We start from the raw sequence: 114,608 nt of genomic DNA, 5'->3' as shown, positions 1-114,608 counted from the left end.
CGCATTCGAGCCGACCGCCCAGACCTTGTGGTCAGCGACGTGATGATGCCCCGCCTGGACGGGCTGGCCCTGGTTGCCGCCCTGCGCAACGATCCGCACACCGTGGCGGTGCCCGTTCTGCTGTTGTCGGCGCGGGCCGGCCAGGAGGCCTCGATCGAGGGCCTGCAGGCCGGGGCCGACGACTATCTGGTGAAGCCGTTCGTCGCCGCGGAGCTTTTGGCCCGGGTGCGGGCGAACATCGAGCTGGCCAGGCTTCGCAGCCACCACCTGCGATGGCGGACAGCGCTGGTCGAGTCGCTGCAGGAGGCATTCTTCGTCTGCGACGAAGTCGGCACCGTCATCGAGATGAACAAGGCGTTCGCCGACATCCTCGGCTACGGCCCGGAAGACCTGCCGTACGACCCGGTTCACCCCTGGTGGCCGGACGCCGAAACCCAGCCCGAGGCCAACGCGCAGATCGTCGACGCGTTCGCCACCCTCCCCGATCAACCGCACGGCAGCTACACCGTCCCGGTGAATCACCGTGACGGGCACCGCGTGTGGATCACCGCCAACATCGCGCATGCTCAAGACCCGGCGACGGGCCGCAGCGTCATGGTCGGTACATTCCGAGATGTCACTGCCGAGCATTACAGCGTCCAACGTCAGACCGCCCTTGCCACGCTGAATCAGCAACTCGCACAGGCTGATGCCGTCGACGATGCGCTGCACGGCGCACTGGAGCAGGTGCGTGGGCAGTGGTCGGCCCGCCGGGTCCTGGCGGCGATCTTCCCGGGTGGCGGCGCGACCGGACCGGGATCGGAGTATCCCGATTTCGCCGGCGACGCCGACGAGGCACAGTGGGCCGCTCTGTCGCCGGACGTGCGGGAGCACATCACCGAACTCGGCAGCAGCGGAAATCTGCTCACGCCGGACACCAGCATCGCCGGCTCGGTGGCCATCGCGCTGCAACATCCCCGTGGCACGCTCGTCATCTGGCTCGAGCTCCCGGCCGAACGGCCCTTCACCGCCGAAGACATGACGTTGCTGACCGTTCTCAGCGGCCGCCTCGGCCAGGGATTGCAGCGCGTCCATCAGCTCGATCAACAGCGGGAAACCGCACTGGCACTGCAACATTCGATCCTGGGTCCAGACGATCTGCCCGCCGGGTTCGCGGTGCGCTACCAGCCTGCATCCCATCCGTTGCAGGTGGGTGGCGACTGGTATGACGTGATCGCGCTCGACGACGGCCGGATCGCGCTGGTCGTCGGCGACTGCGTGGGACACGATCTGGCGGCGGCGACGGTCATGGGACAGCTTCGCAGTGCCTGTCGCGCGCTGCTGCTCGAAAAGTCAAGCCCCGCAGCGGCGCTGGCGGGGTTGGACCGCTTCGCCGCCCGGCTGCCCGGCGCGCAGTCCACCACCGCCTTCTGTGCGATCCTGAATCCCGCCACCGGCGAGTTGGTGTACTCCAGCGCCGGCCACCCGCCGCCGATCCTGGTATGCCCGGACGGCTCCACGATCCTGCTCGAGGGCGGTCACTCCATCGCCCTGGGTATCCGGCCGGACCGGGAGCGCCCCCAGACACAGACAATCGTGCCACCTCAAGCCACCCTGGTGCTGTACACCGACGGCCTCGTCGAGCGAAGACGCCGCTCACTCGACGACGGAATAGAGCAGGCCACCAACGTCATTCGTGGCGACAGCGCCCTCGACCTCGACCCCTTGGCCGACCAGATAATGACGAGCCTGGCACCACCAGGCGGATACCAGGATGACGTCGCCTTGCTGATCTACCGACACCCGAAACCACTGGAAGTGACGATCCCCGCCGACCCGCTGCACCTGGCGCCGGCCCGCGCTGCACTGCGCGACTGGTTGACCTCGGCCGGCATCGACCACGACCAGGCGCAGGATGTGCTCGTCGCCGCAGGCGAGGCTGTCACAAACGCCATCGAGCACGGATACCGCCACGGCGAAGGCGGCACTATCACCTTGCAGGCCACGTCCGAAGTCGATCTTCTGCGCCTGACCATCACCGACGCCGGCTCCTGGAAACCGAAGGAGACCGGATACACACACCGCGGCCGTGGCATCCAGATCATGGAAGCGTTGATGGAGGATGTCTCGATCCTCCCCGACGCCACCGGCACCGTCGTCCGCCTGTCGACGAGGATCCGCCGATGAGCACCCCGCTGACCGTTACAGTCGAACGGGCCGCCGACGGCCGGAACGTGCTGCGGGCGGCCGGCGAGATCGACGCCAGCAACGTGGCCGACTTCGCCGAGGCGCTCAATGCGGCGGTCAACGGCGGCAGCGCCCTCAACGTCGACCTGAGCGCGGTGGACTACCTGGACAGTGCCGCCATCAATGCCCTTGTCCCCCATGCCGAATCGCTGGAGATCGTCGCCAATCCGGTGCTGATGCGAGTGTTGACGGTGAGCGGACTCGGTGAACTCACCAAGATCCGGCCCGCAACCGAATCAGCCGACTGACGCCGGCTTACAGCCCGCCCGGGCTCGTCAGCGCCAGCAGTCGTGACGTCGCGCGCAAATACTTCTTGCGGTAACCGCCCGCCAGCATGTCCTCGGAGAAGATGGTGTCGAGTTTGGCGCCGGAGGCCACCACCGGAATGCCCGCGTCATAGAGCCGGTCGGTAAGGGCGACCAGCCGCAACGCCACATTCTGATCGTCGATCGGGTGTACGCCGGTGATGTACACGCACGCCACCCCCTCGATGAGGGTGAGATAGCGCGACGGATGCATGGTCGCCAGATGCGCGCACAGCGCATCGAAATCGTCCAGGGTGGCGCCGGGCTGCGCGGCCGCCCTGGCCGCCACCGCCTCGTCGGTGAGCGGTTCCGGCGCCGGCGGCAGGCCACGGTGCCGGTAGTCCGGGCCTTCGATCCGCACTGTGGTGAAAATGCTTGCCAGCGTATTGATTTCGCGCAGAAAGTCCTGGGCGGCGAAGCGCCCCTCGCCCAGTTGCTCGGGCAGCGTGTTCGACGTCGCGGCGATCGAGACGCCGCGCTCCACGAGCGCGGACAGCAGCCGCGAGATCAGCGTGGTGTTACCCGGGTCGTCGAGTTCGAACTCATCGATGCAGACCACCACGTAGTCGGCGAGCAGATCGATGCACTCGACGAACCCGAACACCCCGGCAAGTTGGGTCAACTCCCCGAAAGTGGCGAACGCCTTGGGATGTTCGGCCGAGTCGGGCAGCTGTCGGTAGGACGACGCCAGCAGGTGGGTCTTGCCCACGCCGAAGCCGCCGTCGAGATAGATACCGGTACCGGGCACGGTGTCCCGCTTACCGAACAGCTTCTTCTTCCCGGCCCGCCGACGGGCGGCCTCCTCGCAGAACGCCTGGCAGGCGCCGACAGCCGCGGCCTGGGTGGGCTCGTCGGGGTCGGGCCGATAGGTAGCGAAGCTGACGCCCGCGAACGTGGGCGGCGGGACGAGTTGGGCGACGAGCCGCTCCGGGGACACCGTCGGATGCCGGTCAGCGAGGCGGTCCATGACACGAACCCTAGCTACGTGCTGCAATCAACGGCATGGCCGACCCGAGCTCGAGCGACGCGGATGGGACGTACTTCACACTGCTGGGTGAGGGCAGCGCGGCAGACGTCGTCGACGATGACCGGCTCTACGAGCTCTACGCCTACCCTGCCGTCGCGGAACGCTGCGTGGTCCGGGGCAACATGATCGCGAGTCTCGACGGCGGCGCCTCCACCGACGGCACCTCGGGCGGGCTCGGCGGCTCCGGTGACCGGCAGCTGTTCCGGGTACTGCGCGAACTGGCCGACGTCATCGTCGTCGGTGCGGGCACCGCGCACGGGGAGGGCTACTCCGGTGCGCAGATGACCGTCGCGCAGCGCGGTACCCGGCAGCTCCGCGGGCAGGACGAAGTCCCACCGATCGCGCTGGTCACCCGCTCCGGCCGAGTCGACAGCGACTGGCCGGTGCTGACCCGCACCGAGGTGACACCGCTGGTGCTCACCTGTGCCGAGGCCGCGGCGGACACCGGTACCCGACTGGGCGGCGCGGCCGAGGTGATCGCCTGCTCGGGCGACGACCCGGCCGAGGTGGACCCGGCCGTCGCGCTTGCCGCGCTGGCCGAGCGCGGATTGCGACGGGTGCTCTGCGAAGGCGGGCCCACGCTGCTGGGGACGTTCATCGACCACGGCCTGCTGGACGAGCTGTGCCTGACCACCGCCCCGATGCTGGTCGGCGGCGAGGCACCGCGAATCGTGGGCGGCTCCGGTCAGGTGCTGACCTCGATGCACCGCACGCACCTGATGGCCGACGCCGAGGGCTATCTGTACGCGCGCTATACGCGCGTCGGCTGAGCTGTTCGCACCGGCGGTGTCGCTAGGGTGGTGGGCATGCGCGATCGTCGGGTCTGGGCCCCCCAGGCCATAGTCAGCCTCGGCACCGCGGCGCTGACAGTTCTGCTCACCGGATGTGCCCCGTGGCTGGCCGCCAACCCGCAGTTCGCAAGTGACAAGGCGCACAACCCGTCGGGCCCGACCACCACCAATCCGGCGGGCGGACCACCGGCGATCGCAGCGCCCAAGAACGAGCTCGGCTGGAAAGACTGCACATCGAAGGTCTTCGGTGACGCCGGGACACCGCCCGCGCCCGGCGTGATCCTCGAGTGCGCCAGCTATGACGCCGACCTCGACCCGATCGCCGGAGCCACCGGCACCGTGAGCATCGGCGTCGTACGCGCCCGATCGGTGCAAACGCCCCCCGACGCCGGACCGCTGGTGTTCACCACCGGCACCGACATCCCGTCGTCGATGCAGCTGCCGGTGTGGTTGTCCCGGTCGGGCGCCGACGTCCTCAAAAGCCACCCCATCGTCTCGGTGGACCGCCGCGGAATCGGCATGTCCAGCCCGGTGGACTGCCGCGACTCGTTCGATCGCCAAGAGATGCGGGACCAGGCCCAGTTCGAGTCGGGCGACGACCCGGTGGCCAACCTCGGCGCGATCACCATGACCGCGACGACGAGCTGCACCGACACCATCGCGCCCGGCGACTCCGCCTACGACAATGCCCGTGCCGCCGAAGATCTCGAACGGCTGCGCAGCACCTGGGACGTGCCGGCGCTGGCCCTCATCGGTGTCGGCAACGGCGCGCAGGTCGCGCTGGCCTACGCGGGTTCCCATCCCGACAAGGTGGCCCGGCTGGTGCTCGACTCCCCCGTGCCGCCCGGCGTCAACGCCGAAGCCGCGGCCGAGGAGCAGGTCAAAGGCCAGCAGGCCGCCCTCGATGCGTTCGCCCAGCAATGTGTTGCGGTCAACTGTGCGCTCGGGCCCGACCCGAAGGGCGCCGTCGACTCGTTGCTGGCGGCCGCCCGGGCCGGCCGCGGTCCCGGCGGGGTCTCGGTGGCGGTGCTGGCCAACGCGATCATCACCGCGCTGGGCTATCCCAGTGGCGACCGCATCGGCAGCACCGTGAGCCTGGCCAACGTTCTGGCCGCCGCCCGCGGCGGCGACGACAACCAGCTGAACAGCCTGATCAACCAGGCCGAGGCGATGCGCGACAGCGACGGCCAGTTCATCAACTCCTGCAGCGACGCCCTGAACCGTCCGACCCCCGACCGGGTGCGTGAACTGCTCGTCCAGTGGGGCAAGCTCTACCCGCAATTCGGTGCGGTCGGCGCGCTCAGCCTGGTGAAGTGTCTCAACTGGCCCAGCGGCGCCGCGCCCAAGGAACCCAAGGACCTGAAGGTCAACGTGCTGCTGCTGGGCGTGCAGAACGACCCGATCGCAGGCAACCAGGGTGTGCCCGCGTCGGCGGCCACGATCATCAACGCCGGCGCGGCCAGCAGGCGGGTGATGTGGCAGGGCATCGGGCACGGCGCCAGCATCTACACCGCCTGCGCGCTGCCGCCCATGATGAGCTATCTGGACAGCGGGAACATGCCGCCCACCGACACCTACTGCCCCGCCTGAGCATCTGACCCGCCCGGCCGGTGTACGGTGCGACCGTGGCGCTAGCTGACTCATCGCGATCCGGCCTGCTGGCCGCATTCCGCCCCCGGACCAGCCCACCCACCACAGCAGCGGTCCTGCGTTCGGTGCTGTGGCCGATCGCGATCATGTCGATCATTCACCGCAGTTATGTGCTGTCGTCCAACGGGTACATCACCGACGACTTCGGCCCGGTGTATCGGGCGGTGTCGAATTTCCGGCGCGGCTTCGACATCTACAACGAGCACTTCGACTACGTCGACCCGCACTACCTCTACCCGCCCGGCGGCACCCTGCTGATGGCTCCGTTCGGCTACCTGCCGGTCTTCGCCTCGCACAACTGGTTCGTCTTCTTCAACACCGCGGCGATGATCATCGCCGCATGCCTGCTGGTGCGGCTGTTCAGGTTCCCGCTCAGCTCGGTGGCGCTGCCTGCGCTGCTGCTGGCGATGTTCTGCACCGAGTCGGTGACCAACACGTTGGTGTTCACCAACATCAACGGCTGCATCCTGCTGTGCGAGGTGCTGTTCTTCCGCTGGCTTCTCGACGGCAAGGTCAGTCACCAGTGGTTGGCGGGTGTGGTGATCGGCCTGTCGCTGGTGGTCAAACCGGTGCTCGGAGTGTTGCTGCTGCTGCCGCTGCTGAACAAGCAGTGGCGCACGATCGCCGCCGCGATCATCGTGCCGGTGGTCTTCAACGTGGCGGCCTGGCCGCTGGTCGCCGACCCGATGAACTTCGTCCGGCGCACCCTGCCCTACATCTTCTCCACCCGGGATTACTTCAATTCCTCGGTGCTGGGCAACGGCGTGTACTACGGCCTGCCGATGTGGCTGATCGTGGCGCTGCGGGTGATCTTCCTGGCGCTGGCCGTGGCCAGCCTGTGGCTGCTGCACCGCTACTACAAACACCGCGACCCGCTGTTCTGGATGCTCACCTCGTCGGGGGTGCTGCTGATCGCCTCGTGGCTGGTGCTGTCGCTGGCCCAGGGCTACTACTCGATGATGCTGTTCCCGTTCCTGATGACCGTCGTGCTGCCTAATTCGGTGGTGCGCAACTGGCCGGCCTGGCTGGCCACCTACGGGTTCCTGACAATGGACCGCTGGCTGATGTGGCGCTGGCCGACCACCGGACGCTTCCTGGAGTACATGAAGATCACCTACGGCTGGTCGCTGATGCTGGTCGTGGTCTTCTGCGTGCTGTACTTCCGCTACGCCGACGCCAAAGCCTCCGACCGGCTGGCCGACGGGATCGATCCACCGTGGATGCGCGAACCCCGGCGCGACGTCGCGGTAACGTGAACCCATGAGTTCGATCCCAGCCCCCAAGCTCGAACTGACCGACGACGAATGGCGCAAGCGGCTCAACCCGGCCGAATACGCGGTCCTGCGTGAGGCCGGCACCGAGCGTCCGTTCACCGGCGAGTACACCGACACCAAGACTGAAGGCATCTACGCCTGCCGTGCGTGCGGCGCCGAATTGTTCCGCAGCACCGAGAAATTCGAGTCGCACTGCGGCTGGCCGTCGTTCTTCGACCCGTCGCACTCCGAAGCGGTCATCCTGCGTCCGGACGACACTCTCGGTATGCACCGGGTGGAAGTCCTGTGCGCGAACTGCCACAGCCATCTCGGTCACGTATTCACCGGTGAGGGCTACCCCACCCCGACCGACCAGCGCTACTGCATCAATTCGATTTCACTCACGCTGGTGCCCACGGAGGATTAGCGAGCATCGCGAGCAGCCGCTCGAAGGCCACCGGCGGACTGAAGTAGTAGCCCTGCCCTACGTCGCACCCGTAGTCGCGCAACTGCTCCAGCGTTTCGACGTCCTCGATCCCTTCGGCGACGGTGGCCAACCCCAGTTCGTGGGCGAGGTTGACCACCGCCCGAACGACCGCTGCCGCACGGGGATCCGACGTGATCGGCGCGACGAAGCGACGATCCAGTTTGACGTGATCGATGGGCAGATCGCGGAGATACGACAGAGCCGAGTAGCCACTCCCGAAGTCGTCCACGGCGATCTTGACCCCCTTGGATCGCAGATCGCGCAAGACGCGTGAGGCCTGCTCCAACCCTTCGAGCACCACGTCCTCGGTGATCTCCACGATCAGCGCCGACGCCGGAAGTCCACGCTCCCGCAAGGCATCTGACACGGTTGTGGCCAGCCGGCTGGTACCCAGCGACGGTGCGGACACGTTCACCGCGACCGAAATGGCAAATCCCGCGTCGTACCAGATCCGAGCGTCGTCAAGGGCTCGCCTCACCACATGATCGGTGACGGCCCCCATCAACCCGTGCCGACGCACCAGCGGCATGAACTCGTCAGGACTGAGCACCCCGCGCTCGGGATGTGGCCAGCGCACCAACGCCTCGGCCGCGACGATGTCACACGTACGGAGATCGAGCTTGGGCTGATAGACCAGAGTGAGCTGCCCCTGGTCGATCGCGCGCCGGAGCTCGCCGAGCAGCCGGACCGCCGACCCACGCCCGCCGGTGGCACCATTCTGCGGTGCAGACGCCACAACGCCGGTGGCGAAGAAGTCGGCTTCCATCTCAGCGGTGAAGGTGTGCACTCCCGCGACGCGAGATGTCTTGGCGGCGTCCAGCGCGATGTCCGAGCGCTTCAACAGTTCCTCGGCACTGACGTCGGGATCGTCGCTGTCGGCCACTGCCAGGCCGACGCTGGCCCGGACCATCAGCTCGTGGCCGTCCACCGCATACGGCACGTCGAACGATTCTGCGACCCGGTGGGCGATGACGTGCGAATGGTCGTCGCGGCCCTGGATGAGGACGGCGAACTCGTCGCCGCCGACGCGAGCCACCGTGTCGCCGGTCCGGACAACGGTGAGGATTCGCAAGCCCACCAGGTTGAGTAGTTCGTCGCCGGCGCGATGGCCGAACGTGTCATTGATCATCTTGAATTCGTCGATATCGAGAGCCATCACCGCGACCGACACCCCGTCGCGCTGGCGCAACTGCATCGCGAGCGAGACCCGGTCGTGGAACACCGCCCGGTTGGCCAGACCGGTCAGCGGATCCCGCAGCGCCTGCCGGGCGATCGCAGCGAATAGCCGCCGGTTCTCGCCCACCACGATCAGTTGTCTGGCCAGGAAGGCCGCGATCAGCAGGCCACCGGCGACCATCAGCGGGCCCCGCAGTACGGCGTTCGAGACCTCGGTGAACATCATCACGACCGCGGCCGCGGCCACCGGGACGAACGGCAGGAACACCGCGGCGCGCGCCGGTTGCCTGGCCTTCGCGGCGTGGCTGTAGGTACGCGCCCGCCCCGAAACAGCTGCAGCGATATACACCACCAAGGCGGCGAGCCAGCCGACCATAACCGCGGGAATGGGTGAACTCTTCTGCGCGGCAAAGAGATACACGATGACGTCATTGGTCACGGCCAGCACGAGGCTGGCCAGCGCAACCAAGCCCACCGTCGGGCGCTGATCGGGTTGGGCGGCGAGGTAGACCAACAAGGCGACCGTCATGGTCACCGCGTCCAGCATCGGATATGCCATCGTCGTGGTGATCGGCATGGACCCCGCGATGCGAGCGCGGTGGATATCGTCGAGTGCCCCCGCCCACACCATCAGGACGAGCGAACTGGCGACCACGACACCGTCGAGGAGAAACCGCAGACGCGACATCGTGCTCACACCGGTCGTCGGCAACAGCAGCAGAGCAGCACACGCTCCCACGGGGAGCACGACCCGCACCATGTCTGCTGCCGGGAAGAATCCGGTGTTGCGACCGGACAACGCCATCCAGGCTCGCATGCTCATTCCGAGGGCAAACGCGCCGAGACCGACCGCCAATGCCAGCCATGCCGCACGAACATGCCCGGCCGTCGTGGTCGCAGTTCGGACCGCCGCGGCAGTAGCCACCATGGCGGTGAACGCCAGCAGCAGCTTCAGGGCGCTGACGGCCGGAGCGCTCGGAAATTGCCAGAGCCCCAATGCGACGATGGCCACGGCGCCTGCGCCAAGGATCGGGACAAGGGGCGGCTTGACGATGCCCTGCACCCAGACCCCCAGACGTCGCGAAGAATCGGACGAATCCGGGCATCACCGTAGCAAATTTCTATGGCAAACTAACGACAGAATCGCGATTAACCGTCAGTGCGTCGGACCAATCGCACGCAACTTCCGCACGGCGGCCTCGAGTAACTCATCCGGTGCCACCGGAACACCGTAGAAGAAGCCTTGCCCGACATCGCATCCCAATTCTTGTACCAGCGCCGCCGTCTCGACGTCCTCGACCCCTTCCACCACGACGGTCAGGTCGAGCACGTGCGCGAGGTCGACCACGGCGCGCACCACGGCTGCGGCCCGGGCATCGACCAGAATCGGTGCGATGAAACTGCGATCCAACTTCACCTCGTCGATAGGCAGGTCTCGCAGATAGGACAGTGCCGAGTAGCCGCTGCCGAAGTCGTCGATCGCGATCCGAATTCCATTGCGCCGCAACTCCTGCAGCACCGCACGGGTGCGCTCGGTGCTGTCCAGGAAGAGTTCCTCGGTAATCTCGACCGTCAGCGCGGTCGGGGGCAGGCCACGCTCGGCCAGGGCCTCGGTGATGGTCGCAGGCAGAGCGATATTGGCCACTGAGGGAGCGAACAAGTTGACCGCGATCGGCAAATCGAGCCCGGCACGACGCCAAGCCAGTGCATCGTCGAGAGCCTTGCCGATGACCAGTTGGGTGAACTGCCCCATCAGACCGTGCCTGCGGACCAGCGGCAGGAATTCCTCCGGCGCCAGCACGGTCCCGTCCGGTTGCGGCCAACGTATCAACGCCTCGGCCCCGACGTTCTCAGCGGTGCGCAGGTCAACCTTCGCCTGGTAGACCAACGTGAGTTCAGATTTGTCGATGGCCTGTCGGAGTTTTCCCAATAGCTCGATCGCGGCCGCGCCGCCGGCATCGAAGCGGGGTTCGAACGCCCCGAACAGTCGTCTGTCAGCCGCCTCGTCCAGCGCGGCGATATCGGGGTGGTACACCTGCACCACGCGAGCCCGTGACCGCTTGGCGGAGTACATCGCGGCGTCGGCCCGTCGCATCAATTCCTCGGCCGTCAGGTGCGGCTCGTCCGGCTCGGCAAGGGCGAGCCCGACACTCGGGCGCATCAACAGCTCGTGGTCGCTGAGGACGAACGGCTCCTCGAAGGCCTCGACGACCCGGTTGCCGACCAGCTCGGCCACATCGTTACCCCCCTCGACGAGGATCGAGAACTCGTCACCTCCCAGCCGGGCCACCGTGTCACCCGGCCGGACGCAGCGACGCAGCCGCTGGGCGACACCCACCAGCAGGTCGTCACCCACCAGATGGCCGAGGTGGTCGTTGACGAGCTTGAACTCGTTGAGGTCCACCGCCAGGACGGCGAGCGACATACCTTCCCGCTCATGGAGGTGCATCGCGTGGCTGAGCCGGTCACTGAACAACGCGCGGTTGGCCAGCCCAGTGAGCGGGTCGTGCAGCGCCTGGTCGGCGACCGTGGCCACCAGCAGGCGATTCTCTTTCACCGCGAGGAACTGACGGCCCAGCACCGTCACCACCAGAATGCTTGCCACGATCAGCACCGGGCGAGACTTCAGATCCGGGACCGGCTGGGCGGCGGCCACGACCCCGGCCACCAGCAAGGGCGTGTACGGCAGCCACACCGATGCCCAGCCCGGCAGGGCGAACGAGTTGCGCCGCTTACGTTTACCATCGTGGGCTGCGGACGCTGCCACGGTGATGAACAACAGGCCTGCCGCCCAGCCGATGTCGATGACGCTGCCAGAACTGTAGGAACCCGTGGCCGACAGATACGCAAAAGCGCTGTCCGCCAAAGCGAAACAGGCCAGTCCCGCAGTCAGCAGGGTCAATGACAAGCGATGCTGGCCGCTCGATCGGACCAGCGCCACGCCGGCCACCGTGAGGATGATGATGTCGGACAACGGATATGCCAGCGAGATGACGAAGCCGAGCTGATCCGACGGGTAGGACTGATAGAGCGGGTGCAGGATCGTCACCCAACTCACCAGGAACAGCGAGCCGGCCATGATCACACCGTCGAGGAACAGCCGCGCCCGGGACTGGCTGGTGTGCTCGGCGGGAAGCAGCAGCAACGCGGCACAGGCACCCACTGGCATCACCAGGAACGCCACATCGGCGACCGACGGGAATGGCGGCCGATGCAGATGGACCTCGTAGAAGGTCCAGATCGCCTCGCCCACAGTCCATCCCAGCAAGCCGATGGTCATCGACAGCCACGCCAACCGCCGGCGCCCCCACAGTGACCGCGCCGCCAGGGCCGAGAACACGACGGCAGGTGTCGCGAGGGCGAGAAGCGCGAAATCGTCGACGACGGTCAATGTCGAACCGTGCAGCCGGCCGCTCAGGATGACGGAGATGAACACGGCGAAGACGACAACGGCCCCGACCGCGGCACGAGAAGTCCTGGGCATCGTGGCACCCTCCCCCGTCGGCCGCCGAAACAATATTGACGGCCGGCGCCAGCATACCTACCGCATCAGCTCGATGTGGGTCACATCGGACTCCGACCAGTGGCAAGAGCCGTAGCGCAGTGAGCAACCCGTGGCCCGGCAGGTGGAGTCACGATCGCATCTCTTCAGGATGTCGCGCAGCTTGTCCGCAGTCAGCGGCGGGCTGAAGTAGTAGCCCTGCCCGATGTGGCAGCCGTGCTCCCGCAGCCAGTCGGCGGTGGCCGCGGTCTCGATCCCCTCCGCGACGGTGGTCAGGCCGAGTTCGTTGGCCAGGTTGAGCACCGCCCGGACCACGGCGGAGGCCCGTTGGTCGGCTGGGATCGGCGCAATGAAGTGCCGGTCGAGCTTGACTTCGTCGACAGTGAGATCGCGCATGTACGACAGCGCCGAATAGCCACTGCCGAAATCGTCGATGGCTATCCGAATCCCGAACTCCTGCAACTGGTTCAACACCGTCTTGGTGCGCTCCATGTGGTCGAGGAAGAGGTCCTCGGTGATCTCGACGGTCAACTGCGACGGACTGAGGTTGCGCTCGGCCAGTGCCTTGGCGAACTTGCCCGGCAAGCGCAGATCGGCCATCGACGGCGCGAACATGTTCACCGCGATGGGAACCTCGAGGCGGTCCTTTCGCCAGCGCACCACGTCATCGAGGGCCTGGTTGATCACCAGGTCGGTGATCGACCCCATCAGCCCGTAGCGGCGAACCAACGGAAGAAACTCGTCGGGCGACAGCAGGCCGCGCTTGGGGTGCGGCCAGCGCACCAACGCCTCAACCCCCACGATCGAGGCGGTCTTCAGGTCGAACTTCGGCTGATAGACCAACGTCAGCTCGAACTGATCGATGGCCTGCCGCAACTCCCCCAACAGCCGCACCGTGCTCGCGCCGCTGCGGGATGCCGGCATGGGCCCGCTCGCGAACAGGTCATTGTCAGGCGTCTCACTCAGCAGCATCTCCGCGTTGAACAGGTGCACACCGCCGGCCCGGGAGCGCTTGGCCGAGTACATCGCGATGTCAGCCCGTTTGAGCAGGTCTTCGGCCAACAAGTCGGGGTCGCCCTGCTCGGCGACCGCCAGACCGATGCTCGGCCGGATCAGCAAATCCTGACCGTCGACGATGAAGGGCTCGTCGAACGCCTCGACCACCCGATGGGCGACCAGCTGCGAATGGTCCACCCGGCCCTCGATCAAGACCGCGAACTCATCGCCGCCGAGGCGCGCCACCGTGTCGCCGGCCCGGACGCTGCCCACGATCCGCTCGGCGACCAGGCTGAGCAATTCGTCGCCGACCGGGTGGCCCAAGGTGTCGTTCACAACCTTGAAATCGTCGAGGTCCATGACGAGAACGCCGACCGAGAGTCCGTCGCGTTGCCGCATCTGCATCGCGTGACTCAGCCGATCCCGGAACACGATGCGGTTGCCTACGCCGGTGAGCGGGTCACGCAGGGCCTGGTCGGCGACCGTCGCCAGCAAGCTCCGATTCTCGCTCATCACCAGAAGCTGGCGCGCACTGAATGCGAGCAAGAGCAGGAACCCGATCAGCGGTATCGGCCCGACCGCCAAATCCGCCGGCGACTGCGTGAAGACCGCCGCGCTGGCCAGCAACACCGGCACGAAGGGCAACCACAGCGAAGTCCACGAAACAGGTTGTGCGGCAATAACTTCCCGGTGAGTGAAACCGCGACCGGTCACGGCCGCCCCGATGAACAGCGCCAGTCCGATCAGCCAACCGGGATACAGCAGCGCGGTGTCGGTCGGCTGCCGGGTCGCGGTGAGGTAGACAAACACACCGTCGGACATCGCAATGGCCGCCATCGCCGCCGTCAGCAGCGCCAGGGTCCGGCGCTGAACACCGTGCGCACGCGCCACCACCAGAACACCGATGGTGAGCACGGCAGCGTCCAACACGGGGTAACCGGCCGAGACCGCCACTCTGAGGCGATCACCGGGAGCAGACTTCCAGATCTCGCTGAGCACGGCGATCCAGCCGACAATGGTGAACGACCAGGCGACGACAAGCGCGTCGAGCACCAACCTCGTCCGCGAGGTCCTACTGAACCCGGTGGACAGCACAATCAAGGCGATCCCGACGGCAATCGGCAACACGAGGTATGCGGCGTCGGCCACCGACGGGTACGGGTGCTCGAATTCGGTCAGCCGGTATACGAACCACAGAAGAGCGCCGACCGTGAACGAGCCCAGTCCTATTGCCATGACGGCCCAGGCGATTCGCACCCGACCGCTGCCGGTCCGTGCGGTGACGGCGGCGGCCACCGTCGCCACGGCGGCCATCGAGGTCATCAGGTTGTCGGCGAGCGAAACGAGCGACACTCCAGAGCCGCTCAGCCAGTCAGTGAGGGCCAGGGCAATGACACATGCCACGCCGCCGACGACCAAAGCGATCGTCTGCTTAGCCCTCAGCCCTGTCACCCGGGCCCCCGATCGTGTCGGCCGTGCAGAACTCACGGTCAGGCAATCGTAGCGAACTCCTGCCCCCTGAGCGGGCAGTACGCGGGCTGGTTTGCTAGGGCAGTTTGGCGACCAATTGCTCCACGCCGATCCGCGGACCGGTGAAGAACGGGACTTCCTCGCGCACGTGCCGACGGGCTTCGGTGGCGCGCAAGTCGCGCATCAGGTCGACAATCCGGTACAGCTCAGGCGCTTCGAACGCCAGAATCCACTCGTAGTCACCGAGCGCGAAAGCAGGGACGGTGTTGGCGCGCACGTCTTTGTAACTGCGGGCGGCCATGCCGTGGTCGGCGAGCATCTTGCGGCGGTCCTCGTCAGGCAGCAGATACCAGTCCAGCGAACGCACGAACGGGTAGACACAGACGTAATTGCCCGGCTCCTCGCCCGCCAGGAAGGCGGGGATGTGACTCTTGTTGAACTCCGCAGGCCGGTGCAGGGCGACGGCACTCCACACCGGGGTGACGGCCCGGCCCAGGGTGGTGGTGCGGCGGAAGTCGTTGTAGGTCGCCTGCAGGGACTCGATCCGCTCGGCGTGCGTCCAGAACATGAAGTCGGCGTCGGCGCGCAGACCCGCCACGTCGTAGATGCCGCGCACCACGACGCCGTTGTCCTCCTGCTGTTTGAGGAACGTCGCCGTCTCGTCGACGACGGCGGCGCGGGTCTCTTCGTCGAAGCCCAGCTCCCCCGGTTCTGCCGCGAAGGTCGAGAACATGACGTAACGGATCGTGGCGTTGAGCTCGTCGAAGTCCAGTTTGGCCATGGCACCCATCGTGCCACGCGGCGGTTCGCCTATCGGCGGATGGTGGCGGCCACCACAGCCTCGGCCGCACGGCCCGCCACGCCCACGCACGCAGGCACCCCGATGCCGTCGAGATAGTTACCCGCAAGCGCCAAGGTGGGCGGCAGCTCGGCGCGCAGCTCGGCGGCCAGCTCGCGATGGCCCGGCGAATACTGCGGCATCGCATCCAGCCAACGGTGCACCCGGACGTCAACCGGGTCGACCGCGATCCCGAACACCGTCAACACATCGGCCAGCGCCCAGTTCTGAAGTTCGGCGTCCGACGTCGCGCGCGCCAGGTCGTCACCAAAGCGCCCGAACGACAACCGCAACAACTCGGCATTGCCGCGCGATCCCCACTTGCGGGTGGACAACGTGATTGCCTTGGTATGCAAGCGTTCTCCGGTGGCGACCAGGACACCGGACTGGGCGGGCAGTGGTGTCCCGCCCGGAACGGCCAGCGCCAGCACCGCCGCGGAGGCAACCGGAATCCGGGCTGCCGCTGCGCCTGCGGTGGGGGCGATGTCGGCCATCAGCGGCGCGAGCCGGGCGGCGGGCACCGCGACGATCACCCCGTCGGCACCCCACTGCCTGCCGTCGTCGTCGCGCAGGCTCCAGCCCGTCCCGTCGCGTCCGATGTGCTGTATCGAGGTCTGCACCCACTGCAGCCGGCTGTGTGCCACCAGCGCATCGAGCAGCACCTGGTAACCGCCGTCGATGGCGCCGAACACCGGGCCCTGCGTGCTGCCCGGCAATGCGCGGCGGCCGGCGTCGGTGAGGCTGGTGGCGCCGGCGTCCAATGCGGCCGCCACCGTGGGAACCGCGGAACGGATGCCGATGGTGGCGGCCGAACCGGCGTAAACGCCGGACAACATGGGATCGACCGAGCGGGCGACGACCTGGGCGCCGAACCGGTCGGCGACGACGGCGCCGACCGCCGGGTCCGAGCCCGGCCGCCAGGGCATGGGCCGGCTGGGCTCGGCGGCCATCTGCGCGATCGTCGCATCGTCGACCAGACCGGTCACCGACGCGGCCGACGTCGGGATGCCGTTGACGGTGTCGGCGGGCAGCGGATGCAGGCGACCCTGGCTGTAAATGGTGGGACGCACCCCGGTGGTGCTGATCTGGCGACCGGCCAGGCCAAGCTCGGCCAGCAGGGCCGGTACCTCGGGGCGGCGCACCACGTACGCCTCGGCGCCGATATCCATGGGCTGGCCCGCGATCCGTTCGGTGCGCAGGATGCCACCGAGGCGGTCAGCCGGGTCGAACACTGTGATGTCGGCGTCGGCGCCGGCCAGCGTGCGTAGCCGATAAGCCGCGACCAAACCTGAAATGCCGCCCCCGACAACGCAATACCTCACAACGAGTGCACCAGTGCGACCAGATCTGTCAGAATTGCCGGATCGGTGGCGGGCAGTACGCCGTGCCCCAGATTGAAGATGTGCCCCGCCGCGCCCGCGTCGACCGCCAGCCTGCCGTCGTCGACCACCGCCCGCGCCGCCTGCTCGACGACCGGCCAGCCGGCGAGCAGCACGACCGGATCCAGATTGCCCTGCAGCGCCAGTTTCGGGCCCACCCGCAACGCGGCGTCAGCCAGCGAGGTACGCCAGTCGACGCCGACGACCGTCGCGCCGGCCTCACCCATGGCGCCCAGCAGTTCCGCGGTGCCCACGCCGAAGTGCGTCATCGGCACCCGGTAGTCGGCCAGAGCGGCGAACACCCGTGAACTGTGCGGCAACACATGGGTGCGGTAGTCGGCCAGCGATAGCGTGCCAGCCCACGAATCGAACACCTGGATGGCGTCGACGCCGGCGTCGAGCTGCACCTTCAGGAAGGCGATCGTCAGATCGGTCAACAACCCCATCAGCGCATGCCATGTCGAGGGGTCGGCGAACATCATCGCCTTGGTCCGTTCGTGCAGCTTGCTGGGCCCGCCCTCGACCAGATAGGACGCCAGCGTGAACGGGGCGCCCGCGAAACCGATCAGCGGCACCTCACCGAGCTCGCCGACCAGCAGACCGACCGCGTCCGAGACCGCGCTGACCCGCTGCAGCTCAAGACCTTTCAGCGCGGCGACATCGGCGGCGGTCCGCACCGGGTTGTCGATCACCGGGCCGACGTCGGGCACGATGTCCAGGCCGATGCCCGCGGCGCGCATCGGGACCACGATGTCGGAGAACAGGATCGCCGCGTCCACCCCGTGCCTACGCACCGGCTGCAGGGTGATCTCGCTGATCAGTGCCGGGTCGAAGCAGGCCTGCATCATCGTGTTCTTGGCCCGCAGTTCGCGGTACTCGGGCAGCGACCGGCCGGCCTGGCGCATGAACCACACCGGGGTCCGGCTGGGCTTGCGGCCAGTGGCGGCGGCCAGATAGGGCGCCTCGGGCAGCTGGCGACGGGTACTCATCGCGTCAATGCTGCCACGGGCCGGTCAGCCCGGCCCATGAGCCCTCAACCGCGGGAGCTCACCCCGGGTCGCTCCGCTCCTGCCCGCCGGAGTCCACCCCGGGTCGCTCCGCTCCTGCCCGCCGGAGTCGCACCAAATCGGCGCGCCTGCCCCCTCCACCTCGACGATAGGGCTAGCGTCAATCGACGTGACCACTGCGGAACCCGCGCTTTTCCGCGAGGCGGTGGCGGCGATGAACACCGCCCAGGTGCGGGCGGAGATCGAACTCGGTCCGATCCGTCCACCTCAACGTCTCGCGCCGTACAGCTATGCGCTGGGCGCCGAGGTCAAGCACCCCGACACCGAGATCGTCCCGGAAACCTCCGACGGCGATGCATTCGGCCGGCTGATCCTGCTGCACGATCCCGAAGGGTCGGAAGCATGGGACGGCACGATGCGCCTCGTCGCCTACATCCAGGCCGATCTGGACTCCAGCGAGGCTGTCGACCCGCTGCTGCCCGAGGTGGCGTGGAGTTGGCTCGTCGACGCCCTGGAAAGCCGCTCCGAACACGTCACCGCTCTCGGCGGCACCGTCACGGCCACCACCTCGGTGCGCTACGGCGACATCTCCGGTCCGCCCCGCGCCCACCAACTCGAGATGCGCGCATCGTGGACGGCCACCACGATGGCCCTCGACACACACGTCCAGGCATTCTGCGAGGTCCTCGAACACGCCGCCGGTCTGCCACCGGTCGGGGTGACGGACCTGGGTTCCCGCTCCCGCGCCTGACATGACACCAGACGATGACGCCGCGATCACGGCGCCCGATGCCGCAGCCGAGGACGCCCCCGAGGCGACTCCCCTGCTCCGCCCGTCCGAGGGCGTGCCACCCCTGTCGGTCAGCGCCGACGAGATCGCCCGGGCAGCCGACCAGCTGGCGAAGGGCAGCGGGCCGTTCGCCGTCGACGCCGAGCGCGCATCGGGCTTCCGGTATTCCAACCGCGCCTATCTGATCCAGATTCGCCGCACCGGCGCAGGCACCGTCCTGATCGACCCGGTCAACCATGGCAGCAGTCCGATCGACGTGCTGCGGCCGGTGGCCGAGGTCCTGGCCGACGACGAGTGGATCCTGCACGCCGCCGATCAGGACCTGCCCTGCCTTGCCGAGGTGGGCATGCACCCGCCCGCGCTCTACGACACCGAACTCGCCGGCCGGCTGGCCGGGTTCGAGCGGGTCAATCTGGCGGCGATGGTGCAACGCCTGCTCGGACTGGGGCTGGCCAAAGGGCACGGCGCGGCGGACTGGTCCAAACGTCCGCTGCCCGACGAATGGCTGAATTACGCCGCGCTGGACGTCGAAGTACTGATCGCCTTGCGCGACGCGATCGACGACGTGCTCACCGAGCAAGACAAATCCCATTGGGCCGCAGAAGAATTCGAGCACCTTCGCCGTTCTGAGGCCACCCCGACCCGACGTGACCGCTGGCGGCGCACCTCAGGACTGCACAAAGTCCGCAACCGCCAAGCCCTGGCCGCGGTGCGCGAATTGTGGACGGTGCGCGATCAGATCGCCCGCCGCCGCGACATCGCCCCGGGGCGGATCCTGCCGGACTCGGCGATCATCGCCGCGGCCGTCGCCGACCCCAAGACCGTCGAGGAGCTGACCAAGCTGCCCATCTTCGGCGGGCACAAACAGCGCCGCAGCGCCCACGTCTGGTTGGCCGCGCTGGAGTCTGCGCGCACCAACCCCGATCCGCCGGACAGCGCCGAACCGCAGAACGGGCCGCCGCCGGCGGTGCGCTGGGCCAAACGCAAACCGGAGGCCGCCGCCCGGCTCGACGCCGCCAGGGCGCGCCTGTCCGAGTTGTCCGAACGGGTGCGGGTTCCCACCGAGAATCTGGTGTCGCCGGAACTCGTCCGCAGGCTGTGCTGGGATTGGCAGGACACCGGCGACGTCAGCGGGGCGGTCGATACCGTCCTGCGCGAGGGCGGAGCCAGGCAGTGGCAGCGCTCGCTCGTGGTCCCGGTGCTCGCCGATGCCCTGAGCTCTGCTGCCGCCGAAAAGGCGTGAGTCAGTTCGTCTTTTCGGCGGAATCGCTGACCGTGTCGTCGAGCGTTCCGAGTGCTGCAACCCAGCCGGTGACCTGACGGGCGATGTTCTGCTCGGTCAGGCCGATCTCCTCGAGCACCTCACCGCGGCCGGCGTGGTCGATGAACTGTTGCGGCACACCGAGATCCCGGCACGGCACGTCGATGCCTGCGGCGCGCAGGGCAGCCGAGACGGTGGAGCCGACGCCACCGTGTACGCCGCTGTCCTCCATCGTCACCACCAGTTTGTGCGAGGTGGCAAGCGGCGCAATTCCGTCGGGCACCGGAAGGACCCAACGCGGGTCGACCACCGTCACACCGATCCCCTGATTGCGCAGTCGCTGTGCGACTTTCAGCGCCATCGGCGCGAACGAACCCACCGCCACGAGTAGGACGTCCTGACTCAGGCCGTCGGCCGGGCGGGCCAGCAGGTCCATGCCGGAAACCCGCTCGAGCGCCGGAATGTCTTCGCCCACTTCACCTTTGGGGAATCGGATGGCGGTTGGACCATCGTCGACCTCGAGTGCTTCGCCGAGTTCTTCCCGTAGGCGGGCTCCGTCGCGCGGCGCGGCCACCCGCATCCCCGGGACGATACCCAGGATCGACAGATCCCACATGCCGTTGTGGCTGGCGCCGTCGTTGCCGGTGATGCCGGCGCGGTCCAGCACGATCGTGACGGGCAGCTTGTGCAGCGCGACGTCCATCATCATCTGATCGAACGCGCGATTGAGGAACGTCGAATAGATCGCCACCACCGGATGCAGGCCGCCCATCGCCAGCCCGGCCGCCGACGTCATCGCGTGCTGCTCGGCGATGCCGACGTCGAACAGCCGGTCCGGGAAGCGCTCACCGAACGCCGACAGTCCGGTCGGGCCGGGCATCGCCGCGGTGATCGCCACGATGTCGCGCCGCTTGGCGGCATAGGTGATCAGCGCATCGGAGAAGACCGACGTCCAGCCGGGTGCGGCAGACTTGGTGGCCAGCCCGGTGTCGGGATCGATGACGCCGCACGAGTGCATCTGCTCGGCCTCGTCGTTCTCGGCAGGCGCGTAGCCCATGCCCTTGCGGGTGACCACGTGCACGATCACCGGAGCCTTGAACCCCCTGGCGTGCCGCAGCGCGGTCTCCACCGCATGCTCGTCGTGGCCGTCGATCGGGCCGACGTACTTCAGGCCGAGGTCGGTGAACAGCACCTGCGGTGACAGCGCGTCCTTGATGCCGGCCTTCACGCTGTGCATGGCCTGGTAACAGGCTTCACCGATGATGGGCATCCCGCGCACGGCGACCCGGCCGCGTTCCAGCACGCGCTCATAGCCCGGCTGCAGCCGCAGCCCGGCCAGATGGTCGGCCAGCCCGCCGATGGTCGGCGCGTAGGACCGCCCGTTGTCGTTGACGACGATGATCACCGGCCGCTTGGCCGCGGCAATGTTGTTCAGGGCTTCCCAGCACATGCCGCCGGTCAGCGCGCCGTCGCCCACCACCGCCACCACATGCCGGTTGCGATGTCCGGTCAGTTCGAAGGCTTTCGCCAAACCGTCGGCGTAGGACAGGGCGGCCGAGGCATGGCTGGATTCCACCCAGTCGTGCTCGCTTTCGGCCCGTGCGGGATAACCCGAGAGGCCATCCTTCTTGCGCAGCGTGTCGAAGTCGGCGGCCCGGCCGGTGAGCATCTTGTGCACGTAGGCCTGATGGCCGGTGTCGAAGAGGATCGGATCGTGCGGAGAGTCGAAGACCCGGTGCAGCGCGAGGGTCAACTCCACAACACCGAGATTGGGGCCGAGGTGGCCGCCCGTGGCAGCGACCTTGTGGATCAAGAACTGGCGAATTTCGGCAGCCAGTTCGGTCAGCTGCGCCTGGGACAGGTGTTGCAGATCTGCGGGGCCGCGAACCTGTTCAAGCATCTGGCCAGTCTACGCACCGTCGTAGAGATCAGTCCTGTCCAGACTCGTAGATGTCGGGGACACCATCGTGGTCGAGGTCGCGGTTCTCCAGCTCCCACACCAGCCGGTAATGCCGGTTGCGCAGCCGCAGCACCACCGACGCGAGAAGGGCGGCCAGCAAACTTCCTGCCAGCACAGCGACCTTGACGACATCCTGGCGTTCGGAACCCGGATCGTAGGCCAATTCGCCGATCAGCAGGGACACCGTGAACCCGATACCGGCCAGCATCGACATGCCGAAGACGTCGACCCAGCGCAAAGCCGAGTCGAGCCGGGCGCGGGTCACCGCGGCGAGTACCCAGGTGGTGCCGAACACCCCGATCGTCTTACCCACCACCAGCCCGGCGACGATGCCCATCGCGATCGGATCGGACAACGCCGTTATCAAACCGTCATAGCCGCCGAAGGTCACCCCGGCGGCGAAGAACGCGAAGACCGGGACCGCGAAACCCGCCGACACCGGCCGCAGCCGGTGCTCGAAGTGCTCGGCCAGCCCGGGGCCGGCCTCCGGACCGCCGGCCGCCGCGCTGCGCATGACCGGCACCGCGAAACCCAGCAGCACCCCCGCGACCGTCGCATGCACGCCGGACTCGTGAACGAAGGCCCAGGTCAGCGCGGCAAGCGGGACCAGCAGCCACCAGGACCGGATCCGGCGCTGCACCAGCACCGTGAACAGCGCCAGTGGGATCAGTGCGATCAGCAGCGCGGTCAGATTGATCTTGTCGGTGTAGAACGCCGCGATCACCGTGATCGCCAGCAGGTCGTCGACGACGGCCAGGGTGAGCAGGAATGTGCGCAGTGCGGCCGGCAGATGCGTGGAGAGGACGGCCAGCACAGCCACCGCGAACGCGATGTCGGTCGCCGTCGGGATGGCCCAGCCCCGCGCCGCACCGTCCCCTTGGCCGAAGGTGAAGGAGACGAAGATCACTGCCGGTACCACCATGCCGCCGACCGCGGCGGCGATCGGCAGCGCGGCGCGACCGGGGTCGCGCAGATCGCCTGCGACGAATTCGCGTTTGAGTTCGAGCCCGACGATGAAGAAGAAAACGGCCAACAACCCGTCGGCCGCCCAGCCGCCCAGCGTCAGATCCAGGTGCAGGCCCAGCCGGTCGGTCCCGACGTGGACCTGCCCGAGCCGGTGGTAAGCCTCCGACCAGGGTGAGTTCGCCCAGATCAGGGCGATCGCCGCAGCCACCAGCAGCAGCGCACCGCCGACGGTCTCCTTGCGCAGGATCGAGCTGATGCGCGAGGTCTCCGACCACGATCCCCGTGCGAACAGCGCGCGGGCGAGATACGGCTTGCGGTCGGCCACCAGTCTCCTAAAGACATCGACGGGCAAGGAAAAGCTAACGCCGACCAGACTTCCCGGCACACCTGTGCAGCACTCTAGCCGCCAGGCGTCAGCGGGTGAGAATCGCGACGCACTCCACGTGATGGGTGAGCGGGAACGAGTCGAACACCCGCAATTCCTCGACCGTGTAACCCTGCTTGCGATAGAGCCCGATGTCTCGGGCGAATGATGCTGCCTCACAACCGATATGGATCACGCGCGGGACTTCCGCGGTCGCCAGCTGGTCGATGACCTCCCGGCCGGCACCGGCCCTCGGCGGATCCAGCACCGCGACGTCGGCGCGGCGTGGCTGTGCGCTCAGCGCTCGCCGGACCGAATCGGTCACCACCGATACGCACGTGAGGTCGGCCAGCGCCGCGTGCGCCGCCCGCGACGATCCGCGCGAGGTGTCGACGGTGATCACCTGGCCGGTGTCGCCGACCCCGTCGGCGAGCGCCGCCGCGAAAACGCCCGAGCCGCCGTACAGATCCCACGCCGTCATCCCGGTGTCCAGCTGTGCCCACTGGCCGATCAGACCGCTGTACACCCGGGCGGCATCGCGGTGCGCCTGCCAGAACGCCGTCACCGGTATCCGCCAGATCCGATCGCCGACCCGTTGCACCGCTTCGTAATTGCCCTCGACGACCCGGGTCGAGACCTTGCGGCCCGACCGAGGCCCGGACTGCACGACGTGCCGGTCACCGTCGTCGTCGACGGCCACGTGCACATGCGCCCCTGGCGCCCACGCCGCATCCGCAAGCCCGTCGAGCATCCCGGGTGGCAGCTGCGCGCAGTCCAGATCGGTGACGAGTTCCGAACTGTGATAGCGGTGGAACCCCACCCGGCCCGCAGCGGTGGTGTCCAGTCGCACGCGGGTGCGCCAGCCACGGGCCGCGCCGTCGCCGAGCGGTTCGGCCACCCCGTCCCAGTGAAAATCACCGAGCCGGGCCAGCTGATTGGCCACCACCTGCCCCTTGAGCACCCGGGCCGCCTCCGGCGTCGCGAACGCCAGATCGCAGCAGCCCGCCCCGCCGACACCGGCGATCCGGCAGTGTGACTCCACCCGATCCGGTGACGGCTGGATGATCTCGATTGCCTCTGCGTGCCAATAGGATCCGCGGTCGCCGGTCACCCGGGCCCGTACCACTTCCCCGGGCAGCGCGTACCGGACGAACACCACCCGGCCGTCGTGGCGCGCCACGCAGCTACCCCCGTTGGCGGCCGCGCCGGTGGTCAGTTCCAGCTCGACCGTGTCCCCCTGGCTCACTATCGATTCACTCCAAAAAGCCCCGTCGTACGTCGCCCGGAGCGTTCTGCGACTGCAACTCGTGCACACGCTCCGACGAATTGAGTTGCCATGGAACAGAAGTCACCATCACGTTCGGCATGAACAGCAGCCTGCCCTTGAGCCGCAGTGCGCTTTGATTGTGCAGCACCTGCTCCCACCAGTGGCCGACCACATACTCCGGGATGAACACCGTCACCACCGTGCGCGGCGCTTCCTTGCTGATCCGCTTGACGTAGTCGAGTACCGGACGGGTGACCTCCCGGTACGGGGAGGCAACGACTTTCAGCGGGACGGTGATGTCGCTGTCTTCCCACTTGTGGACCAGCTGGCGGGTTTCGGAGTCGTCGACGTTGACGGTGATGGCCTCGAGCACATCGGGCCGGGTGGCCCGCGCATAGGACAGCGCACGCAATGTCGGCATGTGCAGTTTGGATACCAGCACGACGGCGTGGTTGCGGCTGGGCAGCACCACGTCACCCTGCTCGGCTTCCTGCTCGGCCAGCTCGCGGGCGACGGTGTCGTAATGCTTGTGGATCGCCTTCATCAGAATGAAAAGGCTTGACATGGCGAGGATTGCGATCCAGGCCCCAGCGACGAACTTGGTGACCAGCACCACGATCAGCACCGCGCCGGTGGCGAGGAAGCCGATCGTGTTGATGACCCGCGAGCGCATCATGTGCCGGCGGGCGCGCGGATCTGTCTCGGTGCGCAAGTGGCGCGTCCAGTGCCGGACCATACCGATCTGGCTGAGCGTGAACGACACGAAAACGCCGACGATGTAGAGCTGGATGAGCGCGGTCACCTCGGCCCGGAAGGCCACCACGAAGGCGATCGCGGCCAACGCCAGGAACACGATGCCGTTCGAGAACGCCAGCCGGTCACCGCGAGTGTGCAACTGCCGCGGCAGGTAGCGGTCCTGAGCCAGGATCGAACCCAGCACCGGGAAACCGTTGAAGGCGGTGTTGGCCGCCAAGACGAGGATCAGGGCGGTGACACCGGTGATCAGGAACAGGCCGATCGGGAAGTCGTGGAACACCGCGTCGGCCAGCTGCGCCACCAACGTCTTCTGCTGGTAGTTCTGCGGCGCACCCACCAGCTGGCTCGCGGGATCGTCGGCCACCTTCACCCCGGTCGCCTTGGCGAGCAGGATGATGCCCATGAACAGCGAGATGGCGATCAGGCCGAGCATCGCCAACGTTGTCGCCGCGTTGCGGGACTTGGGCTTCCGGAATGCGGGCACACCGTTGCTGATCGCCTCGACACCGGTCAGCGCCGCGCACCCGGACGAGAATGCCCGCGCAACCAGGAAGACCAGGGCGAAGCCGAGCACCTTGCCGTGCTCGTTGTGCACCTCGAAGCCGGCCGACTCGGCGCGCAGCGGGATGTCGAGTACGTAGATCTGGAACAGGCCCCAGCCGAGCATGATGTACATGCCGAACATGAACGCGTAGGTGGGAATCGCGAATGCGGTGCCCGATTCCCGAATCCCGCGCAGGTTGATCGACGCGAGCAGCACGATGGCCGCCACCGCGAACCACACCTTGTGGGTGTCGACGAACGGTATTGCCGAGCCGATGTTCGACATCGCCGAGGCCATCGACACCGCGACGGTCAGCACATAGTCGACCAGCAGGGCGCTGGCGACCGTCAGACCCGCGGTCGGCCCGAGGTTGGTGGTCACCACCTCGTAGTCGCCCCCGCCGGACGGGTAGGCGTGCACGTTCTGGCGGTAGGAGGCGACCACCACGAGCATCACGAGCGCGACAGCCAGCCCGATCCACGGCGCCATGGTGTAGGCCGACAGGCCCGCCACCGAGAGCACCAGGAAGATTTCCTCGGGAGCGTAGGCCACCGATGACATGGCGTCGGAGGCGAACACCGGTAGGGCGATGCGCTTGGGCAGCAGCGTGTGACTCAGCTTGTCGCTGCGGAACGGCTGCCCCAGGACCAGCCGACGTGCGGCGGTCGAAAGCTTAGACACGAGTGCCAAGAGTAAGCCTTCACCGATTTGGCTGTAGCGTTCCCCATACGGTCGGGTCGGCGCACGGCAAAGTCGAGAGGACACCAGGTGCGGGTAGTGGTGATGGGATGCGGCCGCGTCGGCGCGTCGCTGGCCGACGCGCTGTCCCGGATAGGCCACGAGGTGGCGATCATCGATCGGGACCCGACGGCCTTCCACCGGCTGTCCCCCGACTTCTCCGGCGAGCGGGTGCTGGGCATGGGCTTCGACCGAGAGGTCCTGCTGCGCTCGGGAATCCAGAACGCCGATGCATTCGCCGCGGTGTCCTCGGGCGACAACTCCAACATCATCTCCGCGCGCGTCGCCCGCGAGACGTTCGGCGTGCAGCGCGTGGTCGCGCGCATCTACGACGCCAAACGCGCCGCGGTCTACGAACGCCTCGGCATCCCGACGGTCGCCACCGTGCCGTGGACCACCGACCGGCTGCTGGGTGCGCTGGTGCGCGACACCGAGACCACCAAATGGCGCGATCCCACCGGCACGATGGCCGTCGCCGAAGTGGCGCTGCACGAGGGCTGGGTGGGTCACCGGCTGACCTCGCTGGAGGAGGCGACCGGCGCGCGCGTCGCGTTCGTGGTCCGGTTCGGCACCGGCATCCTGCCCGAGCCCAAGACCGTGCTGCAGGCCGGCGACCAGGTGTACATCGCGGCGGTGTCCGGGCGCGCCGCCGAAGCGCTGGCCATCGCCGCGCTGCCACCCGGCCCTGACGTCGGAGAGGGGCACTGATGGGCGACAAACGGCTCAAAGTGGCGATCGCCGGGGCAGGCGCCGTCGGCCGGTCGATCGCCCGCGAACTGCTCGAGAGCGAGCACGACGTGACGCTCATCGAGCGCAATGCCGAACATCTCGACGTCGACGCCATCCCGGCCGCACATTGGCGCCTCGGCGACGCCTGCGAGATCAGCCTGCTGGAGTCGGTGCACCTGCAGGAGTTCGACGTCGTCGTCGCCGCCACCGGTGACGACAAGGCGAACGTGGTGCTGTCCCTGCTGGCCAAGACGGAATTCGCGGTCTCCCGCGTGGTGGCCCGGGTCAACGATCCGCGCAACGAGTGGCTCTTCGACAACTCGTGGGGCGTCGACGTTGCGGTGTCCACTCCGCGGATGCTGGCCTCGCTGGTGGAGGAGGCCGTCGCGGTCGGCGACCTGGTGCGGCTCATGCAGTTCCGCCAGGGCCACGCCAACCTCGTCGAGATCACCCTGCCCGACGACACCCCGTGGGGCGGACGGCCGGTTCGCAAGCTGGTCCTGCCGCGGGACGCCACGCTGGTGACGATCCTGCGCGGACCACGGGTGATCGTGCCGGAGGCCGACGAGCCGCTGGAGGGCGGCGACGAGCTGCTGTTCGTGGCGGCCCCGGAAGTGGAAGACGAACTGCGCAACACCGTGCTGTCGGCCTCGACCGGCTAGTCCCGGTACACCGGCGCCGGGGGCGGCCCGTCCCGGTCGTGGCACGCCGCGGCGGCGGCCGACGACTCGGCGGACAGAGCAGGCACGTCGTCGCGGATACCCGCCGCCGAAACGATGCCCGCGATCACCAGTAGCACCGCGGCGGCCACCACGCCGTGGCGGAAACCGTCGAAAGTCATTGCGCCCCCGACGATGACCGCGGTGAATGCGATCGCGATCAATCCCGCCACCCGGGCGACAGCGTTGTTGATCGCCGAGCCGATGCCACTGTGCGCCGTCGGGACGGCGGCCAGGACCGCAGCGGTCAGCGGAGACACGGCAACCGAGAGCCCCACCCCGAACAACGCCATGCCCGGAAGCGTCTGCAGCCACACGTCGCCTGCGCCGAGCGCCATCCATCCGAATCCTGCCGCGGCGATCAGCGGTCCGGCCGCCATGAAGCGGCGCGGGCCATAGCGGCCCGCGAGCTCACCGAACCGAGCCGCCAACACGAACGACAGGACGGGCACCGGCAGTGTCGCCAGGCCGGCTTGCGCGGGCGAGAGTCCCCCGACCTCCTGCAAGAACAACGCCACCAGCAGCTGGCCCAGCGAGATACCGGCATAGAGGAACACGGTGGCCAGATTGCCGACCGTGAAGTTGCGGGCCGAGAAGACCGCGGGCGGCAGCATCGGGTGACGCGCGCGGCGTTCCCACCAGCCGAACGCGATCAGGCTCGTGGGCCCGACGATCAACGCGGTGACGATAGCCGGATCGTGCCAGCCCAGCCGCTGCTGCTCGATCATCGCGAAGACCGTCGCGCTCAAACCGACCGCAGTGAGGACCGCGCCGACAGCATCGATATGCGCAGCCGTCCGGGGTGCCTGATCGGTCAGCTTGCCCGCGAGGGTCAGCGTGACCGCGAGTGGGATCACGTTGACGGCGAACACCCACCGCCAGCCGAGGGTTTCGACGAGCACACCGCCCAGCAGCGGTCCGACGACGAACGCGGTGCCGGTCCAGGCCGTCCACACGCCGATCGCGCGGGACTGTTCGGCGCCGCTGAACCGGGCATTGATCATGGCCAGTGAGCTCGGGACCAGGAAGGCTGCACCCAGTCCCTGGACGCAACGGCCGATGACCAGCACCAGTCCGCTGGGTGCGGCCGCGCACAGCAGCGAGGCGACGCCGAACACCACCAGCCCGGCACGCAGCACCGTCAACCGCCCGAACGTGTCGGAGATCGCGCCGGCAAGCAGAATCAGCGCACCCAGCGTCAGCAGGTATCCGTCGACGACCCATTGCTGGATGACGAGTCCGCCGCCGAGTTCGGCGCTGATGGCGGGCAGGGCCAGGTTCACCACCGAACCGTCGAGAAACGCGACGAAGGACGCAAGTACCGCGACGGCGACGAGCAGACGGTCGTCGCGCGCAACCACAGTCAGTCTTCGGCGGGCGCGACGTCGCCGTCGTGGCTGCGTGCGTGGGCGGCGTGGATGGCGCGCTGCGCGGCACGGATCGCCAGGTAGGTCACCAACGCGGCCACCGCCGTCAGCGGCCAGCCCATCGCGATCCGGGCCACCCCGAGCCAGCCGGTCTGATCGGCGTCGTACAGGTGGCGCTGCACCGCGAACCGGGAGGCGAACACCAGGACCCAGGTCAGCGTCGCGACGTCGAAGGCGAACACCGCGCGCCGGTTTCCGCGCCACGCACGGTCCTTGTTGCTGATCCAGCTCCACGCGTATCCCACGATCGGCCTGCGAATGACGACCGAGAGCGCGAACACGGCCGCCCAGATCAGCGACGTCCAGATACCCAGCAGGAAGTAGCCCTTCGATGCGCCCACGAACCAGGCGATCAGCGCACTGATGCCGACACCGATGAACCCTGAGATGGCGGGCTGCACCGAATCGCGGCGGTAGAGCCGCCACACCAGGATCAGGGCGGCGACGCCGAGCGCGGCACTGATCGCCGGCACCAGGCCGAAGGCGGTGTTCACCGGGACCAGGACCACCACCGGCAGTGCTGAATAGACCAGGCCGCTGATGCCGCCCATCTGGGCCAGCAGAGCCTGCGCGGGGGTCTTCTCCTCGGGGGTCACCGCCGGGGTGTCGTCCGCCGCGTCCTGACTGCGATCGCTGTCTTCGACGGGACGGCTCAAGTCTGGATCTCGTAGTGCGGGTTGTAGATGGCCTTGGTGCCGTTCTCGAGGGTCCCCAGCCGGCCCCGCACCCGCAGGGCGCGGCCCGACTCGATACCGGCGATCCGGCGCTGTCCCAGCCAGACCAGCGTGACGGTGTCGGTGCCGTCGAAGAGTTCGGCGCGCACGCCGCCCGCGCAGCCCTTGGCGTTGGTCTCGACACTGCGCAAGGTGCCGACCATTGTCACTTCCTGGCCGCGCTGGCAATCAATTGCTCGCTGGGCGCCGGTGCCGACGGCTTCATCGGTGAGTTCTTCGACGTCGCGCTGCTCAGGGTCTTCCGTCAATCGACGAGTGAGACGTCGGACGAAACTTTCGGCCGTAGCCATGGCCTCTCCTGATACTCCAGCGGATCACAATGCCAACGCAACGGTAGACCTCTTGGTGCCGCGATGCCACGTGGCATACCCACGGCGGTCGTTGCTCATACGTCGCAGGGCACGATCATGAGATGACGATCACCTTTCGCGGTGTCACAGCGGTGCTGCTGCCCGGTACGGGAAGCGATGACGACTACGTCTACCGGGCGTTCGCCGGTCCCCTGCACGGTGTCGGTGCGGTGGTCGCCACGCCTGCTCCGCAGCCCGCCCGGCTGATCGCCGGCTACCTCGAGGCGCTCGACGACGCCGCCCGCAACGGCCCGATCATCGTCGGCGGGGTGTCCATCGGCGCGGCGGTGACGCTGGCCTGGGCCCTGACCAACCCGCAGCACGTGGTCGGGGTGCTGGCCGCGCTGCCCGCCTGGACCGGCGCGGCCCAGTCCGCTCCGGCCGCGCTGTCAGCCCGCTACACCGCGCATCAGCTGCGCACCGACGGTCTGGTCGCCACCACCACCCAGATGCGCGCCTCAAGCCCCGCCTGGCTGGCCGATGAGCTGGCCCGGAGCTGGCTGGCTCAGTGGCCGGACCTGCCCGACGCGATGGAGGACGCAGCGAGCTATGTCGCGCCGAGCATCACCGAGCTGGGACGACTGAGTGTGCCGATGGGCGTGGTGGGGGCGACCGACGACCCGATCCATCCGCTGGAGGTGGCGCTGGAGTGGGTGGCGGCGGCGCCGCGGGCGGCACTGCGGACGGTCAGCCTCGACGACTTCGGGCCGAAGCCGGACGTTCTGGGTTCGGCGTGCCTGGCAGCGTTGACCGACGCCGAGGGCTGATCAGCCGCCGGTGCTGGAGCTGCGCAGCTGCTGCATGGCAGAGCCGGATGCACTGCGCCGTTCGGTCGGCGGCTGCGCCTGGCCTTGCTGCTGCTGCTGAATCATCGCCTGCTGCGCGGCCGCCATCTGAGCCTGCTGGGCGGCGGCCTCACGCAGCTGCTCGAGCATCGGTTCGGGCAGCTGGACCTGCAGCGGGGTACGGACCGGAAGCGGGGTGTCACCGCGGCGAACTACCGTGTCGCTCAACGCTTCTCGCGCCTCGGCAACCAGGTTGGCCATGGCTTCGGGAGCGCCGTTGACCACACATCGGATCATCCAGCGGTAGCCGTCGACGCCGATGAAGCGCACCACGCCGGCGCCGGTGCCGACCACCTCACGGCCCCAGGGGCCGTCCTCGATGGAGACCTGTGCGTTGTCCTTGCGCAACGAGTCGGCCAGCTCACCGGCCACCTCACGCCACAGCCCGGGCGACTTCGGCGCCGCGTAGGCGGCGATCGTGAATCGCCCGTGCGGAGTGACCACCCAGACTGCGCTGGGCACGCCCGCCTCGTTCAGCTCGACCTGGATCTGGCCGGCGGGCGGCATCGGCACCAGCACCGAACCTAGGTCCAGGCGGGCTTCGGCGGCGTCGGCCGGGTTGTCGAAGTCCTCGATGTCGAACGGGCCACCGTCGTAACCCTCATCGGCGTCGTCGATGTCGTCGGCAGCGAGGTCCTGGACCGCCGGGGCCTCCTCCGCCGCCGCGTCCGCGCCGGTGTCTGCTTCGTTCTTTCGTCTGCCGAATGCCATCACAAACTCGCATGTCCGCCGGAGGATCCGTGGCCGCCTTCGCCACGGGTGGTGTCAGCCAGTCCGGCCTCGTCGAACGAGGCCACCTCGACCAGCTCTGGAAGTTCGACCCGCTGTACCAGCAATTGGGCGATGCGGTCGCCGCGCCGGATCTCGATCGGCGTGGCGGGGTCGAGGTTGATCAACGAAATCTTGACTTCGCCACGATAACCGGCGTCGATCGTGCCGGGGCTGTTGACGATCGAAAGGCCAACGCGCGCAGCCAAACCCGAGCGCGGGTGGACCAGTCCGACCATGCCGTGCGGAATCGCCACGGCGATACCGGTGGCGACCAGTGCACGCTCACCGGGAGCCAGGTCGATGTCTTGCGCGCTGAACAAATCCACACCCGCGTCGCCGTCGTGGGCGCGGCTGGGCATTGGGAGATCGCGGTCGAGGCGAACCACCGCGAGAGGAGTCGGCACGAAGGGAAAGACTACCCTTGGCCGCGTGTCTGGTTCGCGTGTGACCTCGCAAACCGTGCGGTACCGCGAGCGGCTCTGGGTGCCGTGGTGGTGGTGGCCGCTCGGTCTGGCGTTGGCGGCACTGATCGCCAAAGAAGTCACCATGGGTGTGCGCACGCTGCCGGTCTGGCTGCCCTATGTGGTGCTCGGTGCAGTCGCGGTAGGCGTGCTGCTGTGGATGAGCCGCACCGAGGTCCGGGTGGTGACCGGCGGCGATGACGTCGAATTGTGGGCAGGTCAGGCGCATCTGCCGACGTCGGTGGTGTCCCGGTCGGCCGAGATCCCCCGGACGGCGAAGTCGGCCGCGCTCGGCCGTCAGCTCGATCCGGCAGCGTTTGTGCTACATCGAGGCTGGGTCGGCCCCCTGGTTTTGGTGGTTCTCGACGATCCGGACGATCCGACGCCCTATTGGCTGGTCAGTGCCCGCCACCCGGACCGGGTGCTTTCAGCACTGCGTAGCTGATTGTCCCGCTCCTCCGCCTCGCCCCTCGGCAGCATCGTCGCGGGACGGCTGACTACGCCGCGCAGTCCGTGCAGATCATCACGCCGTTCTTGTCGCTGGCCAGCCGGCTGCGGTGATGCACCAGAAAGCAACTGGAGCAGGTGAACTCGTCTGCCTGCTTCGGAACCACGCGTACCGACAGCTCCTCACCCGACAGATCCGCCCCGGGCAGCTCGAAATTCTCCGCGGAATCCGTCTCGTCGACGTCTACTACGGCCGACTGCGCCTCGTTGCGGCGCGCCTTGAGTTCCTCCAGCGAATCCTCGGACACCTCGTCGGTCTCGGTGCGCCTCGGGGCGTCGTAGTCGGTAGCCATCTTTTGTCCCCTCGTAACCTCAGCATGGCTTTGTATCAGCGTGGAACGGATCCGCCAAACGATTCGTGCCCAGATCCGCCTTACGTCGTCTGTGATTTACGTCACATGTATTCATTATGATCGATGGGCGTGTTGGGCCGGGATCCACCCGGTGCCTCTAGAGTGCATCCGTGGTCGCTCAAATCACGGAGGGCACGGCCTTCGACAAGCACGGTCGCCCGTTCCGTCGACGCAACTACCTGCCCGGACTCATCGCCCTGGGCGTGATGTTCGTGATCACCGCGATCGTGTGGGGCTTCGTGCTGACCCGCCCCGTCGACGTGCGCGAGGCCGCGGCCTGCAACCCACCGCCTCCGGCCGCCGATCCGGGTGCCCCCACCCTCGGCCAGCAGGTGTCGCACTCATCGATGATCGACGTCGCACCGGCCAAGTTGGTCGACACCAAGATCCGGGTGCTCAACGCCAGCGGCCAGGGCGGGCAGGCCGGCGAGGTCGCCGGAGCGCTGCGCGATCTCGGCTTCGCCCAGCCCACCGCGGCCAACGACCCGATCTACACCACGACCCGATTGACCTGCCAGGGCCAGATCCGCTTCGGCACCGCCGGCCGGGCCGGCGCGGCCGCGGTCTGGCTGGTGGCACCCTGCGTCGAGCTGTTCCAGGACGATCGCAAGGACGATTCGGTGGACCTGGCCATCGGCACCGACTTCACCACGCTGGCGCACAGCGACGACATCGACGCCGTCCTGGCCGGCCTGCGTCCGGACGCGACCGAGCCGGCCGATTCGACGTTGCTGACCAAGATCCACAACGGCACCTGCTGATCAGGCCAGCGGCCGCAATCCCCCAAAACCCGCAAGGGTGTCGGTGAGCGCGGCCGCGATCCCCGGTGCCGCCGCCACCAGCAGCGCGCCGTCCTCGTCGAGCCGCGGCAACGCCACCACCGCACCCCCCTCGGCGGCGATCAGCGCGCCGGCCGCCCAATCCCACACGTGCAGGCCGTGCTCGTAATGGGCGTCGAGGCGGCCCGCGGCGACCATGCACAGATCCAGCGAGGCCGAACCGATCCGGCGGACGTCACGCACCCGCGGCAGCAACTGCGCCAACAACGCGGACTGCTCGGCGCGACGCTGCGGGGCATAGCCGAAACCGGTGCCCACCAACGCCATCGACAGTTCCGTCACGGCGCTGGCCCGCAGCTCCCGTCGTTGCCCGCCGCGGGACACGTGGGCACCGTGACCGACGGCCGCCGAGTACACCTCTCCACCGGCCACGTCGGCCACCGCGCCTGCCACCGACACGCCGTCGATCTGGGCGGCGATCGAGATCCCGTACGCCGGAATGCCGTACATGAAGTTCACGGTGCCGTCGATCGGGTCGAGCACCCAGCAGACCGCACCGTCCGGGGCGGCAGCCGGGCCGCCGCCCTCCTCACCGAGAATCACGTCGCCGGGACGCAGCGCGCCGAGCCGATCACGCAGTAGCAGTTCGGTTTCGGTGTCGACGACGGTCACCGGGTCGGTCGGTGTGCTTTTCGTCTGAACTGCATCGGTGCCGATCGAGCCGTGCTCGTCGTCGAAGACTTCCGCGCGCCTGCGGCGGACGAACGCGGCCGCCTCCGCGGCCAGCTGCTCGGCCAGTGCCCGTAGCTCTTGTCCCCCGTTGTCGCTCACCCGACCATCGCAGCACAGACCTCCCGACACCGAACACAAAGGGCCGCGCAGCCACTAGTGTGTGCATCGCGCAGACCGCCCGCGTCGCCGAGGAGCAGCCCATGCCCGAGACCGAATCCCCCACCACGCCCGGACAGAACCGCGGCTTCGGCGTCGACGTCGGTGGCAGCGGGGTCAAGGGTGGGATCGTCGATCTCGACACCGGCAAACTGATCGGCGACCGCTATAAGTTGCTCACCCCGCAGCCGTCCACCCCCGAGGCGGTGGCCGCGACCGTCGCCGAGGTGGTCCGGCACTTCGACTGGACCGGCCCGCTGGGTGTCACCTACCCGGGTGTCGTCGTCAACGGCGTCGTGCAGACCGCCGCCAACGTCGACAAGGGCTGGATCGGGACCAACGCCGCCGAGGTGATCGGCTCGGCCCTCGGCGGCCAGCACGTGGTCGTGCTCAACGACGCCGACGCCGCGGGCATCGCCGAGCAGCACCACGGCGCCGGACGCAATCGGGACGGTGTGGTGATCCTGCTGACCTTCGGGACCGGCATCGGATCCGCGGTGATTCACGGCGGTCAGCTGCTGCCCAACACTGAGTTCGGGCACCTCGAGGTCGACGGCAAGGAAGCCGAGCACCGTGCAGCGTCCTCGGTGAAGGAGCGCAAGGACTGGAGCTATGAGCGGTGGAGCCAGGAAGTCACGAAAGTGCTGGTCAGCATTGAGAATGCACTCTGGCCCGACCTGTTCATCGCCGGCGGTGGCATCAGCCGCAAGGCCGACAAATGGATCCCGCTGCTGAAGAACCGCACCCCGGTCGTCGCCGCGGAGTTGCAGAACGAGGCGGGCATCGTCGGGGCCGCGATGGCGGCTCAGGCCGACGTCACACGCTGATTTTTCGTCGCTCGGCGCGGTAGCAGCCCACACTGTCGTTACAATGGTCGATGGCGGCCGCCTACCGGATAGCGGCGAGAATCCACCACGAGATCCACGCCAATAGTCCTCATAGCCGACGCTTTCGGTGGCGCGCCCACGCCCGCCGAGAGCCAGCACGACCGAAAGGGTGTACGTGGCAGCGACGAAGGCAAGCCCGGCAACCGATGAGCCGGTGAAGCGCACCGCCACCAAGACTCCCGCGAAGAAACCGGCAGCCAGGGCCAACGGTTCCGCGCCGGCCAAGCGTGCCGCCAAGGCCGCTCCCCGCGCCGCCGGAGCCGAAGCCGGCGATTCCGAGATCGTCGACGGAGCGGTCACCCCGACCAAGGCGCGCGCCACCAAGGCCGCCGCGAAGAAGGCGCCCGCCACCCGAGGCCGGGCCAAGAAGGATGCCGCCCCGGCCGACACCGACGCCGAGGCCGGCGCCGATGACGAACTCGACGGCGACCTCGATGTCGATCCCGAACTCGACGTAGCCGAAGACGACATCGAACTCGAGGACCTCGAAGACGTCGCCGAGGATTCCGACGACGCGGCCGACGAGGAAGCCGCTCCGGCTGCGGGCGCACCGGCCGCCGAGAGCGAGTCCGGGGACGACGAAGACATCGCCGAGCCGTCGGAGAAGGACAAGGCCTCCGGCGACTTCGTGTGGGACGAAGAGGAGTCCGAGGCGCTGCGGCAGGCCCGCAAGGACGCCGAGCTGACCGCGTCGGCCGACTCGGTTCGCGCCTACCTCAAGCAGATCGGCAAGGTCGCGCTGCTCAACGCCGAGGAGGAGGTCGAGCTCGCCAAGCGGATCGAGGCCGGTCTTTACGCGACTCAGCTGATGGCGGAGAAGACCGACAAGGGCGAGAAGCTCCCGGTCCAGCAGCGCCGCGACATGCAGTGGATCTGCCGCGATGGTGACCGCGCGAAGAACCACCTGCTCGAGGCCAACCTGCGTCTGGTGGTGTCGCTGGCCAAGCGCTACACCGGTCGTGGCATGGCCTTCCTGGATCTCATCCAGGAAGGCAACCTGGGCCTGATCCGCGCGGTGGAGAAGTTCGACTACACCAAGGGTTACAAGTTCTCCACCTACGCGACGTGGTGGATCCGCCAGGCGATCACCCGCGCGATGGCCGACCAGGCCCGCACCATCCGTATCCCGGTACACATGGTCGAGGTCATCAACAAGCTCGGCCGTATCCAGCGCGAACTGCTTCAGGACCTGGGCCGCGAGCCCACGCCCGAGGAGCTGGCCAAGGAAATGGACATCACGCCGGAGAAGGTGCTGGAGATCCAGCAGTACGCGCGTGAACCGATCTCGCTGGACCAGACCATCGGCGACGAGGGCGACAGCCAGCTCGGCGACTTCATCGAGGACAGCGAAGCTGTGGTGGCCGTCGACGCCGTCTCCTTCACCCTCCTGCAGGATCAGCTGCAGTCGGTGCTCGAGACGCTGTCCGAGCGCGAAGCCGGCGTGGTGCGGCTGCGGTTCGGCCTCACCGACGGCCAGCCGCGCACCCTCGACGAGATCGGGCAGGTGTACGGGGTCACCCGTGAGCGGATCCGCCAGATCGAGTCGAAGACCATGAGCAAGCTGCGGCACCCGAGCCGTTCTCAGGTGCTGCGCGACTACCTCGACTAGGCCGAACCAATTCCCCTGCGCCGCGGCCGCTTTCAGTCGGCAGCTCGCGTTGCCGGGTGTGTGCTGCTGACACTGACGGCGTGCTCCCACGGTCCCGCGCCACACGCCACGCTGACCCGGGCGGCGGTTCCCACGTACGCACCCGCGACGCCGGTCGGGCCGCCGACACCCGACATTCCCGCGGTGTCGACGATCATGACCGAGGCCGTCGCGGCGAACCGCCTGCCCGGTGCTGTGGTCGTGGTCGGGCATGACGGCACGGTCGTCTTCCGCAGGGCCTACGGGGTGCGCAAGCTGGCCGGCGAACGGGGTCTTGACGGGACGCCAGCGCCCGCGGAACCAATGACCGAGGACACCATCTTCGACCTCGCGTCACTGACGAAACCGCTTGCCACCGCGACCGCCGTGATGCAGCTCTACGAACAGGGCCGGGTGGCATTCGACGACCCGATCCAGAAATACCTGCCCGCCTTCAACACCGGCAACGACCCCAAGCGCGCCGAAGTGACGGTGCGGATGCTGCTCACCCACACCTCGGGTGAAACCGGTGACGTCGAACTCAAGGACCCGTGGGGGCTGGACTCCCCAGACCGGGCCGAAGGCTTCCGTCGTGCGCTGACCACACCATTGGAATCGCTTCCCGGAGAAGGGTTTCGCTACTCCGACATCAACTTCATCCTGCTCGGCGCACTGATCGAGCGAATCACCGGTGAGCCCGAGGACGACTACGTTCAGCAGCACGTGTTCGCCCCGCTGGGCATGACCGACACCCGCTATCTGCCGCTGGCGAAAGTCTGCGGCCACCACACCATCACGGGTGCCGCAGTCCGGTGGTCACCCACCGAGTCAACTGAATGCAGTGCAGGCCAATGGAATACGAACCTGCTCCCCCGTATCGCACCGACAGCATGGGATGAGGACAACCCCGGCGAGCCGAACCGCAACCCGGATTTCGGCCACCTGTTGCGCGGCACCGTGCACGATACGACGGCGCGACGAATGGGCGGGGTGGCCGGACATGCCGGGGTGTTCTCCACCGCCGCCGATGTCAGCGTCTTCGCCCAGGCGCTTCTCGACCGGCTTGCCGGCAGGCCAAGCACTTTTCCGCTGAAGCAGTCGACTCTCGAGTTGATGACCTCCCCGCAGCAGCCGGGCCATACCGCGGGCCAACTCGACGCGGCCAACGCCGCGCGGGGTCAGAAGCCGGGCGGTCCCGCACGGTATCCGGCGATCCCGGGTGCGAACCTTCGCGGCCTCGGCTGGGACATCGACACCGGCCAGTCCAGCACCCGCGGCACGGTGTTCCCCGTCGGCAGCTTCGGCCACACCGGCTTCACCGGCACGTCCCTATGGCTGGACCCACAGTCCGACACCTACGTGGTGCTGTTGTCCAACGCGGTCCATACCCGCGGTAGCTCACCGATCACGTCACTGCGCGCTGACGTTGCCACCGCCGCCGCGCGATCGCTGCGCCTCTATGGCAGCGGCTGAGTAGGCCCCGACGCCCGGCCTCGATCGGACGCAACGCTTATTGACCTTGTCGTCACAAAATATCGACCCAGGCGGCGGCCGCCATGTCATGATCGGCCTGATCAGCTCGCCCGGAGCTCCCAGGCCGAAGGGTTGCCGTGTCTTCGTACAGTGCTCGCCGCCTTTTCTTGACAGGTCCCACGGCGACGCTGTCGCTCACCTTCGGGACGGCATTCGCCGGTGCGGGTCTGCTGGTGGCAACCGCAGGCTCGGCCTCAGCAGCACCCGCTGAGCCGCCCTCGCCCAGTGGCCTACAGTGCCTGATGACGAGCACCGAATGCGCCTCGGTCGGTATCGCGGAAGCCCGCGCGACGCCGGTGACCCCCACCGTCCTGGCCGCCGCCGTCAGCGACATAACGGTGCGGGACATCCCCATCGTCGGCATCTTCATCGGCAATGGCGCCGACGCCCAGCCCGGTTGCATCGGCAGCGCCTGCAACGGCGGCAACGCCGGACTGCTCTTCGGCAACGGCGGTAACGGACTCGACGGCGGCAGCGGCGGTGCCGGCGGGTTCTTCTTCGGCCGTGGCGGCAACGGTGGAGCCGGTGTCACCGGTACCGCGGGCACGCTTCCCGGCGACGACGGCGGGAACGGCGCGAACGGTGGCAGCGGCGGGGCCGGCGGGTTCTTCTTCGGTCGCGGCGGCGCCGGCGGGGTCGGCGGCGTCGGAGGGAATGGCGGAAACGGCGCCTCCGCCCCGACGCTGGGCGGCAACGGCGGCCAGGGTGGCAACGGCGGGGATGGCGGAGCCGGCGGACGAGGGGGTTTCTTCGGCCTCTTCGGTCTCAACGGTTCAACCGGCAACGGCGGCGCCGGCGGGACCGGCGGCGCCGGCGGCGGCTCGTTCACGACCCAATTCGCCGGCGTCGGCGGCCAGGGCGGCAACGGCGGAAATGGTGGCCAACTCGGCGGCCAGGGTGGTGCCGGCGGCGTCGGCGGCCTCGGTCAGACCGGCGGCGACGGCGGCAACGGTGGGCAGGGCGGAACCGGTGTCGCCGGCGGCAGCGGCGGCACCGGTGGCGCGGGCGGCCTGGCATCCGAAGGCAACGGCGGCCTGGGAGGTAACGGCGGCCAGGGCGGCACCGGCTCCCAGATCGGTGGCACCGGCGGCACCGGCGGCTACGGAGGAACCGGCGGTCCGGGCGGTAACGGCTTCGACGGCGGGGCCGGTGGCGCAGGCGGCACCGGCGGCCAGGGCGGCACCGGAGCGACCGGCGGAGCCGGTGGCAGCGGCGGCACCGGTGGCTTCGGCGGCGTCAACTTCGACTTCGGACAGACCAACAACGCCGGCGCCGGTGGGAGCGGCGGCGCAGGTGGTGCCGGCGGTCTGGGAACCGTGAAGTCGGGCGGCCGCGGGGGCACCGGCGGCACCGGCGGTTTCGGCGGCAACGCCGAGAACGGACAGACCAACACCGGCGGTGCCGGTGGATCGGGCGGCTCCGGAGGCAAGGGCGGCCCGGGCGCCAATGGAGCCAATCCAGGAAGCACCGGCGGTAGCGGGACTGCGGGCCAAGCTCAATCCGGTGGCGTCGGCGGCAAGGGCGGCTCCGGCGGCGGGGGCGGCACGGGCGGCGCAGGCTGAATCCCGTTCGGCCACCCGTAATTCAGCTGCGCGAGCAGGTCGCACCTGCTTACCCTGGCGCGGTGTTCAGCAGGGTCAATCTGTCCTCGGAGTCGGTCTACGAGTCCGAAGTCGGCTACTCCCGGGCGGGTCGTATCGGCCCGCACGTCGCGGTCTCCGGCACCACCGGCGCAGGTGACGACGTCGTCGCTCAGACTCGAAATGCGTTGCAGCGCATAGCAGCAGCCCTGGACGATCTCGGCGCCTCGTTGTCCGACGTGGTCCGCACCCGGATCTACGTCACCGACATCTCCAGCTGGCGTGCGGTCGGCGAGGTGCACGCGGAGTTCTTCGGCGCGATCCGCCCGGCCGCCACCATGGTCGAGGTTTCCGCGCTGATCGAACCCGGGCTACTGGTGGAGATCGAGGCCGACGCCTACGTCGGCGACTCGAGCGGCTGAAACCGGCCGTCCGGCCCCGGTTGATACGCCGTGACTTTCATCACGGCCGTGGTGGGCAATCGGCCGTACAGATGCGGGAACCGCATCGACTCGGGATCCGTTGGAACACCGTGTTCCCAACGCAGCGGCGCCAGCAGCTGTTGAGGGTCGATGTGGAGCAGTACCAAATCGGTTCGGCCGGAGTACAACCGGTTGGCCGGCAGGTGCACCTGTTCCGGCGTCGACAGGTGGATGAATCCGACTTCGCTCAGCGACGAGGGGCAAAGTTCGCCACCGGCCTGCGCGGTTTCCCAGTCTCGCTGTCCGCACAGGTGGAGTAAGAATTCCGGATTCGGGTACATACGACCACACTGCACCACCTGCAACACGAGAAGGCGTGAGACACGACACAGCGTTAAACCCCCGGGGAACAAGGCCGGAACACAAAACGTCTGAGACAGTAGAGATACGTGACGGTGGCGACCAGTCACCGAAGCGCTGAGCACCTTACGGAGGAGCCCATGAACGCGACCCTGACCAGTCCTGAATTGACCAAGGCTGATCGCTGCGACCGCTGTGGTGCAGCGGCTCGGGTGCGCGCCAAGCTTCCTTCCGGTGCCGAACTCCTGTTCTGCCAGCACCACGCCAACGAGCACCAGGCCAAGTTGGTCGAGCTGGCCGCGGTGATCGAAGTCAGTCCGTCGGAGGCGTAACCGCAACTCACGGCCGCGTCGCTGGGCAGGATCGCTGTCGTCAGGAATGCTGGACTGGTCATGACTGACCAATCGGCCAAGCCGTCTCGTCACCACGTATGGCGGATCTCGAAGCGCACGTTGTCCAAAAGCTGGGACGACTCGATTTTCGCGGAGTCCGCCCAGGCGGGTTTCTGGTCGGTGCTGTCACTGCCTCCGCTGCTGCTCGGCATGCTCGGGAGCCTGGCGTATATCGCGCCGATGTTCGGGCCGGACACCCTGCCGACCATCGAGAACCAGCTGATCAACTTTGCGAACAGCTTCTTCTCGAAAAATGTGGTCAACGAGATCATCCAGCCGACAGTCCGCGACATCGTGGCGGGCGCGCGCGGTGAAGTGGTGTCGTTCGGTTTCGTCATCAGCCTGTGGGCCGGCTCGTCAGCCATCTCGGCGTTCGTCGACTCCGTGGTGGAAGCCCACGACCAGACACCGCTGCGACATCCGGTTCGGCAACGGTTCTTCGCGCTCGGGCTCTACGTGGTGATGCTGGTGTTCGTCATCGCCAGCGCGCCATTCGTGGCACTCGGACCCCGAAAGATCTCGTCGTATCTTCCCGACAGCTGGGACAACGTTCTGCATTACGGCTACTACCCCGCGTTGGCGGTGACCCTGGTGCTGGCGGTGACGATCCTCTACCGGGTGTCGCTGCCCAAGCCGTTGCCCACCCACCGCCTGCTGTGGGGGGCGATCCTGGCGGCCGCGGTGTTCGTGGTCGCGGCGATGGGCCTGCGGTTCTATCTCACCTGGATCACCAGCACCGGCTACACATATGGCGCCCTGGCGACCCCGATCGCGTTCCTGCTGTTCGCGTTCTTCCTCGGCTTCGCCATCATGATCGGCGCCGAACTCAACGCCGCCATCGAAGAGGAGTTCCCCGCTCCCACACCCCACGCCGAGCAGATACGAACGTGGTTGCGGCGCAAGGCCAAGTCGATGGGCGACAACGGCGATATTGACGACGCCGCCGACGACGAAGACCCACAGCCTGCGCCCGGCCGCGCGGCCGAAGCCGCCCCGGTCAGCCCTTCTTGAGGTTCTCGTAGACCCGCTTGCAGTCCGGGCAGACCGGCGAGCCGGGCTTGGCCGCGCGGGTCACCGGGAACACCTCGCCGCAGAGCGCGACGACGTGAGTGCCCATCACAGCACTCTCGGCGATCTTGTCCTTCTTGACGTAATGGAAGACCTTGGGGGCATCGTCGTCGGTCCCGTCGTCGACGCGTTCGTCGGCGTCGGTGCGCTCGATCGTCTGGGTCTGCATAGGAGACATTGTGCCCGGTAAGACAGCCGTAAGAAACCGGCATGCATATCGATCACAAATTGTGGAACAGTAGAGCTATGAAGCGTGAGCTGGGATTCGACGACGAAGGTCGGCCCGTGCTCATCACCGCCGCGGCGACGCCGTACGAAGAGCAGCACCGTCAGCGCGTGCGGAAGTACCTGGCGATCATGTCTTTTCGGATTCCGGCGCTGATCCTGGCGGCCGCCGCATATGGGTTGTGGCACAACGGCCTGATCTCACTGGCGATCATCGCGGTGTCATTGCCGCTGCCGTGGATGGCCGTCCTGATCGCCAATGACCGCCCGCCCCGGCGCGCGGAGGAGCCCCGCCGCTTCAACGACAGCCCGCAGCGGACCCCGCTGTTCCCGCGGGCCGAGCATCGCGCACTCGATGCCGGCATCTCGGCTGCGCAACCGCATGCGGCCGGTGGTCGCGACCGCGGTTCCCACTGACCGCCGTCGCGGGCGTTTCTCAGGACATTCTCAGGGCTCCTCACTATTCCCGCACGTCAGAGGGTGTGAACCGACGCCCTTGCGGGAACTCTTTGCTCGGATCGCACGTTAAACGCTGTGACAGTTGCAGCCGATCAGGAGGCCACCATGGCAAATGCCACCACCAGCCGATTTGATAGCGATCTGGACGCCCAGAGTCCAGCCGCCGACCTGGTGCGCGTCTATCTGAACGGCATCGGCAAAACCGCCCTACTCACTGCTGAGGACGAGGTGGAGCTGGCCAAGCGGATCGAGGCGGGGCTGTTCGCCCAGCACCTGCTGGAGACCAAGAAGAGACTCAGCGAGAACCGTAAGCGTGATCTCGCCATCATCGTGCGCGACGGGCAGGCTGCCCGCAGCCACCTGCTCGAGGCCAATCTGCGCCTGGTGGTGTCGCTGGCCAAGCGCTACACCGGTCGCGGCATGCCGCTGCTGGACCTCATCCAGGAAGGCAACCTGGGTCTGATCCGCGCGATGGAGAAGTTCGACTACACCAAGGGTTTCAAGTTCTCGACGTATGCCACGTGGTGGATCCGTCAGGCAATCACCCGCGGCATGGCCGACCAGAGCCGCACCATCCGGCTGCCCGTCCACCTCGTGGAGCAGGTGAACAAGCTCGCCCGGATCAAGCGCGAAATGCACCAGAGCCTGGGCCGGGAAGCCAGCGACGAGGAGCTGGCCGAGGAGTCGGGTATCCCGGTCGAAAAGATCAACGATCTGCTCGAGCACAGCCGCGACCCGGTGAGCCTCGACATGCCGGTCGGCAGCGACGAAGAGGCCCCGCTCGGCGACTTCATCGAGGACTCCGAGGCCATGTCCGCCGAGAACGCGGTGATTGCCGAATTGCTGCACACCGACATCCGCCACGTGCTGGCCACCCTGGACGAGCGCGAACAGCAGGTTATCCGGCTGCGGTTCGGCCTCGACGACGGCCAGCCCCGCACCCTCGACCAGATCGGCAAGCTGTTCGGCCTGTCCCGCGAACGGGTCCGCCAGATCGAGCGTGAGGTCATGTCGAAGCTGCGCAACGGCGACCGGGCCGACCGCCTGCGGTCGTACGCCAGCTGATCAAGCAACCCCCTCCAGTGTGCCCGTCGGCGAAGCCGGCGGGCACACTGCTGTGGGCGAAGGTGTTGCACGTCCATTTACGCAGCTAGCCAAGTAGACTCGGGGCAGACGAAGGGTGTCCTTAATGAACGATCTGGTCGATACCACTGAGATGTATCTGCGTACGATCTACGACCTCGAAGAGGAGGGCGTGATCCCCCTGCGCGCACGCATTGCCGAGCGGCTCGAGCAGAGTGGCCCGACGGTCAGCCAGACCGTGGCCCGCATGGAACGTGACGGCCTGCTGCATGTGGCAGGCGACCGGCACCTTGAACTGACCGAGAAGGGACGTGAATTGGCCATCTCGGTGATGCGCAAGCACCGCCTCGCCGAGCGCCTCCTGGTGGACGTGATCGGGTTGCCGTGGGAAGAGGTGCACGCCGAGGCCTGCCGCTGGGAACACGTGATGAGCGAGGACGTCGAGCGCCGGCTGGTGCAAGTTCTCGATGACCCGACGGTGTCCCCGTTCGGCAATCCGATCCCCGGCCTGTCGCTGCTGGGCCTGGACATGAGCAAGTTCGAGGACGCCAACCTGGTGCGCCTGACCGAACTGCCGGCAGGCTCCCCCGTCGCCGTGGTGGTCCGCCAGCTCTCCGAGCATGTCCAGGGTGACGTCGAGCTGATCGGGCAGCTCAAGGGGGCCGGTGTCGTACCCAATGCCCGCGTGCAGGTGGAGAACGGCCCGCACGGCGGTGTGACGATCCTGATCGGTGGCCACGAGAACGTGCACCTGCCCCACGAGATGGCCCACGCGGTCAAGGTCGAGAAGGTCTGAGTCCGGCTCACACCGCACGGCGGCCGAACGTTCGCCGCGGCGGAAGCCGCACCCCCAGCCGTTTGGCCAGCCGGTACCCGGTGCCGGCCAGCTCGCGGATCTGCTCGGGCCGCATGCCGGACTGCAGCGCCCTGTCGAGCATGCTCGCCATCCGGTGCTCGGGATCGCTGCGCAGCGCCGCCTCCAGCGACAGCCCGGCCAGCGGCCCGTCGCCACGCGCGTAGGCCGAAAAGGACAGCAGCACAAGCGCTTCGGTTCGCCATGGATCCGGAAGAGTCCGCGCCAGCACCGTCCACAGTGCCTCCGCGTCGCCGGCCTCGGCGCCGACCGCCAGCGCGTACAGCGTGTCGCGGACCGCGACATCGGTGAGCGCGCACGCGAGCATCGCAAGCTCGGCGTCCTCGAGTTCCGTACCGTCACTCACCCTGGCGGCGATGGCCATGGCCGCCTCGACATCGCGACGACCGCACCCGTCCGGATCGGCGCGCCAGTCGGCCTCGCGCGCCTGCGCGTGAGCGGCGATCGCCGGCACCAGCGACGCAGCGCGGCCGGCATCGGCAACCGCCACCACCGCCTGCAGATCGGACCGGCGTGGATACAGCCGTCGCCCCTCGAGCACCGCGGCCGCTGCGAGCGGGGAGGCCATCGGATCCTCCACCGCGCCGAACGCGCCGCACCCGTCGACACAGTGCCACCGCCCGCCGGCCTCGATCCGGTCGACGACGTGCGTGGCGTAGACGGTCATGTCGTGGGCGGATAGCGCCGCGTTCAGCTCGTCACACATATCGCGGTAGTCCTGGTTGCACATCGGGCACGCGGCGCCGTCGGCGTCGACGATCACGGCCACCACGGTGTCCGCGCCTGATGCGGCCGCGACATCTGCCAGGTGAGTCAAGTCTCCGTCCATCGCCTTGGACAGGTCGACGCGCATGACGGCTCCCATTTCCCGGTCCTCCAGGGACACCAGCACCAGTGACTTCTCCGGGACGAAGCCGAGAACAGCGGGCAGCGCGGCGATCAGCGCGCCGGGACGGGTGAAGCGATAGTCAGGTTCGTGTGTGGTCATGGCCCGACAGTCGCAACCTGCGCCGACCAAACCAGCCCGCCGGACGGCGACGAGCACGCGGCTGGGGATGAAGTCGGAACTGGGGATGGACGCCGAGAAGCCGAGCCACGATTGTTCATGTCGTATTGACACGGTCGGCATGCGAGATTCGGTAAACCGGCGTACACCTTGTCCTCATGAGTGTGGAATACGACCTCGTCGTCATCGGCTCGGGGCCCGGCGGTCAGAAAGCGGCCATCGCGGCAGCCAAGCTGGGCAAGTCGGTGGCCGTCATCGAACGCGGCCAGATGCTCGGCGGTGTCTGCGTTCAGACCGGCACGATCCCGTCGAAGACGCTGCGCGAGGCCGTGCTCTACCTGACCGGTATGAGCCAGCGCGAACTGTATGGCGCCAGCTACCGGGTCAAGGACAAGATCACCCCCGCCGACCTGCTGGCCCGCACCGAACACGTGATCCGCAAAGAGGTCGACGTGGTGCGAAACCAGTTGATGCGCAACGGCATCGAGCTGTACGTGGGGCATGGCCGGTTCATCGACGAGCACACCGTCGAGGTCGAGGACCCCACCCGCGCCGAGCACATCACCGTCAGCGGCCGATACATCATCATCGCCACGGGCACCAAGCCGGCACGGCCTGCCGGCGTCGAGTTCGACGAGAACCGGGTGCTGGACTCCGACGGCATCCTCGACTTGAAGACCATCCCGGGCTCGATGGTGGTGGTGGGCGCCGGCGTGATCGGCATCGAGTACGCCTCGATGTTCGCCGCACTGGGCACCAAGGTCACCGTCGTCGAGAAACGCGACACGATGCTCGACTTCTGCGACCCCGAGATCGTCGAAGCCCTGCGTTTCCACCTGCGCGACCTGGCGGTGACGTTCCGGTTCGGCGAGGAGGTGACCGCCGTCGACGTCGGCTCGGCAGGCACCGTCACGACGTTGGCCAGCGGCAAGCAGATCCCCGCCGAAACCGTCATGTACTCGGCCGGACGGCAGGGCCAGACCGACCACCTGGACCTGGCCAACGCCGGCCTGGAAGCCGACAACCGCGGCCGGATCTTCGTCGACGAGAAGACATTTCAGTCCAAGGTCGATCACATCTACGCCGTCGGCGATGTGATCGGCTTCCCCGCCCTGGCAGCCACCTCCATGGAACAGGGCCGGCTGGCGGCCTACCACGCGTTCGGCGAGCCCACCGCGGGCATGACCGTGCTGCAGCCGATCGGCATCTACTCGATCCCCGAGGTGTCCTACGTCGGCGCCACCGAAGTGGACCTCACCAAGGCGGCGGTCCCGTACGAGGTCGGGGTGTCCCGCTACCGCGAACTGGCCCGCGGCCAGATCGCCGGCGACTCCTACGGCATGCTCAAACTGCTGGTGTCGACCGAAGACCTGAGGGTTCTCGGCGTCCACATCTTCGGCACCGCGGCAACAGAATTGGTGCACATCGGCCAGGCCGTCATGGGCTGCGGCGGCACCATCGAGTACCTGGTCGACGCCGTCTTCAACTATCCGACGTTCTCAGAGGCCTACAAGGTGGCCGCGCTCGACGTGATGAACAAGCTGCGCGCGCTGAACCAGTTCCGCCGCTAGGCGCTCAGCACTCGCTGTCGAAGGACGCCGGCGCGTCGTCGCCCGGTCCCCCCGCTTCGGCGCGCGCCAGCAGCGCTGCCGTCGCGCCGTCGAACGGCGCCGAGTACGAGATGTCGTCCTGGCAGCCGCCGCCGTTGCGACCGCCGATCACGCCGACCACCGTCGCGCCGGCGATCCACGGGCCGCCGCTGGTGCCGTCGACCAGGCCGTTGCAGCGCAACGCGGGATAGCCGTCCTCGATGCGGGCGACCGTGTCGCAGCCCAGCGGGGGTCCGCCGTCGCCCATCGGGTACCCGATCACCGTCACCGGAGCGGACTGCGCGGGTGCCGCACCGAGGGTCAGCGCCCGACCCGCAACGGATTCGACGGTGCCGCCGGCAGCGCGGCTGACCCGCGCGAACGCATAGTCCGCTTTCGGGTCCTGGATGCTCAGCCAGCGGGGATCGAGGTAGACGGTGTCAACGGTCCAGATGTCACCGGGAGCGGCGCTCTCGTTGAATCCGGGAACGAATGTGGCGGGCAGGCCCGCCGCCAGGCAGTGCGCGGCGGTCAGGATCAGATCCTGGCCTGCCGAATGAACCACCGAGGCGGTGCAGGTGTGGGTGTCCGTGGCGCCGAGGAACAGCGCTCCCACGGCGGGCCGGGCCGCCACCGGCTGGGCATTGGCGGTTGGTACCGCCGCTGGAATGGGCTCCTCGGCGGCCTTGGCCCGCGGCTCCGCGGTGGAATGGCACCCGGACACCAGAACAGTGGCCACCACCACGTTCAGGGCCGACGCGACCATCCGCATGGCTCGATCATGCCCGATCTGCACGCTTTCGACCCGGCTGAACGGCCGGCCCTGGGAACGACGGGCACATCACCGGCGTTGTCCAACACAGGCGCTATGGTCAGCGCTCACCCGATTCTGAGAGACACTGGTTGTCACGGTACAAGGGGACGACGACGTGCCCGGGCACCGCGAGGAGGCGGAGACGATGACTGACGAGCAGGGACAGGCCTACCAACCCGAGCAGACCGGGATGTACGAACTGGAGTTTCCGGCGCCGCAACTGTCCGCACCCGACGGGCGTGGCCCGGTGATGATCCACGCCCTCGAAGGCTTCTCCGACGCCGGCCGCGCCATCCGTCTGGCTGCCGACCACCTCAGAGCCAAGCTGGACACGGAGCTGGTGGCCTCGTTCGCGATCGACGAACTGCTGGATTACCGCTCCCGCCGCCCGCTGATGACGTTCAAGACCGACCACTTCACCGACTACGAAGATCCTGCGCTGAATCTGTACGCCCTGCGCGACAGCCTCGGCACACCGTTCCTGCTGCTCGCCGGGCTGGAGCCCGACCTGAAGTGGGAACGGTTCGTCACCGCTGTGCGGCTGCTGGCCGAGCAGCTCGGGGTGCGCCAGATCATCGGGCTGGGCACCATCCCGATGGCCGTGCCGCACACCCGTCCGGTGACGATGACCGCGCACTCGAACAACCGCGAGCTGATCACCGAGTTCACCCCGTGGGTCGGCGAGGTGCAGGTCCCCGGCAGCGTGTCCAACCTGTTGGAGTACCGGATGGCCCAGCACGGCCACGAGGTCATCGGCTTCACCGTGCATGTGCCCCATTACCTGGCCCAGACGGATTTTCCGCCCGCCGCCGAGGCGCTGCTCGAGCAGGTCGCCAAGCTGACTTCGCTGCAGGTGCCGTTGCGGGGGCTCACCGATGCCGGCGCGGCCATCCGCACCAAGATCGACGAGCAGGTCGAAGCCTCGCCGGAGGTCGCTCAAGTGGTGACCGCGCTGGAGCGACAGTACGATGCTTTCGTTGCCGCTCAAGAGAACCGGTCGCTGCTGGCACGCGACGAAGAACTCCCCAGCGGCGACGAATTGGGCGCGGAGTTCGAGAAATTCCTCGCCCAGCACGCCGAGGACTTCAAAGACGGTTTCAACGACAACGGCGAGACCTAGCGAGTCCACCGCACCGATGACAGGGTTGGCCAGTGACTCAGCAGAAAACACAGCAGAAGTCTCAGCGGAAGCCCAATCTGCAGCCGGTGCGAGATGTGACGCCCACTCTGCACTTCCGGACCATTCACGGCTACCGGCGGGCCTTCCGGGTGGCCGGATCGGGTCCGGCGCTTCTGCTGATCCATGGGATCGGTGACAACTCCACGACGTGGCATCCGGTGCACAGCAAGCTCGCCCAGCGGTTCACCGTCATCGCCCCGGACCTGCTGGGGCATGGACAGTCCGACAAACCACGAGCCGACTATTCGGTGGCGGCCTACGCCAACGGCATGCGCGATCTGCTGAGCGTGCTCGACCTCGACAAGGTGACCGTGGTGGGGCATTCGCTCGGCGGCGGCGTGGCGATGCAATTCGCTTACCAATTCCCGCAATTGGTGGAGCGGCTGATCCTGGTCAGCGCAGGCGGGGTGACCAAAGAGGTCAACATCGCGCTGCGGGCTGCCTCGCTGCCGCTGGGCGGGGAGGCGCTCGCGCTGCTGCGCCTGCCGATGGTGCTGCCTGCGTTGCAGCTCGCCGGCCGTGCGCTGGGCAGCGTCTTCGGCTCCACCGGTTTGGGTCGCGACCTCCCGGACGCGCTGCGCATCCTGGCCGATCTGCCCGAGCCCACAGCGTCGTCGGCGTTCACCCGCACGCTGCGCTCGGTGGTGGACTGGCGCGGCCAGGTGGTCACCATGCTGGATCGATGTTATCTGACCGAATCCGTTCCGGTGCAACTCATTTGGGGTGACTTGGACGCGGTCATCCCGGTCAGCCACGCCCGGATGGCGCACTCTGCCATGCCAGGCTCCCAGCTGGAGATCTTCGGCCGTTCCGGCCACTTCCCGTTCCATGACGATCCCGATCGTTTCGTGGAGGTCGTCGAGAAGTTCATCGACGGGACCGCCCCTGCCGAATACGACCAGGACGCTCTACGCGAACTCCTCCGCACCGGCCTCTCCGAACGTTTGGTCACCGGGTCACTGGACACCCGGGTGGCAGTGCTCGACGCTCTCGGCGCCGACGAGCGCAGTGCCACCTGACTTCAGCGTCGTAGAGTCGAGTGATGACCGTCGACGTAACTGTGTTGCGGGTATTCACCGATGAAGGTGGCAACTTCGGCAATCCGCTGGGCGTGGTGGACGCGGCGACCGTACCCGCCGGTGATCGCCAGCGCATTGCGACCGAGTTAGGTTACAGCGAAACAATATTCATAGATCTGCCGAGCGACGGGGCAACCACCGCACACGCCCGTATCTTCACTCCGGCCACCGAATTGCCGTTCGCCGGGCATCCCACCGTGGGCGCGGCCTGGTGGCTGCGGGATCGCGGTACGCCGATTCACACCCTGCAGGTTCCCGCCGGCATCGTCGGGGTCAGCTACGACGACGACCGCACGGTGATCCGGGTCCGGGCGGAGTGGTCGCCGGAGTTCGCCATCCACGATCTGGACTCGCCGGACGAGCTGCTGGCCGCCGATCCGGACGACTACTCCGACGACGCGGAGCACTACCTATGGGCGTGGACGGATCGCGACGGCGGGCATGTCCGGTCGCGGATGTTCGTTGAAGACCTCGGCGTGCCGGAAGACGAGGCCACCGGATCGGCGGCGGCGCGGCTGACCGACTACCTGAGCCGCGACCTGACCATCACCCAGGGCAAGGGATCGCAGATCTTCACGACGTGGGACGCGCAGGGGTGGGTGCTGATCGCCGGCCGAGTGGTCAGCGACGGTGTGCGACAGCTGGATTGACCTGCCTCAGCCGGACGTGCCGACGGAGCGGTGGGCGCGCAGCGCCTCGATCTCGCGCTCGAAGTCCTCAGCCGAGCTGAACGAGCGGTACACCGACGCGAATCGCAAATAGGCGACCTCGTCGAGTTCACGAAGCGGTCCAAGAATGGCGAGTCCGACCTCGTGGCTGGGGATCTCGGGCGAGCCGGCGGCACGCACCGTGTCCTCCACTTGCTGGGCGAGCAGATTCAGTGCGTCGTCATCGACGTCGCGGCCCTGGCAGGCGCGGCGAACACCGCTGACGACCTTTTCCCGGCTGAACGGCTCGGTGACGCCGCTGCGCTTCACGACCGCCAGCACCGCGGTCTCCACAGTGGTGAACCTCCGGCCGCACTCCGGACAGGAGCGGCGACGCCGGATTGCCTGGCCCTCATCGGTCTCGCGGGAATCGACAACGCGGGAGTCCGGGTTGCGGCAGAACGGACAGTGCATGACCGCTCCTTCGCTCAGTGGCCCGATACGCCGAACCACTGAGAGCCTACCCGCGCCGTCCGCGGGAGCGGCTGCGGCCAGCACGGTCGTCAGCCGATCGGCGCGATCAGCGTCTGCCCGGCGTCCAGCGACGCCGACTCGAGCTTGTTCAAATCGCGGATGCGCTGCACCACCTGTCCGGCGGGTGCATCCGGCGCGACCCGTCCGGCCAGTTGCTGCAGCGTCTCCCCGGCCTGGACCTGGACGACGGCGAGCTGGTCCGGCATCTGCTCGGTGGCAGCCGGGGTGGCGCTGAAGTGGCCGACCATGCCGAGCCACAGCGTGATCAGCGCGGCCACCCCGGCCAGCGCGATCGTGACCGCGGTGCTGACCGGCCGGCGTGCGTGCTGCGCCCGGGAGAACGCAATACCCGTGCCGCGATACTGCATCGGCGTGATCGCCGGCCGTGCCGGGTGCGGCCCGCGGGCGCGAGCGCCGGCCGGGCGGCGCCGAGCAGGGGCAACCGGCGCCCCGGCCGCCCGCCGGTACACCGGTGCCGAGATGTAAACCTGTCGATCATCGATGACTGTCACGTCCGTGTCCTTCCTTCAGGGCCGCCCCGGTTCGCTCTTGTGTTCGAAATATACTCGATCATGCGTTCGAAAACCGAACATGTGAGCGAGCGTGTTCGAAGAATAAATCCGACCACCGACAAGTTCTGCCCCGCCGACTGCCGACCCGGCGGAATCGCGACACGGTCGAACAAATGTTTGAATTTTGCCGCCGGCCCGGCTAGATTCGGCCTCATGAGCGAGCGCAGTGAGACATCCGGGCTGACCGAGCGGCAGCGAACCATCCTCGACGTGATCCGCGCCTCAGTCACCAGCCGCGGCTATCCCCCCAGCATCCGTGAGATCGGCGACGCAGTCGGGCTCACATCGACCTCTTCGGTCGCCCACCAGCTACGCACACTGGAGCGCAAGGGCTATCTGCGCCGCGATGCCAACCGGCCGCGTGCAGTGGACGTGCGGGGAGCCGACGATTCCGTGAGCCCGGTGCGCACCGAGGTCGCCGGTTCGGACGCGCTGCCCGAGCCGACTTTCGTGCCGGTGCTCGGACGCATCGCCGCTGGCGGCCCGATCCTCGCCGAGGAAGCTGTCGAGGACGTGTTCCCGCTCCCCCGCGAGCTGGTCGGCGACGGGTCGCTGTTCCTGCTCAAGGTCGTCGGTGAATCCATGATCGACGCGGCGATCTGCGACGGCGACTGGGTCGTGGTCCGTCAGCAGAACGTGGCCGACAACGGCGACATCGTCGCTGCGATGATCGACGGCGAGGCCACGGTCAAGACGTTCAAGCGCACCAGCGGCCAGGTCTGGCTGATGCCGCACAACCCGGCGTTCGACCCCATTCCCGGTAACGACGCCGCGATCCTCGGCAAGGTCGTGACCGTTCTCCGCAAGGTCTAGCGGACGGGGGCGAAAGCCTCACTCCGCCTTGTGGAATCCGTTCGCCTGCGCGAGTTCCTCACTGGCGAACCACACTTCGGGCACGGTGTGGTCGTAGAGCGCCGAATCCGGGGTGTAGTACAGCCCTGAATGCGTATTGGCCTTGACCACATAGCCTTCGGGCGCCTGATAGGGGTCCGAGAGCGGAAGGTGGATCGCCGGGCGATTGGCTGCGGCCTCGGAATGCACATCGGACTGCAGGACTTCCGCCGGCTGCGTGGAGTCTTCTTCCTCGATGTCGACGACGTCGGACTCGAGGATTTCGTCCGGCACCGGCTCGGGCTCCGGCGCCGCCTCGGGTTCGGCGGCGCGGCGGCGTCGCGGCGTACCGATCTCCCCCATGTCGAGTCGCCACATCGATTGCGACTCGCCGAGATTCACCGCCGCATGGCGGCCCGAATCGCTCGATTCGTCGTGGTCGATCTCCTCGACTTCGGCGTACTCGAGCTCCGCGGGTACCTCGTCGGCGTCCTCGGCCTCATACCCGCCGGTTTCGGCAGCCTCCGCTGGAATGCGGGTCGGTGTGGTGTCGATGGAGTCCTGATCGCCGTCGAACACGTCCTCAGGCCCGGGCTGCGACTTGTCGTCTTCCTCGGGCGCCCAGCCGAAGCCCGGCGCAGCGGCCACCACCGGCACAGCGCCGTCGGGATAGGTCGAGAAGCGCGAGGCGGCCGCGGCGTCGGCCTCGCCGGCGACCTCACTGGGCCAGTGATCGTCGTCGTCGTAGTCCGAGTCCTCGAAGTCGTCGTCGATCTCGTCGGCGCCGCTGCGGCGGCGCTGCAGCCAGAGCACACCCAGACCGATCACGGCGAGCAGCAACAGGACCGGGACGATGATCAGCAGCCACCACCAGTGGAAGGTGAAACCGCTGCCGGACTTTGTTCCCGCCGGGCCGGCTTGCGGCCCGGCGGCCGGAACCTGAACACCGGACAGTGAACCGGCGAGCTCCGGCGGTTTGGTCGTGAACGTGTTGCTGGCCTTGTTCCAGGAGATCTCGCCGCCGCTGAACTTCTGCGTCACGGTGTCGCCGTTGACGCTCTGCTCACCGGTCGGCACACCCAGCTTGCCGGTGGCCCCGCCCAGCTTGGTCCAGGCGGCGTTGATCGCGCCGCGCACCACGATCGCACCGTTGTCGGGCGTCCAGAAAATCACCGGTTTGTCGGCCGCGCTGAAGGCGCTGACCCGGCTGTTGGGCGCGCCGCCGTCGGCTTCGGTTCCGGTCGGCAGGCCCAGGTCGCCGGTCGGGCCGCCCTGGGCCTCGTACTTGGCCAGGATCGCGCCCGTCACCGCGTGCGCGCCGGTGGCCGGCGAGTAGAAGATCTTGCCGCCCGCGTAGTCCTGAGCGGCGCCGTCAGTGCCGATGACCTGCTGGTCCCCTTGGCGGGCCCCGAGCGGTCCCGCAAGGCCCCCGGCCGCACGCCAGGCCTGGTTGATCGCCGTCGTCGGGTCGCTGGGCACCTCGACACCGGCCAGGTTGCCTGCGAGCTCGGGCGGGACGGTGGTGAACGTCTTCGCGGCCGTGTCGTAGGAGATCTCGCCGCCGGTGAACTTCTGGCTGATCACCGTGCCGTTGAAGGTCTCGTCCTCGGTGGGGACGCCCATCGTGCCGGCCGAGCCGCCGAGCTTGTCCCACGCCGCGTTGATCGCGCCGCGTACCACCCATGCGCCGGTGGCGGGGGTCCAGAAGATCGCCGGCTTGTCGCTAGCGCTGAACGTGCTGACCTGGCTGTCCGGCCCCACCAGACCCGCGACCGCGTCGATGGTGGGGAATCCGAGATCGCTGTCGGCCGCCCCGCCGAGCGCCTGGTACTTGTCCAGGACCGCCCCGAAGAGCAGGTGGGCCCCGGTGGCCGGGGTGAAGAAGATCTTGCCGCCGCTGAAGTTCTGGGCGAATCCGTCGCCGACGGCATAGACATCGCCGTCCTTGGTGCCCACCGGAGAACCATCGCCGCCTGCGGTCTCCCACGCCTGATTGATGGCGTCGCTCGCGTCCGTTTCGGGGCTAGCGATCGCCCCGGGCGCCCACAGCAGCGCGGCCGCAGCCGTCGCCAAGACGACGAGCGCCATCCGCCCGACGCCTCTACTGAGACGACTTCCAAGCCTGGTCATGCACTCTCCCCGCAGTGTCGGTCAAGATGCTTCCCCTCATCCTCCGCGTCAACTGTGCTTCAGCACCTCACGACACGCGGCGTTTCTACGAGATAACCGACGCGTTGACGGGGGAAAACACCCGAAATCCCCAGGACAAGCCGGGGCGCATGACAAGCGCCCGCCGCTTCGGCAGCCGAGTGACGGGGTACCAAACCCGCAGTTCAGCCCCGCTTGCGGGGTCAGACGCCCAGGCTGCGGCCGATGATCTCTTTCATGATCTCGGTGGTACCGCCGTAGATCGTCTGCACACGCGCATCCAGGTAGGCCTTGGCCACCGGATATTCGCGCATGTAGCCGTAACCACCGTGCAACTGCAGGCAGCGGTCGACGAGATGAACCTGCTTCTCGGCCGCGTACCACTTGGCCATCGAGGCCTGCTCGGCGCTCAGCTTGCCGTCGAGGTGCAGCCGGATGAACTCGTCGACCATGATGCGGATGGCGGTCGCTTCGGTGGCCAACTCGGCCAGCAGGAAGCGGCTGTTCTGCTGGCTACCGATCGGCTTGCCGAACGCCTTGCGCTCCTTGGTGTACTGCAGGGTCTGCTCGAGGACGCTTTCCATGGCAGCAGCGGCCATCACCGCGATGTTCAGGCGCTCCTGCGGCAGGTTCTGCATCAAGTAGATGAAGCCCTGGCCCTCTTCACCGAGCAGGTTCTCGACCGGGACCTTGACGTCGGTGAAGGACAGTTCGGCCGTGTCCTGCGCGTCCAGGCCGATCTTGTCCAGGTGGCGGCCACGCTCGAAGCCCTCCATCCCGCGCTCGACGACCAGCAGCGAGAAGCCCAGGGCGCCCTTCTCGGGGTCGGTCTGGGCGACCACGATCACCAGATCGGAGTTGATGCCGTTGGTGATGAACGTCTTCGAGCCGTTGAGCACGTAGTGATCACCTTGCTTGACCGCGCGGGTCTTGATGCCCTGCAGGTCGCTACCGGTGCCGGGCTCGGTCATCGCGATCGCGGTGATGTACTCGCCGCTGCAGAACTTGGGCAGCCAGCGCTGCTTCTGCTCCTCGGTGGTCAACTCCAGCAGATACGGGGCGACGACATCGTTGTGCAGGCCGAACCCGAGCCCGCTGTAGCGGGCCGCCGCGGTCTCTTCGGTCAGGATGACGTTGTAGCGGAAGTCCGCGTTGCCGCCGCCGCCGAACTCCTCCGGCACTGCCATTCCGAGGAAGCCCTGCTTGCCGGCCTCCAGCCAGACGCCGCGATCGACGATCTTGTCCTTCTCCCACTGGTCGTGGAACGGCGCGACATGCCGCTCGAGGAACGACCGGTAGGCCTCGCGGAACAGTTCGTGCTCGGGCTCGAACAAGGTCCGCTCGTACTTGACGGTTGCGTTCTTCTCGACAGCCATGACTTCCCTCCGGACGTTGCTGTGGGTTTGCAGACGAGGATAACCAACCGGATGGTTGGTCATCACGGTGGGCCTGCGCGGCATCCGCCGGATTCGCCAAAGTCACTGGTGGAAGCGCCGCGGCCTAGACTCGCGGGGTGCCCGACGCCCGCAGCAGCCTCGCCCACTGGGGAGCGTTTCGCGCCGAGGTCGCCGACGGCGACATCATCTCGGTCACTCCATTTCCCGGCGACGCCGACCCGTCGCCCCTGCTCGGCAACCTGCCCGGATCGCTACGACATTCCTCGCGCATCGCCACACCCGCGATCCGCCGCGGCTGGCTGCGCGACGGGCCCGGGCCCAGCAGCGCCCGCGGCGCCGACGAGTTCGTCGCCGTGGACTGGGATGAACTGACCGAGCTTCTCGCCGGCGAACTGCGCCGGGTGGTCGACACCTACGGCAACCAGGCCATCTACGGCGGGTCGTACGGTTGGGCCAGCGCGGGCCGGTTCCACCACGCCCAGAGCCAGGTGCACCGATTCCTGAAACTACTTGGCGGATATACGTTTTCGCGGCACTCCTACAGCCTGGGCGCCACCGGCGTGATCATGCCGCGGGTGGTCGGTACTCACGACGACCTGTTCAAGCGGTCCACCGAATGGAACGTCATCGTCGAGCACACGGAGCTGATGGTCTGCTTCGGCGGGGTGAATCTGAAGAACACCGGGATCAACCACGGCGGCACGACGGACCACCCGGCCCGCGATGCGCTGCACCGGTTCCGGGCCAACGGCGGCCAGATCGTCTCGATCAGCCCGCTGCGCAGCGACGTCGACGGCGAGTGCGAGTGGCTGCCCGCCGTCCCCGGTACCGACGTGGCGATCATGCTGGCCCTTGCCTACGTGCTGGCCACCGCGAACCTCGCCGACCGGCACTTCCTCGACACCTACTGCACCGGCTACGACCGGTTCGAGCGGTATCTTCTCGGCGCCGACGACGGTGTGCCGAAATCGCCGCAGTGGGCGGCCCAGATCTGCGGCATCGACGCCGCGGTGCTCACCGAGCTGGCCACCCGGATGGCCAGCCGACGCACGATCGTCACCGTCAGTTGGTCGCTGCAACGCGTCCGGCACGGCGAGCAGGCGCCGTGGATGGGGCTGACGCTGGCGGCAATGCTCGGCCAGATCGGCCTTCCCGGAGGCGGATTCGGCCACGGGTACGGCTCGATGAACGAACCCGGTTTGCCGCCGCTGCGGCACCGACTGCCGTCGCTGCCACAGGGGCTCAACCCGGTCCGCACGTTCATCCCGGTCGCGGCGGTCAGCGACATGCTGCTGCACCCCGGTGAGACGTTCACCTACAACGGCCGCACCCTGACCTACCCCGACATCAGATGCGTGTACTGGGCCGGCGGCAATCCGTTTCACCATCACCAGAACCTGCCCCGGCTGCGTCGCGCGCTGGGTCGCGTCGACACCGTGGTGGTGCACGAGCCGTACTGGACGCCGATGGCCCGGCACGCCGATATCGTCGTGCCGTCCACCACCGCGTTCGAACGTGACGACTACTCCGGGTCGCGAAACGACCCCCTGCTGGTGGCGATGCCCGCGCTGGCGCCGCCCTACGCCCAGTCCCGCGACGACTACACCACCTTCGCCGCGCTCGCCGAGCGGCTGGGCTTCGGCGAGCAGTTCACTTCGGGCCGCACCGCCCGCCAGTGGTTGCAGCACCTGTACGAAAAGTGGTCGGCCGAAATCGATTTCGCGGTCCCCGACTTCGATCAGTTCTGGGCCGACGGGGTGCTGCGGCTCCCGGTGGAGACCGGACTGACTCTGCTGGCCGATTTCCGCGCCGATCCGCAGGGGCACGCATTGGCCACCCCGAGCGGCAAGATCGAGATCTTCTCCGACGATATCGCGGGCTTCGAGTATCCGGACTGCGCCGGTCACCCCCGCTGGTATGAACCCGTCGAATGGCTGGGTGGCGAACGCGCCCAACGCTTTCCGCTTCACCTGATCGCCAACCAGCCGGCGACCCGGCTGCACGGCCAGCTCGACGGCGGTGCGGTCAGCCAGAATGCGAAAGTCCAGGGCCGCGAACCCATCCGGATGCATCCCTTCGACGCCGCGCAGCGCGGCCTGTCCGGTGGCGAGGTGGTGCGGGTGTTCAACGACCGCGGAGCGTGCCTGGCCGGGGTGGTCATCGACGAGGCGCTGCGGCCGCAGGTGGTGCAGCTGTCGACCGGAGCGTGGTACGACCCGCTCGATCCCTCGGACCCGGATTCGCTGTGCGTTCACGGCAACCCCAACGTGCTGACCGACGACGTGGGCACCTCGTCGCTGGCCCGCGGCTGCACCGGCGCCGCGGTGCTGGTGCAGGTCGAAAAGTTCGCCGGTCCGCTTCCGCCGGTACAGGCGCACCGACCGCCGGTGATCCGATAGCCGGTTTTCTCAGCTTTTTCTCACATTCCACTCCCGGCGTAAGTCCGCTCATGTCATGATCGCAGCAATCTCGATATCGCTAAAGAAAGTTTGCTGATGCGTAAAAACCTCCGCGCCGCCGCGCGCTCGGCGATGGTGGCCGTCCTGGCCACGCTCGCCGCCATCGTTCTCGCGATCACCAGCACGATCACCGCAGCGATCAGCCTGGCGGCGGTGGCGCTGATTGTTCCCGGTACCGGCACGCCCAACCCCTCGGTGCCGCCGCCTGGCACTAACTACATGCAGAACGCAGTGAACTACTACATCCAGCCGCTTGCCCCTGCCTGCGCGACAGTCTGCACGCCCGAGCCGGTCCCCTACATCGCACAGTTCTGGCCTTTCCCATTCGCGGGCTGGGGCGGTCTCAACGGCGCGAAGTGGAACGTCTCGGTGGCCAGCGGTGTGCAGAGCCTCAACGACCAGATCGACGCCGCCAACACCGCCGATCCGGGCGGTGACGTCGTGATCTTCGGCTACTCCCAGGGCGCGACGGTCTCCAACCTCGTCAAGCGTCAGCTGGCCGACGCCAACGGCGGTGTCATTCCGCAGCAGTATTCCTTCGTCTTCATCGGTGACCCGCAACGTCCGAACGGCGGCCTGTTCGAGCGCCTGGCGTGGCTGGGCACGGTGCCGGTCCTGGACGCCACGTTCGGTCAGCCCGCGCCCACCGACACCACGGTGCTGCCGGCGGTGAACACCACAGACATCGCCTTCCAGTACGACGGCGTCGCCGACTTCCCGGCCAATCCGCTCAACCTGCTGGCCGACCTGAACGCGCTTGCCGGATTCTGGTACGTGCATGGAACGTACCTGGCGCCCAAAGGAACCGACCCGTCGACGGCGTTGCCCTACGGGTACACCATCCCTGAGCTCGAGACCGCGATGAACTGCTCACAGAGCCCGAAGAACTGCCAGACCTACAACGACACGCTCTACATCACGATTCCGGCCAAGACACTGCCGATCATGCAGCCGCTGCTGGACATCGGCGCCGCGACCGGCACCACCGCGATCATCAAGCCGTTCGTCGACCTGATCTCACCGGTCACCCGCGTGCTGATCGAAACCGGTTACGACCGAAGCAATTACGGGCAGCCGACACCCTTCACCATCTTCACGCCGATCAACCCGGTCACGCTGAGCGTGGACCTCGCCAAGGCTGCCGTCCAGGGTATCCACGATGCACTCGGTGACCTCGGCGTGGCGGTCCCCGCGGCACCGTCCGTACCGGCGTCGACCCCGGTGAGCACACTGGCAGCTGCAACCACCACCGCGCCCGCCACCGAGAAGGCAGCCGCCGAAACCGTGTCCAAGCCGGTGCAACGCAAGGCATCGTCGAAGCCCAGCCGCACGGCCAAGTCCGACCAGCCCACGACCGGTAACGAGGTCAAGAGCTCCGGCAAGCCGGCGAAACCGGGCATCGGTAAAAGCGGAAAGCCAGCGGCGGCAAGAGCTTCCGGGCAGGGCAGCTCGGCGAAAGACGCCGCCTAACTGCTGAACTCGCGCAGGCCTGCGGCCAGCGCGGCGGGCACCCGGGCTTTGAGGCGGGTGCCCGCTTCGGTGTGCTCGACCGCATCGACGTGCCCGTCGCTGTGCAACCGCGCGACCAGATCGCCCCGGTCATACGGGATCGTCACGTCGACGGTGATCTCCCGCGGCTCGACGAGCTCACCGAGGCGGGCGCGCAGCCGCGGCACTCCCTCACCGGTGTGCGCCGAGACGAAGACCGCGCCGGGCAGCGCGCGACGCAGCTGTGCCAGCATCAGGTCGTCCGCCGCGTCGATCTTGTTGACCACCAACAACTCCGGGGCGGGCGGCGCGTGGTGGTCGTTCTGCACTTCGCGGATGACCTGACGTACTGCCTCGATCTGCGCCAGCGGATTGCTGTCGGATCCGTCGACGACATGCACCAGCAGATCGGCGTCGAGCACTTCTTCCAGGGTGGAGCGGAACGCCTCGACCAGCTGGGTCGGCAGGTGCCGGACGAAGCCGACGGTGTCGGTCAGCACGAACGGCCGCCCGTCGTCGAATTCGCCTCGGCGAGTGGTGGGTTCGAGGGTGGCGAACAACGCGTTCTGCACCAGGACACCGGCACCGGTCAGCGCGTTGAGAAGACTGGACTTGCCGGCGTTGGTGTAGCCGACGATCGCGATCGACGCGGTGTCGCTGTGCAGGCGGCGGCTGCGCTGCGTGTCGCGGATCTGCTTCATGTCCTTGATCTCGCGGCGCAGCTTGGACATCCGTTCGCGGATGCGGCGCCGGTCGGTCTCGATCTTGGTCTCACCCGGGCCGCGGGTACCCACGCCGCCGCCGCTGCCGCCGGCGCCGCCGCCCTGGCGGGACATCGATTCACCCCAGCCACGTAGCCGCGGCAGCATGTACTCCATCTGCGCGTAGGCCACCTGCGCCTTGCCTTCCCGGCTGGTGGCGTGTTGGGCGAAGATGTCGAGGATCAGTGCGGTCCGGTCGATGACCTTGACCTTGACCACTTTCTCCAGTGCGTTGAGCTGGGCGGGACTGAGCTCGCCGTCGCAGATCACGGTGTCGGCGCCGGTCGCGATCACGACCTCGCGCAGCTCCTGAGCCTTGCCGGACCCGATGTAGGTGGACGGGTCGGGCTTGTCGCGGCGCTGGATCAGCCCTTCGAGCACCTCGGAACCCGCGGTTTCGGCCAGCGCGGCCAGTTCGGCGAGGCTGGCTTCGGAGTCGGCGGCGGTGCCCTCGGTCCACACCCCCACCAGGACGACCCGTTCCAGCCGCAGCTGGCGGTACTCGACCTCGGTGATGTCGGTGAGTTCGGTGGACAGCCCGGCGACGCGCTTGAGTGCGGCGCGGTCTTCGAGCGCGAGCTCGCCGAGGCTGGGATCGGGAGCGTCAGCTTTTGTCATAGGCGTTTCTGTCATAAGCGGTAATCGATGGTGCCACGGGAGTCCAACGTCGTGCACCTGAATAACGTGCCGTCAGAGTTGGGCCGCCCACCAGTCGTCGGCGAGTTCGCCGTGCGCGACGAGGACCGACGGGCCCCGCAACGAGCTCGACGTGTGACTGACCTCGACGGTGACCTCGCCGCCCGGGATGCGGACGCGCAGCGTGCCGGTCGACAGATTGAGGTGGGCCAGGGCCGCGACCGCAGCGGCGACCGTTCCGGTTCCGCAGGAGCGCGTTTCGCCGACACCCCGTTCGTGTACCCGCATGCTGACCGCTCCATCGCGGGCGATCGTCAGCACCTCGACGTTCACACCGTCCGGGAACTGACCGCGGTCGAACAGCACCGGCGCGGCAACGTCCAGGTCGGCCAGGGCTTTTTCGGTGAGGTCGGGATCCAGGCAGGCCAGGTGCGGATTCCCGACGTCGACGCCGACGCCGGTGAAGTGCCTGCCGCCGACGGTGGCGGTCCCGGTGCCGAGCAGGTTGACCTTGCCCATGTCGACGGTGACCTCAGCCGCCAGAGCATCGGCGCGGTGCACCACCACCGGGCGCGGCCCGGCCAGCGTGCCGACCACGAACTCGTCGCTCTGCTCCAGGCCGCTGGCCCTCAGGTAGTGCGCGAACACCCGGACCCCGTTACCGCACATCTGGGCGATGGAACCGTCGGCGTTGCGGTAGTCCATGTACCAGTCACCGCTGTCCACACCTTCGGGCAGCCGGTCCAACACGCCGGCATCGACGACGGCCCCGGCGGTGGTGACCCGCAGCACCCCGTCGGCGCCAAGCCCCCGGCGCCGGTCGCACAGCGCAGCCACGGCGGCGGGCGCCAGCTCCAGCTGCGCGGGCAGGTCGGGCAGCAGCACGAAGTCGTTCTCGGTGCCGTGCCCCTTCGAGAAGATCATGCGGAGATCACCTGATCAGGATACGTCCCGCCACCGGGCGATCACCTGTTCGGCGAGGTCGGGGGCGGCACCGTCGAGCCAATGGATGCGATGGTCGCGGCGAAACCACGACCGCTGCCGGCGCACATAACGCCGGGTGCCGATGAAGGTCAGCTCGCGTGCCTGGGCCAGATCCTCATCCGCTGCGCCGGCATCCAGCGCGTCGAGCACCTGGGCGTATCCGAGTGCCCGGGCGGCGGTCACGCCCTGCCGCAGGCCGGCGTCGAGCAGCACGCGCACCTCATCAACCAGGCCGGTCTCGAACATGAGGTCGGTGCGCCGCGCCAGTCGATCGTCGAGAATGCTTGTGTCCCAGTCCAATCCAATGATCACCGTATCCCAGCGCGGTGCGCCGATCTTCGGCGCCGACGCCGCGAACGGCTGGCCGGTCAGTTCGACCACCTCCAGCGCACGCACGATCCGGCGGCCGTCGGTGGCCAGGATCGACTCGGCGGCGGCCGGATCGCGGCGGCCCAGCTCGGCGTGCAGTGCGGCCACCCCGATCTCGGCGAGCTGGTGTTCCCAGCGGGCCCGCACCTCGGGGTCGGTGGCCGGGAATGCCCAATCGTCGAGCAGCGACTGGATGTAGAGCATCGAGCCGCCCACGATGACGGGCAGCACTCCGCGCGACGCCACGGCCTCGACGTCGGCGGCGGCGGCTTCCTGGTAGCGCGCAACCGTCGCGGTCTGCCTCACGTCGAGGACGTCGAGCTGGTGGTGTGCGATGCCGCGCCGTTCGGCGACGGTGAGCTTGGCGGTGCCGATGTCCATGCCGCGGTACTGCTGCATGGCATCGGCGTTGACGATCTCGCCACCGAGCCGTTCGGCCACGTCCAGCGCCAGTGCCGACTTCCCGGTGCCCGTCGGCCCGATGACCGCGATCGGTCTCGTCATGGACGCCACGTACCGACGAAGTACCCCACCCCGTACGGTGCGCCACGCACCAGCTCGGTGGCCTCCCGCGGCCCGGCCCCCACCAGCCCGGCCAGCACCTGGTAGGCGACCCGACCGACGATGCCGCCGGGGAGCCCCGAGAGCGCAGCACTGTCACCCGCGGCCAGCGCGTCGTCGAGCGTGGCTTGCACGGCTGCCGCGTCGGGGTCGTAGCCGCCGGGCGCGGGCGGGGTCAGCGTGTTGGCGCCGTCGGCGACCACCAGGACACCAACCGGTTCGTCGGTGGCGTCGATCTCGGCGCGCAGCAGCCGGCCGAACTCCAGGGCCCGGTCGGCGTCGTGATCGGTGTCGTACACCCGGACCTGTGCTCGGGCCGCGGGGTTGGCCTGCCCCCGCAGCCACCCGGTGAACAGCGCGCACAGCGGCAACTCACTGACCCCGGCGGGCGCATCCGGGGACAGCGCGACGGGAACGTCCACCCCGTAGCCGGCGAAGGTGCCGCGAGTGTCGGGGGCGATAGTCTGATCGGCCGCGCCGGCGCCGATGGCGACCCAGCGATCGGGCAGCGCGGCGGCCGCCGCCAGCGCGGCGTCACGGAACTCGGCGACCTCGGCGGCGGCCGCACCGGCCAGTTCGGGCACCAGGACGGGCGCCGAGGGTGTCAGGACAACGGCGGACAGCACGCCTCCCACGCTAGTGGCCGTCAGCTTGGCACCGGCCCGGCGGGATCGGGCACCGGCGCGGCCTCCGTGCGGGCCAGCTCGACGGTGGCCGCGATCATCACCACGACGGCGATCACCAGAAACGCCCACCCGGACCGGCCGGGCCGCAACATCTCCCCGAGGATGGCGACGCCGAGAACGGAGGCGACCATTGGCTCGCTGACCGTGACCGCCGGAAGCGACGCGGCCATCGACCCGGCCCGGAACGATGCCTGCTGAATCGCCGTCGCCGCGATCGCCACCACCGCCCACACGTACAACTCGGGAAGCTTCAGCACCGCAACGATCCCGTCATCGAGTTCGTCGACGACTCCCTTCATCAGTACCGCGAACAACCCCCACAACGATCCCGCCACCACACCCAGCAACACCGCCGCCACCGGTTTGCCGCGAAACACCCTCGAGCCCAACAAACACAGCAGCAGCAGCGGACCGAGCGTGGCGGCCACCCAGCTCCACATGTCGACCCCGGCCCGCGCCTGCCCCTTCGACGGGTCGCCGACCGTGACGATCACGGCAACGGCCGCGGCCAGCAGCACCGCCCAGATCCACTGGTAGCGGGTGATCCGTCGTCCGGCGAAGCGCGCACTGAGCGGCAACGCGAACAGCAGGGACGTCACGATCAGCGCCTGCACCAGAAGGACCGAGCCGAACCCCAGTGCGGCGGCCTGCAGCCCGAATCCGCCGGCGGCCACCAGGCTGCCCAGCCACCAGGTCTTGTCCCTGAGCAAGTGCAGGAACAGCGCGATGGGACCGACCTGCTCGTCGGTGACGTCGTGGGCAGAACGTTGCTGGATGACGTCCCCGATGGCGATCAACAGCGCGGCACCGAGGGCGAACAGGGTGGCGATGTCCGACCTGTGCATCACTGATCTCCTCGTGCTCGGGCAGTCAGCGTGCCCGCCGATTGCCGTGGTCCGCAACCTCAGACCGACCAACCCGGACGCACAGGTGTCATCGACCTGGTTCAATACGAACCAGGACGGCGGCCGCGACGACGGTCGTCGCCGTGTAGCAGTGGCGCCGCGTCGCGCGGCAGATGCGCGGGAACACCGCGCGGAGGGTAGGTGAGGCGAGTCCATGACGATCGACCAACCCAGCGCCGGCGGCGCCCCGAAGCCGGCTCCCCGACCGGGACCGCCGCGACCCGTCCCCAAACCCCATCCGCCCACTGCCCCGGTCGTGCTGCCGCCATCGAGCGACCCGCACCGGTTCGGCCGCGTCGATGACGACGGCACGGTCTGGCTGATCACCTCGGACGGCGAACGCACCATCGGCTCGTGGCAGGCCGGCGACACCGAGGCGGCCTTCGCCCACTTCGGCAGGCGCTTCGAAGATCTCGCCACCGAAGTCACGCTGATGGAGACCCGGCTGGCCTCCGGCACCGGCGATGCCCGCAAGATCAAGGCGGCGGCTGCTGCTCTGGCTGAAACCCTGTCCACCGCAAGCGTTCTCGGTGACCTCGACGCACTGGCCGCACGACTGGCCGCGATCCGGGACCATGCCGAGGAAACCGCCGCGGCCGATCGGGCCCGGCGCGACCAACACCGGGCCGAGCAGACCGCGCGCAAGGAGGCGCTGGCCGCCGAAGCCGAGGAACTGGCGACGAGCTCCACCCAGTGGAAGGCGGCCGGCGACCGGCTGCGCGCGATCCTCGACGAGTGGCGCACCATCACCGGCCTGGACCGCAAGACCGACGATGCACTGTGGAAGCGCTACTCGGCGGCTCGCGAAACGTTCAACCGGCGCCGCGGCTCGCACTTCGCCGACCTGGACCGGGAACGCGCCGGCGCCAGGCAGGCCAAGGAACAGTTGTGTGTGCGCGCCGAGGAGCTGTCCGGCTCAACCGACTGGTCGGCGACGGCGGCGGCGTTCCGCGATCTGCTCGCCGAGTGGAAGGCGGCCGGCCGGGCAGCCAAGGACGTCGACGACACCCTGTGGCATCGGTTCAAGGCGGCCCAGGACACCTTCTTCGCCGCGCGCAACGCGGTGAATGCCGAGCGCGACACCGAATTCCAGGCCAACGCCACCGCCAAGGAGGCCTTGCTGGCCGAGGCGGAGAAACTCGACACCTCCAATCCGGACGCGGCCCGCTCCGCGTTGCGGACGATCACCGACAAGTGGGATGCGATCGGCAAGGTGCCGCGGGAGCGGTCGGCCGATCTGGAACGCCGGTTGCGTGCGGTCGAGAAGAAGGTGCGCGACGCCGCCGAGTCGGGGCGCACCGATCCGCAGGCGCAAGCCCGCGCCGAGCAGTTCCGCGCCCGGGTCGAGCAGTACGAGCGCCAGGCCGAGAAGGCCGAAGCCGCGGGCCGCACCAAAGATGCCGAAGCGGCCAGGGCCAGCGCCGAGCAGTGGCGGCAGTGGGCCGACGCGGCAGTCGAGTCGCTCAGTAAGAAGCGCTAGCCCGCGGCGGGCGGCTGTTTGCGCTCACGACGGTCGACGTCGTCGAGCAGGCTGCGGGACTGGCCTTCCCGCGCGGCGGCGCGGCGCTGTTCCTCGGCCGCCAACTGCACCGCGGTGCGGGTCCAGACCACCCGTGCCCAGTGGAAGGTCAGCAGGATGACCGCCACCCAGCCCAGCAGCAGCCCGATGCCCGGGCCGGGATGGCCGTGCACGGCGGTCTGACGGGACCAGACCGCCAGCAGCCCGAGTGCGCAGGACAGCGCCGACCCGGCGAGGGCGATCCAGGCCAGGACCCAGCGTCGCGTGGTCAGCGCCAGCATCGAGAAGCCGACACCAAAGACCAGCGCGAACCAGGTGAACAGCCGCGACGGTAGGGCGATGCCCACACTGAGCGCCTTGTCGTCGCCCATCAGGACGTCGACGCCGCGGGCTGCGCCGGTGTGCGGCAGGATCAGCGACACCAGCAGGACGAACACCAAAATCGCCACCACCATGGCGCGGGCGCCCGGCTGGATCTCGCCGGCGACCTTGCGTTCGGCCTTCTCCATGTCAGAGCGGTAGGCCTCGCTCGGGTCTTCGTCGTGGCGACTCATTGCTGGCATCCCGTCGTTTCCTCGATCTGCGGTCTGCCCACCGGCGGCAGCCCCAGACCGACGGTACGGGGCCGTTGCCCGGCGGCGTGGGCGTCGCCGGCGCGAGTGCGACGGTGCGCAAGCAGCGGAGCATCGGCGATCAGGTGGTGCGGAGCCGCGCCGGTGACCGTGGTGGTCACGATGTCGCCGGGGCGCGGGGTGGCATCGCCCGGGGTGAAATGCACCAGCCGGCCGTCGCGGGCGCGTCCGCTCATCCGGGCGGTGCTGGCATCTTTGCGGCCCTCGCCGGTGGCGACCAGCAATTCGACCTCACGCCCGATCTGGGCGGTGTTCTCCTCGAAGGAGATCTGTTCCTGCAGCTCGATGAGCCGGTCATAGCGTTCCTGCACAACGGCTTTGGGTAGCTGGTTGTCGAGTTCGGCCGCCGGGGTGCCGGGCCGCTTGGAGTACTGGAAGGTGAACGCGGTGCTGAACCGGGCATGGCGCACCACCTCCAGGGTGGCGGCGAAGTCGTCCTCGGTCTCACCGGGGAAGCCGACGATGATGTCGGTGGTGATGGCCGCATGCGGCATTGCCGCGCGCACCCGCTCGATGATGCCGAGATACTTCTCGGCACGGTACGAGCGCCGCATCGCGCGCAGTACGCGGTCCGACCCGGACTGCAGCGGCATGTGAAGGGCGGGGCAGACATTCGGGGTCTGGGCCATCGCCTCGATGACGTCGTCGGTGAACTCGGCCGGGTGCGGTGAGGTGAACCGGACCCGTTCCAGCCCGTCGATGCGACCGCAGTCGCGCAGCAGTGCGGCGAACGCACCGCGATCGCGCGGGGTCCCCGGGTCGGCGAACGAGACTCCGTAGGCGTTGACGTTCTGGCCCAGCAAGGTGATCTCGAGCACGCCCTGGTCGACCAGCGACTGCACCTCGGCCAGGATCTCGTCGGGCCTGCGGTCCACCTCCTTGCCCCGCAGGGCGGGCACGATGCAGAACGTGCAGGTGTTGTTGCAGCCGACGGAGATGGAAACCCATGCGGCGTAAGCGGATTCGCGGGCAGCAGGCAATGTGGAGGGGAATTCCCGCAGCGACTCCGCTATTTCGACCTGAGCCTGCCGGTTGTGCCGGGCCCGTTCGAGCAGGGTGGGCAGTGAGCCGATGTTGTGGGTGCCGAAGACGACGTCCACCCACGGCGCTTTCTGCAGCAGGCCTTCGCGGTCCTTCTGGGCCAGGCAGCCGCCGACCGCGATCTGCATGTCGGGGTCGGCTTGCTTGCGCGGCGCCAGGTGGCTGATGTTGCCGTACAGCTTGTTGTCAGCATTTTCCCGGACCGCGCAGGTGTTGAAGACCACCACGTCGGCATCGGTGCCCTCGGGCGCGCGGTGATATCCGGCGGCTTCGAGCAACCCGGCGAGCCGCTCGGAATCGTGGACGTTCATCTGACAGCCGTAGGTGCGGACCTGGTAGGTGCGACCTTCGCCCGAGCCGGGCAGTTCGCCCGCCGGATTGTCGTTGGTCAGCACCGATGTCACGTGCTCATCGTACGGAGCACCACGAGGCGGTGAGAAATCGCGGATCGGTCAACGCTCGGCAAACTGGGGGTTACCTGGGTAGGGTCTGAATGCATGGGGCGCGACGGCGAGCAGCCGATGATCTCGATTCAGGGCGTCAACAAGCATTTCGGCGACCTGCACGTTCTGAAAGACATCAACCTCGAGGTCGACCGCGGCCAGGTGGTGGTGGTGCTGGGGCCGTCGGGGTCGGGCAAGTCGACCTTGTGCCGCACGATCAATCGCCTGGAAACTGTCGACGAGGGCACGATCGCCATCGACGGCGTGGAATTGCCTTCGGAGGGGCGCAAACTCGCGCAGTTGCGTGCCGACGTGGGCATGGTTTTCCAGTCGTTCAACCTCTTCGCGCACAAGACGATCCTGGAGAACGTCGCCATGGCGCCGGTGAAGGTGCGCAAGGTCGCCAAGGACAAGGCCCGCGAGAACGCGCTGTCGTTGCTGGAGCGGGTCGGGATCGCCAACCAGGCCGACAAATACCCAGCCCAGCTATCCGGCGGCCAGCAGCAGCGCGTGGCTATCGCGCGTTCGCTGGCGATGAAGCCGAAGGTGATGTTGTTCGACGAGCCGACCAGTGCGCTGGACCCGGAGATGATCAACGAGGTGCTGGATGTCATGACCTCGCTGGCGTCCGAGGGCATGACGATGGTGGTGGTCACCCACGAGATGGGCTTCGCCCGTCGGGCTGCCAACCGGGTGGTGTTCATGGCCGACGGGGCGATCGTGGAGGACGCCCCGCCGGTCGAGTTCTTCGACAACCCGCGCTCGGAGCGCGCCAAAGACTTCCTCGGCAAGATCCTCAACCACTAGGGCGAAAGGAACACTCGCTATGCCTTCACTCCCCCGTCTTTCCTGGCGGCTCGTCGGCGCCGCCGTGCTGGCCGTCGCATTGCCGTTCACCGCGACCGGGTGTGGTGGCGGTGGCAGCGGTGACAAGCTGGTCATCGGCACCAAGTTCGACCAGCCCGGGCTGGGGTTGAAGAACCCGGACGGCACGATGAGCGGCTTCGACGTCGATGTCGCCAAGTACGTGGCCAAGGAGCTCGGCTACCCCGAGGACAAGATCGAGTGGAAGGAGTCGCCTTCCGGCCAGCGCGAGAACCTGATCCAGAACGGTCAGGTGAAGTACATCGTCGCGACCTACTCGATCACCGACTCGCGTAAGCAGAAAGTCGATTTCGCCGGCCCGTATCTGGTGACCGGCCAGTCGCTGCTGGTGCGCGCCGACAATACCGACATCACCGGCGCGGAGTCGCTGCAGAACAACAAGAAGCTGTGCTCGGTGAGCGGGTCGACCCCCGCGCAGCGGATCAAGGACAAGTACCCCGGTGTCCAGCTTCAGCAGTACGACACGTACTCGGCATGCGTTGAGGCGCTGAAGAACGGCGCGATCGACGCGGTGACCACCGACGAGGTGATCCTGGCCGGTTATGCCGCGCAGTCGCCCGGCGCGTTCAAGATCGTCGGCCAGCCGTTCTCCGAGGAGCGCTACGGCATCGGGCTCAAGAAGGACGACAAGGAACTGTGCACCAAGATCACTGACGCGGTGAAGAAGATGGAGGCCGACGGCTCCTGGAAGGCCGCGTTCGACAAGAACCTCGGCCCGGCGGGCATCACCGCTCCGGCGCCGCCGGCACTCGACGGCTGCTGAGGTCGCCTCGACGTGGAGGTGTTCAGCGAGTATCGCGGCCAGATCTTCGAAGCGTTCTGGACGACGATTCAGCTCACGGTGTTCTCCGCGATCGGAGCGCTGATCATCGGGACGATGCTGGCCGCGATGCGGATGGCGCCGGTACCGATGCTCAACTGGCTGGGCACCACCTATGTCAACGTGGTGCGCAATACCCCGCTGACGCTGATAATCCTGTTCTGCTCGTTCGGGTTGGCGCAGACGCTGGGCATCACACTGGTGGACTCGACATCGGCGACCTCGATCGAGGACAGCAACTTTCGGCTCGCGGTACTGGGGTTGACCGTCTACACGGCGTCTTTCGTCTGCGAGACCGTGCGCTCGGGCGTGAACACGGTGCCCCTGGGCCAGGCGGAAGCGGCGCGTTCGCTGGGCTTCACATTCGGTCAGAACCTGCGGATGATCCTGTTGCCGCAGGCTTTTCGCTCCGTCATCATTCCGCTCGGTTCGGTGCTGATCGCGTTGACCAAGAACACCACGATCGCCTCAGCGATCGGGGTGGCTGAGGCGGCGCTGCTGATGAAGGGGATGATCGAGAACACCGCGGCGCTGGTGACGGTGGGCACGATCTTCGCCCTGGGCTTCGTGATCCTGACCCTGCCGATGGGCCTGCTGTTCGGATGGCTGGGTAAGCGTCTGGCGGTATCGAGGTGAGTACGGCCTCTGTCCTCTTCGACGCGCCGGGCCCCCGGGCGCGGGTCCGCAACCGGATCGTCACGGCGGTGACGATTGCCATTGCGGCATTGGCGGTTTGGGCGGTGATTGCCCGGCTCGGCAGCAAGGGCCAGCTGACCGCGGCCAAATGGCAGCCATTCTTGACCAGCAACCTGTGGAAGACCTATGTCTTGCCGGGCATCGAGGGCACCCTGAAAGCGGCGGTGCTGTCGATCGCTTTTGCCCTGGTGCTGGGTCTACTGCTGGGGATGGGCCGTCTGTCGCGTGTCGGTTGGATCCGGTGGCCGGCCGCAGTGATCGTGGAGTTCTTCCGCGCCGTGCCGGTGCTGATCATGATGATCTTCGCCTACTTCCTGTTCGCGCTGTACGACGTGTTCCCGGCCACGTATCTGGCGCTGGCCGGCGTGGTGACCGGCCTGACGCTTTACAACGGCGCGGTGATCGCCGAGATCGTGCGTGCCGGCGTCAACTCGCTGCCCAGCGGGCAGGGCGAGGCCGCGGCTGCCCTGGGACTGCGGTGGGGCCAGACAATGCGGTCAATCCTGTTGCCGCAGGCCATCACCTCGATGCTGCCGGTGTTGGTGTCGCAGCTGGTGGTGGTCCTGAAAGACACCGCGATCGGCTACCAGATCACCTTCGTCGAGATGGTCCGCCAGGGCACGGTGGTCGGATCGAGCTACGGCAACTACGTTCCGGCGCTCATGGTGATCGCGGCGTTGATGATCAGTGCGAACTTCGCGTTGTCGGTGGTGGCCACCCGCCTGGAGCGTCGATTGCGGCGTTCCAAGCGTGGCGGTGTCCCCGCGCAGACGCAGGCCGCGCTGGAACCGGGCGACTAGTCCCATGAGCACGTTGTCATCCGATCTGCGCACGCTGAGCTACGAGGCGTACATCTACTTCTATCCGTTGGTGACAATGGATGTTTCGCGGCTGCAGACACTCAACCGCTCGGGAATCGGCGCCGGGCCGCCCAACGAGTTTCACCACATCCGTCAGTACCCGGACGCAGCGTTTCGTGCGGTGGTGCGACCGAACTTCGACACGCTGTATTCGTCGGCGTGGCTCGACCTGACCGGCGGTCCGGTGATCTTGGACGTGCCCGACACCGATGACCGATACTTCATGCTGCCGCTGCTGGACATGTGGACCGATGTCTTCGCCAATCCCGGAAAGCGAACGTCCGGAACCGGGCCGCAGCGCTATGTGATCGTCGGCCCCGGCCACAGCGGTGATCTGCCGCAGGGCATTCCGGTGATCCACGCACCGACGCCGTATGTGTGGATCATCGGCCGAACTCAAACCAATGGGCCTGCCGATTACCCGGCGGTGCATGCCGTTCAGGATGGCTACACCCTGACCCCGCTGGCAACATCGACGTTCGTCCGGGACGAGGCCTACGACGTCACCACCGAACCGTTGCGCACGGTCAACGGCATGGCGGCACTGGACTATCTGAGCTACGCCGCGGACTTACTGCGCGTCAATCCCCCGCACTCGACTGACTTTTCGATCCTGGCCCGGTTGTCGGGCCTGGGCATCGAGGCGGGTACGCCGTTCGATGCGCAGCGGTTCTCCCCCGAGCAGCGGACCGAAATCGAGGCAGGGGCACAGGATGCACTTGCCGCCATCACCTCGTCCGCCCCGACCCTGGGCAATATCGTCGACGGGTGGATGACCCTGAGCGAAGGCATGGGGGTCTACGGCAACGCGTATCTGCGGCGTGCCGTCGTCACGCTGGTAGGGCTGGGAGCCAACCCGCCCGAGGATGCGGTGTATCCCATGCTGGTGACCGACGCCGATGGCCAACCGCTGACCGGCGAGAACGATTACGTCATCCACTTCGATGCCGGCAAGCTGCCGCCGGTGGACGCGTTCTGGTCGGTGACGATGTACGACGCCGAGGGCTACCAGGTCGCCAACGAGATCGATCGCTTTGCCATCGGCGATCGAGATGCGTTGCAGTACAACGCAGACGGTTCACTGGATCTCTACCTTCAGCACAGCAACCCGGGCCCCGAGAAGGCGGCCAACTGGCTGCCAGCGCCACTGGGAACATTGGGCGTCACGATGCGGCTCTATGCCCCGCGTCGCGAGGCCATCAGCGGTGCGTGGCATCCGCCCGCGGTGCGCAAGGTGTGATGTTCGGCTAATCCGCCCTACGTTCGGTAGTTACCTGATCCCGTCGTCTCAATCAAGCTCTGGCAACAGACCGGACTGTCGGTCCCGAGCCAATCTCGCTGTCGCGCAGAAGATGTCTTCATATCCGGTCGGCAGGCTGAAGCCGATTGCGTCGCGGTCGTTTACGAGCACTCGTCGCGTAGGCAGACCGCACCACTGAGACCGGACAGTCTCTGCCCGGTCTCAGTCGATGACGTCACCGGTGAATCAGAATGGACCGCCCACTTGGATGCCTTGGTTGACTTCGTCGATGGCTTGTTGGGTCAAATTGAGCGCGACGACTCGGTGACCACCCTTATTGTCTTCGGCCGCTTGCAACTCTTCGACCGCCATCTGCAGCCAAGCGTCAGCGTTGTTCATCGCGGGCCCGACCGGCGGTGGTGGCGGCGCGAAATAGCCGTCGGGAGGTCCGCCCGCAAATTGGATACCTAGATTGACTTGATCAATAGCCTGCTGCGCCAAATCTATGGCCGCCACCCGATGCCCTCCCTTGTCATCAAGCGCGGCGTGCAGGGCATCTACCGCCTGCTGCAGATCGTTTCTGGCGCTGTACATGCGGGGCTGATCGGCGTGGGCGGTACCCACACTCAGCGTGGCAAGAGCCAGCGCGGCCAGGCTCGCGGCGAAGGTGGATCGAAGCGTTGCACCGGGCATGCCTACGGCGTCCTCTCTCAGCGGGTGATATCGCGCTCATTGTCACATGGGCAAACGCGGCGCACCCGCGAAACGGCTTTGTCCTACTGTTTTCACGACAACCCGCAATTATCTCGGCTGCAGTTCCGCGCACCGCTCCAGCAGTTCATCCGACGGCGGCTGGTAGAAGCTCAAGACCGCGTGCTCGCAGCCCAATTCGGCGTACTGCGGCAGCTGATCCAGTTGCGCGGCAACCTGTTCAGGGTCGCGCGGGTGCAGGAAGAGCTGGACTGAGCGCCGGACGCGGCCCGGGTCGCGGCCGACCTCGGCGCAGGCCTCGGTGAGCCGCTCGTTGACCTCGCCCCACTGCTGCGGACCCTCGTGGCTGGGCATGTTCCACTCGTCGGCATGCCGGGCGATCACCCGCAGCATCTTGGGCTGGGAGCCGCCCACCACGATCGGCGGATAGGGCCGCTGCAGCGGCTTGGGTTCGCAGATGGCCTCGTTCAGCGCGTAGAACCGGCCCTCGAATGTCACGGTCTCTTCCGTCCAGAGCCGGCGGATCACGGTGAGCGCCTCGTCGAGCATCGCTACTCGCGTTCCCGCGCTGGGGAATTCGATGCCGAACCCGCGATGCTCGGACTCGTGCCAGCCCGCCCCGATACCGAAATTCAGACGTCCGCCGCTGATGTGGTCGACGGTGACGGCCATCTTGGCCAGGACTGCCGGATTGCGGTACGTCACGCCGGTGACCATGCACCCGATCCGCGCCTGGCGGACCACCACGGCCATTGCCGCCAGTGTCGTCCACCCTTCGTGGGTGGGCTTGCGGTCCTCGGTCAGTCCGTAGAAGTGGTCGTAATTCCAGACCGCTTCGAAGCCCAGCGCATCCGCCGTGCGCCAGAACTGTTCGAGCTCCGGATAGTCGAAGGTGGGAGCGAGCTTGGCCGAGATCTGCATGGTTGCAGCCTAGAAGAATCTGGACCAACCGATCGAAAGGTATCGTCAGCGGGTGCCCAGCCCGCTGGACGTCCTTCCCGTCGCCGGTGGTGTGGGGCTGCCCTGGGACATCGCAGTTGACGACGCGGTCGCGGCGATCGCCGGGGCCCGCGAACGTCACGGCGACACGTTCGTCGTGGACAGTGGCGGCGGCCACTACCTCTTCACCTTCTCGCCAACCGGCGTCGAATCGTTCTATTCACTCGCCGAAGAGACAGCAAGCAAAGGTGTCGCGGATTTCCTCATGCTGCGGCGCAAGCTGCCCGAGGAGGTATTTGCCGGCAGACGACTACTGCCGAGCTCGCTGTTTCGAAGAGACGACGTAACGTCCTACCTCGCGAACCTCGACCGTGCTCTCGACGCGACGGAGATCGAGCTCGGCGAGGGCGGCACGGTCGACCTGTTCGCGCTCACCCGACGGCTCGGCCATCGAATGGGCTTGGCGTCGTGGGCCGGGCCGGGCTGCGCCGACGGGGAGGCGTTTGAGCGGCTGGTTCGCGCGTTCGACGTGCTGGATGGCTCGGATGCCTTCGTTCACCCCGACGCGATGGCGGCGGTGGCCGCCTCGGGTATGCGGGCCGAGCGAGCTGCCTTGGAAGAAATCGCCGAGGTGATTGAAGACTCTCTCCGGCAACATGATTCGACGCTCGGGACCGGCGATCGGTTGTTCAGCCGAATCGTCAGTGCGTGGGCATCGGAAGCGCCGGACGTCCGCACCCGCGGTATCGCGATGGACGTCGCGCTCATCCACATCGCCTCGATGTCCAACCTCATGGCAGCCCTCGGCTGGGCTCTCGTCGATCTGATCGTCCATCCCGACCAGCTCGACATCGTCGTGGCCGGTGATCGCGAGTTGGCTACCCGCTGCGCTCTGGAAAGCACCAGGCTGGCGCAGCGCTCGATCATGGCCCGCGCCGTACTCGAATCAGTCGTATTCGACACCGGCGCAGGCCTAGTCGAGGTACCAAAGGGCTGGATCATCGCCACGCTCCTGCCGCTGCTGAACACATCGGTGGCAGCCGGCTTGGAGGAATGGGATCCCAGGCGGTGGCACCGGCACCGCCTGGCCGACACACATGCGTTGCCATCACCGATGCTGGTGACGGCGTTCGGACACGGCAGACATTCCTGCCCGGCACAGCCGTTTTCGTTGGCCGCGATGACGATGGCGATGACCCGTCTGCTGGGTCGCTACGACATGACGCCCGCATGGAACGGCTACCCTCGCCCGGTGCCCGCGCAGATCGGTGGGGTGGCGCGCGCGGCCGATCCCTGCCCGGTCGGCTACACCGTGCGCTGAGCCACGCAGGGTCTGATCAGACAACTTCCAGGTTGCGTCGTGCCGTCACGTGGGTATCCGCAGCAGCGGAAGGAGAACGACATGTGCAGGCAATTCGTCAAGACCGGTGCAGGAGCCCTACTGGCATTCGGCGTCCTCGCCGGATGTTCCCTGCAGCAGGCGGCGACCCCGCAAGCGGGTCCCAGCCAGCCGGCGGGATACGAAGAGCACAACGACGCCGACGTTGCCTTCGCCCAGCAGATGATCCCCGTCGAGCAGCGAGCGGTCGCGTTGAGTGACGCACTGCTGGCCAAACAGGCCGCCGACCGTGACGTGACCGACATCGCCAACGCCATCGAGCAGAACGACCGGCCCGAGATCGCCCAGATGCAGGGATGGCTCAAGGAGTGGGGTGCCCCGGCCGCCGACGATGCACAGCGCAACGCGGCAGAGTTGGCGGCGAGCCCGGATGTCGCCTCCCTCAAGGCGGCCGACCCCGGCCAGGCCGCCCAGCTCTACCTCCGACTGATGATCGCCAATCGTGAGCAGGCCCTGGCGCTGAGCAAGACGGAGAACGACGACGGGACGTACCGGGCGACGGTCGCAGCCGCAGGCGGCAACCAGGCCACCCTGGAGCGGCAGATCACCACCATGAAGACACTGCTGGGATCACCGTGATCAGACCCGGCGGCGCTCCCGCTCCCCCGCCAGCTCGTCCCTGACCACGGCCACGGCCATGCTCTGGTTGTAGCCGCGCCGGGCCAGCATGCCGACCAGCCTGCGCATCACCTTGGCGTCGTCACCGTCGTCAAGCTTCTCGCGGCGCAGTTTCTGCTGAACCAGTTCCTCGGCCCGTTGCCGTTCCGCACCCGCGTCGATGTCGTCGAGTGCCGCGGCAATCACCTCGTCGTCGACACCTTTGGTTCGCAGCTCGGCGGCCAAGGCGCGCTTACCTTTTCCCGCTCGGGCCCGCCGTGAACGCACCCACTGCTCGGCGAAATCCGCGTCGTCGATCAGGCCGACAGCGGCCAGCCGATCGAGTTCGTTCGAGATGACGTCGTCGGGGTACCCCCGCTTGGCCATCTGACCGGAGAGCTCGGATCGGGTTCGCGGACGCACGGTGAGCAGGCGCAGGCACAACGCGTGCGCCTGCTCTTCGCGCGTCTCAGAAGTCGACTGGGGCGGGGAGGACGTCATCGATGGGTCCATCGGTCACGACCGCACCGATACCGAGCTTCTCCTTGATCTTCTTCTCGATCTCGTTGCCCACATCGGGGTTCTCCAGCAGGAACTTTCGGGCGTTCTCCTTGCCCTGACCGAGTTGCTCGCCTTCGTAGGTGAACCACGAACCGGACTTGCGGATGAAGCCCTGCTCCACGCCCATATCGATGAGCGACCCCTCGCGGCTGATGCCGTGGCCGTACAGGATGTCGAATTCGGCCTGCTTGAACGGCGGCGACACCTTGTTCTTGACGACCTTGACGCGGGTGCGGTTGCCTACCGCGTCCGTGCCGTCCTTGAGTGTCTCGATCCGCCGCACATCGAGGCGCACTGAGGCGTAGAACTTCAATGCCTTACCGCCCGTGGTGGTTTCGGGTGAGCCGAACATCACGCCGATCTTCTCGCGCAGCTGGTTGATGAAGATCGCGGTGGTGCCCGAGTTGTTCAGCGCACCGGTCATCTTGCGCAGCGCCTGGCTCATCAGCCGGGCCTGCAGACCGACGTGGCTGTCACCCATCTCGCCCTCGATCTCGGCGCGGGGCACCAGCGCGGCCACCGAGTCGATGACGATGAGGTCGATGGCGCCCGATCGCACCAGCATGTCGGCGATCTCGAGCGCCTGCTCACCGGTATCGGGCTGGCTGACCAGCAGTGCGTCGGTGTCCACCCCGAGCTTCTGGGCGTAATCCGGGTCCAGCGCGTGCTCGGCGTCGATGAACGCCGCGATGCCGCCGGCGGCTTGAGCATTGGCCACCGCGTGCAGTGCGACGGTGGTCTTACCCGACGATTCCGGGCCGTAGATCTCGACCACGCGACCGCGCGGCAGTCCGCCGATGCCGAGTGCGACGTCGAGGGCGATCGATCCGGTCGGGATGACCGAGATGGGCTGGCGCACCTCGTCGCCCAGTCGCATCACCGAGCCCTTGCCGAAGTTCTTGTCGATCTGCGCGAGCGCCAGCTCGAGGGCCTTTTCGCGATCAGGTGCCTGCGGAGCCATGGGGATACCTCTTCCGGTAGTCGTTGTTGACCGGTTCTCGGTCGGTTGGCCGTGACGTTAGGACAGGGCTCCGACAAAACGGTCGAACGTTGACCACCATAACGAACATGTGTTCGATGGCAAGGAGGCGCGCCGCGCGTGTCAGACGAGCCGATGCAGGGCGTCGGCCAGAACTGCCGGGCGGGAGTAGAACGGCGAATGACCCCCCGGCAGCTCCACCACCTCCGCCCCGAGCCGCTCCGTCGCCACCCGTCGCGACCAGCCTGGATCGACCATCCGGTCCTCCGCGCACACGATGTAGGTGGCCGGAATCGACGGGAGCCGATCGAACGTGCAGCGCTGCGACATCGGCTCGCGCGCCTGAACTCGCAGCCGTGGGATCGCCGAGGTGACGATCTCTTCATCGCAATCCGGATAGAAGATCGATCGCGCCAGGTCGAGGTCGATCCATCGGGTGCCGCCGTCGACCTTGGCGAGTCCGGCCGAATGACCCGGATTGAGTATGTGTTGCTCCCGATTCAGCTCAGCGATGGTGCGGCCGGGCTCCGCGACCAAGCCGCACAAATACACCTGGTGACGAAGCAGGCAGCGGTCGGCGATCCACGGCAACGCATAGCTGCCCAGCGAGTGGCCGACAGCGACGACGTCGTGGTCGTTCTCGTCTATGGCTGCCGCAAATGTGGCGGCATGGTCGGTGAACGTTGCCGTCGGATCATCGAACCGGACGTCCACCGCGATCGCCCGGTGCCCGCGCCGCTCCAATTCGGGAATCAACCGCTCCCAGCACCACGGCCCGTGCCAGGCGCCGTGGATCAACGCGAAGGTGCTCATGCGCTCACCACTGATCACGCGGCACGTCGAAGTCCGCGCATAGCGCCCGCCACACGTCGCGGGGCTCCACACCGTCCTCGATGGCCTGCGCGGCGGTCCGTCCGCCCAACTGGGTGAGCACGTGATCCACCAGCAGCGAGCCGCCTCGAACCCGCCCGAATTGCCCCTCGACGAGTTCGGTGAATTCCGTCAGCCGCACGCCACCAACTTACCCAGCCACCGATTCGTGGCACACCCGTACCGGATCGGCGACGTCCGCGATGCTCTCGCCGGCCCGCCGTGCCGCCTCCCGATAGCCGGGCGAAGACAGCACTTCGCCCACCTCGGCCACCAGCGCCTCGACGGCAAGCGGCCTGATCAGGCGCGCACTACCTTGTCGCACAACACGATTCGCCAACTCCCACTGGTCACCCCCGCCCGGAATGACCACCATCGGCACACCCGCGAGCAGCGTCTTGGACAGCATTCCGTGCCCGCCGCCACAGATCACCAGATCAGCGTGGGTCAGCAGCTCGTCCTGGCGGCCCAGTCCCACCGTCGCCCACGGCGGCACATCCAGCTCCTCGCCGCCGAGCCGGGAGATCACCACCCGCGACCCGGCAGGCAGCGTGTGGCCGGGCACCAGGTGCTCCAGCACCAGCTCGGTCACGCCCTGTGCTCCGATCGCGGCGGTTGACGGCGCCACCACGATCACCGGGCCGTCCCCCGGCGGAACCGGCAACACCGCGTCGGTCGGCTCGAAGTGCAACGGCCCCACGACGACGGCCTCGGCCGGCCAGTCCGGGCGCGGCACCTCCAAGGCAGGCAGGGTCGCGATCAGCCGGCGCACCGGCCCCGGATCACGGGCGGGCAGGCCGATCTGCACCCGTGCCGCCGACCGCTGTCGCTCCCCTTCCTTCCACGACCGCGCGGTCAGGGCGCGCAGAATCGCATCCCGCAGCCGGCCGCGGACCCCGGTGCCAGGCGCCAACCCGCTACCCAAAGGCGGCAGTCCCCGCGACGGCCGGTAGAGCGGCTGAGGGTTCAGCTCGACCCATGGGGTGCCGATCAGCTCGGCGGCCATCCCGCCGCAGACGGTGATGACGTCGGAGACGATCAGGTCGGGTGCTAGTTCATGCAAGACCGGGACGTTGAGCACAGCCATCCGCGCGGCGCGTTGGTGGATCTTGGCGCCGGCGTCGGTGTCGTCATCGTCGCCGGTGACGTCGAGACCCACGAGTTCGACCGCCTCGATGCCGGCGGCGCGCGCCGTGTCCAGCCATTCGGTGCCGGTGAGCAGGATGGGGCGATCCCCCGCTGCCGCCAGACGCAGGCACAGCGCGATCGCGGGAAATGCATGGCCGGGATCTGGTCCTGCCACCACCGCGACGCGCACGGGCCTACCCTGCCACAGCGCATCCGGCCTAGGCTCGAGAGCATGACCGAGCAGATCACCAACGTGAGCTCCGATATCGACAACGCCCATACGGTCGAGGTTTTCCTCAACGCACTGCAGGACCAGGACCTGGCCACCGCCGATCTTCAGTTGGACGACAATCTCGTCTACCAGAACGTCGGCTTCCCCACCGTCCGTGGCCGCAAGCGGACCATGAAGCTGTTCAAAGGCCTGCAGCGTCCAAGCTTCGGCTTCGAGGTCAAGATCCACCGCATCGCGGTCAACGGCCCGGTGGTGCTCACCGAGCGCACCGACGTGCTGCGGGTGGGCCCGGTGCGGTTGCAGTTCTGGGTGTGCGGCGTCTTCGAGGTCAAGGACGGCCGAATCACCTTGTGGCGGGACTACTTCGACATGTTCGACATGACCAAAGCCACTGTTCGCGGCCTCATCGGCGCGGTGGTGCCGGGTCTGCGACCGACGCTCTAAGCGCGGCGGAGCTGGCCCAGTTCGTCGAAGGCCTGCGCCCAGCCCATCAGGCGGTCGGTCGCTCCTGCGAGCTCGTTGCGGTAGCGCTGCTGCGACATCGGCGAGCTCGACATCCCGCCGGTGTTGGCCGCGGACACCAGTTGCGCTGCGGCGGTGACCATTTCGTTGTACTGCCGCACTCCGGTGTTGAGCTGCGCGGTGAACGCGTTGATGGTCGGCGCCAGGTAGGACTGCGAATGCGGTGTCTCGATCGCGGCGCGCTCCATCGACACCACCTCGTCTGCCGTGGCCGCCATCGTCGCTGCGGTGCGATCCGCTGCTGCGATGAGTTCGCGAATCTCTTCCGGCGGCAACATGTTCCCGCGCTGCATCACACCCAGTAGCGAGTGAAAGCCGCGCTCAGAGGCGCCGAGAGCCGACATCGACGGCCGGGCTACGGATCCGTGCGGCGGCAGTCGGCGGCCGCTGACCTGACGGGTGGGCGGCAGCGGCTCGCCCCGCAGCCAGCGGTAGCGCAGCAAGAACAGGGTGGCGGGCACGGCGGCGCCGGCGGCGATGACCCCGGTGATGATCAGCCCCCATACCGGTGTGCTCCAGGTGGCGAGCAGCCCGGTGACGGCCACCCAGAACACCGTCGCGAATGAGAAGAACAACCCAAGCCGCAACGCCCAGCGTCGCTTACGCAGCAGCCGGGCCCGCGGATCGGAGACGGCACTGAGCTTCTGGGCCGCCACATCGGCGTACTCGCTGACGGTGTCGATACCGCGCTGCATGACCGAACGCCATTGACGCGATAAAAAGGGAGTCACCGCCATCGAATACTCGCCTCCTACTGGCCTAGTGGCTTCTCGGGCTCGGGGGTGACCGCCGGTGCGGCGGGGTTGGCCGGAGCGGCCGCAGTGCCACCGGCGGGCAGGGCGTCCCCACGCATCGACGCGCGGATCTGCTCGAGCCGGGAATGTCCGGCCATCTGCACACTGGCCTGCTGCACCTCGAGCATGCGGCCCTGCACCGAGTTCTGCGCCAGCTCGGCCTCGCCCATCGCGGTGGCGTAGCGACGTTCGATCTTGTCGCGCACCTCGTCGAGGCTGGGGGTATTGCCGGGTGCGGCCAGCTCGCTCATCGACCGCAGCGACGCGCTGACCTGCTCCTGCATCTTGGCCTGCTCGAGCTGGGACAGCAGCTTGGTCCGCTCGGCGATCTTCTGCTGCAGCATCATCGCGTTCTGCTCGACGGCCTTCTTGGCCTGGCCGGCGGCCTGCAGCGCCTGATCGTGCAGAGCCTTGAGGTCTTCCACGCTCTGCTCGGCGGTGACCAGCTGCGCGGCGAACGCCTCGGCGGCGTTGTTGTACTCGGTGGCCTTGGCGGCATCCCCGGACGCCACCGCCTGGTCGGCCAGCGTCAGCGCTTGACGGACGTTGACCTGAAGCTTCTCGATATCGGCGAGCTGACGGTTCAGGCGCATCTCCAGCTGGCGCTGGTTGCCGATGACCTGGGCGGCCTGCTGGGTCAGGCCCTGGTGCTGGCGCTGGGCATCCTCGATAGCCTGCTGAATCTGCACCTTGGGGTCGGCATATTCGTCGATCTTCGAGTTGAAGAGCGCTGTGAAGTACTTCCACGCCTTGACGAACGGGTTGGCCATCAGTTGCTCCGTCTGTGTATCGGGTGCCGCAGTTCGGTGGTCGTGCCCAATTTATCGGTTAACCACGCCCGGCCACACCCTTGTCGGCATGTGACCCGGTCGCGGCCGGCTCGGGGCTCAGGCCACCGCCATCGTGACGGGGTGCGGGATGACCACCTTGGTGGTGACGTCGATCGTGCCGTCCTGGGCCGGCACAGCGGTCAGCCGGGCGAGTCGCTCGCGGTCGGCCATCTTGGCGCCGGCATCGGTCAGCACCCGCGACAGCGGGACGTCCAATGCGGTGCAGATCGCGCTGAGCAACTCACTGGAGGCTTCCTTGCGGCCGCGCTCGACTTCGGACAGGTAGCCCAGGCTCACTCGAGCCGAATCGGACACCTCACGAAGGGTGCGTCCCTGCGACGTGCGAGCGTCACGCAGCACGTCGCCGATCACCTCACGCAGCAGAATCGCCATCGGGTGTCCTCCTCCAAGAGTTGCAACGATCCGTTCAACGCCGCGGACACCCGATTTGGTTCCCAGGAACCTCAGGATCGCTCGACGAGCTCGTGCAGCCGCCCGATCGCCTGGTGTACGGCCGCCAGCCGGATGTCCCAGCGTGTACCGGCCAGCCGCAGTTCGGCGACCTCGGTAGGGCCGGGACCGGCCAGCCCCAGGAATACGGTGCCGACCGGATGTCCGCCGTGCGGTTCCGGCCCGGCCACCCCGGTCAGGCCCACGCCCCAGGTCGCCTGACAGCGATCGCGTGCCCCCTCGGCCAGCGCTGCGGCCGTCGGCGCCGCGACGGGTCCGACGTCGTCGAGCAGCTGCCGGGGCACGCCTGCCAGCGCGATCTTGGTTTCTACGGTGTAGGTCACCAGCCCGCCGCTCAGCACCGCGCTGGCCCCTGGCACCCCGGCCAGCGTCGCCGCCAGAAGACCGGCGGTCAGCGACTCGGCCGTCGCCACGGTCTGTCCGCGCGTGGTCAGCAGGGCGACCAGCGAGCGAGCCCCGTCATCGGCCAGCGGTTCGCTCACGGGAGTCCTTGATCGCCGAGACCACATAGTCGGCCCCGGTGAGCACGGTCAGGACGATCGCCGCCCACATGATCACCCAGGCCACGGTGTGCCAGGCCGGCGGCCAGTTGTGGAGCGGCAGCACGAACAGTCCGATCGCGACGGCCTGCACCAACGTCTTGAGCTTGCCCCCGCGGCTGGCTGGGATCACCCCGCGCCGCAGCACCGCGAAGCGCAGCACGGTGATGCCGAGCTCGCGAATCAGGATCACCACGGTCACCCACCACGGCAGGTCGCCGAGCATCGACAGCCCGATCAGAGCTGCGCCGATCAGCATCTTGTCCGCGATCGGGTCGGCCAGCTTGCCGAACTCGGTGACCATCCCGTAGGTACGGGCCAGCGAACCGTCCAGCCGATCGGTGATGACCGCCACCGTGAAGATGATGAAAGCCGTTAGGCGGCTGGCTGTTTCGTGGCCGTCACCGGCGAACAGGAACAGCAGGAAGATCGGGACCAGGACCAGACGGATACCGGTCAGGAAGTTGGCCAAGTTGGCGACCCGCACGCGCGGGACCGCCGGAGGTGTTTGCGGTTGTCCCGACACGGCAAACAGAATATCGGTTGGCAGCCGGGCTCCTCACGCCCGATACTCTGCACCCGTGAGCTCCGATGTCGTCGTCCGCCGCGCCCGCACCTCGGATGTCGCGGATATCAAGCGTCTGGTCGACATCTACGCGGGCCGCATCCTGCTCGAGAAGAACCTGGTCACCCTCTACGAGGCGGTCCAGGAATTCTGGGTGGCCGAGGTCGACGGCGAGGTCGTGGGCTGCGGGGCGTTGCACGTCCTGTGGGCTGACCTCGGCGAGGTCCGCACGGTGGCCGTCGACCCGAAAGTCAAGGGCCGCGGCATCGGTCACACGATCGTCGACCAGCTGCTCACGGTGGCCCGCGAGCTGCAACTGCAGCGGCTGTTCGTGCTGACCTTCGAGACGGAGTTCTTCGGCCGCCACGGCTTCACCGAGATCGAGGGCACCCCGGTCACCTCCGAGGTGTACGAGGAGATGTGCCGGTCCTACGACATCGGTGTCGCCGAGTTCCTCGACCTGTCGTACGTCAAGCCGAACATCCTCGGCAACACCCGGATGCTGCTCAAGCTCTGAGCCGCGTTGGGTGAGCGCTCACGCCTCATTCCCGGGCGGAATATGACACGTCGGCACTCAATCAAACGGCGCTGTGGATAGCTGAGAGCCCGCTGGCAGCTCGACTGGCACCGTAGGGCGCCGTGACGCGGGTATTCATCGGCTCCGAAGCCCTCGCGGCCGGCCGGGTGAACCGCTACCAACTCGCCAACACCTATCAGCGCCTATTCCCCGATGTGTACGCCCCGCGCGGAGAACTGACACTGCTGGACCGAACCACCGCGGCCTGGCTGTGGTCGGGGCGGCATGCAGTTGTGACCGGCAGCGCGGCGGCAGCTCTGCATGGTGCGCGCTGGATTGATCCTAATATTCCGATCGAGCTCAACTTTTCCAACAATCGCAGTCCACGCGGGATCGTCACCCGCCGCGAGACCCTTCTGGCGTCCGAACTCACCAGCCATGGTGGTCTACCCGTCACAACCGTCGGCCGGACCGCGTTCGATCTGGCGCGGCGCGGTCCCTCGAGGCGCGGGATCGCCGAGCTGGACGCCTTGGCCAACGCAACCCATTTCTCAGCCGTTGACGTCGTGGCGATCGCTGATGCTCATCCGCGTCTGCGAGGGGTCGGGCGAGTTTCGTCCATGCTGGACGCCCTCGACGCTGGTGCGCAATCACCCCAGGAGACGTACCTGCGACTGGATCTCATCAATGCCGGCTTTCCGCGCCCGCACACGCAGATCCCGATAACACGACCGTGTGGGCGGTGGTACTACCTGGACATGGGCTGGCCCGACCTTCGGGTGGCGGTCGAGTACGACGGTGAGCACCATCGCACCAGTCGCACCGCGTACACCGTCGACGTGGATCGGCAGGACTATCTGGGATCAGTCGGATGGGTCGTGGTGCGTGTGCTGGCTGACCACCGTCGTAGCGATGTCATCAGCCGAGTGCGACGGGCGTGGGACATCCAATCACAGCGCGTCGCAAGTTGATTGAGCGCTCACGCCTCACTTCCTGGCGGAACATGAGACGTGAGCGCTCACTCGGCGACTAGAAGTCCTCGTCCTCGTCGTCGTCCTCGGCGGCGCGGGCACCGCGGATGAGCATCAGCGTCCCGGCGAGTTCATCAGGCTTGACCAGCACCTCGCGAGCCTTGGAGCCTTCGGACGGCCCGACGATGTTGCGGGTCTCCATCAGGTCCATGAGCCGGCCGGCCTTGGCGAAGCCGACCCGCAACTTGCGCTGCAGCATCGACGTCGAGCCGAACTGCGAGGACACCACGAGTTCGACGGCCTGCAGGAAGACGTCCATGTCGTCGCCGATATCGGGGTCGACGTCGGTGCGCTCGCCGCTCGGCTTGGCCGCGGTCACACCCTCGGTGTATTCGGGCTCGGCCTGGTCCTTGCAGGCCTGCACGACGGCGTGGATCTCCTCGTCGCTGACGTAGGCACCCTGCAACCGCTCCGGCTTGGAGGCGCCCATCGGCAGGAACAGACCATCGCCCATGCCGATCAGCTTCTCGGCGCCCGGCTGGTCGAGGATGACCCGGCTGTCGGTCAGTGACGACGTCGCGAAGGACAGCCGCGACGGCACGTTGGTCTTGATCAGACCGGTGACGACGTCGACCGATGGCCGCTGGGTGGCCAGCACCAGGTGGATGCCTGCTGCGCGGGCCTTCTGGGTGATCCGCACGATCGCCTCTTCGACGTCACGCGGCGCGGTCATCATCAGGTCGGCGAGCTCGTCGACGACCGCAAGAATCAACGGGTAGGGCTTGTACACCCGCTGGCTGCCCAGCGGCGCGGTGATCTCCCCGGACCGCACCTTGGCGTTGAAGTCCTTGATGTGGCGCACGCGGGAGGCCTGCATGTCCTGGTAGCGCTGCTCCATCTCTTCGACCAGCCACGCCAACGCCGCCGCCGCCTTCTTGGGCTGAGTGATGATCGGCGTGATGAGGTGCGGAATACCTTCGTACGGCGTGAGTTCCACCATCTTCGGGTCGATGAGGATCATCCGCACTTCCTCAGGGGTGGCACGAGCCAGCAGCGACACCAGCATCGAGTTGACGAAGCTGGACTTACCCGAGCCGGTGGAGCCGGCCACCAGCAGGTGCGGCATATCGGCCAGGTTCGCCGAGACGAAGTGACCCTCGATGTCCTTGCCCAATCCGATCACCAGCGGGCGATGGTCACCGCGGGTGGACGGCGCAGTGAGAACGTCTGCGAGCCGGACCGTTTCACGGTCGGTGTTGGGCACTTCGATGCCCACAGCGGACTTGCCCGGGATCGGCGCGAGGATACGGACACTCTCGGTGGCCACCGCGTAGGCGATATTGCGTTGCAGCGCAGTGATTTTCTCGACCTTGACGCCGGGGCCGAGTTCAACCTCGTAGCGCGTCACCGTCGGGCCCCTGGTGCAGCCGGTCACTGCGGCGTCGACCTTGAACTGCTGCAGGACCGATGAAATCCGCTCCACCATCTGGTCATTGGCCGCGCTGCGCCGCTTCGGCGGGTCGCCGGCAACCAGCAGGTCCAGCGACGGCAACGTGTACGGGCCCTCGACAACACGATCCAGCACCTTGGTGTCCTGGGTGGCGGTCTCCGCCACGGGCTCCGGCTTCGGGGTGGCCTTCTTACGCCGCGCCTTCACCGGCTCGGGCACCGTCGGCGAGTCCTCGTCGAGCGGGTAGTTGTCCAGCGGTGTGCCGACCGGTCCCTCGGCGCCCGGCCAGGCCGGCGCCTCATCGGTGTACGAGCGCGGATCGTCGTAGTAGCCGTCGGAGAAGTCCTCCGGCTCCGCGGGAGCGACGTCCTCCGGCTCCTCGTCGTCGTAGTACTCGTCGTCGTCGTCGTAGTGGCCACGGGTGCTGAACATCGCGTAGAGCGTGTCCGGGACCTCCCGAATCGTGGTGCCGGTCAGCAGCAGCAGCCCGAACAACGCAGCGATGATCAGCAGCGGGGTGGCGATCCACGGGGTCAGCCCGTCGGACAGCGGACCACCGATGGCGAAGCCGATGAAGCCCGCTGCGCGTTGCCGATCGGCGGGGTCCTGTGGCGCACCCGACCACAGATGCCACAGGCCCACAACCGGCAGGGCGACCATCGCGCACCCCAGGATCAGGCGGGGCCGCGCCTCGGGATTGGGTTCGGTGCGCATCAGAAGGACAGCGATCGCGCAGATGATGATGGGCAGCAGCACGACGGCTCCGCCGACCAGCGTCCGCAGCACAGAGTCGATCCAGGCGCCGACCGGCCGGGCAGCGTCGAACCACGAACTGGCCGCGATCACGACCGCGACTGCCAGCAGCCCCAGCGCGATGCCGTCCCGGCGATGCCCGGGCTCGATGTCGCGGGCTCGACCGACCGATCGGGCGGTCGAGCCCGCCCCCTTGGCCAACATCAGCCAGGTCGCCCGCGCTGCGCGTCCCCCGGTCGCGGCCGCGGTGGCGACCGGCGAGGAGGTGCGCTTCTTGGCAGGCTTGCGCCGCGGGGCCGGCTTGGCCGACCGCGTCGCACCCTTTGACCTGGTCGTTCGCGCGCTTGAGCGAGCGGCCGTCTTGTTCGCCATGCGGGCAAGCCTAGTCGCATGTGCCCCATCTGCACCATCCGCAACACCCGTTCCACGGCGCGTCGTTGCCAGACTGCGACCAACGCCGGCTGAGGTCGATTTCGGGCACCCCGCGCCGCTGACCGGGACCCGTTCTCGTGGCATTACGAAGCAGGGCTAACGTAAGCGCCGTCACACCTACGAGAGCTGAGGAGCTCCGCGCATGCCCGTCGTCGTCGTTGCCAGCTTCACCGTCAAGCCCGAATCCGTCGACGCTGTGCGCGAGGCCTGCAAGAAGGCCGTCGCGGCGGTCCACGACGAGCCCGGCTGCGACCTCTACGCCGTCCACGAGGGCGACAAGACGTTCGTGTTCGTCGAGCAGTGGGCCGACGAGGACGCACTCAAGACCCACAGCACCGCGCCCGGCGTGACCACGCTGTTCGGCGAGATCGGTGAGCACCTCGACGGCGCCCCCGACATCAAGATGCTCACCCCCATCCCGGCCGGCGATCCGGCCAAGGGCCAGGTCCGCCCCTAAGCCATGGGTGAACTCGACGGCAAGGTCGCACTGATCACCGGTGCGGCCCGCGGCCAGGGCCGCGCGCACGCGGTGAAGCTGGCATCGCAGGGTGCCGGCATCATCGCGGTGGACCTCTGCGACCAGATCGCCAGCGTCCCCTATCCGATGGCCACGCCCGAGGACATGGCGGCCACCGTGAAGCTCGTCGAGGACACCGGCGCGCGAATCGTCGCCCGTGAGGCCGACGTCCGCGACCGGACGGCGCTCAAGAACGCCATGTACCAGGGCATCGAGGAACTCGGCCGGCTCGACATCGTCATCGCGAACGCCGGGATCGCCCCGATGGCCGACGACGGCGCCTGGCAGGACGTGATCGACGTCAACCTCACCGGGGTTTATCACACGGTCGACGTGGCGATGAAGCCGCTGATCAAGCAGGGCGACGGCGGCGCGATCGTGCTGACCAGCTCGGTGGCCGGCCTGGTCGGCATCGGCGCCCCGATCGCCGGATCGCTGGGCTACACCGTCGCCAAGCACGGCGTCGTCGGCCTGATGCGGGCGTACGCGAATTTCCTTGCCGCATTTAATATTCGGGTCAACTCGGTGCATCCGGCAGGGGTGAACACCCCGATGATCGACAACGAGTTCACCCGTTCCTGGCTCGAAGGCATCGCCCAACAGAACTTCGGCGGCCCGGACATGACCAACGCGCTGCCGGTCCAGACGCTGGAACCTGAGGACATCGCCAATGCGGTGTACTACCTGGTGTCGGATGCCGGCCGCTATGTGACCGGCGTCGCGTTGCCCGTCGACGCCGGGTTCACGAACAAGCGTTAGCACTTACGATCGGGTGACGATGACACCTGATCTGGAGCTCACCAGCGTCCCGGCCTGGGCCGTCGAACCGACCTGTCCGACGGCCGATCTCACCGGCCGGCGCTGGACGGTGCTCGCCGTCGGGACCGACGCGGCCGCCATCGCCGCACGGTGGGTCGACGAGATCCGCGCGGCCCATCCCGACGCCCGGCCCCGGGTGCATCAGGTAGCCGACGCCGAAGCGGCGTGCGCCGCGCTGGAGGCCGACCTCCACGACGCGCAAGTCGGCTGGCGGCTTCTGCTGGCGGGTCCCGCGCACGCGTGTCTTCGCGTCCGCGCTCGCGCCTTCGAACTCGGCGCGGCCGACGACGAAATCACTGTCGCCAGTACCGAAGTCACCACCCGCGAGATCTACTGCGCACACTGCCGGATCACGACCACGGCGGCGACGGGATTGTCCGAGGAGATCACCTGCACCGGCTGCGCGCGCCGATTGTTCGTGTACTACCACGTCTCTCGACGGATCGGAGCCCACCTCGGATTCGCGACGACCGCAGACGCGACGCCATGACCAGGCTTATTGTGCACGTCGCCGCGATCGACGACACGGTGCCCGGAATCAGGACTCTGACGCTGGCCCGTGCCGACGGTGCGGCGCTGCCGTCGTTCACGCCCGGTAGCCACGTGGTGGTCGAACACCCCGGCGGGGCCAACGCCTATTCGCTGACCGGCGAGAGCAATGCGCCGAGCGAATATGTGGTGTCGGTACTGGAATGCCCCGCGGGCCGCGGTGGCTCGCGGTGGATTCACCGCGAACTGAGACTGGGTGACACTGTCGTCGTACACCCGCCGCGCAGCGCCTTCGCCCCGGTGTTGCGCGCCCGGCGACACCTGTTGATCGCAGCCGGCATCGGGATCACCCCGATGGTGTCGCATCTGCGCAGCGCGCGCCGCTGGGGCCGAGATGTGCGGCTGCTGTACATCTTTCGTGAGGGACGCGGCGCGTATGTCGACGAGATCCGCTCGCTGACCGAGAACGCGTCGTTCTTCACCGACAGAGCGGCCTTCCTCGCCGAGTTGACGGCGACGCTGGCCGCCCAGCCGTTCGGCACGCACGCCTACCTCTGCGGTCCAAGCCAATTCATCGACGACGTGGTCGCCGTCGCCACCGGGCTCGGCTGGCCCCCGAGCCGCATCCATATCGAACACTTCGGCGGCGAGCTCGCACCGGGCGACCCGTTCGAGGTCGAACTGTCCTCCGATGGAAGCACATTCACCGTCGAGTCAGGGGTCTCGCTGCTGGAGTCGTTGACCGCCCACGGATATGTCATCCGCAATCTGTGCCGGCAGGGTGTCTGTGGCGAATGCCGCATTCCGGTACGCGGCGGAGTGGTGCTGCACCGCGACCTCTTCCTCACCGACGATGAGCGCCGCGACTCGATGATGGCCTGCGTCTCCCGCGGTTCGGGCCGGGTGGAGTTGGACCTGTGAGCGGCCTGGTGTCGGCAGCGGATCTGGTTGCGTCCTTTCCGTTCCCGTATTCGGCCGACTCCTACCGGTACAGCACCAACATCGCGCCCGCACGCGAGGTGGTGACCACTGCGACCGGGCAGTGGGGCGAGCCGGTGGTGGACATCGACAGCGAGTACACCCGCGAGCTCGCCGAGCGCCGCCGCATCCTGGCCGCCGATCCGTCCCGGCATGCGGTGTTGCCGCACATGCGAATCGCGTGCTGGGACACCATGCTGACGTTGATGACCGAGCTCGCCGCCTCGTATCCGGCAACGATGTCCCTGAGCCGCGACGGCGACACCTGGTGTTGGCGCAACGAATTGCTCGGCATCACCCAAGAATTTGTGATCGGCGACGAGTCAAGCCTGCCGTGCGATCCGCTGGCCTATATCGCCGGTCAGGTGCAGGAGGACATCGTGCTGCTCGACCAGCGTGACGGCGACCTGTTCGCCGACGCCGGGGTGGTCACGTTCGCCGCGGGCTGGTCGTTCGGCTTCGACGTCGGGATGACATTCCTGGAGATTCACGGACCGGTCCCCCGGTTACGGGAGACCGGGGTGATCACCCGGGCCCGGGAATTCTTGATGCGGCTGCAGGCGGGCGGCATCTACCGCCGGACCAACTGGTCGATGACCGTCGGCAGGCGGCTCGACGTGTCCACCGAAGCGTTGCCGCAGTCGCTGCCCGATCGCGCGTACCTGGACGCCGTCGACGACGACACGTTCGGCCGGCTCATCCATCTGCGGGTGGAGGTCCAGCACCTGATCCGGCTGCCCGAGTCAGGTGCGATCTGCTTTCTGATCCGCAGCTACATGCTGCCGCTGGCCGATATCGCGACTGTCGACCAGTGGCGGGCGCGCACCGCCGCGGTGTTGGCCGAATTGCCCGACGACATGGTCGAATACAAGGGACTGGCCGCCTATCGGGACCGCGCGGTCTCCTGGCTGCTCTCCCGCTGAGTCCGCGGAACCAGCGCCGCGGAGAACGCGGCGGCGACGGTGAGCGCCAGCATCGTGACGAGCGGCCAGACCGCAGGCGCCCCTTCGGCGATGATGCCCAGGCTGAATCCGGCAACGATCATTCCCAGGCTGATGACGATGTGGGTGCAGCTGATCAGCACGGCCGCATCGGCATTGTCGGCGTGGTCGAAGATCCAGTCGTAGGCGGCGGGCAGCAGCGCCTGGTTGGCGACCGCCGAGAGCAGCATCGCAGGGCCGAACGCCCACAGCGCCGGCACGATATGCCACTGCTGCGAAGCGATGCACAGGGCCGCTGCAGCCATGCTGATCAACGCGCTGCACAGATAGACACCGCGGGCTCCGTGACTGCGGCGAACCACCCGCCACAGCGGAATTCCGGCGAGCAGGCCGACACCGACGAACACCAGGAACTGGTCGACATTGATGCTGGCGCCGAGGAATTCGGCAGCGTAGATGGCATAGAAGGTGGGCGTCAGGATCACTGGGATGAACACCAGATTCGTTGTCAGGAAACGCCGCAGCCACCGATTGGTCCGCAGCTGCGAGCGTCCCTGCCGCAGGGTGTCGACCATGCGGGTCGGTCCCTTCGCCAGCTGCACGCCCGGCGTTCGCAGTGTCGCGCAGCACAAAGCACCCAACACCATGGCCGCCACCGAGATCCACAGCAGATCGGCGTCGTGCCATCGAGGGGAATTGGGCAGCAGGCGTCCCGCGGTGAAGGCAGTGATCAGAACCACCAGCGCGCCACTGTATCCGGCCTGCTTGAGCATGACGTCGCCACGTTGCTGGGCCGACAGCAGCGCCGACATGGCCATCGGCGAGACCACCTGCGAGCTGCCGGTGACGGTGCCGATGAGCAGGCAGGCCAGCAGCAGCGGATACGCGAACAGCCAGGGAGGCGCCAGCGCGATGTCGAGTGCGACCAGTGCGGTGAGCGCGGCCTGCGTCAGCGCAACTCCGACCAGCAACCCGGTGACCGAGTCGGTGAGGCGTAACACCTTGGGCCCGAGGACACTTCCCAGCAGCGTTCCGACGGTGAACGCCGGCATCAGCAGCGCCACCACGACGCCGGGACTGCCGAGCTGGTCGGCGATGTACGGGATGACGGCCGAGATGCTGCTGACTTGGACGCCCACCTTGAAGAACGTCCCCTGCGTGAGCAGTGCCCGATAGTTTCCGCCCCGCGCGGAGCCCGTCATAAGCAGGAGAGCTTATCCGGGTATGGGGCGGGCCCGTCAGATTTCGATGACCGTCGGCACGATCATCGGCTGGCGGCGGTAGGTCTCCCCCACCCACTTTCCGATCGTGCGCCGCACCGTCTGCGCGATACGCACCGGGTCGGTGACATTCTCGGCGGCAAGCTTTTCCAGCTCGGCTTCGACCTTGCGCGCAGCGGGTTCCAATGCCTTGGGGTCCTCGGAGAAGCCGCGCGAATGCAGCTGCGGCGGGGCTGCCGGGCGCCCGGTCTCGCGGTTCAGCACCACCGTGGCGGCGATGAATCCCGAACTCAGGATGAGCCGCTCGCCCAGGGTGGCCTCGCCGACGTCGCCCATGATCAGGCCGTCGACGAACATCTTGCCGACCGGAACCGCGCCGGCGATCGAGACCCGGCCGCCGACCAGATCGACACTGACGCCGCTCTCGGCCACCACGATGTTCTCCTCCGGCACGCCGCTGCGGGCGGCCAGCTTGGCGTTGGCCCGCAGCATCCGCCAGGTGCCGTGGACCGGCATCACGTTGCGCGGCCGCACCCCGTTGTAGAGGAACAGCAGCTCCCCGGCGTAGGCATGGCCCGAGACATGCACTCGCACTTGTTGATTGGTGACCACCCTGGCGCCGATCTTGGCCAGGTCGTCGATCACTCCGTAGACGGCCTCCTCGTTGCCGGGGATCAGCGACGAGGACAGGATGATCAGGTCGTCGGACGTGACCGTGATACTGCGGTGCTCGCCGCGCGACATCCGCGACAGCGCCGCCATCGGCTCGCCCTGCGTACCGGTGGTGATCAACACCACCTGCCCGGGCGTCATCTCCTCGGCCATCGCGATGTCGACGACGTCGCGGTCCTCGACATGCAGGAAGCCCAACTCGCGGGCGATCGCCATATTGCGCAGCATCGAGCGGCCGACGAACGACACCCGCCGGCCCAATGCTATTGCGGCGTCGACGATCTGCTGCACACGATCAACATTGGAGGCGAAGCAGGCCACGATGATCCGCTGCCCCTCGGCATTGCGCATCAGCCGGTGCAGGTTGGGCCCGACCTCGCTTTCCGAGGGTCCCACGCCGGGGATTTCGGAGTTGGTCGAGTCGCACAGGAACAGGTCCACCCCGGCGTCGCCGAGGCGGGACATGCCGGGCAGGTCGGTGGGGCGGCCGTCGGGCGGCAACTGGTCGAGTTTGATGTCACCGGTGTGCAGGACGGTGCCGGCTCCGGTGTGGATGGCGACCGCGAGTGCGTCGGGGATGGAGTGGTTGACCGCGAAGTACTGACATTCGAACACCCCGTGGCTGCTGCGCTGACCCTCGGCGACCTCGACGAACACCGGGTTGACCCGGTGCTCGCGACACTTGGCGGCCACCAGCGCCAGGGTGAACTTGGAGCCCACCACCGGAATGTCGCCCCGCATTTTGAGCAGGTACGGGATCGCGCCGATGTGGTCTTCATGGGCATGGGTCAGGACCAGTGCCTCGATGTCGTCGAGGCGGTCGGAGATGTGTCGCAGGTCCGGCAGGATCAGGTCGACGCCGGGTTCGTCGTGGTTGGGGAACAGCACCCCGCAGTCGACGATCAGCAGCCGGCCGAGATGCTCGAAAACGGTCATGTTCCGGCCGATTTCGTTGATGCCGCCCAGTGCGGTCACACGCAGACCTCCCGGCGCCAGCGGCCCGGGAGGTGACAGCTCCTCGTTCATCGCCGGAGCCGCCGGGCCGGCGACAGACTCATCGGAGTACGCCCGCTGCGCGCAGGTCGGCGGCCAGGTCGTCGAGCTGCTCGGCGGTGGCCGGCACCTGCGGCAACCGCGGGTCACCCACGTCGATACCCAACAGGTGCAGCCCGGCCTTGGCGAACGTGACCCCGCCCAGACGAGTCTGAGCGGCGTTCAGCGGCGCCAGCGTCACGGCGGTCTTGCGAGCGGTGGCGATGTCACCGGAGTTGAAGGCGCTCAGCATGTCTCGCAACTGACTTGCCGCCACATGTCCCCACACACTGACGAAGCCGACCGCACCCATCGCCAGCCACGGCAGGTTCAGCGCATCGTCGCCGGAGTAGTAGGCCAGCCCGGTCTCGGCCATGATCTGAGCGCCACCGTGCAGATCGGCCTTCGCATCCTTGACCGCCACGATGTTGGGGTGCGCCGCCAGCGTGCGCATGCTGTCCCACTCGATCGGGACGACCGAGCGCGGCGGGATGTCGTAGAGCATCACCGGCAGGTCGGTGGCATCGGCGACGGTGGTGAAGTGCGCGATCAGGCCGGCCTGCGGCGGACGCGAGTAGTACGGCGTGACGACGAGCAGACCGTGCGCCCCCTCGGCGGCCGCGGTCTTGGCCAGATGCACGCTGTGCGCGGTGTCGTAGGTGCCGGCACCGGCGACGATGCGGGCCCGGTCACCGACCGCCTCGAGCACCGCGGCAAGCAACGCTCGCTTCTCGTCGTCAGTGGTGGTCGGCGACTCGCCGGTGGTGCCGGACAGCACGAGTCCGTCGCACCCGGAGTCGACGAGGTGGGCGGCCACCCGCGCCGCGGCGACCGTGTCCACGGTGCCGTCGGGCTTGAACGGAGTCACCATCGCGGTCAGTACGGTGCCCAACTGGGCGCTGACATCGATTCCGCTGGTGCTCACGGGCATCTAGATTACCCGCTCCGCTCAGACCTCTGTCGCCAGCGGGGACGTCGCGACCTCCGTGCCGTCGGCCAGTTCGGTGATCTCGAAATCGGCGAAGACGGCGGGCGCGGCGTCGCTGAGTTCCCGCAGGCAGGCGATCGCCAGGCGGCGAATCTCGACGTCGGCGTGCTCGCTGGCCCGCATCGCGATGAAATGCCGCCAGGCCCGATAGTTGCCGGTCACCACGATGCGGGTCTCGGTGTCGTTGGGCAGTACCGCGCGGGCGGCCTGCCTGGCTTGTTTGCGGCGCAGGACCGCGTTCGGCTGGTCAGCGAATTTGGCTTCCAGCCGGGTGAGCAGCTCCAGGTAGGCCGCCCTGCTGGCGTCGGCCGCCGTCAGGAGGATCTGCTGGAGTTCCGGGTCGTCCTCAAGGCCGGGTGGTATGACGACCTGGGCGTCGTTCTCGGGCACATACCGCTGAGACAGCTGGGAGTACGAGAAATGCCGGTGCCGGATCAGTTCATGCGTGCAGGACCGGGAGATGCCGGTTATGTAGAAGGTCACCGATGCGTGCTCGAGCACCGAGAAATGGCCGACGTCGATGATGTGTTTGAGGTACGACGCGTTGGTCGCCGTCCGGGGGTTCGGCTTGGACCAGCTCTGGTAGCAGGCGCGGCCGGCGAACTCGACGAGCGCCTGACCGCCGTCGGCGTCGGTGTCCCACGGCACGTCGGCGGGCGCCAGGAACTCGGTCTTGGCGATCAGCTGCACGCGCAGCGGCGCGGTCTCGGCCACGGGCTCACCTTAGTGCGCCTGCCACCCATCGCCCGTCAGGTCCCCGGCATAGCGAATCTGATTCCCACCGCTGCGTTTGGCCTCGTACATGGCGGCATCGGCGCGCGCGATCAGCCATTCGATGAGTTCGAGCGGTTTCAGCGCGGGCGCGCGGATCACCGTCGACGCCATCCCCAGGCTGGCCGTCACGCCCCACGGCGCGGCGGCGATGGCCGTGCGCAATTCTTCGGCGTTCTCTCGGGCTTGCTCCGGCGTGGACAGCTGCGCGAAGAGGAATTCCTCGCCGCCGACTCGTGCGACCGCGGTGTTGGTTCCACTGACCGCTCTGAGGCTGTCGGCGACGGCGACCAGAGCCCGGTCCCCGGTCGGGTGGCCCAAGGTGTCGTTGAGCCTCTTGAAGCCGTCCAGATCGATCATCGCGATCGTGAAGTATGGCCGAGATCGGTAGTCGGCGTGCCGCAACAGGGTCTGCGCCGACCGGAAGAAGCCACGTCGGTTCGGCAGGGCGGTGAGCGTGTCGGTCGAGGACTTCAGCGAATCGACCGACAACCAGTGGACGATCACCTGACCGCAGAAGGGGACGGCCAGTATCCCGCCGCACAGGATCAGCAGTTTGGCCACCGCCATCGCCGAGTCGCCCGCCATGGCGATCCGTGCGGCGCTGACGGCGGCGGTCGCCACGCCCGTCCCGAGGGTCAGAACCAGAAACGGTGCGGTGTGGAAGAAGGCGACGTATCCGGCCAGCCCGACGAATGCGACCGCACCGACCATCGCGGTGCGTGGGTCGGCCTCGGCGAGCACGCCCACCGCGATGCACGCATTACCTGCGATCGAAAACACCTGCGACTGATAGCGAGTGGGCCATCGGCAGACGTACGACACGGCAATCGCGGCCAGCACCCCGCTGGCCACGCAGGTGGCAATCCGCTGCGCCGGAGTCTGCGGGCCCGAGGGGCTGGCCAGCGCCAGCGCGATGGCGGCGGCGATGGTCGACAAGACGGCGAACATCAGCCAGCGCATGAACGTCAGGAGCCGGCGCGCCTTGAGGTAGGAGGTCAGCCAGTCGTAGTGGTCGGGTTGTCGCCACCACAGGCCGATGCCGTGCACTAGTCCGCGCGCCCCCAAGCTGTGATCGTGATTGCTCCTGATGGTAGTGATGTCGCAGGGATGCGTTAGCCAAAAGGAGTCAGATGCCAGACGCGCACTGGGGAAGCGACATCGACGCTGATGGTTATGCCGGTCATCGGGGCCTGCAGTACTCCCCTCGACCGACGACCTTCGCGCAGGTGTTCGCCGACGCGCAGCGCTGGGCTCAGCGCACCTTCCTGGTGCAGGGCGAGCACCGCATGACATACGCCGCGTTCACCGAAGCCGTGAACGCGGGAACCGCCGCTCTGCGTGACGACGGCGTCCAGCCCGGCGACCGAATCATGCTGTACGCCTACAACAGTCCGGCCTGGGTTGTCGCCCTGTGGTCGGCGTGGCGCAGTGGCGCTGTTCCGGTGCTCGCCAATCGCTGGTGGAAACAGACCGAAGTGGAACACGCCATCGGTCTGCTCGATCCGCATCTCGTCATCGCCGACACGACGCCGGCGGGCGTAGCCAAGGCGAGAACACGACACGTCGGTGCATTCACCGACGGCAGTCTCACCTCACCCGCGGTCGACGCCTCTGAGATCGAGGATCCCGACGCGACCTCGGTGATCCTGTTCACCTCGGGCAGCTCTGGACTCCCCAAGGCGGTCGAGCTGTCCAGGCGCGCTGTCATCGCCAACCAGCACAACGTCCTGGCGGTGACCAAACGTCTGCCGCACCAGCTCAATCCTGATGCGCCGCAGGCAGTCTCGTTGGCTAGCACCCCGATGTTCCATGTCGGCGGACTCTCCAATCTGTTGAGCAACTACCTCACCGGCGGTCGGGTGGTCATTCCCGAGGGGCGGTTCGACGCCGGCCAGGTACTCGGGTTGATCGAACGCGAAGGCGTACACAGTTGGGGCGGGGTCCCGACCATGGCGATCCGGGTGCTCGAGCACCCGGATTTCGACTCGTTCGATCTGTCGACTCTGCGGTCATTCCCGCTCGGCGGGGCGGCCGTACCCACCGCGCTGTTGGACCGGATGCGGGTGCGGCTGCCTCAGCTCGCCGGCCGGGGACTCGGAAATACCTGGGGCATGACCGAAGCCGGTGGCTTTCTGACGTCGGCGACAGGTCGCGACCTTGAGAAATATCCCGGCACCGTAGGACGGCCCTATCCAGTGGTGGAGCTGGCCATCGACCGGCCGGATGCCGACGGAGTCGGAGAGGTCCTGGCCCGCTCACCAACAGTGATGAACGGCTATGTCGGTATCGACGACGGAACCGTCGACGACGAGGGCTGGCTGCACACCGGCGATCTCGGCCATCTCGTGGATGGCTATCTGTTCATCGACGGCCGCGCCAAGGACATCGTCATCCGGGGTGGCGAGAACATCGGCTGCGGCCAGGTGGAAGCCGCTCTGTCCACGCATCCGGCGGTGGTCGAGGTGGCCGCCATCGGACTGCCACACCCCGACCTCGGCGAAGAGCTCGCAGCCGTAGTCGTCCACCGGGGTGCCGATGCGGCACCGACCGCGGATGAACTCCGCGCCCACGTGTCGGATGTGCTGGCGCACTTCGCGATTCCGACCCGCTGGCACATCAGTACCACTGCCCTGCCGACGCTTCCTGGCGAAAAGATCGACAAGAAGAGCCTGGCGGATCGCTTCAGCTGACGAGGATCAACCGCAGCGACATCGACACCATGGCTGCTGATCGCCGAAAATCACGACCATGGCGGCGATCTGGGCGCCTACAGCGCCTTACCCAGCGCCGCGACCAGGTTGCCGCGCGCGCCGACCGTGACGGTGCCCAACCCGAGCCAGGCCGCCATGCTCTGGAGTTCGACCGCCAGCCTGGGCGCGACCACCGCCGGGTTCTGGCCCGGCTCGGTGAATGCTCCGACCACGTTGAGCCCATCGTTGGCGCGGTCGGCCTTGAGGTCGACACGTCCGACCAGGTGGCCGTCGAGCAGGAACGGCCACACGTAGTAGCCGTACTGCCGCTTCGGTTCGGGCGTGTAAATCTCTATGCGGTAATGGAAACCGAAGATCCGCTCGAGCCGCGGGCGAAAGAAGATCAGCGGGTCGAACGGGCACAACAGCGCCGTGCCGCGATCCGCCCGGGGCACCGTCACACCCGGCGTCAAGTACGCCGGTGCCGACCAGCCATCGACCTCGACCTCCTCGAGCGCACCGTCGGCAACGAGAGACGCGACCGCGGGCTTGCTCTGCTTGGGACTCAGCCGGAAATAGTCACGCAGGTCGGGTTCGGTGGCCACCCCCAACGCACCCGCGGCGCGCTGCACCAATTCCCGCACTGCCTCGTCATCGTCGACCTCGCGGGCCAGCACGTGCGGGGGCAACACCTTCTCGGTGAGGTCGTAGTGCCGGGCGAACCCGATCCGCGTCGCCGTCGTCAGAGCTCCCGACGACCACAGCGCCTCGGCTACCCACTTGGTGTCGCTGCGGTCCCACCAGGGACCCTTGCGCCGCGCGCGCTCCCCTTCCAGGTGCGCTTCGATCTGGCCGGCCGTACTCGGCCCGAGTTCGTCGACGGCAGCCAGGACGTTGTCGGCCAGTCGCGGGTTCTTCTTGACGATCTCCTGGCCCCAGCGGCCGTGGGCGTATTCACGCATCCGCCAACGCATCAGTGGCCAGTCCTCGACTGCCATCAGCGCAGCCTCGTGGGCCCAGTACTCGACCAGCAGCCGTGGCGCCCGGGCGCTGTGGCTCCACGCGGCAGAGTCGAGGACGCTGCGATCGTAGGGGCCGAGCCTGCTGAACACCGGCGCGTAGTGCGCCCGCACGGCCACCGACACCGAGTCGAGCTGCAACACCTGGATGCGTGAGATGAGCCGGCGCAGGTGCGCGCGGCTGACGGCCCCGCGAGGCTTCGGTGCGGCGAAGCCCTGAGCTGAGATGGCGACGCGGCGGGCCTGATCGGCAGAAAGCCGGGTCATGCCCGAACGAAGGTGTGGAACCGGTAGCGCAGTCCCGAACTGCTGTCCTGCCAGTCCCCCGACGTGCCGACCCAGGATTCGTCGAGACTCGGAGCCAACGCGTCCTCGTCGTCGGGGCGCAGATCGATCTGCACCTCGGTCACCTCGCAGTGCGTGGCCGCCGGGAGTGCGAGGTGGTAGACCTCTGCACCTCCGATCACCCACATGTCGTCATCGGGCACGTCGTCCAACGCGCTCACCACCGTCGCTCCCTCAGCCATGTAGTCAGCTTGCCGGGTGAGTACGACATTTTTCCGGCCCGGCAGCGGCCGCACGGACTTGGGCAGCGACTCCCAGGTGCGGCGGCCCATCACAACGGTGTGTCCCATCGTGAGTTCCTTGAAGCGGGCCAGATCCTCCGGCAGACGCCACGGAATTCCGCCGTCCCGCCCGATGACACCAGAGGTCGACTGCGCCCAGATCAACCCCAAGCCCGTCATACGGCGACGGGCGCTTTGATCGCCGGGTGCGGATCGTAATTGCGGATCTCGACGTCTTCGAACTGATAGTCGAAGATCGAATCACGCTGAGCAAGAACCAATTCGGGGTATGGGCGGGGATCGCGGCTCAGCTGTTCGGTGACCTGCTCGACGTGGTTGTCGTAGATGTGGCAGTCGCCGCCGGTCCAGACGAAGTCGCCGACGCCGAGCCCGGCCTGGGCTGCCATCATGTGGGTGAGCAGCGCGTAGCTGGCGATGTTGAACGGGACCCCCAGGAACAGGTCGGCGCTGCGCTGGTAGAGCTGGCAGCTCAGCCGACCGTCGGCGACGTAGAACTGGAACAGCGCATGACAGGGGGCCAGCGCCATCTGCGGGATCTCGCCGACGTTCCACGCCGACACGATGATCCGGCGACTGTCGGGGTCGGTGCGCAACAGGTCCAGCGCCGCGCTGATCTGGTCGACATGCTCACCTGAGGGGGTCGGCCATGACCGCCACTGAACCCCGTATACCGGACCGAGATCGCCTGTGGCAGAGGCCCATTCGTCCCAGATAGTGACGCCGTGCTGCTGCAGCCATTCGACGTTGGATTCGCCGCGCAGGAACCACAGCAGCTCGTAGACCACCGACTTCAGGTGCACCTTCTTGGTGGTGATCAGCGGGAAGCCGGCCGACAGGTCGTAGCGCAACTGGTGGCCGAACAGACTGCGGGTGCCGGTCCCGGTGCGATCGGATTTCGGTGTGCCCTGCTCGAGCACAAGTCGCAGCAGATCCTCATACGGCGTGGCGATCGGCACGCCGCTCAGCTTACGTGCGCAGGCAGAGAGTACAAACGAAGCCATGCCGACCATCTCTGACACCGTCACCACTGCCGATGGAACCTGTCCGGTCATCCTCGCCGTTCCCGACGGGCAGGGACCGTGGCCCGGCGTGATCCTGTATCCCGATGCCGGTGGTACCCGCGCGACGTTTGTCGACATGGCGGCCCGGCTGGCCGACCTGGGATACGCGGTGTTGGTGCCGGACGTGTACTACCGCAGCGGCGATTGGGCGCCGTTCGACATGGAGACCGTGTTCAGCGACAAGGACGAGCGGCAGCGGCTGTTCTCGATGATCGGCAGCGTCACGCCTGAGGCGATGGCCGCCGATGCGCGGGCGTTCTTCGACTACCTGGCCGGTCGTCCCGAGGTGACCGGCGAGGCGTTCGGCACGACCGGCTACTGCATGGGTGGCCGCACGTCACTGACGGTCGCGGCGCGGGTACCCGAGCGCGTCGCCGCGGCAATGTCGTTTCACGGCGGCGGACTGGCCTCCGACGACCCGGGCAGCCCGCATCTGCTGGCCGACCGCATCACCGCGGCGGTCTACGTCGGCGGAGCGCAGGACGACGCGTCGTTCACCAAGGCCCAGGCCGACACCCTGGACGAGGCGTTGACGAAAGCCGGGGTCGACCACACCATCGAGTGGTATCCCGCCGCGCACGGCTTCGCGGTCCCCGACAACGCGCCCTATGACGAGGCCGCCGCCACGCGGCACTGGGATGCGATGAGGGACTTCTTCGGGATGCACCTATCCCGCTGAGTCGCCCTTGTGGCGGGTGCGGCGCAGGCTGGCCAGCGCGCGGATGACGCCGCGCGAGGCGTACACCGCGACAACGCCCGACAGCAGGATCAGGAAGACGAACATCACCAGCCAGTTGGTTCGGCTGTGCGGCACGTTCCACCACACGATGGTGAACAGCACCGCGCAGATGAAGACCACGATGTCGCGCCAGTTGCCCTTGTACGACGAGGCGATCTCGCGCAGCTCGCGGCTTTTCTCGGTGGCGTCGATGAGGTCGACGATCCGCATGTTGATGCTCTCGCGCAACCTGGCGCGCAGCTCGACGTTCTCCTCGGGCAGCTGGTCGAGCAACTCGAGGTCGGCCCTGATGGCGCCGCGCACGTCGGGGCCCCGGAGATTGCCGGCGGCCACACCCAGTAACGCCCCGCCGGCGATCGGCGCGGCCCCCAGAGCGATCTCAGCGATTCCCGGCATGCACAAGACCGTAGGGCCGACCGGCCTGCCGGTCCAGAAAAGCCGACAGATCGTGCGGTTCTCGGAGTCGGCCCGGTCGCGATAGGCAAGGTCGCATGGCCGATGACGTACTTTGACTAAGCGAGACGATCCAGTGAAGGGCGAGACCGATCCCAGTCACACGCCAGCAGAGCGACAACGCCAGGCGCCGCATCGAACGTCGCGCAGCAGATCGCCGGGCGTCCAACGAGCGCTGGCACAGCATCCTTGTCGGTGCCACCGAGGTTTTCCGGCGTGAGGGATTCGCCCGTGCCCGGCTCGAGGACGTGGCCGCCGAAGTCGGCATCAATCGGGCGTCGCTCTACTACTACGTGGGGACCAAGGAAGAGTTGCTACTCGCCCTCATCGAAGAGCCTGCCCGCGACATGACGCGGCACTGCCGTGCCGCGCTGGAGTCCGACGAGCCGGCCGACGTCAAACTGCGTGCCGCACTGCACTCCTACGTCGACGACCTGCAGAACCATCCCGAGCTGTTCTTGCTGTTCAGCGAGAGCCAGCACATCGCCGCGATCCCCGATGCCCACGGCATCAGCACCAACGCCGAGGATTACGCCCAGACTCTGCTCGCAATCGTCAAGGAGGGCGTTGGCACAGGGGTTTTCCGCGCCGACCTGGAGCCCCGGTTGATGACGCACGGAATCCTCGGCATGCACAACTGGATCCATCGGTGGTACGCGCCCAACGGCCGGTGCTCACTGACCGAGATCGGCGAGGTCTTCGCCGAGATGATCCTTTCCGGTCTGCGCCCCTGACCAGGCCACGGATAGCTCACACAACCGTCGATTCGTCACTAGTATTCATGGACACTGCCCTCGGGGGGTCTGGCCATGTATGTCGACGTGAACCTGCGGTTTCCTCGGCGTGCCGTCCGACGGACGGCCCCGCATGAGGTTCCGTTCCGGCCGTGACGACTCCGGTTCTGGACTTTGGCGGCCGTGTCGTCGACCGCCGAAACGAACTCGACGACCTCCGAGCCGCGGTGGACGCGGCCGGACGCACCGGCGGGGCGTGCCTGCTGCTGAGCGGCGCGCCGGGTGTCGGCAAGTCGACGCTGATCCACGCTTTCGGCATCGAGGCATCCCGCGCTGGGTGTGTATTCGGCTATGGGAGATGCCGACCTGACGCACCGGCCCCGTATGCGGGCTTGTCCGTCGCTCTGGGCTCGATCGTTCACACCATGCAGGCCACCGGTCCCGCCGAACGCACCCGGTGGCAAGCCGAACTCGTCGCCGAAATGTCCGGGTCTGCAGGCATTCTCGCCGAACTGGTACCCGAATTGGCTTCGCTACTAGGCGAATTCGTCAATCCTGCCGACCTCGACGCCGCCGACTCTCGCCACCAGTTACACCGCGCCATCATCCGGCTGCTCGCTGCCACGGCGTCGTATCGGCCGGTGGTGCTGGCGATCGACGACCTCCAGTGGGCCGACCGGGACACGCTGTTGCTGCTGGCCGAGCTGCTGACGGTGTCGCTGCGCAACGTCCTGGTTCTCGGCGCGCACCGGGAGGGCGAGTTCGATCCGGCCGGGATCGCGCTGAAATCGGATGGCCTGCAGGCTATCCAGCTCGAACCGCTGGCCCTCGCCGACGTCGAAGAACTGCTGGCCGATGTGTGTGGTCGCAGTGTGGAGATGAGCGACGTGGCCGCCGAATTCCACCATCGCACGGGCGGCAACCCGCTGCACGTTCGGCAACTGTTCTACCGGGCCCAACGCGAAGGCGCGCTGGTGCCGGTCGGCCCGGGTGGCCAGCCACGGTGGGATCTGCGCGTGCTCACCTCGATCGAGGTGTCCGCCACCACCGCAGAGTTCCTTGGCCGCTACCTCGACCAGCTTCGTCCTTCGGATCGTGAGGTATTGAGTGCCCTTGCGTGCATCGGTGGCGAGTTCGACCTCGAGGATGCCACCGCGGCGGCCGCGAAGTCGCCCGATGTCGTGGCCCGCGCTTTATGGGAGTGCCTGGAACTCCGGCTGGTCGAGGCACTCGACTCACGCGGGCAACGGATCACCAACGCGATAAGCCGCGATGCCCGCTACCGGTTCAGCCATGACCGGGTGGCCGAAGCCGCCCGCGCGAGGCTGTCGGACGACGACAGGCGCACCATCCATTTGCGCATAAGTCGGCGGTTGATCACGCTCGGCGACGACCGGATCTTCGACGCGGCGCGCCATATCGGCATCGCCGGCGGCGCCGCCACCGATGTGCCAGAACGCAGCAGCTTCGTCGAGGTCGTACGGCGGGCAGCTCGAAAGGCCCGGGCGCAGGCGTCATTTCCGCTGGCACTCGACTATTGCCGCAGTGCGCTGGACCTGCTCGGCGACCGGCGCTGGAGCACAGACTTCGCACTGACGCGCGAGCTTCAACTCGACGCGGCGGACGCCGCGCTGCTCGTCGGTGACGTGATGGCACTCAACGCGTTACTCGACGAAGCCGAGCAGTTCCTGAACGAGCCACCGGACCGCGCGCGTCTCGCGTATCTCCGCCTCAAAGGCTGCGTCACCGAGAATCGTCTGCAGGATGCGCTCGAGATCGGCCTTCAGGCTCTTCGGCAGCTCGGCGAACCCGTCGCGAACGACGCCGGCAAACCCCGGATGGGCAACGCGATCATCCAGATGAAACTCGCGATGCGGCGCTGGAGCAACGAACAACTGCTGACGCTGCCGCGCTGCGATGACGAGCGGGTCATCGCCCTTCACCCGATTCTTGCCGAGCTGTGCAACATGGCGGTCCTGATCCGGCCCAACATCTTGCCCCTATTGGTCCGAAAACAACTCGATCTCACCTTGGCCCACGGCCACACGCCCTCCTCACCAGTGGTCATCACCGGCTACGGCATCGTGCTCGTTCTGCTCGGCGACCACGGGGGTGCCCAGCGCTTTGGTGAGGTGGGCAGAGAACTCGCGGCACGGCCGGAATTCCGGGAGGCCCGCCCGCAGACCGTGTTCATGTATCTGGACTACATCCATCATTGGCGCCACCCCATCCGTGACGGGGTGGCTGAGCTTCGCAGTGCGGTGGATGCGGCACTCGACCAAGGCGACCAGGAGAATGCCGGCTTTTTGGTCGCGGTCCTGCTCTCCCAGTCGTTCTGGCTCGGTCGTCCGTTGGCCGAGATCGACGCACTCGCCAGATCCCTGATCCCGCAGATCCGTTCGCAACCAGTGCCCAGTGCCCTCTGCCAGGCCGTGCAGCAACTGTGCCTCAATCTGATGGGGCGCAGCGCCGACCCGCTGCTGCTCGCCGGCGAGAGCGGTTACGACGAGCGAGACGTTCTTCCGGCGGCGCGCAGCGAGGGCGATGCCGTGACCCTCGCCGCGGCCGCGGCGATGAAGCAGGGGTTGCATTTCTGGTGCGGCGACTACGCCGGAGCGGCCGCCGCCACACATGAGGCCATCGAGCACATCGACGGCTTGGCCGGGGTGCCCGCCTCACAGCTCGTGTACCTGCTTGGTGCACTGAGCATGATCCACAGCGCACCAAAGGATTCCGCGACCGTCCGCTTTGTCCGTCGGGCGCTGGCGTTGCACCGCAAGTGGGCGACGGGCGCACCGGAGAACTATGCCGCTCCCTACGCGCTCATTCAGGGTGCGTGGGCGCGAGCGCGTGGTCAGAACACCAAGGCCGATCGCTTCCTACACCAGGCGATCGGTCTCGCCGATGAGAATCAGCTTCCAATCGTAAGCGCCTACACCCACGAGGAGGTCGCCGCGCTCTACGCCGACACCGGGCGCGCGACGCTCAGTGAGCACATGCTGCGCAGGGCGTACCAGCGATGGCAGAACCTGGGTTTCGTGGTGCGTGCCGACAGGCTGGCGCGCGAGCACCCCTGGCTACTGCGGCGCGATCTGTCCGGGTCGGGCGGCATCGACCCGGTCGGCGCGCACCAGTTGCTGCACTCCCTGTCGGCCGCGCGGACCGCGGACGTGCTGGCCAACATCGTTCTGGGCTCGGTGGCGGACACCACCGGCGCGGATCGGGTCCTGTTCCTCACCGGCGAGCCCGAACACCTGGCAGTTCGCGCCATCAATGACCATGGCGCCATCACGATCGTCGACGGCCCGTGGACCGAAGTCTCCTACGATCGGGCGATCGTGCGTCGAGTGATCGACGACGGATCACCTGCGATCGTTGCCGGTGACCACACAGCAACCACATCATCGGTACTTGCATCACCGATACGATTGCACGACAACATAATCGGTGTGGTCTACGCCGAGAAGGGCGAATCCTCAGGAGTTTTCAGTACCGACCACGAGCAGGCGGTCGTATTCTTGTGCGCGCAAGCAGCTGCTCCCCTGTGGAACTTCCAACTCGAGGCACGACTTCGGGCCGCCGACGAGTACCGGCAGTCGCTGATGGACGTTCAATCGCGATTCGTGCCGAACGAACTCCTGCGCATCCTCGACATCGACGATCTCCGCCGCGTCCGCAGCGGCTATCGGGTCGAACGCGAGATGACGGTGCTCATCAGCGACATCCGTAGTTACACCACGATGATCGAGGATATGAACCTGGCTGAGGCGGGCAACCTGGCGACGGACTTCCTGCGAGCCATGGAGCTGCCGATCATCAGCTACAACGGCATGATCCAAGACATGCGCGGCGACGAGATCGTCGCCGTCTTCGAGTCCGAGGCCGACGCTGTGCGCGCGGGGTTGGGCATGCTGCGCTCCTTGCACGATCACAACCAGGAGCGCAAAGCACTCGGTTCCCAAGAGCTGCGGGCCGGCATCGGCATCACCACCGGCACGGTGGGGGTCGGACTGGTTGGTGGAGTCAACCGGATGGTTCTCACCATCATCGGCGACGCAGTCAACCTCGCTGCGCGCATTGAGAGCACCAACAAGCGTTACGGCTCGGCGTTGCTGATCTCCGATCAGACCCATGCGCGGATTGCCCACCACGCGCAGTTCGACGTCCGCCGCATGGAACGGGTCCGGGTGGTCAACCGCCGCCAGCAGGTGACGATTTATGAGGTGTACGAATCGGATTCGGCTGCACTGCGAGAGGCGAAGCGTGCGGCACAGCCCGCCTTCGACGAAGCCTTCGCCCTGTTCGACGCAGGCGATGTCGAGAAAGCCCGCACCGCCTTCGAACGCTGCCGGACGTTGCTGCCTGACGATCCGGTCGCACCGTTGCATCTGGCGCACTGCGATGCGATTACCCGAGGCGAAATGGACCCCGGCCAGGAAATCGTTCTCCTGAGTAAGTAGTGCACTACTGCATTTTGGAAATTCCGTGAATTAATTGCGCGCTCGTCGATTTCCTCTGCCATGATCAGGCGAAACATCTACGACTTGTCGGGGGTCCGTAGCCATGTACATGAGCGCAGAGCGATTTGCCCTGGCCAACCAGGCGGTTCGCGACACTTTCGCGCAATGCAGCATTGTCTGGCAGGCCATCCCACACTGGGACGTCGGTGATCCCGGTCAGATCAAAGTCGCTGACGGCAATACAGTCCCCCGGGCTTTCTCAATCTGACATTGGCACAACAACCGTTTCAAGTAACTCTCGCCCAGGCGAATGGGCCGACCCCGGACGCATTACTCACCGAAGTCATGGCCAGGACGAAGGTACTCGCCAAGAACGTCGATGACGCCATCCTCCCGCAGCTCTACGCGAGTGCGACCTTGAGCGTGTCAACAACCAATAGCGATGTTGATCTGCTGAAAAAACTGATCGCCGCCCGTGCGCATGTCGAGGATGGCGGGTATCGGGCGCCATCGTGCCTGATCGCCAACACAGAGGGGCTGACCAATCTCAGCCAGCTTGTCAGCGGGTCTTCAATCCTGGACGGGCTGCTCACCGCGGCGAACGTCAACGCACTGCACCGGACCACGCATCTCGAAGGAGCGGACACTGACACGCGCATCGTGGTGCTTGGTCGTAGAAGGCGGATCCCCCAGGGCTCAGCGCCTGACGCATCGCCGGGTGAGGAGCCGGTCGACGTCGCCGTCAGCCTTCCGCCGAGCCTGGAGATCGACGGCGAGACCGGCGGTGGCCAAATACAGCTCACCGCACGGATCCGGTACGCCTTGAGGATCACGGATGACCTCGGCCTCGCCGGCATCTACCACTGAGTCATGTGCACGCGGCCCGAAGCCGTCGGCCGCCCGCCCGCTCGACGATTACCTCGCGCTGTGCAAAGAAGCGTGTGACGGTGAGATCGCGCGGCTGTACGGGCCAGGTGAACGTGACCAGGGCGGCCTCTACGATCTGATCCTCGACTATCCGCTGCGCGGCGGGAAGGCGCTGCGGCCTGCGTTGAGCATCGCGACATGCCTCGGGCTAGGCGGCCATCTCGAGGCGGTGCTCCCTACGGCGGCCACCCTGGAGCTCTACCACAACGCATTTCTGATCCACGATGACATCGAGGACGAATCCTGGTGGCGGCGAGGCAAACCCACCTTGCACATCGACCACGGTGTCCCGATTGCGATCAATGTCGGCGACGCCATGCTCTCGCTGTCACTGCAACCACTGCTCGACAACGTCGAGCGGGTGGGACTCGGACCCGCACTGCGTATTCTGCGGGCGGTCGCCAAGATGACCCGCCTGACCGTCGACGGCCAGGCGCTGGAACTCGACTGGGTGCGCGCCAACAGTTGGCGGCTCGACGACGCCGACTACCTGAAGATGGTGGAACTGAAGACCAGTTGGTACACCTTCATCACCCCGTTGCAGGCCGGAGCCATCGCTGCGGGGGCACGCCCCGAGCGGATGGCGCCGTTGGAGTCCTTCGGACGGCATCTCGGCGCCGCCTTCCAGATCACCGACGACCTGCTCAATCTTCGGGGCGACCCGCAGGAGTACGGCAAGGAGATCGGCGGGGATCTGTGGGAAGGCAAACGAACCCTGATGCTGCTGTACACCCTGCGGCATGCCGAACCGAAGGATCAGTCTCGCGCCCTGGCGATTTTGGCCAAACGCCGCCCGAGTCCTGACGGTGAGGGGCTGACCGACTTGCTCGATCGGCTGGCGGCACAAGGCGAATTGTCCCAGTCGGGGCGCGACGAGCTCGAGGCTCGCCTGCAGAGCCACCATCCCTCGGAGTGCAAGAGCATCAGCGACATTCGCTGGCTGTTCGACTTGATGCACGACGTCGGGTCGCTGCGGCATGCACGCGATGTCGCCGCGACACATGCGCATCGGGCAGCCGCGGAGCTGGCAACGCTCGATTGGTTCCCACACAGCCGGCACCGCGACGTGCTGGCCGATCTCGTGGACTACGTGCATGGGCGGACGAGATGACGCCCGAACAGATGGCCGGCATGCTGGCAGAACTGGAGCGAGTCCGGGAACTCACCCTCGACGTCATCGAGCGAGAAACACCACACTTGCATCCGCCGGCTCCAGACGAAGCCGACGGGACGCACCGGTCGATCTTCGACCTTCTGATCGGCGTGCGTCGCGCGGTTCTCGGCAATCCGGCGGCCGCTCGCAGGCTGCACGACCTGCTCGTCGCCGAGGGACGCCGCTACGCCGACACCCCACGCGGAGCGCGGCTGCGCGACGGACTGGCTGGGTCCGAATCGGTGGAAAACCTGCGCAGGGTATGGGAGATGGTGAGCCTCAATGCTCTCGGCGGCCCCACCGCGCCCAGCGGAACCCCGGACGCGTGGGCTGATCTGCTGGTCGACACCCTCGTCGGACTCGGCCTCGACGACACCACCCTGGCACGGCTGCGGCCCGAGGGGTTTACATGACACTCACCGATCCGCGTGACGCACTTGCCGATAAGAGCGATTTCATCGGCTATCTGGTCGGTCTTGCCGCCCTCACCGAGATGGTTCGCGCTCTGGCCTCCGACACCGATCCCGGCGCCGCACCGGTACACGACTGCGACGACTTCGGGTACGCCCTGCTGGGGCTCGCCAGCATAGGCTCGGCCGTCGAGCGAATGGCGGCATGCTCTGCCCACCAACTCCATACGAGCCCCACCGGGGAATCGGCAGCCCCGGCAACACGGTTCCTGCGATGAGCGCCGCACTCGCACGTTGCGACTTCCTGCGAACGCCGATCTTGGCTGCCGCCCGGCCCGCGGGTTTCAAGGAGTGGCATCACTTTGTGATCCACGGTCACGGCGTGCGAGTGCTGATCAACTTCAGCCTCAACAACGAAGTCTTCGGAACCGACGGCGTACGGCCGGCACCCCGCGTCATCGTGATCGCGCACGACGAGAACTGGACCGGTGCCATCGACCGGTTCGACGGGCATGCGATCGAATTCTCGCCGGATCTGGGTGACCTGACGATCGGGAACTGCCGGATGACCGTTCAGGCCGACGGCTACCGTGTGTCAATAGATCTGCCTGAGAACGCTATTCAAGGTGAAGTGCATTTCGCCGCGACCAGCGAGCCGTTCGTGGTTCGCAACGAACCGGCGGGTGACGGCCGGATCAGCTGGCTGTTCGTGCCACGACTGCGCGCTACCGGCTGGCTGCACATCGGCGGCAGACAGCACCGATTCGCCGACGATCTTGCCTATCACGACCACAATTGGGGCCGGTTCCGGTGGGGCGACGATTTCGGCTGGACGTGGGGCACCATCTTGCCCACTGCCCCCGAAGACCCGTGGTCGATGGTGTTCGTCGAGATAACCGACCGCAACTGGCTGCGGTCGGTATCGCGATCGCTCTACGTCTGGCGCCACGACGAACCCGTCGCGATATTTCGGCACGCGGCCGTCCAGACCCACTCGATTGGCAGACTCAGCCGCCCGGCGGATTGCACCCTTCCCCCGCCGATGCGGCTGCTGCTCGACGGAGAGATTCCGGGCGTGCCGGAGCGTGTGGTTGTCACCGCGGCACGTGCGGGCGATTCCGTGCACGCCGAGTTCCATTCGCGTTCCTATGCTCGCTTGGCGCAGCCGAGCGAAGCGCGCCCAGACCGGTCGACCGTGCTGTGTGAGACCGACGGGATGGTCCGGGTGAGCGGCACGATCAAGGGCGAGGACTTCACCTTTGTCGGAACCGGTGTATTCGAGTTCCTCTATGGCTGAACAGGTGTCGTCGCTCCTCCGGCGGTCAGTGGACCATCTCGCTGTCGATGTCCCCGCCAGTTACCGGTTGCTGGTTGCCGAACTCGGTCCACTGATCGTTGAACTCGACGTCGGTGACGACATCTTCTCTGTACACGCCGGCGGTGAACGATTCGAGGTGTCGGACGGCCGCGCGCAGTCAGCCGGCGTCCGGGTCCGAACGTCACGAACCGCCATTCTCGATTTGATCGACGCCAAAGTCGGACTCGACGACGCCGTGGAGGCCGGCGTGGTGTCCGTACACGGCTGTCTCGATGACGTCGAGCGCGCCCACGACACATTGCGGGCATACATACACGGTGCCGTCCGGGCGGCCTCGGTACCCGGGCTGCTGTCGGAACTGCGGGCAGGCGCGCCATGACCGACCCAGGCATTACGACCCCGGCGTCCTGCAAGCGCCGTCCAACCGTAGCGGTGATCGGCGCCGGCATCGCGGGGCTCACCGCCGCTCAGGAACTCGCCGAGCGCGGTTTCGTCGTCACGGTGTATGAAGCAGAGCATGACGAGCGAAATGGGCTGGGCGCCAAGTTCGCCGGGGCATACCCGCCTGTCAAGCTCGGCGGTCTCGCCGCCTCTCAATATTCGACGGTCGGCACACACAACGGCAGCCACGCCGAGCTGCGCCCCTTCCCCGGCCGTCGGGGCCATCCGCCGGCGCCCGGACGGGCGGTGCCTGGCGAGCATGGCTTTCGCTTCTTTCCCGCTTATTACCTGCATATCTGGGACATGTTCCAGCGCATA

At 67.4% G+C, this 114,608-nt stretch carries 110 protein-coding genes and 2 pseudogenes (2 of these 112 only partly in view); 57 read left to right on the top strand and 55 right to left on the bottom strand.

Going from position 1 to position 114,608, the window contains the following annotated elements; genetic code table 11:
• Both G6N32_RS10455 and G6N32_RS10450 read left to right on the top strand, forming a co-directional pair.
• Positions 1-2,166, top strand: the 3' portion of a protein-coding gene (locus G6N32_RS10455) for a SpoIIE family protein phosphatase (protein ID WP_115319542.1). Its footprint begins 1,959 nt before the window's first position; 2,166 of the gene's 4,125 nt are visible here — the last part of the coding sequence; its start codon lies off the left edge, out of view; it ends in the stop codon at positions 2,164-2,166.
• Complete coding sequence (locus G6N32_RS10450) at positions 2,163-2,474, top strand: STAS domain-containing protein (RefSeq protein ID WP_115319541.1); 312 nt, start codon at positions 2,163-2,165, stop codon at positions 2,472-2,474. The genes G6N32_RS10455 and G6N32_RS10450 overlap by 4 nt, the downstream gene beginning before the upstream one ends.
• A gap of 7 nt (positions 2,475-2,481) precedes the next feature.
• On the opposite strand, the gene zapE is transcribed toward G6N32_RS10450, so the two are convergent.
• Entirely contained in the window at positions 2,482-3,498 is a 1,017-nt protein-coding gene (zapE, locus tag G6N32_RS10445; protein ID WP_115319540.1) for a cell division protein ZapE, read from the bottom strand.
• Positions 3,499-3,533: 35 nt separating this feature from the next.
• Here zapE and G6N32_RS10440 point away from each other — a divergent pair, with 35 nt between their 5' ends.
• The 4 genes from G6N32_RS10440 to msrB are packed head-to-tail and all read left to right on the top strand — an operon-like array spanning position 3,534 to position 7,679.
• Positions 3,534-4,328 carry a pyrimidine reductase family protein gene (locus G6N32_RS10440; protein ID WP_115319539.1) on the top strand — a complete coding sequence of 265 codons (795 nt, stop codon included), beginning with the start codon at positions 3,534-3,536 and terminating at the stop codon, positions 4,326-4,328.
• Between the two features lie 36 nt (positions 4,329-4,364).
• Complete coding sequence (locus G6N32_RS10435; RefSeq protein ID WP_115321061.1) at positions 4,365-5,939, top strand: alpha/beta fold hydrolase; 1,575 nt, start codon at positions 4,365-4,367, stop codon at positions 5,937-5,939.
• Positions 5,940-5,959: 20 nt separating this feature from the next.
• Positions 5,960-7,255, top strand: a complete 1,296-nt coding sequence (gene aftC / locus G6N32_RS10430; protein ID WP_115319538.1) for an arabinofuranan 3-O-arabinosyltransferase — start codon at positions 5,960-5,962, stop codon at positions 7,253-7,255.
• Positions 7,256-7,259: 4 nt separating this feature from the next.
• Positions 7,260-7,679 (top strand): peptide-methionine (R)-S-oxide reductase MsrB, encoded by a 420-nt coding sequence (msrB, locus tag G6N32_RS10425; protein WP_115319537.1) that lies wholly within the window; start codon positions 7,260-7,262, stop codon positions 7,677-7,679.
• On the opposite strand, the gene G6N32_RS10420 is transcribed toward msrB, so the two are convergent.
• From G6N32_RS10420 to hemE, 6 genes are all read right to left on the bottom strand, one after another.
• Entirely contained in the window at positions 7,654-9,978 is a 2,325-nt protein-coding gene (locus G6N32_RS10420; protein ID WP_115319536.1) for a putative bifunctional diguanylate cyclase/phosphodiesterase, read from the bottom strand. The two genes, msrB and G6N32_RS10420, sit on opposite strands and share 26 nt — an antisense overlap.
• A gap of 93 nt (positions 9,979-10,071) precedes the next feature.
• Positions 10,072-12,399: a putative bifunctional diguanylate cyclase/phosphodiesterase gene (locus G6N32_RS10415; RefSeq protein ID WP_115319535.1), complete on the bottom strand. Its 2,328-nt coding sequence runs from the start codon at positions 12,397-12,399 to the stop codon at positions 10,072-10,074.
• 57 nt (positions 12,400-12,456) lie between these two features.
• On the bottom strand, positions 12,457-14,766 hold the full coding sequence (locus tag G6N32_RS10410; RefSeq protein WP_115319534.1) for a putative bifunctional diguanylate cyclase/phosphodiesterase: 2,310 nt from the start codon (positions 14,764-14,766) through the stop codon (positions 12,457-12,459).
• 193 nt (positions 14,767-14,959) lie between these two features.
• A complete protein-coding gene (hemQ, locus tag G6N32_RS10405; RefSeq protein WP_115321060.1) occupies positions 14,960-15,664 on the bottom strand; it encodes a hydrogen peroxide-dependent heme synthase in 705 nt (234 codons plus the stop codon).
• 29 nt (positions 15,665-15,693) lie between these two features.
• Positions 15,694-17,007 (bottom strand): protoporphyrinogen oxidase, encoded by a 1,314-nt coding sequence (locus G6N32_RS10400; protein WP_232077593.1) that lies wholly within the window; start codon positions 17,005-17,007, stop codon positions 15,694-15,696.
• 32 nt (positions 17,008-17,039) lie between these two features.
• A complete protein-coding gene (hemE, locus tag G6N32_RS10395; protein WP_115319532.1) occupies positions 17,040-18,089 on the bottom strand; it encodes a uroporphyrinogen decarboxylase in 1,050 nt (349 codons plus the stop codon).
• A gap of 232 nt (positions 18,090-18,321) precedes the next feature.
• On the opposite strand from hemE, the gene G6N32_RS10390 reads away from it, so the two are divergent.
• Positions 18,322-18,858, top strand: coding sequence for a DUF3000 domain-containing protein (locus G6N32_RS10390; protein ID WP_232077762.1), 537 nt, complete (start codon positions 18,322-18,324; stop codon positions 18,856-18,858).
• A 1-nt stretch (position 18,859) separates the two neighbouring features.
• Positions 18,860-20,140 carry a ribonuclease D gene (locus tag G6N32_RS10385; protein ID WP_115319530.1) on the top strand — a complete coding sequence of 427 codons (1,281 nt, stop codon included), beginning with the start codon at positions 18,860-18,862 and terminating at the stop codon, positions 20,138-20,140.
• 1 nt (position 20,141) lies between these two features.
• On the opposite strand, the gene dxs is transcribed toward G6N32_RS10385, so the two are convergent.
• The 4 genes from dxs to G6N32_RS10365 form a co-directional block, all read right to left on the bottom strand.
• Positions 20,142-22,058 (bottom strand): 1-deoxy-D-xylulose-5-phosphate synthase, encoded by a 1,917-nt coding sequence (dxs, locus tag G6N32_RS10380; protein WP_115319529.1) that lies wholly within the window; start codon positions 22,056-22,058, stop codon positions 20,142-20,144.
• A gap of 28 nt (positions 22,059-22,086) precedes the next feature.
• Complete coding sequence (nhaA, locus tag G6N32_RS10375) at positions 22,087-23,412, bottom strand: Na+/H+ antiporter NhaA (RefSeq protein ID WP_276047762.1); 1,326 nt, start codon at positions 23,410-23,412, stop codon at positions 22,087-22,089.
• Between the two features lie 85 nt (positions 23,413-23,497).
• Positions 23,498-24,694, bottom strand: coding sequence for a class I SAM-dependent RNA methyltransferase (locus tag G6N32_RS10370; protein ID WP_115319527.1), 1,197 nt, complete (start codon positions 24,692-24,694; stop codon positions 23,498-23,500).
• 7 nt (positions 24,695-24,701) lie between these two features.
• On the bottom strand, positions 24,702-26,705 hold the full coding sequence (locus G6N32_RS10365) for an APC family permease (protein WP_197935820.1): 2,004 nt from the start codon (positions 26,703-26,705) through the stop codon (positions 24,702-24,704).
• Between the two features lie 78 nt (positions 26,706-26,783).
• Between G6N32_RS10365 and G6N32_RS10360 the strand changes: the two genes are divergently transcribed.
• Positions 26,784-27,461 (top strand): potassium channel family protein, encoded by a 678-nt coding sequence (locus G6N32_RS10360; RefSeq protein WP_115319526.1) that lies wholly within the window; start codon positions 26,784-26,786, stop codon positions 27,459-27,461.
• Positions 27,461-28,144, top strand: a complete 684-nt coding sequence (locus G6N32_RS10355; protein WP_115319525.1) for a potassium channel family protein — start codon at positions 27,461-27,463, stop codon at positions 28,142-28,144. Before G6N32_RS10360 ends, G6N32_RS10355 begins: the two co-directional genes overlap by 1 nt.
• On the opposite strand, the gene G6N32_RS10350 is transcribed toward G6N32_RS10355, so the two are convergent.
• From G6N32_RS10350 to G6N32_RS10340, 3 genes are read right to left on the bottom strand one after another with little or no spacing between them, the layout of a single operon-like run.
• Positions 28,141-29,562, bottom strand: coding sequence for an MFS transporter (locus G6N32_RS10350; protein ID WP_115319524.1), 1,422 nt, complete (start codon positions 29,560-29,562; stop codon positions 28,141-28,143). The genes G6N32_RS10355 and G6N32_RS10350 overlap by 4 nt on opposite strands.
• Positions 29,563-29,564: 2 nt before the next feature.
• A complete protein-coding gene (locus G6N32_RS10345) occupies positions 29,565-30,284 on the bottom strand; it encodes a DUF3159 domain-containing protein (protein ID WP_410432624.1) in 720 nt (239 codons plus the stop codon).
• Positions 30,281-30,652 (bottom strand): OB-fold nucleic acid binding domain-containing protein, encoded by a 372-nt coding sequence (locus tag G6N32_RS10340; protein WP_115319523.1) that lies wholly within the window; start codon positions 30,650-30,652, stop codon positions 30,281-30,283. The genes G6N32_RS10345 and G6N32_RS10340 overlap by 4 nt, the downstream gene beginning before the upstream one ends.
• 122 nt (positions 30,653-30,774) lie before the next feature.
• On the opposite strand from G6N32_RS10340, the gene G6N32_RS10335 reads away from it, so the two are divergent.
• Positions 30,775-31,479: an alpha/beta fold hydrolase gene (locus G6N32_RS10335; protein WP_115319522.1), complete on the top strand. Its 705-nt coding sequence runs from the start codon at positions 30,775-30,777 to the stop codon at positions 31,477-31,479.
• Here the strand turns inward: G6N32_RS10335 and G6N32_RS10330 are convergent, their stop codons facing one another.
• Both G6N32_RS10330 and dut read right to left on the bottom strand, forming a co-directional pair.
• Complete coding sequence (locus G6N32_RS10330; RefSeq protein WP_115319521.1) at positions 31,480-32,268, bottom strand: DUF3710 domain-containing protein; 789 nt, start codon at positions 32,266-32,268, stop codon at positions 31,480-31,482. It abuts the gene before it with no gap.
• Complete coding sequence (gene dut, locus G6N32_RS10325; RefSeq protein WP_115319520.1) at positions 32,268-32,732, bottom strand: dUTP diphosphatase; 465 nt, start codon at positions 32,730-32,732, stop codon at positions 32,268-32,270. Before dut ends, G6N32_RS10330 begins: the two co-directional genes overlap by 1 nt.
• Positions 32,733-32,757: 25 nt before the next feature.
• Here dut and G6N32_RS10320 point away from each other — a divergent pair, with 25 nt between their 5' ends.
• Positions 32,758-33,234 (top strand): DUF3093 domain-containing protein, encoded by a 477-nt coding sequence (locus G6N32_RS10320; RefSeq protein WP_115319519.1) that lies wholly within the window; start codon positions 32,758-32,760, stop codon positions 33,232-33,234.
• A 52-nt stretch (positions 33,235-33,286) separates the two neighbouring features.
• Here G6N32_RS10320 and G6N32_RS10315 read toward each other — a convergent pair whose 3' ends face one another.
• Positions 33,287-33,589 carry a DUF4193 domain-containing protein gene (locus G6N32_RS10315; protein ID WP_005145714.1) on the bottom strand — a complete coding sequence of 101 codons (303 nt, stop codon included), beginning with the start codon at positions 33,587-33,589 and terminating at the stop codon, positions 33,287-33,289.
• 170 nt (positions 33,590-33,759) lie between these two features.
• Here G6N32_RS10315 and cei point away from each other — a divergent pair, with 170 nt between their 5' ends.
• On the top strand, positions 33,760-34,410 hold the full coding sequence (cei, locus tag G6N32_RS10310; RefSeq protein WP_115319518.1) for an envelope integrity protein Cei: 651 nt from the start codon (positions 33,760-33,762) through the stop codon (positions 34,408-34,410).
• On the opposite strand, the gene G6N32_RS10305 is transcribed toward cei, so the two are convergent.
• The gene (locus G6N32_RS10305; protein ID WP_115319517.1) at positions 34,411-35,259 is read right to left on the bottom strand and encodes an inositol monophosphatase family protein; all 849 of its coding nucleotides are present in this window, start codon (positions 35,257-35,259) and stop codon (positions 34,411-34,413) included. It abuts the gene before it with no gap.
• Positions 35,260-35,360: 101 nt separating this feature from the next.
• Between G6N32_RS10305 and ppgK the strand changes: the two genes are divergently transcribed.
• From ppgK to G6N32_RS10280, 5 genes and pseudogenes are all read left to right on the top strand, one after another.
• Positions 35,361-36,143: a polyphosphate--glucose phosphotransferase gene (gene ppgK / locus G6N32_RS10300; RefSeq protein WP_115321058.1), complete on the top strand. Its 783-nt coding sequence runs from the start codon at positions 35,361-35,363 to the stop codon at positions 36,141-36,143.
• A 175-nt stretch (positions 36,144-36,318) separates the two neighbouring features.
• On the top strand, positions 36,319-37,812 hold the full coding sequence (locus G6N32_RS10295; RefSeq protein WP_115321057.1) for an RNA polymerase sigma factor: 1,494 nt from the start codon (positions 36,319-36,321) through the stop codon (positions 37,810-37,812).
• Positions 37,813-37,872: 60 nt separating this feature from the next.
• Positions 37,873-39,303, top strand: coding sequence for a serine hydrolase domain-containing protein (locus G6N32_RS10290; protein ID WP_232077591.1), 1,431 nt, complete (start codon positions 37,873-37,875; stop codon positions 39,301-39,303).
• A gap of 434 nt (positions 39,304-39,737) precedes the next feature.
• Positions 39,738-40,598 (top strand): annotated as a pseudogene (locus G6N32_RS10285) (hypothetical protein); the annotation flags it as partial.
• A gap of 389 nt (positions 40,599-40,987) precedes the next feature.
• Positions 40,988-41,365 carry a RidA family protein gene (locus G6N32_RS10280; protein WP_115319516.1) on the top strand — a complete coding sequence of 126 codons (378 nt, stop codon included), beginning with the start codon at positions 40,988-40,990 and terminating at the stop codon, positions 41,363-41,365.
• Here G6N32_RS10280 and G6N32_RS10275 read toward each other — a convergent pair.
• The gene (locus tag G6N32_RS10275; RefSeq protein ID WP_115319515.1) at positions 41,341-41,706 is read right to left on the bottom strand and encodes a DUF952 domain-containing protein; all 366 of its coding nucleotides are present in this window, start codon (positions 41,704-41,706) and stop codon (positions 41,341-41,343) included. The two genes, G6N32_RS10280 and G6N32_RS10275, sit on opposite strands and share 25 nt — an antisense overlap.
• Positions 41,707-41,865: 159 nt before the next feature.
• Here G6N32_RS10275 and G6N32_RS10270 point away from each other — a divergent pair, with 159 nt between their 5' ends.
• Positions 41,866-42,057 carry a DUF7455 domain-containing protein gene (locus G6N32_RS10270; RefSeq protein ID WP_115319514.1) on the top strand — a complete coding sequence of 64 codons (192 nt, stop codon included), beginning with the start codon at positions 41,866-41,868 and terminating at the stop codon, positions 42,055-42,057.
• A 60-nt stretch (positions 42,058-42,117) separates the two neighbouring features.
• Positions 42,118-43,128 (top strand): YihY/virulence factor BrkB family protein, encoded by a 1,011-nt coding sequence (locus G6N32_RS10265; RefSeq protein WP_115319513.1) that lies wholly within the window; start codon positions 42,118-42,120, stop codon positions 43,126-43,128.
• Here the strand turns inward: G6N32_RS10265 and G6N32_RS10260 are convergent.
• Positions 43,115-43,354 carry a DUF3039 domain-containing protein gene (locus G6N32_RS10260; protein ID WP_036338588.1) on the bottom strand — a complete coding sequence of 80 codons (240 nt, stop codon included), beginning with the start codon at positions 43,352-43,354 and terminating at the stop codon, positions 43,115-43,117. The two genes, G6N32_RS10265 and G6N32_RS10260, sit on opposite strands and share 14 nt — an antisense overlap.
• A gap of 77 nt (positions 43,355-43,431) precedes the next feature.
• On the opposite strand from G6N32_RS10260, the gene G6N32_RS10255 reads away from it, so the two are divergent.
• The 3 genes from G6N32_RS10255 to G6N32_RS10245 all read left to right on the top strand — a co-directional run bounded on the left by G6N32_RS10255 (position 43,432) and on the right by G6N32_RS10245 (position 45,748).
• Positions 43,432-43,827, top strand: a complete 396-nt coding sequence (locus G6N32_RS10255) for a DUF3099 domain-containing protein (RefSeq protein ID WP_115319512.1) — start codon at positions 43,432-43,434, stop codon at positions 43,825-43,827.
• Positions 43,828-43,944: 117 nt separating this feature from the next.
• Complete coding sequence (locus G6N32_RS10250; RefSeq protein WP_264028713.1) at positions 43,945-44,934, top strand: sigma-70 family RNA polymerase sigma factor; 990 nt, start codon at positions 43,945-43,947, stop codon at positions 44,932-44,934.
• Between the two features lie 124 nt (positions 44,935-45,058).
• Positions 45,059-45,748: an iron-dependent transcriptional repressor DtxR gene (locus G6N32_RS10245; protein WP_115319511.1), complete on the top strand. Its 690-nt coding sequence runs from the start codon at positions 45,059-45,061 to the stop codon at positions 45,746-45,748.
• 7 nt (positions 45,749-45,755) lie between these two features.
• On the opposite strand, the gene G6N32_RS10240 is transcribed toward G6N32_RS10245, so the two are convergent.
• Positions 45,756-46,814: a DUF4192 domain-containing protein gene (locus G6N32_RS10240; protein ID WP_115319510.1), complete on the bottom strand. Its 1,059-nt coding sequence runs from the start codon at positions 46,812-46,814 to the stop codon at positions 45,756-45,758.
• A gap of 176 nt (positions 46,815-46,990) precedes the next feature.
• Here G6N32_RS10240 and sthA point away from each other — a divergent pair, with 176 nt between their 5' ends.
• Positions 46,991-48,403, top strand: a complete 1,413-nt coding sequence (gene sthA, locus G6N32_RS10235; protein WP_115319509.1) for a Si-specific NAD(P)(+) transhydrogenase — start codon at positions 46,991-46,993, stop codon at positions 48,401-48,403.
• Between the two features lie 4 nt (positions 48,404-48,407).
• On the opposite strand, the gene G6N32_RS10230 is transcribed toward sthA, so the two are convergent.
• Positions 48,408-49,193 carry a trypsin-like serine peptidase gene (locus G6N32_RS10230; RefSeq protein WP_115319508.1) on the bottom strand — a complete coding sequence of 262 codons (786 nt, stop codon included), beginning with the start codon at positions 49,191-49,193 and terminating at the stop codon, positions 48,408-48,410.
• 187 nt (positions 49,194-49,380) lie between these two features.
• On the opposite strand from G6N32_RS10230, the gene G6N32_RS10225 reads away from it, so the two are divergent.
• From G6N32_RS10225 to G6N32_RS10215, 3 genes are read left to right on the top strand one after another with little or no spacing between them, the layout of a single operon-like run.
• Positions 49,381-50,355: a proteasome assembly chaperone family protein gene (locus G6N32_RS10225; protein ID WP_115321055.1), complete on the top strand. Its 975-nt coding sequence runs from the start codon at positions 49,381-49,383 to the stop codon at positions 50,353-50,355.
• Between the two features lie 32 nt (positions 50,356-50,387).
• A complete protein-coding gene (locus tag G6N32_RS10220) occupies positions 50,388-51,434 on the top strand; it encodes an alpha/beta fold hydrolase (protein ID WP_115319507.1) in 1,047 nt (348 codons plus the stop codon).
• Positions 51,435-51,457: 23 nt separating this feature from the next.
• Positions 51,458-52,144, top strand: a complete 687-nt coding sequence (locus G6N32_RS10215) for a PhzF family protein (protein ID WP_115319506.1) — start codon at positions 51,458-51,460, stop codon at positions 52,142-52,144.
• Positions 52,145-52,150: 6 nt separating this feature from the next.
• Here G6N32_RS10215 and nrdR read toward each other — a convergent pair whose 3' ends face one another.
• Complete coding sequence (gene nrdR / locus G6N32_RS10210) at positions 52,151-52,615, bottom strand: transcriptional regulator NrdR (protein ID WP_036338613.1); 465 nt, start codon at positions 52,613-52,615, stop codon at positions 52,151-52,153.
• An 89-nt stretch (positions 52,616-52,704) separates the two neighbouring features.
• A complete protein-coding gene (locus G6N32_RS10205; protein WP_115319505.1) occupies positions 52,705-53,187 on the bottom strand; it encodes a LysM peptidoglycan-binding domain-containing protein in 483 nt (160 codons plus the stop codon).
• 213 nt (positions 53,188-53,400) lie between these two features.
• Here G6N32_RS10205 and lexA point away from each other — a divergent pair, with 213 nt between their 5' ends.
• Positions 53,401-54,060 (top strand): transcriptional repressor LexA, encoded by a 660-nt coding sequence (gene lexA, locus G6N32_RS10200; protein ID WP_115319504.1) that lies wholly within the window; start codon positions 53,401-53,403, stop codon positions 54,058-54,060.
• An 18-nt stretch (positions 54,061-54,078) separates the two neighbouring features.
• Here lexA and G6N32_RS10195 read toward each other — a convergent pair whose 3' ends face one another.
• Together G6N32_RS10195 and G6N32_RS10190 are read right to left on the bottom strand one after the other, a co-directional pair.
• Entirely contained in the window at positions 54,079-56,208 is a 2,130-nt protein-coding gene (locus G6N32_RS10195; RefSeq protein ID WP_115319503.1) for an LGFP repeat-containing protein, read from the bottom strand.
• 221 nt (positions 56,209-56,429) lie between these two features.
• Entirely contained in the window at positions 56,430-57,602 is a 1,173-nt protein-coding gene (locus tag G6N32_RS10190) for an acyl-CoA dehydrogenase family protein (RefSeq protein WP_115319502.1), read from the bottom strand.
• Positions 57,603-57,739: 137 nt separating this feature from the next.
• Here G6N32_RS10190 and G6N32_RS10185 point away from each other — a divergent pair, with 137 nt between their 5' ends.
• Together G6N32_RS10185 and G6N32_RS10180 are read left to right on the top strand one after the other, a co-directional pair.
• Complete coding sequence (locus tag G6N32_RS10185; protein WP_115319501.1) at positions 57,740-60,022, top strand: molybdopterin-dependent oxidoreductase; 2,283 nt, start codon at positions 57,740-57,742, stop codon at positions 60,020-60,022.
• 96 nt (positions 60,023-60,118) lie between these two features.
• The gene (locus tag G6N32_RS10180) at positions 60,119-61,552 is read left to right on the top strand and encodes a PE-PPE domain-containing protein (protein WP_115319500.1); all 1,434 of its coding nucleotides are present in this window, start codon (positions 60,119-60,121) and stop codon (positions 61,550-61,552) included.
• Here the strand turns inward: G6N32_RS10180 and hflX are convergent.
• From hflX to G6N32_RS10155, 5 genes are all read right to left on the bottom strand, one after another.
• Positions 61,549-62,949, bottom strand: a complete 1,401-nt coding sequence (gene hflX / locus G6N32_RS10175; protein ID WP_115319499.1) for a GTPase HflX — start codon at positions 62,947-62,949, stop codon at positions 61,549-61,551. The genes G6N32_RS10180 and hflX overlap by 4 nt on opposite strands.
• 72 nt (positions 62,950-63,021) lie before the next feature.
• Positions 63,022-63,891 (bottom strand): diaminopimelate epimerase, encoded by an 870-nt coding sequence (gene dapF / locus G6N32_RS10170; RefSeq protein ID WP_115319498.1) that lies wholly within the window; start codon positions 63,889-63,891, stop codon positions 63,022-63,024.
• Between the two features lie 15 nt (positions 63,892-63,906).
• Positions 63,907-64,824 carry a tRNA (adenosine(37)-N6)-dimethylallyltransferase MiaA gene (miaA, locus tag G6N32_RS10165; protein WP_115319497.1) on the bottom strand — a complete coding sequence of 306 codons (918 nt, stop codon included), beginning with the start codon at positions 64,822-64,824 and terminating at the stop codon, positions 63,907-63,909.
• Positions 64,821-65,507: a class III extradiol ring-cleavage dioxygenase family protein gene (locus G6N32_RS10160; RefSeq protein WP_115319496.1), complete on the bottom strand. Its 687-nt coding sequence runs from the start codon at positions 65,505-65,507 to the stop codon at positions 64,821-64,823. The genes miaA and G6N32_RS10160 overlap by 4 nt, the downstream gene beginning before the upstream one ends.
• 20 nt (positions 65,508-65,527) lie before the next feature.
• Positions 65,528-66,412 (bottom strand): DMT family transporter, encoded by an 885-nt coding sequence (locus G6N32_RS10155; protein WP_115319495.1) that lies wholly within the window; start codon positions 66,410-66,412, stop codon positions 65,528-65,530.
• A gap of 214 nt (positions 66,413-66,626) precedes the next feature.
• Here G6N32_RS10155 and G6N32_RS10150 point away from each other — a divergent pair, with 214 nt between their 5' ends.
• Complete coding sequence (locus G6N32_RS10150; protein WP_115319494.1) at positions 66,627-67,952, top strand: DUF349 domain-containing protein; 1,326 nt, start codon at positions 66,627-66,629, stop codon at positions 67,950-67,952.
• Here G6N32_RS10150 and G6N32_RS10145 read toward each other — a convergent pair.
• Positions 67,949-68,545 carry an Rv2732c family membrane protein gene (locus tag G6N32_RS10145; protein ID WP_170310589.1) on the bottom strand — a complete coding sequence of 199 codons (597 nt, stop codon included), beginning with the start codon at positions 68,543-68,545 and terminating at the stop codon, positions 67,949-67,951. The genes G6N32_RS10150 and G6N32_RS10145 overlap by 4 nt on opposite strands.
• Positions 68,542-70,068 (bottom strand): tRNA (N6-isopentenyl adenosine(37)-C2)-methylthiotransferase MiaB, encoded by a 1,527-nt coding sequence (miaB, locus tag G6N32_RS10140; RefSeq protein ID WP_197935818.1) that lies wholly within the window; start codon positions 70,066-70,068, stop codon positions 68,542-68,544. The genes G6N32_RS10145 and miaB overlap by 4 nt, the downstream gene beginning before the upstream one ends.
• Positions 70,069-70,185: 117 nt before the next feature.
• On the opposite strand from miaB, the gene G6N32_RS10135 reads away from it, so the two are divergent.
• The 5 genes from G6N32_RS10135 to G6N32_RS10115 are packed head-to-tail and all read left to right on the top strand — an operon-like array spanning position 70,186 to position 74,608.
• Positions 70,186-70,914, top strand: a complete 729-nt coding sequence (locus G6N32_RS10135) for an amino acid ABC transporter ATP-binding protein (protein ID WP_115321053.1) — start codon at positions 70,186-70,188, stop codon at positions 70,912-70,914.
• Positions 70,915-70,933: 19 nt separating this feature from the next.
• Entirely contained in the window at positions 70,934-71,755 is an 822-nt protein-coding gene (locus tag G6N32_RS10130; RefSeq protein WP_115319492.1) for a glutamate ABC transporter substrate-binding protein, read from the top strand.
• A 12-nt stretch (positions 71,756-71,767) separates the two neighbouring features.
• A complete protein-coding gene (locus G6N32_RS10125) occupies positions 71,768-72,448 on the top strand; it encodes an amino acid ABC transporter permease (RefSeq protein ID WP_115319491.1) in 681 nt (226 codons plus the stop codon).
• Complete coding sequence (locus G6N32_RS10120; RefSeq protein WP_115319490.1) at positions 72,445-73,308, top strand: amino acid ABC transporter permease; 864 nt, start codon at positions 72,445-72,447, stop codon at positions 73,306-73,308. Before G6N32_RS10125 ends, G6N32_RS10120 begins: the two co-directional genes overlap by 4 nt.
• 4 nt (positions 73,309-73,312) lie before the next feature.
• On the top strand, positions 73,313-74,608 hold the full coding sequence (locus tag G6N32_RS10115) for a DUF1254 domain-containing protein (RefSeq protein WP_115319489.1): 1,296 nt from the start codon (positions 73,313-73,315) through the stop codon (positions 74,606-74,608).
• 246 nt (positions 74,609-74,854) lie between these two features.
• On the opposite strand, the gene G6N32_RS10110 is transcribed toward G6N32_RS10115, so the two are convergent.
• A complete protein-coding gene (locus G6N32_RS10110) occupies positions 74,855-75,301 on the bottom strand; it encodes a hypothetical protein (RefSeq protein ID WP_115319488.1) in 447 nt (148 codons plus the stop codon).
• Between the two features lie 108 nt (positions 75,302-75,409).
• Complete coding sequence (locus G6N32_RS10105; protein WP_115319487.1) at positions 75,410-76,240, bottom strand: TIGR03560 family F420-dependent LLM class oxidoreductase; 831 nt, start codon at positions 76,238-76,240, stop codon at positions 75,410-75,412.
• A gap of 52 nt (positions 76,241-76,292) precedes the next feature.
• On the opposite strand from G6N32_RS10105, the gene G6N32_RS10100 reads away from it, so the two are divergent.
• Together G6N32_RS10100 and G6N32_RS10095 are read left to right on the top strand one after the other, a co-directional pair.
• Positions 76,293-77,579 (top strand): cytochrome P450 family protein, encoded by a 1,287-nt coding sequence (locus G6N32_RS10100; protein WP_115319486.1) that lies wholly within the window; start codon positions 76,293-76,295, stop codon positions 77,577-77,579.
• An 81-nt stretch (positions 77,580-77,660) separates the two neighbouring features.
• Entirely contained in the window at positions 77,661-78,236 is a 576-nt protein-coding gene (locus tag G6N32_RS10095) for a DUF305 domain-containing protein (protein ID WP_147292009.1), read from the top strand.
• Here G6N32_RS10095 and recX read toward each other — a convergent pair whose 3' ends face one another.
• From recX to G6N32_RS10070, 5 genes are all read right to left on the bottom strand, one after another.
• Positions 78,237-78,755: a recombination regulator RecX gene (recX, locus tag G6N32_RS10090; protein ID WP_115319484.1), complete on the bottom strand. Its 519-nt coding sequence runs from the start codon at positions 78,753-78,755 to the stop codon at positions 78,237-78,239. It abuts the gene before it with no gap.
• Positions 78,724-79,776, bottom strand: a complete 1,053-nt coding sequence (gene recA, locus G6N32_RS10085) for a recombinase RecA (protein ID WP_115319483.1) — start codon at positions 79,774-79,776, stop codon at positions 78,724-78,726. Before recA ends, recX begins: the two co-directional genes overlap by 32 nt.
• Positions 79,777-79,917: 141 nt before the next feature.
• Positions 79,918-80,607 (bottom strand): alpha/beta fold hydrolase, encoded by a 690-nt coding sequence (locus G6N32_RS10080; RefSeq protein ID WP_115319482.1) that lies wholly within the window; start codon positions 80,605-80,607, stop codon positions 79,918-79,920.
• Positions 80,608-80,611: 4 nt separating this feature from the next.
• Positions 80,612-80,806: a DUF3046 domain-containing protein gene (locus G6N32_RS10075; RefSeq protein WP_036338673.1), complete on the bottom strand. Its 195-nt coding sequence runs from the start codon at positions 80,804-80,806 to the stop codon at positions 80,612-80,614.
• Positions 80,807-80,815: 9 nt separating this feature from the next.
• Positions 80,816-81,982, bottom strand: coding sequence for a glycosyltransferase (locus G6N32_RS10070; RefSeq protein ID WP_115319481.1), 1,167 nt, complete (start codon positions 81,980-81,982; stop codon positions 80,816-80,818).
• A 42-nt stretch (positions 81,983-82,024) separates the two neighbouring features.
• Between G6N32_RS10070 and G6N32_RS10065 the strand changes: the two genes are divergently transcribed.
• A complete protein-coding gene (locus tag G6N32_RS10065; protein WP_115319480.1) occupies positions 82,025-82,468 on the top strand; it encodes a limonene-1,2-epoxide hydrolase family protein in 444 nt (147 codons plus the stop codon).
• On the opposite strand, the gene pspM is transcribed toward G6N32_RS10065, so the two are convergent.
• From pspM to pgsA, 5 genes are all read right to left on the bottom strand, one after another.
• Positions 82,465-83,283, bottom strand: a complete 819-nt coding sequence (gene pspM, locus G6N32_RS10060; protein WP_115319479.1) for a phage shock envelope stress response protein PspM — start codon at positions 83,281-83,283, stop codon at positions 82,465-82,467. The two genes, G6N32_RS10065 and pspM, sit on opposite strands and share 4 nt — an antisense overlap.
• Before the next feature lie 14 nt (positions 83,284-83,297).
• Complete coding sequence (gene pspA, locus G6N32_RS10055) at positions 83,298-84,110, bottom strand: phage shock protein PspA (protein WP_115319478.1); 813 nt, start codon at positions 84,108-84,110, stop codon at positions 83,298-83,300.
• A 117-nt stretch (positions 84,111-84,227) separates the two neighbouring features.
• Positions 84,228-84,563: a transcriptional regulator ClgR gene (gene clgR, locus G6N32_RS10050; protein WP_115319477.1), complete on the bottom strand. Its 336-nt coding sequence runs from the start codon at positions 84,561-84,563 to the stop codon at positions 84,228-84,230.
• A 71-nt stretch (positions 84,564-84,634) separates the two neighbouring features.
• Positions 84,635-85,150 carry a CinA family protein gene (locus G6N32_RS10045; protein ID WP_276047736.1) on the bottom strand — a complete coding sequence of 172 codons (516 nt, stop codon included), beginning with the start codon at positions 85,148-85,150 and terminating at the stop codon, positions 84,635-84,637.
• Positions 85,101-85,706: a CDP-diacylglycerol--glycerol-3-phosphate 3-phosphatidyltransferase gene (gene pgsA, locus G6N32_RS10040; RefSeq protein WP_115319475.1), complete on the bottom strand. Its 606-nt coding sequence runs from the start codon at positions 85,704-85,706 to the stop codon at positions 85,101-85,103. Before pgsA ends, G6N32_RS10045 begins: the two co-directional genes overlap by 50 nt.
• A 55-nt stretch (positions 85,707-85,761) precedes the next feature.
• Between pgsA and G6N32_RS10035 the strand changes: the two genes are divergently transcribed.
• Entirely contained in the window at positions 85,762-86,262 is a 501-nt protein-coding gene (locus tag G6N32_RS10035) for an amino-acid N-acetyltransferase (protein ID WP_115319474.1), read from the top strand.
• Between the two features lie 122 nt (positions 86,263-86,384).
• Positions 86,385-87,233: a type IV toxin-antitoxin system AbiEi family antitoxin gene (locus G6N32_RS10030; protein WP_115319473.1), complete on the top strand. Its 849-nt coding sequence runs from the start codon at positions 86,385-86,387 to the stop codon at positions 87,231-87,233.
• Positions 87,234-87,291: 58 nt separating this feature from the next.
• Here G6N32_RS10030 and G6N32_RS10025 read toward each other — a convergent pair whose 3' ends face one another.
• On the bottom strand, positions 87,292-89,808 hold the full coding sequence (locus G6N32_RS10025) for an FtsK/SpoIIIE family DNA translocase (protein ID WP_115319472.1): 2,517 nt from the start codon (positions 89,806-89,808) through the stop codon (positions 87,292-87,294).
• 202 nt (positions 89,809-90,010) lie between these two features.
• Between G6N32_RS10025 and G6N32_RS10020 the strand changes: the two genes are divergently transcribed.
• The 5 genes from G6N32_RS10020 to G6N32_RS10000 are packed head-to-tail and all read left to right on the top strand — an operon-like array spanning position 90,011 to position 93,594.
• Entirely contained in the window at positions 90,011-90,325 is a 315-nt protein-coding gene (locus G6N32_RS10020) for a putative quinol monooxygenase (RefSeq protein WP_115319471.1), read from the top strand.
• 3 nt (positions 90,326-90,328) lie between these two features.
• Complete coding sequence (locus G6N32_RS10015) at positions 90,329-91,144, top strand: mycofactocin-coupled SDR family oxidoreductase (RefSeq protein WP_115319470.1); 816 nt, start codon at positions 90,329-90,331, stop codon at positions 91,142-91,144.
• Between the two features lie 19 nt (positions 91,145-91,163).
• The gene (locus G6N32_RS10010; protein WP_115319469.1) at positions 91,164-91,694 is read left to right on the top strand and encodes a dimethylamine monooxygenase subunit DmmA family protein; all 531 of its coding nucleotides are present in this window, start codon (positions 91,164-91,166) and stop codon (positions 91,692-91,694) included.
• Entirely contained in the window at positions 91,691-92,614 is a 924-nt protein-coding gene (locus G6N32_RS10005; protein ID WP_115319468.1) for a PDR/VanB family oxidoreductase, read from the top strand. The genes G6N32_RS10010 and G6N32_RS10005 overlap by 4 nt, the downstream gene beginning before the upstream one ends.
• A 5-nt stretch (positions 92,615-92,619) precedes the next feature.
• The gene (locus G6N32_RS10000) at positions 92,620-93,594 is read left to right on the top strand and encodes a heme-dependent oxidative N-demethylase family protein (protein ID WP_115321052.1); all 975 of its coding nucleotides are present in this window, start codon (positions 92,620-92,622) and stop codon (positions 93,592-93,594) included.
• On the opposite strand, the gene G6N32_RS09995 is transcribed toward G6N32_RS10000, so the two are convergent.
• The 5 genes from G6N32_RS09995 to G6N32_RS09975 are packed head-to-tail and all read right to left on the bottom strand — an operon-like array spanning position 93,555 to position 99,363.
• Positions 93,555-94,814 carry an MFS transporter gene (locus G6N32_RS09995; protein ID WP_115319467.1) on the bottom strand — a complete coding sequence of 420 codons (1,260 nt, stop codon included), beginning with the start codon at positions 94,812-94,814 and terminating at the stop codon, positions 93,555-93,557. The two genes, G6N32_RS10000 and G6N32_RS09995, sit on opposite strands and share 40 nt — an antisense overlap.
• A 36-nt stretch (positions 94,815-94,850) precedes the next feature.
• On the bottom strand, positions 94,851-96,530 hold the full coding sequence (locus G6N32_RS09990; protein ID WP_115319466.1) for a ribonuclease J: 1,680 nt from the start codon (positions 96,528-96,530) through the stop codon (positions 94,851-94,853).
• Positions 96,531-96,558: 28 nt separating this feature from the next.
• Entirely contained in the window at positions 96,559-97,467 is a 909-nt protein-coding gene (gene dapA, locus G6N32_RS09985; protein WP_172507278.1) for a 4-hydroxy-tetrahydrodipicolinate synthase, read from the bottom strand.
• A gap of 18 nt (positions 97,468-97,485) precedes the next feature.
• Positions 97,486-98,238: an FAD-dependent thymidylate synthase gene (gene thyX / locus G6N32_RS09980; protein ID WP_115319465.1), complete on the bottom strand. Its 753-nt coding sequence runs from the start codon at positions 98,236-98,238 to the stop codon at positions 97,486-97,488.
• A 9-nt stretch (positions 98,239-98,247) separates the two neighbouring features.
• Positions 98,248-99,363, bottom strand: a complete 1,116-nt coding sequence (locus G6N32_RS09975) for a GGDEF domain-containing protein (protein ID WP_147292008.1) — start codon at positions 99,361-99,363, stop codon at positions 98,248-98,250.
• A 65-nt stretch (positions 99,364-99,428) separates the two neighbouring features.
• Between G6N32_RS09975 and G6N32_RS09970 the strand changes: the two genes are divergently transcribed.
• Complete coding sequence (locus tag G6N32_RS09970; RefSeq protein WP_115319463.1) at positions 99,429-100,988, top strand: class I adenylate-forming enzyme family protein; 1,560 nt, start codon at positions 99,429-99,431, stop codon at positions 100,986-100,988.
• 77 nt (positions 100,989-101,065) lie between these two features.
• On the opposite strand, the gene G6N32_RS09965 is transcribed toward G6N32_RS09970, so the two are convergent.
• From G6N32_RS09965 to G6N32_RS09955, 3 genes are read right to left on the bottom strand one after another with little or no spacing between them, the layout of a single operon-like run.
• Positions 101,066-102,274, bottom strand: a complete 1,209-nt coding sequence (locus tag G6N32_RS09965) for a winged helix-turn-helix domain-containing protein (protein WP_115319462.1) — start codon at positions 102,272-102,274, stop codon at positions 101,066-101,068.
• Positions 102,271-102,753, bottom strand: a complete 483-nt coding sequence (locus G6N32_RS09960) for a dihydrofolate reductase (RefSeq protein ID WP_115319461.1) — start codon at positions 102,751-102,753, stop codon at positions 102,271-102,273. The genes G6N32_RS09965 and G6N32_RS09960 overlap by 4 nt, the downstream gene beginning before the upstream one ends.
• A complete protein-coding gene (locus tag G6N32_RS09955; RefSeq protein ID WP_115319460.1) occupies positions 102,750-103,550 on the bottom strand; it encodes a thymidylate synthase in 801 nt (266 codons plus the stop codon). Before G6N32_RS09955 ends, G6N32_RS09960 begins: the two co-directional genes overlap by 4 nt.
• Positions 103,551-103,593: 43 nt before the next feature.
• On the opposite strand from G6N32_RS09955, the gene G6N32_RS09950 reads away from it, so the two are divergent.
• Complete coding sequence (locus tag G6N32_RS09950; protein WP_115321050.1) at positions 103,594-104,334, top strand: alpha/beta fold hydrolase; 741 nt, start codon at positions 103,594-103,596, stop codon at positions 104,332-104,334.
• Here the strand turns inward: G6N32_RS09950 and G6N32_RS09945 are convergent.
• Positions 104,323-104,790: a hypothetical protein gene (locus G6N32_RS09945; protein ID WP_115319459.1), complete on the bottom strand. Its 468-nt coding sequence runs from the start codon at positions 104,788-104,790 to the stop codon at positions 104,323-104,325. The two genes, G6N32_RS09950 and G6N32_RS09945, sit on opposite strands and share 12 nt — an antisense overlap.
• A 191-nt stretch (positions 104,791-104,981) precedes the next feature.
• Here G6N32_RS09945 and G6N32_RS09940 point away from each other — a divergent pair, with 191 nt between their 5' ends.
• From G6N32_RS09940 to G6N32_RS09900, 9 genes and pseudogenes are all read left to right on the top strand, one after another.
• Positions 104,982-105,581, top strand: a complete 600-nt coding sequence (locus tag G6N32_RS09940) for a TetR/AcrR family transcriptional regulator (RefSeq protein WP_115319458.1) — start codon at positions 104,982-104,984, stop codon at positions 105,579-105,581.
• 152 nt (positions 105,582-105,733) lie between these two features.
• Positions 105,734-110,041: an AAA family ATPase gene (locus G6N32_RS09935; RefSeq protein ID WP_115319457.1), complete on the top strand. Its 4,308-nt coding sequence runs from the start codon at positions 105,734-105,736 to the stop codon at positions 110,039-110,041.
• 345 nt (positions 110,042-110,386) lie between these two features.
• Positions 110,387-110,908 carry a hypothetical protein gene (locus tag G6N32_RS09930; protein ID WP_232077587.1) on the top strand — a complete coding sequence of 174 codons (522 nt, stop codon included), beginning with the start codon at positions 110,387-110,389 and terminating at the stop codon, positions 110,906-110,908.
• A complete protein-coding gene (locus G6N32_RS09925) occupies positions 110,877-112,079 on the top strand; it encodes a polyprenyl synthetase family protein (RefSeq protein ID WP_115319455.1) in 1,203 nt (400 codons plus the stop codon). Before G6N32_RS09930 ends, G6N32_RS09925 begins: the two co-directional genes overlap by 32 nt.
• Positions 112,076-112,534, top strand: a complete 459-nt coding sequence (locus G6N32_RS09920; protein ID WP_115319454.1) for a hypothetical protein — start codon at positions 112,076-112,078, stop codon at positions 112,532-112,534. The genes G6N32_RS09925 and G6N32_RS09920 overlap by 4 nt, the downstream gene beginning before the upstream one ends.
• On the top strand, positions 112,531-112,809 hold the full coding sequence (locus tag G6N32_RS09915) for a hypothetical protein (RefSeq protein WP_115319453.1): 279 nt from the start codon (positions 112,531-112,533) through the stop codon (positions 112,807-112,809). The genes G6N32_RS09920 and G6N32_RS09915 overlap by 4 nt, the downstream gene beginning before the upstream one ends.
• Positions 112,806-113,828, top strand: a complete 1,023-nt coding sequence (locus G6N32_RS09910) for a hypothetical protein (protein ID WP_115319452.1) — start codon at positions 112,806-112,808, stop codon at positions 113,826-113,828. The genes G6N32_RS09915 and G6N32_RS09910 overlap by 4 nt, the downstream gene beginning before the upstream one ends.
• A complete protein-coding gene (locus G6N32_RS09905; protein WP_115319451.1) occupies positions 113,821-114,228 on the top strand; it encodes an SCP-2 sterol transfer family protein in 408 nt (135 codons plus the stop codon). Before G6N32_RS09910 ends, G6N32_RS09905 begins: the two co-directional genes overlap by 8 nt.
• A pseudogene (locus tag G6N32_RS09900) lies at positions 114,225-114,608 on the top strand (FAD-dependent oxidoreductase); it runs 2,637 nt beyond the window's last position. Before G6N32_RS09905 ends, G6N32_RS09900 begins: the two are co-directional and overlap by 4 nt.

Source organism: Mycolicibacterium aichiense (assembly GCF_010726245.1).
GTDB lineage: Bacteria > Actinomycetota > Actinomycetes > Mycobacteriales > Mycobacteriaceae > Mycobacterium > Mycobacterium aichiense.
The sequence above is the reverse complement of the archived record's forward strand: the minus strand, read 5'-3'. Positions and strand labels throughout refer to the sequence as shown.

What these genes read in the sequence shown, in the direction of transcription:
- G6N32_RS09965 (WP_115319462.1), bottom strand. Translation starts at nt 102,274, where the DNA reads ATGACCCGGCTTTCTGCCGATCAGGCCCGCCGCGTCGCCATCTCAGCT.
- G6N32_RS10330 (WP_115319521.1), bottom strand. Translation starts at nt 32,268, where the DNA reads ATGGCATTCGGCAGACGAAAGAACGAAGCAGACACCGGCGCGGACGCG.
- G6N32_RS09945 (WP_115319459.1), bottom strand. Translation starts at nt 104,790, where the DNA reads ATGCCGGGAATCGCTGAGATCGCTCTGGGGGCCGCGCCGATCGCCGGC.
- G6N32_RS10045 (WP_276047736.1), bottom strand. Translation starts at nt 85,150, where the DNA reads ATGTGGTCTCGGCGATCAAGGACTCCCGTGAGCGAACCGCTGGCCGAT.
- G6N32_RS10355 (WP_115319525.1), top strand. Translation starts at nt 27,461, where the DNA reads ATGGGCGACAAACGGCTCAAAGTGGCGATCGCCGGGGCAGGCGCCGTC.
- recX (WP_115319484.1), bottom strand. Translation starts at nt 78,755, where the DNA reads ATGACGTCCTCCCCGCCCCAGTCGACTTCTGAGACGCGCGAAGAGCAG.
- G6N32_RS10255 (WP_115319512.1), top strand. Translation starts at nt 43,432, where the DNA reads ATGAAGCGTGAGCTGGGATTCGACGACGAAGGTCGGCCCGTGCTCATC.
- G6N32_RS10130 (WP_115319492.1), top strand. Translation starts at nt 70,934, where the DNA reads ATGCCTTCACTCCCCCGTCTTTCCTGGCGGCTCGTCGGCGCCGCCGTG.
- dapF (WP_115319498.1), bottom strand. Translation starts at nt 63,891, where the DNA reads ATGATCTTCTCGAAGGGGCACGGCACCGAGAACGACTTCGTGCTGCTG.
- G6N32_RS10215 (WP_115319506.1), top strand. Translation starts at nt 51,458, where the DNA reads ATGACCGTCGACGTAACTGTGTTGCGGGTATTCACCGATGAAGGTGGC.
- G6N32_RS09930 (WP_232077587.1), top strand. Translation starts at nt 110,387, where the DNA reads ATGGCCAGGACGAAGGTACTCGCCAAGAACGTCGATGACGCCATCCTC.
- G6N32_RS10180 (WP_115319500.1), top strand. Translation starts at nt 60,119, where the DNA reads ATGCGTAAAAACCTCCGCGCCGCCGCGCGCTCGGCGATGGTGGCCGTC.
- clgR (WP_115319477.1), bottom strand. Translation starts at nt 84,563, where the DNA reads ATGGCGATTCTGCTGCGTGAGGTGATCGGCGACGTGCTGCGTGACGCT.
- G6N32_RS10240 (WP_115319510.1), bottom strand. Translation starts at nt 46,814, where the DNA reads ATGACCACACACGAACCTGACTATCGCTTCACCCGTCCCGGCGCGCTG.
- G6N32_RS10415 (WP_115319535.1), bottom strand. Translation starts at nt 12,399, where the DNA reads ATGCCCAGGACTTCTCGTGCCGCGGTCGGGGCCGTTGTCGTCTTCGCC.
- G6N32_RS10435 (WP_115321061.1), top strand. Translation starts at nt 4,365, where the DNA reads ATGCGCGATCGTCGGGTCTGGGCCCCCCAGGCCATAGTCAGCCTCGGC.
- G6N32_RS10150 (WP_115319494.1), top strand. Translation starts at nt 66,627, where the DNA reads ATGACGATCGACCAACCCAGCGCCGGCGGCGCCCCGAAGCCGGCTCCC.
- G6N32_RS10080 (WP_115319482.1), bottom strand. Translation starts at nt 80,607, where the DNA reads ATGAGCACCTTCGCGTTGATCCACGGCGCCTGGCACGGGCCGTGGTGC.
- G6N32_RS09910 (WP_115319452.1), top strand. Translation starts at nt 112,806, where the DNA reads ATGAGCGCCGCACTCGCACGTTGCGACTTCCTGCGAACGCCGATCTTG.
- hemQ (WP_115321060.1), bottom strand. Translation starts at nt 15,664, where the DNA reads ATGGCCAAACTGGACTTCGACGAGCTCAACGCCACGATCCGTTACGTC.
- G6N32_RS10065 (WP_115319480.1), top strand. Translation starts at nt 82,025, where the DNA reads ATGACCGAGCAGATCACCAACGTGAGCTCCGATATCGACAACGCCCAT.
- G6N32_RS09915 (WP_115319453.1), top strand. Translation starts at nt 112,531, where the DNA reads ATGACACTCACCGATCCGCGTGACGCACTTGCCGATAAGAGCGATTTC.
- recA (WP_115319483.1), bottom strand. Translation starts at nt 79,776, where the DNA reads ATGGCTCCGCAGGCACCTGATCGCGAAAAGGCCCTCGAGCTGGCGCTC.
- G6N32_RS10225 (WP_115321055.1), top strand. Translation starts at nt 49,381, where the DNA reads ATGACTGACGAGCAGGGACAGGCCTACCAACCCGAGCAGACCGGGATG.
- lexA (WP_115319504.1), top strand. Translation starts at nt 53,401, where the DNA reads ATGAGCGAGCGCAGTGAGACATCCGGGCTGACCGAGCGGCAGCGAACC.
- G6N32_RS09970 (WP_115319463.1), top strand. Translation starts at nt 99,429, where the DNA reads ATGCCAGACGCGCACTGGGGAAGCGACATCGACGCTGATGGTTATGCC.
- G6N32_RS10230 (WP_115319508.1), bottom strand. Translation starts at nt 49,193, where the DNA reads ATGCGGATGGTCGCGTCGGCCCTGAACGTGGTGGTGGCCACTGTTCTG.
- G6N32_RS10275 (WP_115319515.1), bottom strand. Translation starts at nt 41,706, where the DNA reads ATGTACCCGAATCCGGAATTCTTACTCCACCTGTGCGGACAGCGAGAC.
- dapA (WP_172507278.1), bottom strand. Translation starts at nt 97,467, where the DNA reads ATGCCCGTGAGCACCAGCGGAATCGATGTCAGCGCCCAGTTGGGCACC.
- G6N32_RS10340 (WP_115319523.1), bottom strand. Translation starts at nt 30,652, where the DNA reads ATGGCTACGGCCGAAAGTTTCGTCCGACGTCTCACTCGTCGATTGACG.
- G6N32_RS10450 (WP_115319541.1), top strand. Translation starts at nt 2,163, where the DNA reads ATGAGCACCCCGCTGACCGTTACAGTCGAACGGGCCGCCGACGGCCGG.
- G6N32_RS10105 (WP_115319487.1), bottom strand. Translation starts at nt 76,240, where the DNA reads ATGCAGATCTCGGCCAAGCTCGCTCCCACCTTCGACTATCCGGAGCTC.
- G6N32_RS10245 (WP_115319511.1), top strand. Translation starts at nt 45,059, where the DNA reads ATGAACGATCTGGTCGATACCACTGAGATGTATCTGCGTACGATCTAC.
- G6N32_RS09960 (WP_115319461.1), bottom strand. Translation starts at nt 102,753, where the DNA reads ATGACGGGCTTGGGGTTGATCTGGGCGCAGTCGACCTCTGGTGTCATC.
- G6N32_RS10095 (WP_147292009.1), top strand. Translation starts at nt 77,661, where the DNA reads ATGTGCAGGCAATTCGTCAAGACCGGTGCAGGAGCCCTACTGGCATTC.
- G6N32_RS10440 (WP_115319539.1), top strand. Translation starts at nt 3,534, where the DNA reads ATGGCCGACCCGAGCTCGAGCGACGCGGATGGGACGTACTTCACACTG.
- G6N32_RS09905 (WP_115319451.1), top strand. Translation starts at nt 113,821, where the DNA reads ATGGCTGAACAGGTGTCGTCGCTCCTCCGGCGGTCAGTGGACCATCTC.
- G6N32_RS10335 (WP_115319522.1), top strand. Translation starts at nt 30,775, where the DNA reads ATGACGATCACCTTTCGCGGTGTCACAGCGGTGCTGCTGCCCGGTACG.
- msrB (WP_115319537.1), top strand. Translation starts at nt 7,260, where the DNA reads ATGAGTTCGATCCCAGCCCCCAAGCTCGAACTGACCGACGACGAATGG.
- dxs (WP_115319529.1), bottom strand. Translation starts at nt 22,058, where the DNA reads ATGCTTGAACAGGTTCGCGGCCCCGCAGATCTGCAACACCTGTCCCAG.
- G6N32_RS10020 (WP_115319471.1), top strand. Translation starts at nt 90,011, where the DNA reads ATGCCCGTCGTCGTCGTTGCCAGCTTCACCGTCAAGCCCGAATCCGTC.
- hflX (WP_115319499.1), bottom strand. Translation starts at nt 62,949, where the DNA reads ATGACAAAAGCTGACGCTCCCGATCCCAGCCTCGGCGAGCTCGCGCTC.
- nrdR (WP_036338613.1), bottom strand. Translation starts at nt 52,615, where the DNA reads ATGCACTGTCCGTTCTGCCGCAACCCGGACTCCCGCGTTGTCGATTCC.
- G6N32_RS10260 (WP_036338588.1), bottom strand. Translation starts at nt 43,354, where the DNA reads ATGCAGACCCAGACGATCGAGCGCACCGACGCCGACGAACGCGTCGAC.
- G6N32_RS09920 (WP_115319454.1), top strand. Translation starts at nt 112,076, where the DNA reads ATGACGCCCGAACAGATGGCCGGCATGCTGGCAGAACTGGAGCGAGTC.
- G6N32_RS10145 (WP_170310589.1), bottom strand. Translation starts at nt 68,545, where the DNA reads ATGAGTCGCCACGACGAAGACCCGAGCGAGGCCTACCGCTCTGACATG.
- G6N32_RS10390 (WP_232077762.1), top strand. Translation starts at nt 18,322, where the DNA reads ATGAACACCGCCCAGGTGCGGGCGGAGATCGAACTCGGTCCGATCCGT.
- pspA (WP_115319478.1), bottom strand. Translation starts at nt 84,110, where the DNA reads ATGGCCAACCCGTTCGTCAAGGCGTGGAAGTACTTCACAGCGCTCTTC.
- ppgK (WP_115321058.1), top strand. Translation starts at nt 35,361, where the DNA reads ATGCCCGAGACCGAATCCCCCACCACGCCCGGACAGAACCGCGGCTTC.
- G6N32_RS10115 (WP_115319489.1), top strand. Translation starts at nt 73,313, where the DNA reads ATGAGCACGTTGTCATCCGATCTGCGCACGCTGAGCTACGAGGCGTAC.
- G6N32_RS09995 (WP_115319467.1), bottom strand. Translation starts at nt 94,814, where the DNA reads ATGACGGGCTCCGCGCGGGGCGGAAACTATCGGGCACTGCTCACGCAG.
- G6N32_RS10110 (WP_115319488.1), bottom strand. Translation starts at nt 75,301, where the DNA reads ATGCCCGGTGCAACGCTTCGATCCACCTTCGCCGCGAGCCTGGCCGCG.
- G6N32_RS10015 (WP_115319470.1), top strand. Translation starts at nt 90,329, where the DNA reads ATGGGTGAACTCGACGGCAAGGTCGCACTGATCACCGGTGCGGCCCGC.
- G6N32_RS09950 (WP_115321050.1), top strand. Translation starts at nt 103,594, where the DNA reads ATGCCGACCATCTCTGACACCGTCACCACTGCCGATGGAACCTGTCCG.
- G6N32_RS09990 (WP_115319466.1), bottom strand. Translation starts at nt 96,530, where the DNA reads ATGAACGAGGAGCTGTCACCTCCCGGGCCGCTGGCGCCGGGAGGTCTG.
- G6N32_RS10005 (WP_115319468.1), top strand. Translation starts at nt 91,691, where the DNA reads ATGACCAGGCTTATTGTGCACGTCGCCGCGATCGACGACACGGTGCCC.
- G6N32_RS10270 (WP_115319514.1), top strand. Translation starts at nt 41,866, where the DNA reads ATGAACGCGACCCTGACCAGTCCTGAATTGACCAAGGCTGATCGCTGC.
- G6N32_RS09925 (WP_115319455.1), top strand. Translation starts at nt 110,877, where the DNA reads ATGACCTCGGCCTCGCCGGCATCTACCACTGAGTCATGTGCACGCGGC.
- hemE (WP_115319532.1), bottom strand. Translation starts at nt 18,089, where the DNA reads ATGAGTACCCGTCGCCAGCTGCCCGAGGCGCCCTATCTGGCCGCCGCC.
- G6N32_RS10010 (WP_115319469.1), top strand. Translation starts at nt 91,164, where the DNA reads ATGACACCTGATCTGGAGCTCACCAGCGTCCCGGCCTGGGCCGTCGAA.
- G6N32_RS10385 (WP_115319530.1), top strand. Translation starts at nt 18,860, where the DNA reads ATGACACCAGACGATGACGCCGCGATCACGGCGCCCGATGCCGCAGCC.
- G6N32_RS10315 (WP_005145714.1), bottom strand. Translation starts at nt 33,589, where the DNA reads ATGGCTACCGACTACGACGCCCCGAGGCGCACCGAGACCGACGAGGTG.
- G6N32_RS10195 (WP_115319503.1), bottom strand. Translation starts at nt 56,208, where the DNA reads ATGACCAGGCTTGGAAGTCGTCTCAGTAGAGGCGTCGGGCGGATGGCG.
- G6N32_RS10025 (WP_115319472.1), bottom strand. Translation starts at nt 89,808, where the DNA reads ATGGCGAACAAGACGGCCGCTCGCTCAAGCGCGCGAACGACCAGGTCA.
- G6N32_RS10155 (WP_115319495.1), bottom strand. Translation starts at nt 66,412, where the DNA reads ATGCACAGGTCGGACATCGCCACCCTGTTCGCCCTCGGTGCCGCGCTG.
- pspM (WP_115319479.1), bottom strand. Translation starts at nt 83,283, where the DNA reads ATGGCGGTGACTCCCTTTTTATCGCGTCAATGGCGTTCGGTCATGCAG.
- zapE (WP_115319540.1), bottom strand. Translation starts at nt 3,498, where the DNA reads ATGGACCGCCTCGCTGACCGGCATCCGACGGTGTCCCCGGAGCGGCTC.
- G6N32_RS10265 (WP_115319513.1), top strand. Translation starts at nt 42,118, where the DNA reads ATGACTGACCAATCGGCCAAGCCGTCTCGTCACCACGTATGGCGGATC.
- G6N32_RS10190 (WP_115319502.1), bottom strand. Translation starts at nt 57,602, where the DNA reads ATGGCTGTCGAGAAGAACGCAACCGTCAAGTACGAGCGGACCTTGTTC.
- sthA (WP_115319509.1), top strand. Translation starts at nt 46,991, where the DNA reads ATGAGTGTGGAATACGACCTCGTCGTCATCGGCTCGGGGCCCGGCGGT.
- G6N32_RS10135 (WP_115321053.1), top strand. Translation starts at nt 70,186, where the DNA reads ATGATCTCGATTCAGGGCGTCAACAAGCATTTCGGCGACCTGCACGTT.
- miaA (WP_115319497.1), bottom strand. Translation starts at nt 64,824, where the DNA reads ATGACGAGACCGATCGCGGTCATCGGGCCGACGGGCACCGGGAAGTCG.